Genomic DNA, 115,343 nt, shown 5'->3' with positions numbered 1-115,343 from the left:
TCCGCGCCGATGACGAAGTCGAACCGCCGCGACCGTCCGTGCGCGAACGTCACGTCGACGCCTGCACCATCGTCGTGCAGGGAGGTGATCCAGTCGCCGAACACGTATTCGGCATCGGAGACACTCGCCTCGTACAGCAGCCGTGACAGGTCACCGCGCCGGATCTCCACTTCGCCACCGGTGAAGGACGCGGGCAACCGGCACCGCTCACGTCCGGAGGGGTCGCGGAACACCATGTCCGGCAACGAAACGCTCGCAGCCGTCACCGCGTCGAGCACCCCCATCCGTTTGAGCACGGACAGGTGGGCCTCGCCGCGGAAGTCCACGGCCTGACCGCCGGCACGCAGCGACGGCGCCCGTTCCACGACCGTGGGAGAGAAGCCGAAACGCGACAACCAGTGAGCGAGTGCGGGCCCGGCGATGCCCGCTCCCGAGATCAAAACGTCCATGCCGGGAAGGGAACGCCGGGCCGCTGACCAAACGCCTACTGTTCGCTGATGACCTTCAGCATCTGCGCGATCTGGCCCTGCCGGGTGCTGGCCACGCGCTCGGCGTAGGCCGTGGTCTCCGGGTTGGAACCCTCCTTCTTCTCCGTGAGGGCCATCTCCACGGCGGCACCCTGGTGCCCGGCCATCAGGTTGAGGAACGTGAGGTCGAACTCGGCTCCGCTCTTCTCCTTGGTGTCGTTGATGACCTTGTCGTCGAGCAACGGCTGGCCACCGTGAGCCGCGTGCAGGTTCGCACCGCCACCCTCCGGTTTGCCCCAGAGCTTCAACCAGGACTTGAGCATGGCGAGCTCCTCCCGCTGGGTCGCGTCGATCGCGCCCGCGAGGTCCTTCGCCTCCTGCTTGGTGGCCTTCGCCAGCGCCAGCTGCGAGAGGCTGATGCCGAGCTGCAGGTGGTCGACCATCATCTGAGCGAACATCACGTCCGCGTCGTTGAACCTCGCGCTGGCGGCGGGAGCGGGTGGTGCGGTGGAGGCAGCGTCGTGCCCGCCGTGGGCGGACTGGCCGCCCGGCACGATCGCCTCTCCACCGCACCCCGCCAGCGCCAGGACCGCGACCACGATCACCAGGCGCCTCATCGGATCAGATCTTCTCCCACAACGAGGCCGCGTTCGGCGGCTCCCAGCCGGTCAGCGAGGTGTGCGCCTGCCGGCACCGGTACGAGGACCCGCCGTAGGTCACCGCCGCGCCGACCGCGTAGTACGTGTTCGCCGCCCAGGTGCCGCCAACAGGCGGTGGCGTGGGATTGGTCGTGGTCGGCGGCGGGGTCGGGTTGCCGCCGGTCCCGCCGATGTTGAGGTCGACGCAGGAGTAGAACGCCTTCACCGTGTCGGCGATGTTCCAGACCGCACGGAGCTTCTGGCGGCCGGAGAACCCGCTCAGGTTGATGGTGTGCCGAACCGGGTCGACCGGCGCCGCGTTTCCTCCGTCGACGTAGTGCACGCGGGTGTTGCCGATGTAGTACTCGTAGTCACGCGTGCGGTGCCGGGCGGTGAACGTCCAGGTCATCGTCAGGGTGGTGCCGGTGTTGGTCACCCGCCACGGCTTGCTGTCGTCGTTGAGCACGGCGAAGTCCTGGCGATCCTCGCCGCTGCAGGTCACCAGGCCCTTGTTGCCTTCAGCGCTCTGCGGCTCCCACTGGGGACCACCGCAGTTCTGCACCGCGCCCGACGCACACTGCGCCTGCCGGCTGGGAGGCGAGGACACGTAGCCGTGCGCACTCGCCGAACCGACCGGCGTGATGAACACAATTGCAGGGACCGCGGCCATGACGAGCGCCGCTTTTCGGGTGAGTTTCATCGTCCGAACTCCTTGGATCGTTCCCATGGCAGGGGGAGGGAACCGGGAGCACCTAGATCGCTCGCCGATCCAGTTTCGGTGTGGTCTAGACCATAAACCTGGGTTCGGAAAGTGGTCAAGCGGTCACCGGAAGCGGACGAAGAATCGGTGGCTGTCAACAAGTCCACGCTCACAGGTGGTCCTGTCCGCCTGCCCCAGGACCAATCACGCCACTGGTATTGAGTGCAAACCACCGCCAGAGCGGGTAGCCCCGGGCATGCGCGATTTGAACCAGCCCGCCAGGGCGACCGGCCCCGGTGTCGTGGCCGACGGCCCCGCCGGATCGGCAACGGTGCTCGTGATCGATCCAGCCGGCGAAGCCTCGCACGACGAGATCCCCGCCACCTGGCGAGAACTGACGGACCGGATGCGCGTCGTGTGGCTCAGGGTGCCTGCCGCCCCGGAATGGAAGTCCACAGTGGACAGGGTCCTCAGCATGCACCGCGACGACCCCCGCACCGTGCTGGACGTGGTCACCAGCGGCCCGATCGCCGCCGAGGTGATCGACCTGGTCCGCCACCACGAGGACCTGGTCCGCTCGGTCCTGCTGGTCGACCCGGAGGTGGAGGTCGACGAAACGTTCGCCCAGGTGGTGGTCCGCACGCACGACGCCCCGGACGACCGCATCCCGGCGCCACTCCCGCTGGGCCACCCCGACGTGGTGTTCGGCGTGGTCAAAGCCCTCAACGAGCTGAGCTGACCGGCTCCGGAAGTTTCACTGAACCGGACACAACGGCCACCCGTATCCCTCGTCAGGGAACACCAAGACGGGAGGCTTCATGCGTGCGCGTCTGCTCATCATCGTGCTAGGACTGCTAGCGCTGACGGGCTGCTCGGCGGTCGGCGGCGCTACCAGCTCCGGCGAACCGGCGGCCAACAAGGCGGATGCGACATTCTCGTTGAGAATGATCCCCCACCACCGGCAGACGATCGACATCTCCAAGGTGGCCCTGGAACGCTCGAAGGACCAGTTCGTGCTCGACGTGGCCGAGAAGATCACCACAATCGAAGCCGGCGAGATCGAGCAGATGTCCACCTACCTGCGCTCCTGGAACATCCCGATCCCCGGCGACGACGCCGAAGCCACCCACAAGATGGCGGGCATGATGACCGCCAAGGACGTCGAAGGCCTGAAGGCAGCCCAGGGCAAGCAGTTCGACGACCTCTTCCTGGCCGCACTCTCCCGCCACCTCCGCAGCGGCGTGGACATGGCCAAGGACGCCCAGGCCCAGGGCGTGCACGTGGGTTCCAAGGCGCTCGCAGGCAAAATCATCGTGTCGCAGACCGAGGTCATCGACCAGATCGCCGCGAAGAAGAAGGCCTGACGCCCCAACGAACTTCATCCGCACCAGGCACACGCCCACCGCGCCTTCGCAGTGGGCGTGTCGGCGTACCGGCGGCCGCCGCAGCGCCACCGAAATCCGGTCGGCACCACCCACCGCACCCCAATACCCTCCCCACCATGTACCCACAGGTGGAGCCCTACGCCCAAGGCATGCTCGAAGTAGGCGACGACCAGCAGATCCACTGGGAAGCAAGCGGCAACCCGAACGGCAAACCCGCGGTCGTCTTCCACGGCGGCCCGGGCTCCGGCTCCAACCCCCGCTGGCGCCAGGACTTCGACCCGTCCCACTGGAACCTGATCCTCTGGGACCAGCGCGGCACGGGCAAGAGCACCCCGCCCGTCAGTGACCCGGCCACCAGCATGAAGCACAACACCACCCAGCACCTGATCAACGACGCCGAGAAGCTCCGAGAACACCTCAACATCGAAAAGTGGCTGCTGGCAGGCGGCTCCTGGGGATCCACCCTCATCCTCGCCTACGCCATCCAGCACCCGGACCGCGTCAGCGAGATCGTCATCCCAGCGGTCACCGCCGGCCGCCCGGAAGAAATCGAGTGGATCACCCGCGGCCTCGGCATGTTCTTCCCGGACCACTTCGAAGCCTTCGAGAACGGCGTCCCCGAGGAAGACCGCAAGGGCAACCTGGCCCTCGCCTACAACAGGCTCCTCAACTCCCCGGACCCGCAGGTGCGCGAGAAAGCCGCGTGGGACTGGAACAAGTGGGACCTGTCCACCATCACCGGTGGCGACAACGACTTCGAAGGCACCCCGTACGAAGACCCGGTCGTGCGGTACCGGCTCGCGAGGACGGTCACGCACTACTGGGGCAACGACTGCTTCCTCGAGCCGACCTACATCATGGACAACCTGGACCAGCTCAACGGCATCCCGGGCGTGCTCATCCACGGCCGCAACGACTTCGGCGGACCGCTCACCACCGCGTGGGAGATCGCCAAGCGGTGGCCCGACGCCGAACTCGTGATTCTGAACGACGCGGGCCACCAGGCGAAGGACAGCAACGGCATGAGTCAGGCCATCACCGCCGCCGTCGAGAAGTTCCGTTAGGGCGCAACGGGTCCGGGCCGGTGGTACAGATCCTCGCCGGCCCACCTGATCCGGTCGGAGAAGCCGAAGCCCGGTGCCGCCACGAAGTTCGCCGCGTCGTCCACCGATCCCGAGCCGTCGTACTTGGCGCGCAACGGATACGGGAACACCGGGCGTGTGCGCACGACGTTGCCCGCAGCGTCACGGCCCGTGGCGATCACGCGATGAGGCGCCTGGCCTCCCTCGACCCACGAGACGAGCTCCTTGAACGGGTCGAAGTCGGTCAGGGTGTCGCCGCCCTGGCAGTGCCAGATCGACGGCACGACGAACAGCCGCGCCCAGTCCGGCGTACGGCCGCCGGTCAGCCGCTGCCAGTAGTCGAGCGTGCCCTCCACCGGAATGGCCTGGTCTCCCGCACCGTGCCAGATGATCAGCTTGCCGCCCGACCGCCGGAACTCGCGCAGGTCCAGTGACATCGCGTTCGCCTTCACCGTTTCCGGTACGAGCCGCCGGAACTCGCGCACGGTGAACTCGAACGTCGCGAGCGACGAGTGCGGCTTGCCGATCGGGTACACGAGGTGCTTCAACGCGTTGTCCGCGAGACCCGCGGCGATCGCCTCGCCGAACTGGGGCGACGGGTGGATCCAGGACGACCACGACAGCTCCGACCCGTAGGCCTGACCGCCGGGGTAGAGACGCACGCCGTGGTCGGCCGGTCCGGCGTAGAGCCGCCGGGCGCGTTCGATCTCGTCCGGCGTCAGCTGACCTGCCAGCGAACCCGGATCGAACTTGCACAACCGGGGATCCTCGAGCTGCCCGTCCACCAGGCCGTCCAGGCCGTCGCACGCCTTCATCACCGCGCCGTGCAAGAGGACGATCTTGTCCTGCGGGATCACGTTGCGGGCGAGCCACGCCTGGTAGCCGATCAGGCCGGTGTAGGTGAACGCCGGCGCCCCCGCGATGATGCCGTCGAAGTCGTGCGGGTAGCGCTGGGCCAGCAGGAGTGCCTCGCGACCGCCGTTGGAACAGCCGCTGAAGTACGACTTGCGCGGCTCGGCGCCGTAGAACACCGAGATGATCCGCTTCGACACCTTCGACAACGCGTGTGGTGCGCGGAAGAAGTAGTCGTCGCGGGCCTGCTGGTTGTTCGCGGCCCACTTCGTGTCGAACACGTACTCCGGCGGGGCCTCGTGGCCGTCGTCGGTCGCCGCCACGGCCGCGTCACCGAAGGCCGGACCGCACTCCGGGAACACCTGGCCGAAGAACATGACGGCGCCGCAGAAGCCGCCGCACCCGTACTGCAGGTACCGGCCGCGGTAGGTCGTGGTGGGCAGCTTGAGCTCGAAGCCGATGTTCGGCTCGATCGTTCCCTTGACGGCGCAGTGCTCCGGATCTGTTGCGGTGGCGGGCACCACGACGGCCGAGGCGACACGTGTGCGAGCGTCCGGCACGTCGTACGAGCGCACCAGATCGGCGCACGAACGTACAGGCCGGACGGTCGTCTCTGCGGACTCGCTTGCGGCGGCTGGAGAAATCCCCGCCGCCACCAGTGCGAGAGCGAGACCGGCGAGCAGAAACCTGCGATGCATAGCGTCCTTCCCCCTATTAGTCGGACGTACGGGGGAAGTCTGCCAGCTATCCGACGTGCACGCGTGGCCGTCGGGACGGATCCGCCTCGGCCGAGCGGATGATCTCGCGTACGACCGGTGGTGTGTCACCGCGACCGAGGATCAGGTAGCGGAACAGGTGCGCGAGCGGATTGCCTTCCGACCACTCGAAGTGCACGTGCGGGATCACTCCGGTCGAGTCGCGCAACGCCAGCAGGATCGCCGCGATCGCGTTCGGCGCTGCCGGAGCGGAGGCGCGCAGCACGCGATGCCCGTCGATCTCCACGCCCCGCACGCACAGCACGTCGCTGAACGCCGACGGGTCGACGATGTCGATCTCCAGGAAGATCACGTCCGCCGTACCGGGCACCGGGTTCATGCCGCGCTGCTCGTTCTCCTTCTCGTCGTACTCCGCCCTGTCACCGGCCTGGCGGCGGTTAGCGATCAACGTGATCCGGTCGTCGTGCGCGATCGTCTCGGTGATGAACCGGCGAGCCTGCTCGTCGAACTTGATCTTGTCGACGCGCAGCTCGGTGGTGCGGGAGACGCGGGACACCAACGAGATCACGACGATGCCGATGATGAAGCCGAACGAGATCGTGATGCCGTCCGGCTTCTCGATCACGTTCTCCACCAGCGCGTACACCAGCACCAGCGTCAGCACGGTGAAGCCGATCGTGGCTCGGCGCTGCTTCTTGCGCCACGCGGACACCGTCACCGCGAACGAGCCGGACACCATCATCGCCAGGATTCCCGTGGCGTACGCGCCGGCCTGCGCGTTGACGTCGGCGTTGAAGATGATCGTGATGATGATGCAGATGATCGTGTAGACGATCACCACGGGACGGACCGCGCGGCCCCATTCCGGTGCCATGCCGTAGGAGGGCAGGTAACGCGGCACGATGTTGATCAGGCCCGCCATCGCGGACGCGCCCGCGAACCACAGGATCAGGATGCTGCTGATGTCGTAGACGGTGCCGAACGCCTCGCCGAGCAGCTCGTGCGCGAGGTAGGCGAGCGCGCGGCCGTTCGCCGGACCACCCTCCGCGAACTTGTCCTGCGGCACCAGCACCGTCGTGATGAACGACGTCGCGATCAGGTACACGGACATGATCAACGCGGCCGTGGTGAGCAGCTTGCGGGTGTTGCGCACCCGGCTCTCCATGCGCTCCTCCGGCGTCTTCCCGGAGGCGGAGACCAGCGGCATCATGCTGACGCCCGTCTCGAAGCCGGACAAACCGAGCACCAGCAACGGAAACGCCAGAATCGCCGGGCCGACGACACCGAAGACGCCGCCGTGCGCCCCCAGCGCCGAGATCCAGCGATCGAGAGCGTCCGGCGTCGCGAAGACGTCCACGAGGCCCACCACGGCCAGGACGGCGTTCAGGGTGAGGAACACCGCGACCAACGGGATCGCGACGCCCACGGCCTCGCTGAAGCCCATCAGGAACACGCCGCCGAGGATCAGCAGCAGCACGATCGTCAGCGCGAGCTCGTAACCGCGCAACGACTCGGGGACGTACGGGTTCTCCAGCGCGTGCACCGACGCGTCGGCCGCGGACAGCGTGATCGTGATGATCCACGACGTCGCCACGAAGCCGAGCAGCACCAGCACGAAGACCTTGCCCCGCCAGAACGGCAGCAGGTCCTCCAGCATCGCGACCGAGCCCTGGCCGTTCGGGCTCTCGCGCGCCACCCTCCGGTACATCGGCAGCATGCCGAGCAGCGTCAACGCCACGATGAGCAGCGTCGCGAGCGGTGACAACGCTCCCGCGGCCAGTGCCGCGATGCCCGGCAGGTACGACAGCGTGGAGAAGTAGTCGACGCCGGTCAGCGTCATGACCTTCCACCACGCGTGCGGCTTCGCGTGCGAGTCGTGGCTCTCCGGCCCTGACGGCGCCACGCGATCCGCGAGCAACCACTTCCCCAGCGGCCCACCCGGCGGTGCCGGACGTTCCGGGCTCGGCACCTCAGCGGGAATGGCGTACTCCGTGCTCATGGCGCAGAGCATGCCACTACCTGGCGATCAAGGCCTGAAGTCGGCGGGGAAGCCAGCCTCCTGAATGGACAATCCGGACGGACGGAGCATTCCGATGCTGCCCTGGGTGTGCAGGTCCAGGAAGAGGTCCACGACGTCCGGGTCGAACTGCTGACCTCGGCCCGCCCACAGCTCGCGCCGCGCCCGGTTCTCGTCCAGCGCTGTCTGATGTGGACGATTTGACCGCATCGCGGCCCAAGCCACGCAAACGGACAGGATGCGCGCCTCGGCTCTGATGTCCGCGCCGCGCAGCCCGTCCGGGTAGCCGTCGCCGTCGTAGCGCTCGTGCTGCTGCCTGATCACGTGCGCCACGCCCGCGAACCCCGGCACCATCCGTGCGAGCCGGTAGCCGAAGTCGGGGTGCTGGCGCAGCAGCCGCCACTCCTCCTCCGACAGCGCCCCCGGCTTGGTGAGCACCACCTCGGGAATGATGATCTTGCCGATGTCGTGCAGGCGGCCGGCGAGCTGCGCGACCCTGATCGTCGGCGCGTCGAGCCCGAACTCGCCGGCGGCGACACCCGCCCAGCGCGAGACCGACCGGCTGTGGTCGTAGCGGTGCAGCCACCCGTCCACCCGGTCGGCGACCTGGCAGAGGAACTCGGCCATCGCGCCGTCGGTGTCCGGGTCGACCGCGGGCAGCGGCTCAGGGCCGACCGCGATCCGGTTGCGCCCCGCCGCCTTCGCCGCGTACAGCGCCCGGTCCGCGATCACCACGATGTCGTCGGGGCCGTCGCCGTGCGTCGGGAAGCTCGCCGAGCCGACCGACACCGTGACGGACAACGGGATGTCGTCGTTGCCCGCGTTGACCGGAATCGGCTTCTCCGCGACGCGTTCACGCAGCCGGTTCGCGATCACGGACAGCCGGCCGGGCCCGGCGTCCGGCACGAGCAGCGCGAACTCCTCGCCGCCGTACCGTGCGAGCACTTCACCTGATCGGGAAGCCGCGCGCAGCCGTGCGGCGACCTCCATGAGCACGTCGTCACCCGCCGGGTGGCCGTAGTTGTCGTTGATCGACTTGAAGCGGTCGACGTCGATGATGAACACCGCCACCGAGCCCTCGCTGCGCCGCGCGCGGGCGATCTCCAGCGGCAGCTGGGCTTCGAAGAACCTGCGGGTGTGCAGCCCGGTGAGGCTGTCGGTGATCGCGAGCTTGCGCTGGTCCGCCACGAGCCCCGCGAGCCTCGCGATGATCAGCAACGACAGCAGCGCGCCGCCCGCCGCGAGCACCAGCACGTCCTGCGACGACTGGCCTACGTCGTGGATCAGCATCAGCACCGGGGCGGCGAGCGCCGCCGACGACAGCGCGATGATCCGGCCGCGGCTCAGCCCGACGTCCTTGACGTGCGCGCGGTCGACGAGCCGCGCCATCGTCGGGTGCAGTGCGGCTGCACCCATGCACAGGTTGGCCGACAACCAGATGGCGTCGAGGAAGTTGCCCGCGTGGTAGCTGCCGTCGAGACGCTGCAGCACGTAGATCGTGTCCGCGGTCAGGATTCCCAGCAGGTTTGCCGTGAGCAGGATGAACGCGCGCGGGCGCGGGCCGGCGCCGAAGATCAGACGCAGTGCCACCACGAAGAGCGCGAGATCCATCATCGGGTAGCCGAGCGACGCGACCTTCACCAGCACCGGTGACGTCAGCCGGGCCTGCGGGCCGATCACGTAGAGCCAGGACGCCATGCCCGCGACGACCGCGAGCACGGCGGCGTCGAGCAGGCTCGGCAGATCGAGTCCGGGGGTGCGGCGGCGGATCAGCAGGATCACGCCCGCCACCATCAACGGGTAGTGCCCGAGGTAGAAGATGTCGGCGTAGGACGGGTAAACCGTGTACTTGAAGACGTAGTGCGATGTGTAGAACGTGAGGTCGGCGATCGCGTAAACGACCTGGCTGAGTGCGAGGAACACCCAAGGCCGCCTCCATTGGGGACGGTTGCGGCGCACCCCCGTGAATGTGGCGATCGCCGCCGAGGCGCTGATCGTGCAGTAGAGCACCACTCGTACCGTTTGACCCGTTGTCCCCGCAGGGCTGACCGGAATCAGGTAGTAGACGCCCAGCAGCAGGTGACCTGCCACCAGGTACATCCACCACGCTCCGGTCCGGCCGGCACGGAAGATGGTCACACGAGACCCCTCGTTCTACGACTTGGTCGAGCCAGGTGATGATGCCCGACTTGGGATGATCGCGGCACCGCCGTTACTCCAATGAGGTGACCCACTAATCCGGACGCTACCGCAAATCCCTGTTCTGTTTTCAGCGTGAAAGAAATCCGAGTGCCGCTGCGGCAGCCGGGTACGCCAGCTCACCCAATCCGCCCACAGGTGCGTCCGACGCCATCACGACGACGTTGATCTCGGGTGTGTCGCCGATCCGCGCCCACGGGTAGTCCCCGAACGATTTTTGCACGACTTTTCCCTGCTTGACGGTGATTCGCGCACCTTTGACCACCGAGACCGCGTCCATGATCGCGCCTTCGACCTGTTGGCGTACACCCGAGGGGTGCAGTGCCGGGCCGACGTCCACCGCCGCGGTGATTTTCGTACGCCCGTCCCGTATTGTTTCGGCGATCACCGCGACTGCCGAGCCGTAGTCACGATGACAGGCCACGGCCTGTGGTTCTCCGTGATGGGCTTCCGCAGCCGCTTCGAGAGTTTTTCTGACGCGCCGGTCAGTCAACAGCTTCAGCCGGCGTTCGAGCTGGTTGTCCGCCATGTCCAGCTCACTCAGGAACATCTCTTCCGCATAAACGGACTGACCTGCGTAGACGCTGCGCCAGAACCCTGTTCTGATCGGTGGTGGCGAGATGGCGAAGTGGACCTCTCCCTCTACGTCGTACGGATACTTGTTCGCCATCATCTGCATGATCTGGGGGTTGCTCGTGACTTCGAGCACCGACGAGAGAGGCCATGTGGAAACGGCGTGATCCCGCCACGTGGGTAGACCTTCGTCGTTGACCGTTGCTCGTACGCGATGGACCGACAATGGACGGTACGAGTCGTGTCGCATGTCATCGTCTCTTGTCCACAGCACTTTCACCGTCCTGCCGGTGTGCCGTGCGAGTTGGACTGCCTCCAGCACGAAGTCGACTTCGAACTTCCGCCCGAACGCGCCGCCCGCGCGCGTCGGGATCACCCTGACCTTCGCGAAGTCCGCTTCGAGAAGTTTGCGCACCTGATCAGGCGCCTGGGTCGGAGCCCACACGGTGACTTCGGTGTCCGAGGCTTTCGCCGTCGCCGTCGGCGGTTCCATCGGAACGTGGGCGAGCATGGGCATGACGTAGATCTTCTCCACGTAGTCGCCCGGTGGCGTTTTTCCTTCCGGCAGGGCGGCTTCGAGGGCGGCCAGCCACTCGTCGCTGTCCGCGTCCGGAGAGCCGCCCTGCCAGGTCGTTCTGAGCGCTTCCCTGGCTTTGAGGGCGGTGTGGGTGTCCCTGGCGAGCAACGCGAAACCGTTGTCCAGCTGGACGACCTCGGCGTTGCGGACGTCGGTGTCGTCGAAACCCGTTGGCGTGGCGCCGATCCACGGTGGTCTGGCGACGACCGCGACCAGGTCGGCCGGCTGGTCGATGGCGTACGCGAGCTTGCCCGTGACGATCGCGTCCTGGTCGACCCGTTTGATCTGCGGGTTGCCGAGAACGCGCCATTCGCCGTGTGGCGTCAGGACGACATCGGACGGCGTGAGCTTCGCGGCCTCCTCTGCCAGTTCGCCATAGCTGAGGCGGTTGTCGCCGTGCCGCACGAAGCCGTCGGACGCACGGCAGTCGGCCGCTGGGACCCGCCAGCGTTGCGCGGCAGCCTCGACCAGCAGCTGCCGGACGGTGGCGGCGGCGGTGCGGATCGGCTCGTGAAGGCGCTGCATCGTGTTGGAGTTGGCGGAGATCTGCTCGCCGTAGGTGTCCGAGTCGCCCTCCGCCTGCTCGATCGTGAGGCTCTCGACGGAGACCTTCAGCTCCTCCGCGACCATCAGCGCGACGGCCGTGCGCACGCCCTGGCCCGTGTCCGGAACCGGGACGGTGACCGTGATCCGGCCGGATTCCGGGTCGATGCGAACGAAGGGGTTCACGAGTCGGCCCTCATCCGCGCGGCGGCGTTCCTGATCGCCCTGCGGATCCTGGGATGGGTGCCGCACCGGCAGACGTTGTGCCGCAACGCCTCGTCGATGTCCTCGTCGGTCGGGTCGGGGTGATTGGTCAGCAACGCGATCGTGGCCATGATCTGGCCGGGCTGGCAGTACCCGCACTGCGTGACGTCCTCGTCCAGCCACGCCTGCTGCACCGGATGGTCTTCGACGCCCTCGATGGTGAGGACGTCCTGCTCCCGCAGGCCGGCGACGGGGTGTTCGCAGGGCCGGAACGCCTGTCCGTCCACTATGGACGTGCACACACCGCACGCACCGACCCCGCAGCCGTACTTGGTGCCGGTGACCCCGAGGTGGTCGCGCAGCACCCAAAGCAGCGGGGTTTCCGGGTCGGCGTCGACGTCGTGGATCTGACCGTTGATTCGCAGCCGGTGCATGGTCACGTCACCGAGCGTAGCGGCCTCAACACGGTTTCGGACCGGATATCGTGGCACCCGTGGACGGCGTTCGGTTCGGGGTGCTTGGGCCGCTGCTCGTCACGCACGGGCAGCGGGACGTGCGCATCTCCCCCGGTCAGCCCAGCCAGGTCCTGGTACTGCTGCTTCTGCACGCCGGTCAGACCGTCAGCGTCGACCACCTCATGTCGATCCTGTGGGACGGCGATCCGCCGGTCAGCGCACGCAAGGCCGTCCAGGTGCACGTCTCCCAGCTCAGGCGCGCTCTCAAGGACCTGCCCGGGGTCTCACTGAAGTGGTCGCGGCAGGGGTACCGGCTCGACATCCCCGACCGGTCGCTCGACCTGCAGCTGTTCCGCGAGGCGGAGGACCCGGACGAGGCGCTGAGTCACTGGCGCGGCCCGGCCCTCGCCGAGCTGACCACGAACACGCAGCTCGCGAACCAGCTGGAGGAGGAACGGCTCGGGGCGATCGAGCGACGTGTCGAGAAAGCGATCAAGCAGGGCCGGCACCACGAGGTCGTCAGCGAGCTGACGGGGTACGTCACCGAGCATCCGACCAGGGAACGGTTGCGGGGCGCCCTCATGGTCGCGTTGCACCGCAGCGGACGGCAGGCGGACGCGCTCAGGGTGTACGACGAGGGCAGGCGGCATCTCGCGGAGGAGCTCGGGCTCGATCCGGGGCAGGAGCTCAAGGACCTGCACGCCGCGATCCTGCAGGGCGACATCCCGGCCGTGCCCCGTGAACTGCCCAAGGCTCCGGAACCGTTCGTCGGGCGCCGCGACGAGATCGAGCTGATCACCAGCTGTGCTGACACGGTGATCGCCGTGCACGGGCCCGGCGGGCAGGGCAAGAGCGCCCTCGCCACCGCCGCGGCGCACGCGATGGCCGGACGTTTCCCGGACGGCCAGCTGTACGTCGACCTCCACGGCGCCACGCCAGGACGTTCGCCGCTGTCCTCCGCCGAGGTGCTCAGGAGGTTCCTGCGCGCGCTCGGCACACCACCGCTCGCGGTGCCCACGGACACCTCGGAAGCCGCCGCGCTCTACCGGTCGACGCTGGCCAGGCGCAAGGTCCTGATCGTGCTGGACAACGCGGTGGACGCGGCACAGGTCGGCCCGCTGCTGCCGGGCGAGGCGGGTTCCACCGTGCTGATCACCAGCCGCCGGATGCTGGCGACGCTCAGCGCGCGGCACGTCCGGCTCGACCCGTTGCCGGAGGCCGACGCGGTGAAGCTGCTCGGCGACGACGGTGAGGCCGCGAAACAGGTCGCCAAGGCCTGCGACCACCTGCCGCTCGCCCTCACCATCGCGGCCGCACGACTGCGCAGCCGGCCGGACTGGACGACGAGGTCGCTGGCTCGCCGGCTCGCGGACCAGCGGCACCGGCTGGACGAGCTCAACTTCGACGACCTCGGCGTGAGGTCGAGCTTCCAGCTGAGCTTCGAGGGCCTCAACGACGCCTCGACCAGGGCGTTCATCCTGTTGTGCTGCCTGAACGTGCCAACGGTCAGCGAGCCGGTGGCGCAGGCGCTGCTCGGGCAGGACGACGTGGACCGGGTGCTGGATCCGTTGGTGGACGCCAAGCTCGTGGAGCCGTGCGGGCCTGAGCGGTACCGCGTGCACGATCTCCTGCGGCTGTTCGGCGCCGAGCACGCCAACGAGGAGAAGCACGCCGCCCTCACCCGTGCGCTCACGCACTACCGCGAGACTTTGACCGCGGCGCTGAAGAAACTGCGCCCACACGCCTTTGGCGCGCTCACGAACTCCGTCACCCGGCAGGACCTCGACGAGCCGTTGCAGTGGCTCAACGACGAGGCGGAGAACCTGCTCGCGGCCGCGCGATCCACGATGGCCGAACCGGCGCTGGCCGAACACGCCCTGGCCATCGCGCACATGCTGTACCCGCATCTGTTCAAACAGGACAGAGTCGCCGACCTGATCGAGCTCGGCCAGATCGCGAACCAGGCGGCACGGACGATCAACACGTCGGCCGCGTTGCAGACGGCGCTCCTGGTGCAGTCCGCGGCCAACCGCCGGATCGGCTCGTTCGAGACCGCCCGCGCCCAGTTGGCAGAGGTACTGGCAGCGCGGGCCGACGACCCGTTCGGCCAGGGCCGTGCGCTCGCCGGCATCGGCACGATCCAGCGTGAGCTGGGCGAACTGGACGAGGCCTCGGTCACCCTCGCGCGGGCCGTCGAACTCATCGAGAAGCACGGCCCCGCTGGCGCACAACGGGTTCCGCTGTCGGCGTTGGCACAGGTGCACCAGGTCGCCGGACGTTACCCACTGGCCTTCGAAGCGGCCACCGAGAGCCTGAAGCACGCCCGTGAGCACCAGGACGCCGCCGGCACGGCATACGCGCTGGCGTCTCAGGGACAGGCGCTGTTCAAGCTCGGCCGGTTGGACGAGGCCGAGGTCGCGCTGGGCGAGTGCATCGAGCTGTGCCGGGCGACGGGCGAGCACAACGACGAGTGGCAGGCGCTGCTGTGCCGCGCGGAAGTGTTGCTGGCGGCCGGAAAGACCGAAGAGGCCACAAAGGACGCCCAGCGCTGCCTGGAGATCACCAGCGCCCGCGGTGACCGGTACGGCGAAGGCCTCGCACACCGCACGCTCGCGAAGACCGGGGCGGAGAAGCACGAGGACAGAGCGGCCGAACTGCTCGGCACACCCGGACTGCGCAAGGACAACCTGCTGGAGAGCGTGATCAGCTGACGCCGTGCAGCAGGCCGATCAGCTCCTCCGTTCCCAGGGCGTTGACCGAAGCCTGTCCCCCCGCACTCCGCCGACGCACCACTCCTCCCAGGAGCGGCGTTTCTAGAGACCGGGACGTCAGTGGCAGTGAATCACGCCTGAAACACCCGCAGACCGGGCGGCCGATCGCTCGGCGCACCCGGTCTGTGAAAGGACAACCTGTTGGATCAGAGATCAGAGCCTGACGTCAGCCCCTGAGATCAGCCACAGTGCTCGAAGCCGCTGGTGTAGGTGGAGGAACCGACCATGCCGCCCCACTTCACGCACTTGCCGGGCGCCTTCTTCTTGACCGGGCCGGCGTAGTAGCCGTACTCGTCGCGGTCGGTCGTGCGAGCCTCACCCTGCACCTCGAGGAACGCACCGACGTCCGACGCGGTACCGAGCTTCGTGGTCTTGATCGCGACGACGCAGTTGTAGCCGTTGGCGGCGTTGTACAGCAGCGAGACGCGGGCACCCTCGACGTTCGCGCCGTCGATCACCTTGTAGCCGTCGCCGCACGCCTCTTCCGGCGTGTACGGGTTGGTCGGGGCACCGCCACCGCACTTGTTGTTCGACTTGTAGTTCTTGGTGCCGTAGTACAGGATCGTGTCGCCGCTCCACTTGATCTTCTGCGGCGAACCGTTCAGCAGCTGCTCGTAGTGCAGGTGGGCGCCGGTCGAACCGCCGGTGTTGCCGACGTTGCCGATGGTCTGGCCCTGCGAGACGCTCTGGCCGACCGACACCCGCTGCGCGGAGAGGTGGGCGTAGCGCGTGGTCCAGCCGCTGCCGTGGTCGATCTCGATCCAGCGGCCGTAGCTCGTGCTGCCCTCGTTGCGAACCTTGGTGACCTTGCCGGACGCGGACGCGACGACCGCGTCACCCTCGTCCGCGCCGCGGTTCAGGTCGACCGCCTGTGCCGGGCTGTGTCCGGTCCTGGTGTTGCCCTGCCAGGTCTGTCCACACGGGAACGGCATCTCGAAGTTGGTGGCGGCGCCGGCCTGCGGGCCACCGATCACCAGCACCCCGAGCCCGATCGCGAGCCCTGCCACTCCGGAGAGCATTCTCTTGATGTCCATGGTTTTCCCCTCGTTCACCCGAAGATCCGGCGGACCTTCGAATACGGCGTTCCGTGACTGTTCAGATCGCTGATCCGGATGCTCTTGCCGTCACGCGGCGGCGCGGCTTCCAGAATCCTGTTGTCGCCCAGGTAGATGGCGACGTGCGTGGTGACGTCCGAGTCGTTGTCCGAACGACCCCAGAAGACGAGGTCGCCCGGCTTGCGGTCGGCGATCGCCACCGCGCGGCCCTTGGTGTTCTGCGCACCGGTCCACGCACCGATGTCCATGCCCGCGCCCTTCCAGAAGGCGTAGAGCGTCAGACCGGAGCAGTCGAAGCCGAGGCGGTTGTAGTCGTCACCCTGCGACGGGTCGTTGTCCGGGTAGTGGTGGACGCCGTACGACGCACCGCCCTTGCCACCCGCGCCCCATGAGTAGAGATAACCCTTGCCGATCTGCGCCTTCGCGATGTCCAGCACGCGCTGGACCTTCTCCGCGTTGGTGCCCGTGGTCGGGCCCGCCGGGCCGTTGCTACGACCGTGGACGGCGTTGCCGGGCGGCTGCTCGCCCGGTTCGATGCCGTCGGTGTCGCAACGCGCCAGACCCTGCACGTAACCTTCGGTTCCGGTCTTGACGTAGTGGTCCGGCACCCAAAGGTTGTCAGTGGTGAGGTCCCAGATCGTGCCGTTCTCGGCTTGCGCCTGGCACTTGACCGGAACCTGTTGTCCCGCCTCGTACTTGTCGACGACCGAACCGGGTGCGGTTGCGGCGTCGCCCTTGTTCTTGCGGCCGTTGAGGTCGACCTTGGCGGGGAAGGACTTCGAGGTGGCGCACTTCGGCAGCACCATCGTGTCCGAGGGGTTGCTGGTGTAGCCGTCGGGGATCCACAGTCCTTCGGTGGTGAGGTCCCAGATCTTCTTGCCGCCGTAGTCCGGACCGGTGCCCTGGCAGACGACGTTGACCTTCTGCCCCTTGGCGTACATGTCGGCGACGCGCTTCTTGCCGACCGGCACGTCGGGGTCCTTGACGGTGCGGCCGTCGAGGGTGGTCGTGGCGGTGAACGAGCGGACGTCCGCCTGCGCGGTGCCGGCGCTCATCAGAGGCGCCAGCACGGACAGGGCTGCGATCGCCGTGAGAACGGTCTTCTTCATGTTCAGCAACGGACGCTCGTGCGGGCCGTGGGCGTGTTGCCGCCCCACTTGATGTTGCCGACGGCGTGGGTGCACACGTTCAGCGTGTTCGTGCCCGACGACCAGTTGTCGGCCTTCTTGCCGTGGCACTGCAGGCCTTCGAGCGAGTAGGGAGCGCTCGCGCCGGTGGCGACGGAGACGCAGACCTCCCAGTTCGAGTGCGAGGAGCGGAAGCCCTCCCACACGTAGGTGTAGGCCCAGTTCTTGTTGCAGCCCTTGAACTGCTTGACCGAGCCGATGGTGGTGCTGCCGCTCTTGATGTACGCGGTCGACCCGATCTGGGTCACCGCGCCGCACCCCGGCGCCGACTCTGCCTGTGCGGGCGCGGTGAGCCCGAGCAGCGCGCCACCGACGATGACGGCGGCACCGAGTGCGCTGGCGATCTTGCTGAACATGCTTCTCCCTCAACGGTTTTTGCGAAAGCCTTTGACGCAGGGCGGAAAAGTCAGTCGGTGATGTAGCCGGTCACGGCGCGCCCCCTCAGCAGTCGCTCGACTGCGGCCGGGCGGCAGCCGGGCGCTTGAGCCAAGTTCCCCAGTGGTTGCCGGGCGTTCCCGGCGCGATGAAGCCGCTCGGCCCGGCCGTGGCGGGCACGTCCGCCGCAGGACGCGGCTCGGGCGTCCGGCGCCGGGTGGCTGCTCGGGAGCGTCCGCACCGCGGCGGCGATCTGGCTGGTCGGCTTCATGGCGCTGACATTGCTGAACTGCGCTCACAGCGACCTGACAGCTACACCCCGTCAGGTGTCAGCGAGGTGTCAGAAGGCCTGCACACACCGCGTTCCAACACCTGCCGAAGTACCTGGTTGACGCGTTCAGCAGCGGTTTGTGGGACGTCAGCGAGCGGTGCGCGATCGGTAAGCGCCACTCGCGATGGTGGTGCCATGACGTGGTTGCGCAAGCCTTGGGTGGGCCCGTTGGCCTTCGTGGTGGTGGCGTTCGTAGCGTTCTCGCTACCGCCGTATCTGACCGGTGACCGTGCATCGGCGCGTGTGCAGTCGGACTGGGGACCGCACTACCCCCTGCTGGTGGTGCACGTCGTCTTCGCGTCCATCGCCATCATCACGTGCGTGGTGCAGATCTGGCCGTGGTTCCGCGGCCGTTTCCCCGCATGGCACCGTCGTGTCGGTCGCATCTACGTGTGGGCCGGTGTGCTTCCTGCCGGGCTGTCCGGCTTGGTCATCGGCTGGATGACGCCGTTCGGCCCGGTCGCGATGGTCAGCAACGTGATCCTGGCCGTGCTGTGGCTGCTCTTCACGTGGCTGGCCTGGCGCGCGGCGCGGCGGCGGCAGTTCCGCGACCACCGCAAGTGGATGATCCGCAGCTTCACCCTGACCGTCTCGATCATCACCAACCGGATCTGGGGCGTGCTCGCGTTCATGGCGCTGGCGGACCGGGTGCCGGAGGCGGAGCTGCCGAACACGATCTCCGGGATCGCGACGTGGACCGGGTGGGTGGTGCCGTTGCTGATCTCGCAGTGGTGGCTGGAGCGCAAGCCCCGGCGGAAGACGGCTGTGGCGGTCGAGCAGCGCGAACCGGTCAGCGTGTGAGCAGCTGACAAGGGGAATCACCGCGACTACGGTCGGCATTCATGAGGCTACTGCTCGCTGTGTTGATGATGGCCGTGCTGGCACCCGCCACGGCCCAGGCCGAGCCGATTTCCGGACCACCGACCGCGAAGTGCGAGTTCATCCCGACCCCGGAGAACCCGGCGGCCCGTCCGGTCCAGCCGCCGCCGGCCACGGTGCCCGCGAAGGGCACCATGAAGGTCACCATCGTGACCAACTACGGCGTGGTGATCGCGAAACTCGACCGGGCCAACGCCCCGTGCGGCGTGGAGAACTTCGCGCACCTGGCCCGCAGCTGGTTCTACACGATGACCCGGTGCTGGCGGCTGACCGACACCGCGCGCCTCGGCGTCCTGCAGTGCGGCGACATCTACCGCGCCGAGGAGGGCGGGCCCGGCTACCGGTTCGCCGACGAGGTCACCGGCAAGGAGACCTACCCGCGCGGCACCATCGCGTACGGCAACCAGGGGCCCGGCACGAACGGCAGCGAGTTCTTCATCGTCCACTCGTTCGCCAACATCCGGCCCGTGTACACGGTGATGGGGCACGTGACCCATGGCATGGACACGCTGGACCGGATCGTCAAGGCGGGGATCGTGCCCCAGCCGGACGGGACGCTCGACGGCGCGCCGAAGAAGCCGGTCAGGATCCTGCACGTTCTTGCTCACTGATCGCGTCGAGCGCCTTCGACACGAGCCCGTACGGCAGCAAACCCAGACCGTCCAACAGCTCTGGGCCTCGTTCACCGGCCAGGACACGGCGCAGCGCAGTCACCAGCGGCCCCGTGCCCGCGCTCTGTTCCAGGCCGGTGAACCCGATCTCCAGGTTCTCGTCCACCCCCGGCCGGTCGTCCCCGACGGCGCGCAGCACCACCGCGGTCAGGAACGGGCTCCAGTCCTGCATGATCTGGCCCGCCCGCGTCATCGCGCGGTCGGCCACCTGCAGTTCGTCGGGCAGGCGTTGCGGCAGGGCGGAGAGCAGTTCGCCCAGCCGCACGCCTTCGGTCTGCTCGGCCAGGGCGATGTACTCGGACAGCTCCATGCGGGGCGGCAGGCCGTGCGCGAAGGCGTACCAGGCCAGCATCTCGATCTCGGTGGCCACGTTGGGGGCGTCCGTCCGGATCGCGACGAAGATCGACGCCAGGTAGTGCGCCAGCACCTTCGGCGACGCCGTCTCCACGCGGCCCAGCAACACCGCGAAGTCGTGGTGCCGCAGACTGATCAGGTGCGGGTCGCCCATCAGGTACGCGAGCCGCAGCGCGTCGGCGGTGAGCTCGATGGCCCTGGCGTGGTTGCCCGCGCGGTCCTCGATCTCCATCAGGACGGCGATCACCTGGACCAGCAAGCCGATGTCGCCGTGCTCGGCGCAGAACGCCCGGCACCACTCCAGCGGCTCGCGCGCCTCGTCGTCCCTGCCCAGCGCCACCAGCCGGCCGCCCAGTACGTACCTGGCCCTGGCCAGGTCAGCCTCCGGCGCGTTCGCGGCCAGCATGCCGGCGAGGATCTGTTCGGTGAAGTCCAGGCTGGTGGTCTGGTCACCGATCCCGGCGGCGGCGTTCATGCCGAGTTCCAGCACCATTCCGCGCGCGTGCGTGTAAGTCGTGTTCTCCTCTTCGCCGGACGTCTCCGGCAGCGCAGCGAGCAGCTGCCGCACCTCGTCCAGCACGGCGCGGTCATCGCCCTGGTCTGACCGGATCCGCAGCTCCCGCACCCTGGCCGCGGCGCGGGACCACGGCCCGAGCCCGGCCCTCTCCGTGTGCTCACTCGCCTGCCGTGCCAGCTCCCGCGCGTCGTCCAGCCTGCCGTCCGCCCGCAGCGCTTCGCTGACATCGCGGGCTGCCCACGAGGCCACGAGGAAGTTCTCCGTCGCCACCGCCTCCGCCAGCACCTCACGACTCAGCGCCAGGCCGCGTTCGCGGTCGTGGGCCAGCGCGGTGCCGCACATCCGTGCCAGGTCGTCCCAGCGTCCGAGCCGGTGCAGGTAGGGGGCGGCACCGATCGCGGCGGTCACGATCAGGTCGGCCTGCCCCTTGTCGCGGGCGACGTCGAGGGAGGCGGTCCAGTGCGCGGCGAGCTCCTCGTCCACCGACCGCGCGAGCTCGGGACTCACCATCGCCCGGCCGGCGACCACCGCGCCGGGATCCAGGTGCACCCGCCGGCCGGCCAACGTGATCAGCCCGTGCTCGGACAGCACGGCCAGGCCGTCGTCGGCGTCGCGGAGGAAGTGCGTGAGCCGATCGCTCTCCTCCATGCAGCACAACCTGAGGAACACCTGCCGAGCCCGCTCCGGTAACTCCGCCAACTCCAACGGGTTTCCCTCCCCCTGTCGCACGCACCGCGAACAGCTTCGAGTGCGCTCAGACCGTCGTCAACACCCGTCTCCCGTTTCTCCCTTTGCCAGGGAGCGATGCGGGAGCACGAAAAAAGCACACCGCTTTTGACACATGACAGAAAGGAACAGAGGCCGGACAAGAAGCTGAAAACGTTTGAAGGAACCGGGAAAGCGACGCCGGTCACAGCGGTGATCAAGCTTTCAACCAGCCAAGACTCCCCCAGAAGGCGCAACAGGGCCATTTGAAGTTAGGTCGGACTTGATAATTCGTGTGATCCCGCTCGCCATCAGGAATCAATTCCGCTGCTAGCACGGTTCCCTCACCTGAACGGCGGTAGTACCGGCCAGTAGCCTGGAAATCGGTCAAACCCCCGCATTGCCGAGAAGCCGGTCCTCAGCACCGGCCTGTTTCGTGTGCGCCCGAAACGGAAGACGAAGGAGACACCGCAGTGGCACCCGAGTTCGAGCCGGCTCGACTCGACGACATCGACGACCTGCTCAGGCTGTACCGGCGGGCGCACGGCGCGAACTACCCCATCGCGATGGGCACCGACCCCGAGGTCATGGCGGCGGAGATCGAGGCCGCGCACACCACGTGGCTGGTGTGGCGCAACGACAACAGGGTCGTCGCCTCGATCACCGGGCACGTCGAGGCCCAGGACCGGCTGGGCAAGATCGCCGGGCTGGTGGTGGACCCCGAAGCGCAGGGCGGCGGTATCGCGCACCACGCCGTCGGGCAGATCACCGGCCGGATGCTCGCGACCCGTGAGATCGACTCGGTCTACGGCACCGCTCGCACCGTGCACATCGCGCCGCAGAGGGTGTGTCTGCGCAACGGTTTTCACGCGCTCGGCCTGGTGCCGAACCTCTTCAAGCACGCCAGGCGGGAGACCATGGCATTGCTGGCCAGGCACCGCGACGGGGTGCTCGGCCGCCGGGCAGAGGTGCACAAGGTGCCCAAGGGCCTGGAGAAGCTCGTCACGGCCGCGCACGCGACGATCGGGCTGCCGACGCTCCCGGAGTTCGTCGAGGACGCCGAGTCCCCCGGCACCGAACAGTCGCGGCTGGAGATCATCGAGGCACCGCAGTTCGTGCAGCGGCACTTCGAGCGCACCATCAACGACCCCGCGCGCAGGTTCTACCCCTTGCACAGACCGAACGTCCTGCTGGCGGACGAGCACGGCGCGTACCAGATCTACGGCCACCTCAACCGGCACGACGGCTATTGCACGATCTTCGGCGCCACACCCGATCCGCAGATGATCATCCCGCACCTCGGCGGCGTGATCGACGCGCTGGCCGGACTGGGCGCGCCGCACGTCGAGACGCTGGTGCCGCTGCACGAGTTCGACGAGCTGAGCGCGTTGCTGGCGTTCGGCTTCCTGCCGGTGGCGCTCTACCCGGCGATGCGCAAGGACGGCGACCACTACCACGACTACGTGGTCATGGTGCACACGCCGCAGCCGCCCGACTTCCGCGGGCTCACGATCGACGAGGCGTTCCGGCCCTTCACCGAGCAGTACATCGAGCTGTGGACGCAGAAGTTCCTCAACACCAACGGAGTGTTTCACGCATGAACCCGCACCTCGGACCGGCAACGGTGCCGGATCCCTCGCTCGGTGCCGTCCAAGCGCTCTGCGACATCGCGGCGCCGTACGACCACAGCGACCAGGACCTGTTCCTTGAAGCCATGAACGAGTCGAACCGGTGGCACGCCGAACGCAACGAGTTCTTCCGCAGCCTGTGGAACGGCAAGCCCGTCAAGGACATCACCGAACAGCCGTACGTGCACGCGAACTTCTTCAAGCTGCACGAGGTGCTGTCGGTGCCGCGCGACGAGGTCGTCGTGCACGCGACGTCATCCGGCACGACCGGGCAGAAGTCGCAGATGTTCTGGGACGCCTGGACGTTGCGCGCCGGCCAGCGGATGGTCGCGCGGATCTACGACCACCACGGGTTCATCGACGACACCGAGCCGGTGCACTACCTGATCAACCTCAACCAGCCGACGCCTTCCGTCAAGCTCGGCAGCTCGTTCACCGGGCAGTTCATGACCGACTTCGCGCCCGTGCGCTCGGTCGGCTACGGCCTCGCACACACCGGCACCGGCCACGAGTTCGACGCGTTCGGCTGCATCCGGGCGTTGCAGCGCTTCGCCGACGACGGCCTGCCGGTGCGGATCTTCGGGTTCCCCGCGTTCCTCAGCTTCACCATCGACCGCATGCGCGCCATGGGCATCGAGCCGCTGCGGCTGAACGAGCGCTCGCTGGTGTGGTTCGGCGGCGGCTGGAAGGGCAACGCGGACAAGCAGATCGGCAAGCACGAGCTGCGTGCCAAGGTCACCGGGATGCTCGGCATCCCGGACGAGCGGATCCGCGACAGCTACGGCTCGGTCGAGCACTCGGTGCCGTACGTCGAATGCGCGCACCACAACCTGCACGTGCCCACCTGGTCACGCGCGATCATCAGGGACGTCCGGACGCTGGAACCGTTGCCACACGGCGAATCCGGCTACATCCAGTTCGTCTCCCCGTACATCACCTCGGCACCCGCGCAGAGCGTGCTGATGGGTGATCTCGCCGCGCTGCACGCACCTGAGGAGTGCGGCTGCGGCAACGAGACCCCGTGGTTCGAGATCCTCGGCCGCGCCGGCGTCTCCCGCAACCGTTCCTGCGCCATCGCAGCCGCAGAGCTCCTGAAAGGCAAGTCATGAGGCACTTCTGGCAAGGCGAGTGGGTCGGCGACGACTCGGTCGCACTCAGGCTCGACACCCTGGAGGACCGCACCCAGCAGGTCATCACCGGCCCGCGGCTGAGCCCGCTCGTGGTGCTCGCCGCGGCCGAGAAGCTCGTGCTGGAGAACCACCGCGCCGCGCTGGTCGCGTGGGGACTCGACGAGCAGGAGATCGACGACACCCTGGACGCGTTGCGGCACGCGCTGAGCCGCCCCGAGCTGGAACGCAAGCTCAGGCGCGAGCTCGGCAACCTCGACCCGGCGCGGATGGTGCGGTTCGACTTCCGCACGCCCACGTACGAGGCCTGGGTGCCGCTCGGGCTGCTCGCCCACGTCACGGCGGGCAACGCGCCCGCGGCCGGCGTGCTGAGCGCCGTCGAGGGCCTGCTGTCGGGCAACCTCAACGTCATCAAGGTCGCTTCGGACGACTCCGGCTTCACCGCCGAGGTCCTCGCCGCGCTGGCCTCGCACGACCACACCGGCCAGATCGCCGCTCGCCTGATCGTGCTGCGCTTCTCGTCGGCGAACACCGCGTGGATGACGAAGGTGATCGGCGCGGCCGACGCCGTCGCCGTCTGGGGCGGTGAGGAAGCGGTCACCGGCGTCACCGAGCTGGCCGGGCCGGGCACGCGGGTGATCGACTGGGGCCCGAAGCTGTCCTTCGCCTACCTGACCCGCGATTCCTGGTCCGATGTGGACACTTTGCACGCGCTGGCGGCGGACGTGTGCCAGCTGGAGCAGCAGGCGTGCTCCAGTCCGCAGGTGATCTACCTCGACACCGAGGACCCGGCGCAGGTGTTCGCGTTCGCCGAGCGGTTCGCGACCGTGCTGGAGCTGACCGGGCCGCCGACCCGCGAGCCGTCGCGGGCCGAATGGGCGGAGATCACGAACATCGTGGTCGTCGCACAGCTGGAAGAGCACCTCGGGCTCACGAAGGTGCACACCGGCGAGCACTGGCGGGTGCTGGCCGACGTGCGCCCGGCGTTGCGCACCTCGCCGCTGTACCGAACGGTGTGGGTGAAGCCGCTGCCGCGCAAGGAGATCACCTCCGTGCTGCGGCGGATGCGCCGCTACCTGCAGACCGTAGGGCTCGCGGCGGATCGCCCGGACACGGCTGCACTGGCCCGTGCGTTCGTCTCGGTCGGCGTGCAGCGGATCACCACGCCCGGCTCGATGCTCGGCGGCTACAGCGGTGAGCCGCACGACGGCGTGTACGCGTTGCAGCGCTACAGCAACCGGGTGTCGGTGCAGCTCGACGACAGGTTCACCGCGGACGCCTCCCTGGACGACCTGACCGAGTCGCGCCAGCTGCCCGTCCCTCAGGTCTCCGTGACGTTGAAGTCCGACTTCGAGACGCTGCAGGACCGGCCGGCGGACGTGTACTTCCGCAGCGGCGGCAGCTCGGGTGCACCCAAGCTGTCCGCCTACACTTGGGCCGACTGGGACGAGCAGATGTGGGTCGGCGCCGAGGCGTTGCTCGCCACCGGGCTCGACCCGCGGCACGACCGGATCATGAACCTGTTCTTCAACGGGCACATGTACGCGAGCTTCGTCAGCTTCTTCTCCGCGCTGGAGCGGATGAACGCCGTGCAGTTCCCGATGGGCGGCGAGTGGGGCCAGCTCGACGCGATCGCCCAGGCCATTGTGGACAACCGGGTCGACACGCTGCTGACCGCGCCTTCGTTCGTGCAACGGCTCTTCGCCGAGCACGGCCAGAAGCTGAAGGAGTACGGCGGCATCCGCAAGATCTTCTACGCGGGCGAGCACTTCGGCGCGCAGGCCATCGCACGGCTGCGCGACGAGTTCGGTGTCGAGACGATCCGCTCGGCGGCCTACGCCACGGTCGACGCCGGCCCGGTCGGCTACCAGTGCCAGGCCTCGGAAGGCAAGGTGCACCACCTGTTCACCGGCCTGCACACGCTGGAGATCCTCGACCCCGAGTCGGACCGGCCGGTGCGCGGTTCCGAACCCGGCAGGCTCGTCTTCACCACGCACACCCGGCGCGGGCAGCGGCTGGAGCGCTACGAGATCGGCGACCTCGGCCGCTGGATCCCCGGCGACTGCCCGTGCGGCCGCCGTACGCCGCGGTTCGAGCTGCTCGGGCGCACCGGTGACGTGTTCAGGGCCGCCGCGCAGACGTTGAACTACCGCCGCTTCCTCACGGTCCTCGAGGACGAGCACAACTACTCCGGCGCGTTGCAGATCGAGCTGAACGAGGACTCGTCGGGCGAGGAACTGTTGGTACGACTGGAACACGGCCGCGCTCCGGACCTCGCCACCGTCCGCAGCACGCTGCTCTCCCGCTACGCCGAGGTCGCTGAAGCGGTGGAACAGGACGCGCTGCTGGCCGTGCGCGTCGAGAACGTTCCTCTCGCGGACTTCGCGCGCACGAAGAGCAGCGGCAAGTTGATCGCGGTCGTCGACCAGCGCACCAGCAGGAGCGTGTGACATGTCCGTGCTCGACCTCATTTGCTACGCCCGCACGCACTCCCCGTTCTACCGGGAGCTGTACGACGGCATCGAAGGCACCGAGCTGACCGACCTGCCGGTGGTCGACCAGGCCGCGTTCTGGGCCGCGAACACCATCCGGGACAACCAGGTGCTGACCCGCGCGCACACCGACGGGCTGATCTTCAAGACCGGCGGCACCACCAAGGCTCCTCGGGTGTCCTTCTACACCAACGGGGAATGGGACGCGATGTGCCGCACGTACGCGGAAACACTCCCTGCGGCGGGACTGCGGCACGGCGACCGCGTCGCGAACCTGTTCGCGGCCGGTGAGCTGTACTCCAGCTTCATCTTCGCGCTGAACTCGCTGCAGCGGTCGCCGATCGACCTGGTGCAGCTGCCGGTCACCGGCAGCGCGCCCGTCGAGTTCACGCTGACGACGATGCAGGACTTCGACGCGAACGTCGTGGCGGGCTTCCCGACGACGTTGTGCCGGTTGGCGGCGCACGTGGTCGCGGAGACCGGCGCGTTGCCGCTGGTGCGGCTGATCCTGTTCAGCGGCGAGGCGTTGTACGACGACCAGCGGGCTCTGCTGGCCGAGGCGTTCCCCAACGCCGAGTTCCGGTCGTTCGTCTACGGCAGCGTGGACGGTGGCATCATCGGCACCGCCGTGCTGGGCTCCGACGACCCGCGCGTGTTCCGATCCTTTGTGGACAGCTCGGTGCCGGAGATCGTCGACACCGAGACCGGCAGGCCGATCACGTCACCGGGCAGGCCGGGCCGGTTGCTGCAGACCGACCTGACACGACGGCTGCAGCCGATGATCCGCTACCCCGTCGGCGACCTGGCCGAGTGGGTCGACCGGGAGGACGGGATCTTCCGGCTGCTCGGGCGCGCGGACGAGGGTGCCCGCATCGGTCCGGTGACCCTGCACCTCGACCACCTGCGCGCCGCGGTCGACCGTGCCGGCGTGGTGCACAACGGTGTTCAGGTCGTGATCCGGCGGGTCGACGCGCGGGACCAGCTGGTGCTGCGGATCGCCGGTGAGGTGCAGGACTTCGAGGCCGTCCGCGCTCAGGTGCACGTGATCAGCCCGCGGTTCGAGCTCCAGGCAGGACGCGGAACCGTGGCACCGCTGGAAGTCGAGTGGGTGGGGGCGCTCGAGGTCAACCCCCGCAGCGGGAAGACCCTGCGGCTGATCGACGAACGCCCCTGCTGACCGCTCAGCCGGCCGGACGGCGCTGACGCGCGCCGGCCCGCGATCCCGGCATGCGCGGGTAGAGCCCCGCGCCGTGGGATTAGGGTGTGGCCCGTGCGAAAGATCCTGGTCATCGGTATCGGCGCGGGCAACCCCGACCACCTGACGGTGCAGGCCGTCAAGGCGTTGCAGACCGTCGACGTGTTCTTCGTCCTGGACAAGGGCACGGTGAAGCAGGAGCTCGTCGACCTGCGCGCGTCAATCCTCGAAGCGCACGTGACGCGCCCGTACCGCTGGCTCGAGGGCCGCGATCCGGAGCGCGACCGCACCGCCACGGACTACGTGCAGGCGGTGGACGACTGGCGGCGCGCACGGGCCGATGTGTGCCTGGAGCTGCTGTCGTCACTGGGCGCCGACGAGGTGGGCGCGTTCCTGGTGTGGGGCGACCCGTCGTTGTACGACTCGACGCTGGCGATCCTCGACGACCTGCTGGGCCGCGGTGAGTCGTTCGAGGTCGAGGTGATCCCGGGCGTCACGTCGGTGGCGGCGCTGACGGCAGGGCACAAGGTGTCGCTGAACCAGGTCGGCAAGCCCGTGCAGATCACCACCGGGCGGCGGCTGGCGGCCGGCTGGCCCTCCGATGTGGACGACGTGGCGGTGATGCTGGACGCGTCGTACTCGTTCGAGGGTGTGGATCCCGACACGTGGATCTACTGGGGTGCTTACCTGGGGATGCCGGACGAGATCCTGATCTCCGGGCGGGTCGGGGACGTGGCCTCGCAGATCCGGGCGGCGCGGGACGAGGCCCGTGCGCGCAAGGGCTGGATCATGGACACCTACCTGCTGCGCAGGACCTGATCGAGGCCTGCCGGCCGGTCAAGGCAGCCGGCGCACGTGCCGCAAAAAGTGCGTCCAGTTTTTGACCCGGATGGCCAGTATTTGTCCATCCCGGTCGAAACTGTCGCGCACCCACACCGAGTCGCCGACAAACGTCAACTCGACGCAGTTGAGCGGATCGCAGTGCGAACTCCTCCGCCACACCGGTTTCTCGTCCGCCATCGAGCCCCCTCGACCGAAGCAACAAGATCGCATCCAGCGTATCCGGGTGATTCGCGGGCGCTCTACCTCCGACCGAGGGATCGACGCTACTCCGATCCACTTGTTCCGATCGGTCAGAATTCACTGAAGCTCTCGGATCAGGGTGTCGATCAGGGAGTCCAGCTCGTCCGGAGTGCCTGCCAGGTCCTCAAGCTGGAGGAACGCCTCGACGTACTTGCTGACCTGCTCCGGATCGTCCTGCAAACTCACACCGACGCCACTGTGTTCCACCGCCGCGATGTGGTCCTGTTCATCACCGGGAAACTCCAGCACGACGAAGGAACCCAGGCCGACACCGACGTGCACGCCCACTGAGAACGGAATCATCTTGATGGAAATGTTCGGCTGGCGGCGCAATTCCCGCAGCCATTCGAGCTGTTCCTTCATCACCGCCGGTCCACCCACCACCCGGCGCAGCACCGTCTCTTCCAGGACGAAGTGGAATTTCACGCGGTAGTGCGGCTTGAGTATTTCCTGCCGTTTTCCCCGGAACTCGACCTTCTTGTCGATGACCTCCTGATCGGTGTTGAACGGCGAAAGCGTGGCGCGCGCGTAGCCCGGGGTCTGCAGCAGACCAGGCAGGACACCGCTGTCGTACTGCCGTACCAGGGACGCCGACGACTCGAGCCCTATGAACCTGGCCACCACATCGCCGACCAGCTCTCGGTAGCTGTCCCACCACGCACGCTTGCGGCTCGCCTTGCCGACCTCCACCAGCTCGTTGACCGCGGCCCGGTCGACCACCCCGTAGAGCTGGAGCAGCGCCCGTAGATCGGTGATGGAGAGCCCGACCGCACCCGTCTCGATCCGAATGACCTTCGAGACCGACCAATCCATCTCTTCCGCGACCTGGGCCTGGGTCAGTTCTGCCTGGTCCCTGGCCTTCCGCAGCTCCGCACGCAGCCGCCGCTGCTGGACCACCGGGTTGTGCTCAGGGACTGTCATCTTCTTCTCCTCGTGGGGTTGCGCGGTGTCCATCTGCGACGTAGCTTTTCGCCATCTCACTGTCGGCCAGCTCGCGGCTCGCCACAGGGACATTAGGCGGCCAGCCGCCTTCTCGAAAGTGGAACGAGGCCGTGATCGCAAGGCGAGACCCAGCCCTGAAGGAGCGCCGCCCCTGGTGGCAGCGGCTCCTCGACGGCATGCGCGCGTTCTCAGCGCTGATCAAGCCGCCGTTCCTCCCCCTCACACCACCACCTCCGATCAGGTGGCGACACCGAGTGGGGCGCGACTACGAGAAGGAAACTCGCCGGATCGACCGCTACCTGCTCGTCGTGATCCGCACCCACACCTCAATGGACAGAGTCTTCGAACTGCTGGAGGTCGTCGGGGAGGGCGTGAGCCTCGCGATCAAGTTCGTGCTGGACGTCGGCAGCAAGTTCGCGAGAGAGGTGACCACCAAGCTGCGCGCCCTGGGTGCGGAACAGATCGAGTGGGAGGAGGCGAAGCAGCTCTACTGGGACGGGATTTTCGCGGCACACGTCGACCAGCAGCTCGCCGAGCTGTGCGAGTTGTCCGGCAACCTCTTCGTGGTACCGCACGGCGTCGGCTACAACCGCAAGCGCCTGATCTCCACTGGCGGCAGGCCTGGCGCGGCCGGGCTGTCGGCGTACGAGCTAACCCACGCCGGTGAGGTCTTCCCCGCCCTCATCGGCATTTCCTGTTCCGAGCAAAGCACCCGTCTGTGTCCGGAAGCCCGCGGTCGCGAGATCGTGATCGGCGATCTCGTGCGGGACAAGCTCATCGCAAACCGGCAGCACCGGCGGCGCTGCCGGCGACTGCTCGGCATCGGCAAGCGCAAGCTGATCGTGGTCTCCTCGACCTGGGGGCAGCGGTCGACGTTCCGCACGCAGAAGAAGATCATCACCAGCCTCGTCGCGGACCTGCCGTCGGACGAGTACGCAGTCGCACTCATCATGCACCCGAACATCTGGTACGGCGACAGCCCCTTCGAGCTCCGCGTGGAACTGCGCGACGAGCTCGACTCCGGACTGCTGATCATCGACCACACCCGCTGGCAGGCCGCGCTACTGGCCGCCGATCTCGTCGTGGGCGATCACGGCTCCTGCACGGCGTACGCGGTCGCGATGGACCTGCCGGTGCTGATCGCGGCCTGCGGCAGCGCTGAGCTCGACGAGGAGTCGCCGCTCGCCGCATTGCACGCGGAGCTGCCCCGCCTCGGCAAGACGTCGTTGCGGGAGCGGGTGGACGACGCGTTGCGCGGCCACGTGCCGGGCCGGTGGAAGCACCACACCGACAGGTTGTTCGAGCTGCCGGGGGAAGGGCTCAAGGCCGCCGCGAACGCGCTGCGCGGCCTGATGGATCTGCCTCCGCTCACCGGAAGGCCACGCGGGACCGAGGTGGAACCTCCAGAGGCGATACGAGGAAAACCGACGAGATCACACCGGGCTGTCGTCACGACGAAGCCCGACGGCACCGAGCACCTTGAGCGCTATCCCGAGATTCTCCTGCAGGAAACCGACTTCCCCGACTCCGTGCGCGTCGTCTCGGAGCTGGAGGTCGACGCCACCGCCAGGGACAACGCCGAGATCATCGTCTACAGCGAGGTGCTTCCCGACGACGAGGCGATGCCGGAGATCGCCGAGCAGCTGGGGCTCTCGAAGGCCGGACTGGCCGCCGCCATGACCGAGAGCGGCCGGGTCCTGCTCCACTTCAGGGACGACCAGGTCGTCACGGCACGCGGTGATCCGTTCGTGGTCGCGGTGGTGCTCCACTGGCGCCGCACGCACGGAACTCCGTTGGCGTGCGGCGAGTTCGGCGTGGTGATGGGCAACGAGACCTACCCGGTCGTCGTCGAGTCGATCAACTGAGTCACGTGTCCTCGCGCCGGTGCCCCGCCTCGATCCAGCGGTGCACCTCGGCGCTGCGCGGGTTTCCCGCGGCCTCGTACAGCCGCGCCAGCCGTCGGGTCACGGACTCGAACAGGGCTCCGTCGCTGGCGGCCTGAGCCACGCCGACGAGCTCCTCCAACGCCTGCGCCTCCTTCACCGGCTGTTGGCGGGCGTGCGTGACCTCCACTGCGGACTCCAACTCGGAGCGGGCGTCGTTGTACTTGCGCAGGCGGCAGTAGGCGGCACCGAGGACGATACGTACGCGCGCCTCGACGAGTTCCTCGTTGCGCAGACGCTTCATCATCCGCAGCGCCGCGGTGAGCACCGGCACCGCCTGTTCGGCGTGCTCCGCGCGAACCAGCACGTCGCCCAGTTGATAGGACTGCAGCACGAACGCGCGATCGTCGCCTGCCTCGCGTTGTCTCGCCACGAGTTCCCGGAAGACGTCCGCGGCTTCGGGATAGCGGTGCTGTTCCCGGTACAGCAGCCCGCGTGACTCCATCAGGACGGCGGTGACGCGTTCGTCGGACGGCAGCGCGGCGGCTTCGTCGAGTTGCTCCGCGGCCGCCGCGAAATCACGCATCTCTATGTGCGCACGCGCCAGCCGGTTGCGCAGATGTGCCTCAACCAGCGGACTTCCGCTCAATTGCGCGGCGTCGATGCCGAGCCGGTGCGCGTCGATCCAGTCCGCGTATTGCTTGGAGCTGTGGTAATAGCCCCACAGGGAATCGCACATCCGCCACGCCGCGTCGTGCCAGCCGAATTGCGCGGCGGTCCGCATGACGGCGAGCAGATTCGGGCGTTCGGCACTCAGCCACGTCATCGCGGCGGCGGAGTCGAACTGCACCGGCCACGCGCTCAGATCCGGTTCGGACAATCGCCATCGGCCGGCCAGCACGGCGACATCGGCGGCAGCCGCACCGAGTTCGAACCAGTCGACGATCCGCCGCACCACCTCGGCTCGTTCTTCGCCGGAGAGCTCGGTTTCCGCCCGCTTTCGCGCGTGCAAGGCGATCAGCTGGTGGAACCGGAATCTGTCGTCACCGATTTCCTCCAGGAGGTTCGCGGCACACAACTCGTCGAGCAGTTCGTCCGGATCCGCAAGGTCCGCGGCGGCCGCGGCCAGTGCGGCCGAGAAGTGCGGGCCGGGATGCAGACCGAGACAGCGGTAGAGCCGCCGGACGTCCTCCGAGAGATCCGCGTAGGCCGTGTCGAACATCTGCGCCACCGAACCGCCCGCCCCCTCGAACGCCAGCCTGGTCAGCCGTTCATGGTCATCGGACAGGTGCTCGACGAACCGGGCGACCGACCACCTCCTGTGGTGTGTCAGCCCGGCACCGGCGACGCGCAACGCCAGCGGGAGCCCCGCGCAGAGCCGCACCAGGTGCTGGAACGCGCCTCGGTCCGCGTCGATGCGGCCGGCCGGGATCATCCCGGCCATCAGGTTCGCGCTGTCGGCCGTGCCCAGCGGCGAGAGGTCGACGAACTCGGCACCGTCGATGGTCAGCCCGGCGAGACGCTGCCTGCTGGTCACCACGACGACGCTGCCCGAGGACGACGGCACCACGGAACGCGCCTGTGCCGGCTCGTCCACACCGTCGAGCAGCACCAGAAACCGCTTGTCCGCCGTGCGGCTGCGGAACAGCGCGATCCGTTCGGCGGTGGTGGGCGGGATGTACGAATTGTGGACCCCGAGTCCACGCAGGAACATGGCGACGAGGTCGCTGATTCCTACGCCGCGTTGGTTCCGATGGTTGTCCAGATCGGCGTACAGGGCACCACCGTCGAATCGGTGCTGGTTGACGTGCGCCCAATGTGCGGCGGCCGCACTCTTGCCAACACCGGCCATACCGGTCAACACGAACAAAGCTGGACGGCGTTCATGTTTTGCCAGTGCCTCGTCCAGGGTGCGCAACACGTCGACGCGATCCACGAAGGCATGCGGCGGCGTGGGCAGCTGCATCGCGCGATATTCCCTGTCACCAGGGGAAACAGTCAAATTCTGAATTGATCCAGCCTGCACGACTGTGCCGTGGACAGCGCCCTCCACGTCATTGCGCACGGTCATGCAAGGTCCCCCGAAAGCCTCCGGCTTGCTGTCCAGTGTGCCACTCCAGGCTCTCTTCCAGGCGAGTTCGCCCGTCAAGCGTCTCGATTCCGGAACATAGTTCACCCGTTCGGACGTTGCGAATTCGCCGCCACGCAGTATTGGAACCTCTCCATGCAACTCGCAATCAACCGACACCTGCCGCACTCCAGGTCGTGGTTGATGTTTTCAGCGTTACATCGGATTTGTGCATGACCGTGCCGAACTCACACTTACAAGCAGGTCATAGGCACACAAGGGTAGGTCGAGTTCACCTTGAGTTAGTTTTACCCGGTTCCCATAAATGCTACGGCTATCTATCAGGCGAGGAGCTTCGCGACCGAGCGAACGACCAGGTCACGGTTCGCAACCGGCGTGGAGAACGCCAGTATCGACATGTGGACAACGAGGCTGAGGAGTTCTTCCGCGTCGAAGTCCACGGGCAGACGGCCGGCACGCTGAGCCTCGGCGACGGCGGCGACCTTCTCGGTGTGCGCGTCACCCTCGGCCTTGCCGATCGCCTCGAAGCCGTTCTCCAGGCGGTGGTACCCGGCGAGGCTGAGCAGTTCGGGCTGCTGCTGGTAGACGTCGAAGAGGCGGCCCGCGTAGCCGGGCAGGTCGTCAGGGGTGATGGGAACGGCTTCGATCACACGGGCGATCTGGATCCGGAGCACCTCGTCGAAGAGGTCCTCCTTGCTGCCGAAGTAGGCGTAGATCATCGCCTTGTTGCACCCGGCCTTGGCCGCGATGCGATCAACTCGCGCACCGGCGATCCCGTGCTTCGCGAACTCGGCCAGCGCCGCTTCCAGCAGCTTCGCCTTGGTCGCTTCCCTGTCCCTCACCACCGCCGCAGTCTAACCAACTAGTTGGTTGACACGCGAGCCGTGTCGTGGTTGCCTGGAGGAAAGCAACCAACTGGTTAGTTAGGAGTGGGCGATGAAGGTCGCACTGGTCACGGGCGCGTCGTCGGGGATCGGCGAATCCACCGCGATTGAGCTGCACAAAGCCGGCTACGTCGTGTACGCGGCGGCACGCCGGGTGCAGCGGATGGAGGGATTGGCCGCCCAGGGCATCCGCGTGGTCGAGATGGACGTCACCGACGACGACTCGATGGTCGAGGGCGTCAAGCGGATCATCGCCGACACCGGGCGGATCGACCTCCTCGTCAACAACGCCGGCTATGGCTCGTACGGCGCGTTCGAGGACGTGCCGCTGTCCGAGGGCAAGTACCAGTTCGAGGTCAACGTGTTCGGCCTGGCGCGGCTCGTGCAGCTGGTGGTGCCGCACATGAGGGAGCGGAGGAGCGGCCGGATCGTGAACGTCTCGTCGATCGGCGGCAAGATCTACGAGCCGCTCGGCGGGTGGTACCACTCGACGAAGTTCGCGGTGGAGGGGCTCAGCGACTCGTTGCGGCTGGAGCTGAAGCCGTTCGGCATCGACGTCGTGGTGATCGAGCCCGGTGCGATCAAGACCGAGTGGGCCGACATCGCGCTCGACAACCTGCGCAAGACGTCCGGCGCGGGCGCGTACAAGGAGCAGGTCCGGCAGCTGAGCGCGTTCTTCGGTCAGGCCGATCGCGGGTCGGAGCCCAAGGTCATCGCGGACGTGATCGTCAAGGCGGCGCGGGCACGCAGGCCGCGCACGCGGTACGCGGCAGGGTTCGGTGCCGGGCCGATTCTCTTCGCACGCAGGGTGTTGTCCGACCGGGCGTTCGACGCGCTGTTCCTCGGAGCGATGCGGCGCGCTGCCAAGGTCTGAGCAGGTACCTTCGGTTGGGTACCGAGGGGAGACGTGTGCACGAGGGGTTGTCGCCGGAAGCCGAGAAGCTGTACCTGGCGATGCTGGCGGGGGACAACGCCGAAACCGGTGCGGCGCGCGAGGAGCTCGAACGGCTCGGGCTGATCAAGAACGGTGAGGTGCGGCCGCCGCGATCGGCGCTGGCTGCCGTCGCCTCCGGTTACGAGGCTGCGGCCATCAGGGCCAGGGAGACGGCCGACGTGCTGGCGAAGGCCTATGCCGAGCACGGGTCGCAGGACTTCGTCGAGGTGCTCAAGGACGCGGACGAGGTGATCAGCGCGTTCGAGGAGATGCAGAGCCAGGCGAAGACCGAGATCCGGGCACTCGACCCCGGTTCGTACCTGAGCCCGCAGCCGCAGGCGAGTCCCGCGCAGCCTCCGGCGCTGGCCCGCGGTGTCGGGTACCGGGTCGTCTACGACTCCTCGCTCCTGCAGACCGAGCCGGGGTTCGCCTCTGTGCGGGCGAGCATCGCCGTGGGTGAGCAGGCGCGGGCGTTTCCCGGGGTGCCGCTCAAGCTCGTGATCGCCGACTCGGACCGGGCGTTGATCGCGGTGCCGACGGTCACCGGAGGGAACGTCGTGGCACTTCTCATTCACCCGTCCGTGCTGCTGAGTGCCCTCATCGAGTTGTTCGAGGCGTTCTGGCGGATGGCCGTGTCGATCACCCCCGGCAGTCAGGAAGACACCCACGAGGAGCCGACGACGGCCACGCGCAGGCTGATGGCGCTGCTCAGCGCCGGTCTGACGGACGAGTCGATCGCACGCGAGCTCGGCGTCAGCGAACGGACGGTGCACCGTCGCGTGAGTCGGCTGCAGCAGCTGCTGGGTGCGCAGACCCGGTTCCAGCTCGGCGTGCAGGCGTCACGGCGCGGCTGGCTTTAGTCACGAAGGGTGATAGAGCGAAGAGTGTTCATCACTCTGTGAACACCTTTGGTGACAGTTTCCAGACGTGGCGACTTTCTGCCATCACCCACGAGTGTCAAACGCGTTGAAAACCCTTCCTCCCTTCTGAAGGCACGGCTGATCCCAGCCGTGTCGGGGGCAGGAAGGGATCTCCACCGTGAGGAAGTACTTCAGAGGCGGCATCGCCGCGCTGGCGGGGGTGCTGGCGGCCAGCAGCCTCGTGCTCGCGCCGGCGGCGAGCGCGGCGGCGAAGCAGGACCCGGACACGGCCAAGCTGGCGGGCGCTCTGACGACCCAGAAGGTCACCTGGGAAGAGTGCACGTTCCCCGGCGTGGCTGAGGAGACGGTCAAGAAGTTCAAGACCGTCAAGGGCCTCGCCTGCGCCACCATCCAGGTGCCGCGCGACTGGCACAACCCCGCCGACGGCAACACGATCGGCATCCGGGTCTCCAAGACCGAGACGGCCTACAAGGGCACCAGCCGCCAGGGCATCGCGCTGGTCAACCCCGGTGGCCCCGGTGGCTCCGGCCTGCCGTGGGGAGCGGCGATGGCCCTGCGCACCCCGGTGCTCGCCGGCCAGTACGACTTCATCGGCTTCGACCCGCGCGGTGTCGGCCTCTCCACACCGCTCACGTGCAGCTACACCGTTCCGAACAGCACCGACGTCAACGTGCTGAACAAGGCGAAGGTCGACGGCTGCCTCGAGAACCCGCTGACCAGGTTCATCACCACCGAGCAGACCGCCTACGACATGGACTTCATCCGTGTCCTGCTCGGCGAGAAGAAGATGAGCTACATCGGCTACTCCTACGGCACGTGGCTCGGCACCTGGTACGCCGCCACGTTCCCGGGCAAGACGCACCGCTTCCTGCTCGACTCGGCCGTCGACGCCTCGCAGTCGACGCTGGAGAACACCTGGGACCTGCAGCCGCGCACCCGCGACCGCCAGTTCCAGGAGGCGCTGCTGCCGTTCATGGCGCGCAACGACGCCAAGTACGGCCAGGGCACCGACCCGATGGAGATCCGCCGCAACTGGGAGAAGGCCGGCGGCACCCGTGAGTTCGTGGGTCAGCTCTTCGTCGCCTGGTTCGTGATCCCGGCGATGTACGACACCTCGCAGTACCACGCGGCCGCCTCCGCCGTCGCCTCGGTGATCGACGCCTCGAAGGAGCAGGGCACCGCCTCGGAGAAGGTCGAGCAGATCGTCTCCAAGATGCTCACGACGCCGGACCTCACTGCCGAGAACAAGGCGTTCATCGCCAAGGCCAAGGACAACGCGCTCGCCGCGATCGCCAAGAAGGAGCGCGTCGCGGTCAAGTCCACGACCGCCGCCGCCGAGGTCGAGACCTGGGACGCCACGTTCGAGGCGATCCGCTGCCAGGACGGCCAGTGGAACCAGAACCTGCATTACTGGAAGTACTGGCTGGCCGACCTGACCGTGAACGCGCCGTTCATCGCGCCGTTCATGGACACGCCGCTGTGCGCGTACTGGCCGACCAAGAACTCGATGCCGAAGCCGGACAAGAAGACGTTCCCGCGTCTGTTGATCGCGCAGAGCGAGCTCGACGCCGCCACCGCGTACGAGGGTGGTCTCGCCACGGCCAAGGCTCTGCCGAACGCCAAGCTGATCAGCGTTGACAACGAGGGTTCGCACGGCCTGTTCCCGTACAACACGGACTGCGTCGACGACCCGATCGTCTTCTACTTCCAGACCGGTGCGACCCCGCGCAAGCAGTTCACCGGCTGCCAGGGCCTCCCGCTGCCGAACGAGGACAAGACCTTCGAGGTCGGCGGCAAGATGACCAACGGCAAGATCAAGATCAAGATGATCACGCCTGCCGTCAAGGAAGCCAACAAGATCGTCAAGGACCTGCTCGGCGGCTCCTCGACGGCGGCTGCCGACGAGTCGGGCATGCCGGCCAACCTGTAACACCCCTGTAGAGCTGCGGGCCCCGGCACGGCGTGCCGGGGCCCGTTTCCATTCAGGGCCGCTGACCGACCTGGTCCACGACGCCCCTCGCCAGCACGGCGGTGTCCTCGCTGCCGAGCACGGTGTAGGTCTCCGGATCGAGGATCAGGTCACCACCCCCGTGATCATCGGTGTCCGGCCACGAGATCTTCACTCCTCGACGGCCTGCCGCATCCCGTTCGTCCTGCTCCAGCGTGAGGTCGGGGACGAGAGCCAAGGCTTCGAACAACGCGGCCCTGGACTGCGGCGACAGGTAGTTCTCTCGGAGCAGGTAAGCCACGTCCTCACCGTTGACCGGCCGGTCGTTCGCACTGGACCTGTCCAGGTCGTCGAGGCCGTTGCGGTTGAGGAACACGAGCATGGCCGCGACGTCGGTGGGCATGTCCGGGCGGTACGCGGGCTCCGGCGTGCAGTCGGTGAACCGGCCGGGAACCGGCCTGCCGCCCTTTGTGGCCTGTGCCTTGCCGTCGCGGCAGCCGGGCAGCCAGGCGGGCTCCTCCGACGGGTCGTTCTGGACCATGCCGTCCCTCGTGCCGTCCACCGACTGCCAGGCTTCCCGGACGCCGTCGGGGTGCTCTGTCTTCGTGTACACGAACTGGTCGGCTCGTGGTGCGGCCTCCTGCAGGCCGCGCACGACATCAGCCGCACGGCGCAGCACTCCGGCAGCCTCGGCACTGGGTGCCGGACCGCCGAACGGCGCCAGGACGACCACGGCAGCGATCGCCGCGGCGATCGCGACCGCGCCGACGAGCGTGAAGCGACGACCGCGGCGGCGTGCGACGGCCGGACCGGTCTCGGCACGGGCTGCGGCGATCAGGCGTTCGCGAACGGGCGAGAGGTCATCGGAATTGGGCAGTTCGGTCTCCGCGACCATGCTGCGGATCAGCTGGATCTCATCCATGGTGGTTGGCTTCCTCCGGAGTCGCGATGTCGTCAGCGGTGCGCAACGTGCGCTGCACCTTCCGGCGAGCGCGGTTGAGCCGGGAGCGGACGGTGCCCACCGGGATGTCGAGCGCGGCGGCGACCTCGTCGTAGGCCAGGCCCTCCCACGCGACCAGCAGCAGCACATCGCGTTCGGCGACGGCGAGCCCGGCCAGTGCCGTGGCGAGCAGCTTGCCCATCGCCTGCGCGGTGACCTGCTCGGCGACCCGCTCGGCGTGCCCGGCTTCCGGCTCTTCGACGGGCACGCGGTCACGCAGCTTGAGCTCACGCGCCTCGGCCCGCCAGTGCCGGCTGACGAGGTTCGTGGCGATCCCGTACAACCACGGCCGGGCGTCCGGCCGGCTCAGGTCGTACTGCCACCGCTTGGCCAGAGCGGTCAGGAACGTTTCCGCCACCAGGTCGTCGGCGACCTGCCGGCCCAGCCGGCGTTCCAGGTATCGACAGATGTGCGGGCCGTGCCGGTCGAAGATGACGGCGAACCGCTCTGGGTCTCGCAGCGATGCCTCGATGACTGTCGCATCGTCGGCATCCTCCCCCGGTGAGCTCAATGACCGACCTTTCGTCGTGACGGGCTGTTCACCGCGTTATTCGCAGGTTCCCCGTTACGAGTTCACGGTCAGCGCTGCCACCACTTCTTCTTCGCGACGTCCGTGATCACGCACGTGATGTTGTCCGGGCCACCGTTCTCGTTGGCCAGCGCGATCAACTGCCAGGCGGCTTCCGTGCCGTCCTCAGTGGACAGCAGGATGTCGTGGATGTCCTCCTGATGCGCGTAGTCCGTCAACCCGTCGCTGCACAACAGGTACCGGTCACCGATCAGCGCCTGGTGCCACGACAGGTCCGGGTCGTGCGAGTTGCCCGACTGCAACGCCCGCAGCACGTACGCGCGCCGCGGGTGCACGAGAGCTTCTTCCGGTGTCATCCGGCCGGCGTCGACGAGCGCCTGGACCATGGTGTGGTCGTGGGAGATCTGCCGCAGTTCGCCTTCTCGCAACAGGTACGCGCGCGAGTCGCCGATGTGCGCGAGCTGGAACGCGAGGCCCTCCCAGCGCATCGCGGTCAGCGTCGTGCCGGCGCCCTGCGGGGCCTCGGCGTCGAGCCTGCGCGCGATCTCGGCCACCGCGGGGCCGAGATCGCCCCGCCACGCGGCGAGGACGTTCACCGCGATGGCGCTCGCGACCTCGCCGTGCTCGTGGCCGCCCATGCCGTCGGCCACGGCCTGCAGGTCCGGGCGAACGTAGACCGAGTCCTCGTTGTGCTCACGCACGAGGCCGGTATCGGTCGCCACGGCGGTGCGCAGCTCGTGTGTCATACATCCAGTAGATCAGTTGTGAACTCACTTCACAAGCAATACGGTTGTGAACATGGATGAGACGGTCAATGCCGGGGACATCGCGCGCCTCGCCGACGTGGGGCGGGCGGCCGTGTCGAACTGGCGGCGGCGGTTCGAGGACTTCCCCGCCCCGGTGGGCGGGACGGCCTCAAGTCCGTTGTACCTGTTGCGCGACGTCGAGGCGTGGCTGCGGCGCAACGGCAAGCCGTTCCGGGTGTCGCCGGCCGAACGCCTCTGGACCCAGCTGCGGACCGTTGACGACCTCAAGCTCGGCGAGGCGCTGGCCGGCGTGGAGGCCGACGCGGAGACCTTCGAGTTCCTGCACGAGCGCTACCTCGAAGCCCACTCGCGGCTGCTGAACCCGACACCGCCAGAGGTCATCGACCTCGTCGTCAGCCTGACCGACGGCGACATGGTGTTCGATCCGGCGTGCGGCACCGGAAGCCTGCTGAAAGCCTCGAAGGCACGCCACAAGACCGGCCAGGAGCTCGACCCGGTCTCTGCGGCCATCGCGCGCCGCCGGATGCCCGAGGCGGAGATCATCACCGGCGACTCCTTGCGGCACAACGGCATCGACCGGAAGGCCGACGCGGTGATCTGCGATCCGCCGTGGCACGACCGCACGTGGGGCCACGAGGAGCTCATCGGAGACGCCCGCTGGACCTACGGGCTGCCACCGCGCGGAGAACCCGAGCTGGCGTGGCTGCAGCACTGCCTCTCGCTCGCCAAGCCCGGCGGCCAGGTGGCGGTGCTGTTGCCGTCGGCCGCCGCGTCCAGACGGCCGGGCAAGCGGATCCGCGGGAACCTGTTGCGCGCGGGGGCGATCCGCGCGGTGATCACCGTGCAGCCCGGCCGCGATCTCTGGCTCCTGCGGCAACCGGTGGGCAAGGCACCCGAGCACATCGCGCTCCTCGAGGAGCCGGGTCCGGTCGAACCCAACACGCGGGTCATCGACCTGCTGGACGACGACGTCGACCTCAGCCCCGCCCGCCGCAGCCGCACCGACGCCACGGCCTATCTCGCCGCCCAACCGGCGTTCGCCATCCCCAGCCTTCCTGAGCTGCGCGAACAGTCCGCCCCGCCGATGACGACGATCGGCGAGCTGGTGCGCAACGCACCCGGCACGCACGTCGTCACCTCCCCCACCGGCGCGACGTACGAGATCGACCCCGGCAAGGTCGACCCGGACTTCCTCGAAGGCGTGCTGCGCGCCGCGTTCGCCCGCACCCCCACCGGATCTACGCGCCTCGACGTGCGCCGGACGCAGGTGCCGTCACTGCCGATCGCGCGGCAGCGGCGGTACGGGCAGGTGTTCGCCCAGCTCAAGGCACTCGAAGACGGGCTGCAGGAGGCCGCGGGGCTCGTCCGGCTCGGGTACGCGGGCCTGCTGGGCGGGCAGGTCGGCCCGGCGTGAGAGTTAGGCTTCGCGCGTGCTGATCGCCGACCGCTACGAGATCGACGACCTGCCGCTGGGGCGGGGAGGCATGGGTGCCGTGCACGAGGGACGGGACCTGCGCCTGGATCGGCGCGTCGCGGTCAAGCTCCTGCGGCTCCCCGGCAGTGATGACGAGGTACGGCAACGATTCGCGCGGGAAGCCAGGATCGTCGCGAAGCTGGAGCACCCCGGAGTCCCCCGTGCTGTACGACTTCGGCACCTACGACCAGCGCCTCTTCCAGGTCATGCAGTTCGTCGACGGCGTCACGGTCGCGGACCTCGTTCAGGAGTTCGGCCCGCTGCCGGAAGCGTGGGCGGCGACCATCGCCGCGCAGGCCGCCGCGGTCCTCACCGAAGCCCACGAACACGGCATCTGCCACCGGGACCTCAAGCCCACCAACCTGATGCTGTGCCCCGACGGCGCGGTGAAGGTGCTGGACTTCGGGCTCGCGCTGCTGCGGGAGAGCGACGTCGCGCCGTTCAGCCGGGCCGGCCAGATCCTCGGCACACCGTCCTACATGGCACCCGAACAGATCCAGCGCGGTACCGCCGAACCGCGCAGCGACCTGTACGCGCTGGGCTGCGTGCTGCACGAGATGCTGACCGGCGAACAGCTCTTCACCGGACCGACGGCCTACGCGGTGTTCGACAAGCACGTCAAGGAGCCGCCGCGTCGGTTGCGCAGCACGCTCGACCCGATCGTGCAGCGGATGCTCGCCAAGGAGCCCGCCGACCGGCCCGCGACCGCGCGAGACGTATTCGCCGACCTGCAAGGGTTCGCGCAGAACCCGCCGCCGCTGCCGGGTTTCGTGCAGAACGCCTCCACCGCGGCGATGTACGCGAGCGTCCAGCTCAGGCCGGGATCCGGTTCACCTCGTGATCGCCGGTCGCCCACAGGTGCTGCACCGCGTACGCCCGCCACGGTCGCCACACCTCCGAGCGCCTGACCAGAGCCGCGGGCGTCGACGGCAGGCCCAACGCGTTGGCCGCCAGCCGAATTCCGAGATCGGTCGGCAGGAACGCGTCCGGATCCCCCAACGCGCGCATTGCAATCGATTCCACAGTCCACGGACCGAACCCGGGCAACGTGGCCAGCCACTCGCGCGCAACGCCTCTGTCGGCTTGCGGCGACAGGTCCAAACCGGACTGCAGCGCCTCCAGCAACGCGGCCATCGTGCGGCGGCGGGACTCGGGCATCGCGAGTTCCGCGGGATCGAACTCCAGCGGGAACAGGCGCAGGTCTCCCACCGGTGTGCCGTAACGCGCCACGAGACGGGCTGCGTGCGTGCGCGCGGCTTTGGTCGAGACCTGCTGGCCCAGAACGGCTCTGATGGCGAACTCCGCGCCGTCGACCGTGCGCGGCACACGGCGACCAGGTGCGCTCATCACCAGTTGTGCCAACAAGGGGTCGGTGGACAACGCGTCGTCCACCTCGGCCGGATCGACGTCGAGGTCGAGCAGGAAGCGGCAAAGGTCTAGAGCAGTAGTCAAATCCCGCGCGTCGGACAGCTCCACAGTGCACTCGACGTGATCGGTCAAGGGCCGCAAAGCCGCTGTCCCGCAACCGAAAGGCAGCCGCAGGGAGCGCCGGTACACGCCGTCCCGCCACTCCTCGACACCGGGAACGGCGGTGGCGATCAGGTGACCGAAAAGGTTGTCAGGGCAAAGAGGTGCCTTGAACGGCAAGCGTTCCGTGAACCTTTCCAAGCGCATGCACACAAGCATGACGCCGTTCCAACCAAGACGCTGGCGAAAAAAGGACATCACATTGGACGGGGCCAACCGGGTGACCTGCTTCGCGACGCGATCTCTCCTGGCTAGTCTGACTCCTGCGCCGTTGCAGTGTCGGGTTCAGCAGGGAAGGGCGGCGTCGCGTGCGATGAGAGCGGCTTGGACGCGGTTGTCGCACCGCAGTTTCGTCAGCAGTCGGCTGACGTGGGCCTTGATCGCCCCTTCTGAGAGGTACATGAGCCTTGCGATGCGTGCGTTCGCCATGCCCTGCGCCAGGTACACCAGCACCTCCTGCTCCCGCCGAGTGAGCAGGCTGATGCGGCTGCGCGCGGCGTCCCGGCGTTCCGAGTCGGCGCCCGTGAAGTGGTCGACCAGAGCACGCGTCGCGGACGGCGACAGGATCGCCTCTCCGGCGGCGACCACGCGCACGGCGTTCACCAGAGCGTCGGGTTCGCCGTTCTTGAACAGGAAACCCGCCGCGCCCGCCCGCAACGCCGGGAACAACAGCTCCTCTGTCTGCGGCGTGCACAGCATGATCACCTGCGTTCCCGGGACGTGCCTGCGCACCAGGCGCACCGCCCCGAGCCCTTCCATGCCCGGCATCGCCGCGTCCATCAGCAACACCTGCGGGCGGTGGCGCCGCGCGAGCTCGACCGCACCGCCGCCGTCGCCGGCCTCGCCGACCACCGCGACGTTGCCGGACCGTTCCAGCACACCGCGGACTCCGGTGCGGATCAGAACCTCGTCGTCGGCGATGCCCACGGTGATCGCGCGCGGCTTGTCCACGAGTTGCAGACCTGTGCTCGCCCACGAGGTGCTGGTTGTCAACGTCATGCGCACTCCCTGTCAGACCGGACCAGTCGCCAGTTTGTTCCCGAACGAGGATCTCGGGAAGGCAGGCATAACGAGCACGTTGCGAACCGTCTCGCGCACACAGACGTGTAACGGGTTGCACCCGGCAGGTCACCATGCTCGACCTGCGTCTTTGTCGGCCCGAGACGGCAACGGCCTGCCGTTACGGCTGGAGGAGAGGACTTCATGACCAGCACCGGACGTTGTGCCCTGTGCGCCGGCACGCTGCCTCCCTCCACCTCCGAGCAGCGCAGGTCCTACTGCTCCAACGCCTGCCGCCAAAGGGCCTACCGCCGCCGCGCCGCGGTTCCCGTGGTGGCGCCGGTGAGCAGGCAGAACCTGCGCGTGCTCTCGAACCTGCCCGCGGCACGCGACACGTTCATCGGCCGCCAGCAGGAGCTCTCGAAGCTCGACCAGCTGATGCGCAGGCACCGTCTCGTTACGCTCCTGGGCAGTGCGGGTGCGGGTAAGACGCGGCTCGCGCTGGAGGCCGCCGGCCGGTTGCGGCGCGGGCGCACGGACCGGGTTCTCCTCGTCGAACTCGGTGAGGTTCGTTCGCCTCAGGACGTCATGCCGGCGGTCGCTGTGGCGCTGGGCGTCGAACAGGGCGACGAGCCGTTGCGCGACACGGTCCTGGAAACGCTCGTGAACATGAAGGTGGTCGTGGTTCTCGACAACTGCGAACACCTTCTCGACACGTGCGCCGAACTCGCCGACCTGTTGCTGAACCGCTGCCCCGGCGTGCGCGTGCTGGCGACCTCCCGCGAGGCGCTGTGGATCACCGGCGAGGTGAGCTTCCAGGTCGAGGGCTTGCCAGTTCCTTCCACCGACCGAGACCTCGTCACGACGGCGGCACCGCGCTCGGAAGCGGTGAAGCTGTTCGTCGACCGGGCCCGCGAGCGCAAGCCCGACTTCCGGTTGACCCCTTCGAACACCGCCGCGGTCGCCCTCCTGTGTGCGCGGCTGGAGGGCATGCCGCTCGCGATCGAGCTGGCGGCCCGGTGGGTGCAGTTGCTGCCCGTCGCCGACATCTGCGACCGGATGGACGAGCCGCTCGAACTGCTGACGCTGGGGTGCCGGAAGTCGCCTTCACGCCAGCGGTCGCTGCGCGAGGCGATCGACTGGAGCTATCAGCTCCTGGAGCCCGACGAGCAGTTCGCGTTGCGGCGGCTGTCCGTCTTCGACGGTGGCTTCGATCTGGCCGCGGCCACCGAGGTCTGTTCTTCCGAGCGGTCGGCGGAACCGGTGCTGGACGTGTTGTCCCGGCTGCAGGCCAAGTCGTTGCTGACGGCGGTGCCCGGCACGACCCGGTTCCGGCAGCTGGAGACGGTTCGGTTGCACGCGCGGGAGAAGCTGGTCGCGGCGGGCGAGCTGGATGTCGCCTTCGAGGCCTTGGCCCGCTGGTTCACCGACCTGTCGGACGTGCTGATCACCGCGCCGCTGTCGGTGCCGTTCGAGGTGCAGGACAAGCTCGACAACCACGTGGACAGCCTGCTGGGGACGGTCGAGTGGGCGGCAGAACGTGCGGATGAGCGGTTGCTGCTGCTGACTTCCGCACTGGCCGACTGCGCGGCCCGGCGCGGCCGGCTCGGGCAGGCGCGCGTGCTGCTGCGGGATGCGTTGCGGCGTCCGTCCACTCGGGACGACTACCGGTGCGTCGCCCTGAACCACGCCGCCCGGTTCGCCGCCGAGCAGGGTGACCACGCCGAGGCGGTCGAGTTGTCCGGGGAGGCCTCCCGCTTGGTGGGCTCGCTCGGGCATCCGGCGCTGGCGATGAGTTGCCGCAGCACGTTGGCGGCCGTGCAGCAGTCGTCCGGCGAGTGGGAGGCGTCCGACGAGAACACCACCGAGTGCCTGAGGGTTGCCGAGTTGCTGGGCGAGCCTCTCGCCCGCGCGACGTGTTTGGTGGACTTGGCACGTACGGCGTTGTCTCTCGGTAAGCACGAACGGGCCGAGAAGGCTGTCATGAAGGCACTGCCGATCTCGCGCGCGTCAGGAGTGCCTGCGCGTATCGCTTCGGCTTTGAACATGCGCGGTGTCGTGGCGTTGGTGCAGGGCGATCTGGACGAGGCCACGCACACCTTCCAGGAGGCGTTGCGGATGGACGGGATCAACCCGTTGTCCGCACCGGACGCCTTGGAGGGGCTGGCCGTCGTGGCATTGATGCGCGGTCAGGCCGAGCGCGCGCTACGACTTGAGGCGACCGGGCGGGCGTTGCGACGGTCGGTCGGGGTGGTGCCGGATCCGTTCTGGGCGGAGAAGGTCGCCGGGGCCATGCGGACTGCACGACTCATACTGCCCGTTGCGCGCGCGCAGGCTGCTGCTACGCCGTTGACCGCTGCGGAGACTGAGGCGTTCATCCAGGACGAGGTGTGGCTGGATCGGGTCGAGGCGGCGCATGACTCGTTGGATGATCACGAGCGGCGGGTGATCGCGCTGTTGGCGTCCGGGCTGACGAACCAACAGATCGCGAACCGGCTCGGGGTGTCGGTGCGGACGGTGGCCTCGCGGTTGCAGCGGTTGCGGGAGAAGCTGGGTCTGCAGAGCCGGGAGGACATCGCGGCCTGGGGTGCAGAGCGGGCGATCGGCTGACGCTGTAAACGTTTACTCACAGTTGACAGTACGGAAGGCCGTCAACGAACTCTCACCTCACGCCACAGAAACACTTTGGCATGGAACGAAGTTCGGCTGACCGTCCTCTTTGTGCAGTCGCCCGCCAAAGCTCAACGGCAAGAGACGTCGGGGCCCGGAACCACTCCAACGGTTAACCAAGTAGACCGAAACTGGACAACCACCATCCTGGAACCGTTTTCGGACTACTCCGTTCGAGTGACGGCAGAGGTCTAGACCTTGACCGGTGAGTGGTCTAAACCACATCGTTCCGGTACCCCCTGCGACTGAGGAGACCGATGTCCAAGTTCCGATGGCATCTAGCTGCTCTCTTCGCGGCCGTCGCCGCGATGGTCCTCGGTATCGTCGTCGTCCCCGCTGCTAGCGGTGCCGGTGGCGTTTCCGCCACGTTCTCCAAGGGTTCGGACTGGGGAACGGGCTTCGAGGGCAAGTACACGATCACGAACAAAAGCACGACGGCCCTGACGTCGTGGACTGTCGAGTTCACGATGCCGGCCAACCACCGCGTGACCTCGCTCTGGGACGGTTCGTACACCACGTCCGGTCAGGTCGTCACGGTCAAGAACACCTGGAACGGCAACGTCGGTGTCGGACAGTCGGTGAGCTTCGGCTTCAACGGCGCGTACACGGGTACGTTCGGCGCGCCTACGAACTGCAAGTTGAACGGTGGCTCGTGTGAGGCCGGCGGGACGAACCCGACGACCACCACCACGACGACTACCACTACTACCACCACGACGACGACCACGACTGGTCCGCCGCCGCCTCCCGGGAAGATCAACCTGGGTTACTTCGCGGAGTGGGGTGTCTACCCGGCGCGCAACTACCAGGTGAAGAACATCGACACCTCGGGTTCCGCCAGCAAGCTGACGCACATCAACTACGCGTTCGGCAACGTGTCGAACGGGCAGTGCACCATCGGTGAGGCCTTCCCCGCCATCGAGAAGGCGATGACGGCGGCGGAAAGTGTTGACGGCGTTGCCGACACGTGGGACCAGCCGGTGCGCGGCAACTTCAACCAGCTGATGAAGCTGAAGAAGAAGTACCCGCACATCAAGGTTCTCTACTCGTTCGGTGGCTGGACCTGGTCCGGTGGCTTCGGTCAGGCCGCGAGCAGCCCGGCAGCGGCGGCCGCGTTCGCCGAGTCCTGCTACAAGCTGCTCGAGGACCCGCGCTGGGCGAGCCTGTTCGACGGCATCGACATCGACTGGGAGTACCCGAACGCCTGTGGTCTGTCCTGCGACACCAGCGGCTTCTCGGCGTACAAGAACCTGATGCAGGCGCTGCGTGCCCGCTTCGGCTCGAACTACCTCGTCACCTCGGCGATCACCGCTGACGGCTCCAACGGCGGCAAGATCGACGCGGCTGACTACGGCGGCGCGGCGCAGTACCTCGACTGGTACAACGTCATGACGTACGACTACTTCGGTGCGTGGGCGGCTCAGGGCCCGACGGCTCCGCACTCGCCGTTGACGTCGTACAACGGCATCCCGACCGCCGGCTTCAACGCCGAGGCCGCGATCTCCAAGCTGCGTTCGAAGAGCGTTCCGGCGTCCAAGCTGCTGCTCGGCATCGGCTTCTACGGCCGCGGCTGGCAGGGCGTCACGCAGGCGGCTCCCGGCGGCACGGCGACCGGTCCGGCTCCTGGCACGCACGAGCAGGGCATCGAGGACTACAAGGTCCTGAAGACCAAGTGCCCCGCCACCGGCACCATCGCCGGCACGGCCTACGCGTTCTGCAACGGCCAGTGGTGGAGCTACGACACCCCGCAGACGATCGCGAGCAAGATCTCCTGGGCACGTGGCCAGGGCCTCGGCGGCGCGTTCTTCTGGGAGCTCACGGGTGACACCGCGAACGGAGAGTTGATCACAGCGATGAGGAACGCCCTCGGGTAGTTCTTCACAACGCCGGGAGGGGAGCTGGGTCAACCCAGCTCCCCTTTTGTTTCAGCAGAAGGTCGCGTTGAGCAGCTTGTCGAGCGCGGGACGCGGGGTGCCGCTGACCGGCGCGATCGTCGCCGACATGACCAGACGGCGCCGGTTGTCCGACGTGGTGAACAGCTCCGTCGAGAAGCCGGGGATTCCGCCTCCGTGGCCCCAGACCTTCGTGCCGCACACGGTCATGACCTTGAGGCCAAGGCCGTAACCCCGGCTGACCTCCGTGGTCCTGGTGAGTTCGGCCTGCTGGGCGGGCTTGAGCAGCTTGCCGCTCGTCAACGCGACGATGAACGTGTCGAGGTCGCGAGTCGTCGACACCATCTCACCGGACGCGCCCGTCACCGACGGGTTGATGTGGGTGATGTCGGACGGCTTGCCGTTCGCGGTCCAGTAGGCGTGGGCGTGCGGGCCCCTGATGTCCTGCTCGTCACCGGGCAGATAGGTGTCGTTGAGCCGCAACGGCTTGAGGATCCGCTGCTCGATCGCCTCCGGGTACGTCCTGCCGGTCAGCTTCTCGATCAGCATTCCCGCGACGATGTAGTTGGTGTTGGAGTACTCCCACTTCGTGCCAGGCGGGAAGTTGAGCGGCCGTTCCGCGGCGATCGCGACGAGCTCGCTCGCCTCCCAGTGCTTGTCGCGGATCGGCTCGAACCCGTCGGGACTCAGCGGCAGCGCTCGCGTGTAGCTGAAGAGGCCGCCGGTGTGCTGCAGGACCTGCCGCACGGTGATCTCCTTGTGCGGCAACAGGTCTGGCAGGTAGCGGGCAATGGGCGCGTCCAGCTCGGCCTTGCCCTCGCCGACGAGCTGCAGCACGACCGTCGAGACGAACGGTTTCGTCACGCTGCCGATGCGGAACTTTCCGTTGTGCGGTACCGGTTTGGTCGTGTCGAGTTCGGCGGCACCCGAACGGGCGGTGAACTGCTGCCGTCCGTCCGTGATGCGCACCTGGACGCCGAGCACTCCCCCGTCCGAGGTGAGCTGGTCCAGCGCCTGCTCGACGACCTGGCGGTCGACGGCCGGAGCCGGTGCTGCCGAGGCGGCGAACAGGCTCGCCGCAGTCAGAATGGCTGTGATCCCCATGCCCGACACGATGGCCGCTCAAGACGTGCGGCCGCTTCGTAGATCGTCCTTGAGGGACCCCTGGTCCTGACAGAACACCTTCTCCAGCAGCGAGACGAAGCCCGAGCGGAACGTGCCCCGGCCGGTGCCGCGGAAGCGACACCGGCCGTGGCGAGCAGGGTGGCCGCGGTGAGTGCGGCCACCAGCTTCATGCTCAGCAGAAGACCTCGTTCAGGATCTTGGTGTAGGGCTCGCTCGGGTCACCGGGCGTCGGCGAGCTGGTGGCGGAGAGCTCCAGGCGCTTCTTGGTGTCCGGCGTGCTCAGCAGCTCCGTCGAGTAACCGGGGATGCCGCCGCCGTGACCCCAGACCTTCGTGCCGCACGGCAGGGTCTGCACGCCCAGGCCGAGGCCGTAGTTCGGGCTGACGTCCGTCGTCTTGCTGATTTCCTTCTGCTGCGCGGGCTTGAGCAGCTTGCCGGTCGACAACGCCACGATGAAGGTGTCGAGATCGCGGGTCGTGGAGGTCATCTCACCGGCGGCCCACGCGACGGACGGGTTGATGCGGGTGATGTCGGACGGCTTGCCGTTCACCGCCCAGTAGCCGTGCGCGTGCGGGCCCTTGATGTTCGGGTTGTCGCCGGGCACCTCGGTGTCGTTGAGGCGCAACGGCTTCAGGATCCGCTGCTCCACGGCCTTCTCGTACGGCTTGCCGGTCAGCTTCTCGACCAGCAGGCCCGCGACGATGTAGTTGGTGTTGGAGTAGTTCCACTTCATGCCGGGCGGGAAGTCGAGCGGCTTGCTGGTGGCCATGGCGACCAGCTCCTTCGGCTCCCAGTGCTTGAACCGGATCTTCTCGAACTCGGCCGGGTCGCGCGGCAGGTCGTTGGTGTAGTTGTAGAGACCGCTGGTGTGCTGCAGGATCTGCCGCACGGTGATCTGCTTGTCGATCAGGCCGGGCAGGTAGTTCTCGACGGGGGCGTCCAGGTCGACCTTGCCCTCGCCCGCGAGCTGCAGCACGACCGTCGACACGAACGTCTTGGTGATGCTGCCGACGCGGAACCTGCCGTCGAGCGGCACGGGCCGGTCGCTGTCGAGCTCGGCCTTGCCGGAACGGGCGGTGAAGCGCTGCCGCCCGTCCGTCACGCGCGCCTGCAGGCCGAGAGCTCCCCCGCTCGTCGTGAGCTGGTCCATGGCCTGCTGGATGACCTTGCGGTCGGCGCTCGTGTCGGCGGACGCGACACCCGCGGTGGTCAGGGCCAGCAGACTTGCTGTGGTGACTGTGGCTACCAATCGAATCCCCATGGCAGCCACCCTGCCGCCGCCGGGCTGAGAGCGCATCGGCCCCAGGTCTGAAGCCGTCTCAGGGATGTCCCCTGCTCCTAACAGAAGACCTCGCCGAGGATCTTCTCCACACCGGCGGAGGGATCGCCCTCGCCCGCCGAGGTGTTGACGTTCAGCACGGCACGTTTCCTCGTGTCCGGCGTGGTCAGCGCCAGTGAGCCGAAGCCGGGCACGAAACCGTCGTGCCCCCAGACCGTCGTGCCGCACGGGAGGACCTGGACGGTCACCCCGAGGCCGTAGCCGGGGCTGATGGCCGTGGTCCTGGTGAGCTCCCGCTGCCGGGCGGGCTTCAGCAGCCTGCCGCCGGCGAGCGCGGCGAAGAAGGTGTCGAGGTCCTTCGTGGTGGACACGAGGTTGCCCTCCGCCCAGAAGACGGACGGGTTGAACCGGGTGATGTCCACGGGCTTGCCGTCGATCGCCCAGTAGCCGTGGGCGTGCGGGCCGTGGATCCGGTCGTCGTCGATGGGCAGCAAAGTGTCGTTGAGGCGCAACGGCTTCAGGATGCGGTGCTCGACGACCCGCTCGAGCGGCCTGCCGGTGATCTTCTCGACCAGCAGGCCTGCGACGACGTAGTTGGTGTTGGAGTACTCCCGTTTCGTGCCGGGTTCGAATTCCAGCGGCCTGCTGGTCGAGAGAGCGACGAGTTCTGCCGGTTCCCAGTGCTTGTAGCGGATCTGCTCGAAGCCGGCCGGGTCGAACGGGAGCGCGTCGTTGTGGTCGTAGAGGCCGCTGGTGTGCTGGAGCAGCTGGCGGACGGTGACCCGCTGGTCGACCAGACCCGGCAGGTAGCGGTCGACGGGAGCGTCGAGCGACACCGCGCCCTCACCGGCGAGCTGCGGGACGACGGTCGCGGTGAAGGTCTTGGCGATGCTGCCCGCGCGGAACCGGCCGTTCAGCGGAACCGGCCTGCCGCCCGGCTCGGCGGTGCCGGACCGGGCGTGAAAGCGGCGAGAGTTGCCAGTAAGCGAGTCCCCATGTCTTCGCAATGCGTCAATAGGGCTTCTTCGTTGCTTTCATGGCCGAAACGAGCATGGACCGCACTTTCGGCCAATGCACTTCCTGCTGGCACGAGTAGGCCGGGAAGAAGCCGCCGCACGTGCCGGAGCCGGCACCGATCTCCCACACGAAGCTGGGCACGCCCAGGTCCTCGTACACCCAGTCGTCGGTGGCGCCGGACGCGTTGTAGAGCAGCTCGCCGGGCTGCCCTGCCCGGAACCCGGACACCGCTGCCATGTCCTGCGCCATCCTGCGCAGAGCAGCGTCGTTGCCGGTCTTCTGCGTGCTCCAGCCCCACGGGAAGAGCACGTAGTTCCCGTAGCTGTGCATGGAGACGACAGCGCCGGTGGTGTCGGCCGAGGCCGCTGCCGTGTCGCCGGGCGCACGGGTGTCGCGGTAGAGCTTGCGCCACAACGACTGCAGCGCCTGGGTCTCCACCTCGGAGTCGGCTCGCGGGCCGCGGTAGACCTCGCTGCACCTGTTCGTGGACGTGCCGACCTCGCCCCAGTGCGAGCCCGCGTTGCGGTTGAGGTCGACGCCGCGCTGGCCGTTGCTGCAGGTGCCGTTGGCGTTCTTGCGCTGCAGGACGGGTGAGTCGCCACCGGACTCGACGATCTCGACGCCGTCCGGGTTCGCGATCGGCACGACCCAGACCTCGACGGAACCGAGCAGCGCGGTGAGGTCCGAACCGCTGACCAGGTCGTCGACGAAGCGCCACGCCATGTCGCCCGTGGTGATCTCGCGCGCGTGGAGTTGTCCCATCACGAACAGACGCGGTTTAGGTGCGGTGGGCGTCAATGCGCAGTCACCTGGGCGTTTCTGCGTGATGCAGATGGCTTTCAGGTCATATCCACCGGCGCCCTGTGTCTTGCGCCAGGAGTCGCCGTAGTCGACGACAGTGGCGAGATTCGGATGGGCTTTCGCCACCTCGTCGAGATGGGCGATATGCGCGGTAACCGTCCGGTAGCCGCCGTAGTAGGTCGAATCACCGAGAGAGCGCGGAGCCCATTGAGACGGAGGCATCACCGTCTCAACAGCAGGCCGGAAACCATCCGAACGGAGTTTATCGGCGGTGTGCGCGCCACCGACCACAAACAGATCCGCGCCGTCGCGTTGCTCCAGCACGTCGTAGCCGAGACCGAGCAACCGTTGGGCTTCCGAACCGAGCGGAGCGGGCACACGCAGCACGAACGTCGCCGGCGGGCCTTCAGCGGGGGCTGGTGACGGGCTCAGGAGAAGGCCGAGACAGGCGAGCAGGGCCAGAGCGGTGCGCATGATCAACGATGATCGGCTGCCCGGAGGAGTCGCGCCAGTCCGTTCGACCGACCGGATGATTACCGTCCGGTTCTTGGGACGGGGAAACCAGCCACTTGGCGTGATGTGACGAAAATCAATAGGATTTCCACCAGCATCGCAGCGGTTATTGTGCTGTCAGGCCGAAACCGACTCGACGAACAGCGAGGTCCGCAGACAAGTCCTGGGAAGACAACGGGAGTGCAAGCCATGGATCATCTCTACAACGACAACGTCGCCGAGATCTCCCTCCTGTTCCCCTGGCGCGGTTCCCTCACTGACGACGACGAGGGGTTGGAGCCGACCATCGTCCGCAGCATGGACTGACGAAACTCTGGGGTCCCATGACCGGCCTGTCCACCGTCGTCAAGGGCACCGGCCCTGCCCTGCTGCTCGTGCACGGCGCGGGCGGCAGCGTCCAGGCCAACTACGGCCCGATCCTCGGGACCCTCACGCAGTACTTCACCGTCATCGCGCCGGACCTGCCAGGCTCCGGCGGCTCGCCGAAGGCCGGCGGCCCGCTCGACCTGGAGAAACTCGCCGACGACCTCGTGGACCTCGCGGTCGGGGCCGGGCACGAGTCGTTCTTCGTCTGCGGCTGCTCGATGGGCTGCGCGGTCGCCGTCACGGCGGCGGTGCGGCACCCCGACCGGGTGCGCGGGCTGGTGCCGAGCACGCCGTTCCGGAAGATCGACGCCGCGACCAGGGCGAAGATCGACCGGTGGAAGTCGTTGCTGGACGGGTCTCGTGAGGTGCTGTCGCGGTTCATCCTTTCGGTGATGTGCAGCAAGGAGTACCTGGCCCGGCTCACCCCGGCGCAGGCGGAGGGCTTCGCCGAGCTGATCGGGGCGAGCGTGCCGACCGGGTCGCCCGCGCACGTCGACCTGATCCTGAAGATCGACCTGTCCGACGTGCTGCCGCGGGTCACGCAGCCGACGCTGGTGATCGGCGCGTCCGGTGACCAGCTGTTGTCGCACGACCTCGGCAAGGAGGTCTCGGACCTGATTCCGGGTTCGAAGTACACCGACATCGCGTGTGGGCACGCGATCGCGCTGGAGTCCGCGATGCCGTGGGCGCGGCTGATCACGGACTATCTGACGTCGGTGCAGTCCTGAGGCGGTGGGCCAACGCCGTGTGGCGGCGGCCCGCCCCGACAGTTCTGACGGCCTGGCCGATGGCTCGCTTGCTTCCCACCAGCACGACGAGCTTCTTGGCGCGCGTGACGGCGGTGTAGAGCAGGTTGCGCTGCAGCATCATCCACGCGCTGGTCGTGATCGGGATGACCACGCACGGGTACTCGCTGCCCTGCGAACGGTGGATGGTCATGGCGTACGCGTGGCTGAGCTCGTCCAGTTCGGAGAAGTCGTAATCGACGTCCTCGTCCTCATCGGTGCGGATGGTCAGCTTCTGCTCGACCGGGTCCAGTGCGATGACAACGCCCAGCGTGCCGTTGAAGACGCCGTTCTTGCCCTTGTCGTAGTTGTTGCGGATCTGGGTGACCTTGTCGCCGACCTTGAACACCCTGCCGCCGAAGCGTTTCTCGGGCAGGTTGTCGCGTGACGGCGTGAGGGCTTCCTGCAGCACGGTGTTCAACGCGCCCGCGCCGGCCGGTCCGCGGTGCATCGGGGCGAGGACCTGGATGTCCTTGCGCGGGTCGAGCCGGAACTTGCGCGGGATGCGGTTCGCCACGACGTCGACCGTCGTCGCCGCCGCCTCTTCCGCGTCGTCGGTGCTGAAGAGGAAGAAGTCCGGAAGTCCTTGCACGACTGGATAGTCACCGCTGTTGATGCGGTGGGCGTTCGTGACGACGCCGGACTCCTGCGCCTGGCGGAAGATGTGCGTGAGGCGGACGTTCGGGACCGGGCTTCCCTGCGCCAGCACGTCTCTGAGCACTTCGCCCGCGCCGACCGAGGGCAACTGGTCGACGTCGCCCACGAGCAGGAGGTGCGCGCCGGGCGGGACCGCCTTCACGAGCTTGTTGGCCAGCAACAGGTCCAGCATCGAAGCCTCGTCCACGACGACCAGGTCGGCGTCGAGCGGGTGGTCGCGGTCGTACGCCGCGTCGCCGCCCGGTCTGAGCTCCAGCAGGCGGTGGACGGTGCGGGCCTCGTGGCCGGTCAGTTCGGTGAGGCGCTTGGCGGCACGCCCGGTCGGCGCGGCCAGGACGATCTTGGCGCGCTTCGCCTGGGCCAGGCGCACGATCGAACGGACGGTGAAGCTCTTGCCACAGCCGGGTCCGCCGGTGAGCACCGCGACCTTCTCGGTCAGCGCGAGCTTGACCGCCGCCGCCTGGTGCTGTTCGAGCTCGGTGCCGAGCCAGGCGAAGGCCTTGTCCCAGTCGACGCCGGCGAAGCTCGGCATGCGGTCGTTGTCGGCGTGCAACAGGCGTTTGAGCTGTGACGCCAACGAGATCTCCGCGCGGTGGAACGGGATCAGGTAGATGGCGATCTCGTCGTCCGGGAGCTCTTCGCGGACAACGCCTTCTTCCTCGACGAGCTCCGCGAGGCAGTCGATGACCAGGCCCGCGTCGACCTGGAGGATCTTGATGGCGTCCGCGATGAGGGACTGTTCCGGCAGATAGCAGTTGCCGTCGGTGGTGGCCTCGGAGAGCGTGTACTGCAGACCGGCCTTCACGCGTTGTGGACTGTCGTGCGGGATGCCGACGGCCTTCGCGATGACGTCGGCCGTCTTGAAGCCGATGCCCCAGACGTCGTTCGCCAGGCGGTAGGGCTCCTCCTTGACGACCTCGATCGCCTTGTCCGTGTACTGCTTGTAGATGCGGACGGCGAGGCTCGTGGAGACGCCGACGCCCTGGAGGAAGACCATGACCTCCTTGATGGCCTTCTGCTCCTCCCACGCCTCCGCGATCAGCTTGGTCCGCTTTGGACCCAGCTTGGGGACCTCGATGAGCCGCTCCGGCTCGTTCTCGATGACGTCCAGCGCGTTGACGCCGAAGTGGGTGACGATCTTGTCCGCGAGCACGGGACCGATGCCCTTGATCAGGCCGGAGCCCAGGTAGCGGCGGATGCCCTGGATCGTCGCGGGCAGGACCGTCGTGTAGTCGTCGACGTGGAACTGCTTGCCGTACTGCGGGTGGGAGCCCCAGCGGCCGCGCATGCGGATGGACTCGCCGGGCTGGGCACCGAGCAGCGCGCCGACGACCGTGACGAGGTCGCCGCGGCCGGTGTCGACCTTGGCGACCGTGTAGCCGTTGTCCTCGTTGGCGTAGGTGATCCTCTCCAGGACCGCTTCGAGGACGTTCATGCCCTGGAACTTACCCTGCGGCTTCTGCACACGATCTTCACAACTTGTCCCGGCGTCCTCCACGACATGCACATAAAGTCACCGCCATGACAGGTCAGCGCCGGGTGCTCGTCGTGGAGGACGACATCACGATCGCCGAGTCCGTGGCCGCGCGGCTGCGGGCCGAGGGGTTCGTGGTGTCGGTGGCTCATGACGGGCCTTCCGGGGTCGCCATGGCCGCTTCCTTCGTGCCTGACCTGGTCGTTCTCGACGTGATGCTACCGGGGTTCGACGGGCTGGAGGTGTGCCGCCGGATCCAGGCGTCGCGTTCGGTGCCGGTGCTGATGCTGACCGCCCGGGGGGACGAGACCGATCTGCTGGTCGGTCTCGCCGTGGGGGCGGACGACTACCTGACGAAGCCGTTCTCGATGCGTGAGCTGGCGGCACGGGTGCACGTGCTGCTGCGCCGGGTGTCGCGGGCGACCACGTCGCGGTCGCTGGAGCTCGGGGACCTGGTGATCGATCTGGCGGCTCGGAGGGTCTCCCGTTCGGGGGTGGAGGCTCATTTGACGCCGACCGAGTACGACCTGCTGGTGTTCCTGGCCGAGCGGCCTTCTGCCGTGCAGGCGCGGGAGCGGTTGCTGGCGGAGGCGTGCGGGTGGCACGAGGGGGCTTCGTCGCGGACGGTCGACAGCCACGTGAAGGCGTTGCGGCGCAAGCTCGGGGCCGACCTGATCCGGACGGTGCACGGCGTGGGGTACGCGCTGGAGGTGCCCCGGTGAAGAAGGTGCTGGGCTGGCTCGACATGCTGCCGCGTCCGCTGGACTCGGTGCGGTCGATCAAGCTCAAGCTCGGGATCGTCATCGTGGTGTCGGGGTGTGTGTCGTTCGCGTACTTCCGTTACGTGACGGGGTGGTTGCCGCCGCGGACGACGTTGATCGCACTGGTGCTGGGACTGCTGACGTCGCAGTTGCTGGCGCACGGCATGACTTCGCCGTTGCGGGAGATGACCTCAGCGGCCCGGTCGATGGCCTCGGGGGACTACTCGCGGTCGGTCCGGGCGACGTCGTCCGACGAGGTCGGGCAGCTGGCCGAGGCGTTCACGGTGATGGCCGCCGATCTCGGCGCCGCCGACCAGCAGCGGCGGGAGCTGATCGCGAACGTGTCGCACGAGCTGCGGACGCCGATCTCGGCGTTGCAGGCCGTGCTGGAGAACGTGGTCGACGGGGTGGCCGTGGCCGACGCGGCGACCATGAAGACCGCTCTCGCGCAGACCGAACGGCTGGGCCGGCTGGTCACCGAGCTGCTGGACCTGTCGAAGATCGACGCCGGGGTGCTGTCGCTGAACCGGGAGACCCTGTCGGTGTCCTCCCTGGTCGCCGATGTGGTGGCCGAGGCGGCGGTGGCGGCACCTTCTGCGTCGTTCTCGATCGACGTGCCGGGGGACCTGACGGTTTTCGCCGACGGGGAGCGGCTGCACCAGGTGCTGGTGAACCTGGTGGACAACGCTGCGCGGCACGGACCCATCGGGGGGTTGGTGTCCGTGTCGGGCGGTGTTTCCGGGGGTGCTGTCGTTCTGGAGGTCCGGGACGAGGGGCCGGGGATCGCTCCGGCTGACCGCTCCCGGATCTTCGAGAGGTTCACCCGAGGGGAGAGGGCGGGCGGTGGTGGGACCGGGCTCGGTCTCGCCATCGCCCGGTGGGTGGTGGATCTGCACGGCGGGACGATCGCCGTGGTGGATCCCGGGTCGTGCATCCGGGTGACTTTGCCTCGCTGACTTGGTTGTTGTTCGCACCACGTCGTGGTGTGACGGTGAAGCGCGCCCGTTTTCGGGCTTGGGAGAGAGACATGACTGACTCGACGCAATCGCCCGGCTCCGCTGAGTCGCCCGAGGAGAAGGCCGGTTCGGACGGGGGCGCTGCTCGGCGGCGGTACCGGCACTTCCGGAAGGTGGGGTATCGGCCTGTTTCCGGGGGTGCGCCGGAGCCTGGGGGGACTGGGAGCGCTGAGGTGCCTGAGGCCGGGGGCATGGAGGCCGCCGAGCCGGTCGAAGAGGCCGTCGCCGATGCCGAGGCAGGCTCGCGCAGGGGTACCCCCTCGCTGGGAACCCCTGCGACTCAACCTACTCAGGGGGACCGACAAGATCAGGCGGCGAATGAGAGGCCCGCCGAGGCACCGGCAGCTGAGAAGACCGCCGGACCCGGAAAGGCCGCCGGAGCCTCACAGGTCGCCGAGCCCGAGAAGGTCGCCACCGCCACCCTGCCCCCGCCCTCACCGTGGCAGGCCGTACCCCGCTACCCCACCGTCGGCCCGGTGGTCGTCCCGCCCGCGCCCGGCGTCCCGTTCATGCCCTGGTGGAAGCCGCCCACGACCGGCGCACCGCACAAGGTCCTCGTCGTCGGACTCGTCGCGGGCCTGGCCGGCGCTTTCCTCGCCCCGCCGAACAACGGCATCGGCTGGTTCCTCGCGGCGCTGTTCGGCGTCGGCGGCGTCCTGTTCTACGCGGGCAAGCCGTCCATCGAACGCGCGCTCTGGCTGGCGGCCGCGCTGGCGTTCCTGGCGATGGGCTTCCTGCGGGCCGCCGAGTGGGTCTTCCCGCTGTGCGTGCTGGCGTCGATGATGTGCGGTTCGATCGCCATGGCGGGCGGCAGGACCGTCCGCGGGCTGGTCTTCGGCGCGCTCGGCATCGGGCTTGCGGGGCTGCGGTCGATTCCGTGGGTCGCGAAGGGCTTCAGCAAGCGCGGGCCGGTCGGCATCAGGCCGTTCATCTCGGTCGGCGTGGCGCTGGTGTTGCTGCTCATCTTCGGGTCGTTGCTCGCCGGGGCCGACCAGGCGTTCGGGAAGTTCCTCGAGAGCCTGGTGCCCGAACTCGAAATCGGCGGGTACGTGCGGATGGCGTTCTTCGGCGGCGTAGCGGCGTTCGGCGCTGTCGGTGCGTGCTACCTCGTGACGGCGCCCCCGAGCATCAACGAGGACGCGGAGAGCAAGCCGGGCACGTTGCGGGTCAAGGACTACGCGCTGCCGGTCGGTGTGCTCGTGGTGCTGTTCGCCGGGTTCGTCGGCACGCAGCTCGCGGTTCTGTTCGGTGGCGAGAAGTACGTGATGGAGACGGCGGGTGTCACGTTCGCCGAGTACGCGCGGTCCGGGTTCTGGCAGCTGCTGTGGGTCTCGATCCTGACGCTCGGGGTCATCGCCGGCGTGGCGCGGTTCGCGGCGAGGAAGACCGCGCGGGAACAGTTGTGGCTGCGGATCCTGCTCGGGTCGCTCGCGGTGCTGACGCTGGTGATCGTGGCGAGTGCGTTGAGCCGCATGTGGTTCTACCAACAGGCGTACGGGTGGACCGTGCTGAGGCTTTTGGTCTCCTCGTGCGAGGTCTGGCTCGCCGTCGTCTACCTGATGGTGATCGGGAGCGGCATCACGTTGCGCGCCAACTGGTTGCCCAAGGCGATCGTCGGGACGGGCACGGCGTTCTTCCTCGCGGTCGTGGTGATGAACCCCGAGCAGGTGGTGGCCGACTACAACGTGAGCAGGTTCGAGGCGACGAAGAAGATCGACACCGTTTACCTGTCGCGGTTGTCGGAGGACGCGGTGCCCGCGCTCGTCAGGCTGCCAGAGCCGCAGCGCTCGTGTTCCTTGCGGTGGCTGAAGAATCGCGGCAACGTCGAGCAGGACTGGCGGGAGTGGAACCTGGCACGGCACAACGCTCGCAAATCACTCGGAAGCGTTGCGGTGACTGATGTCACCTGTGAGTCGTCGTACTCCGGAGAGAGGTAGTCCGTTAACTGGAGGTAAAGTTGCGGGTCCACCAGTTGCCGAGAGGGTGAGAAGTGACGCTGTCGTGACCATTGCGGCCGAACCCGTTGTTCTTCGATCGATGTTCACGGCAGGCGAGGCGCCCACACCGCGCACACTGCTGGACATCCTGCGCGCGAGTGCCGAACAGCACCCGAACGCGCTGGCCGTCGACGACGGCACGACCGCCCTCACGTACCGCGCGCTCATCACGGAAGTGCTGGAACTCAAGGAAAAGCTCGCCGCCGAAGGTGTCGGGGTCGGCGACCGGGTCGGCATTCGCGTGCCGTCCGGGACCGTCGACCTCTACGTCTCGATCCTGGCGGCCCTCGCGGCGGGTGCGGCCTACGTGCCCGTCGACTTCGAGGACCCGGACGAACGAGCGGAGCTCGTGTTCGGAGAGGCGGGCGTGTCCGCCGTGCTCGGCGAGGGCCGATCCCTTGTGCTGCACGGCACTCCGCTCGGCATGCCGGGCGAACCGTCGCTGGACGACGACGCGTGGATCATCTTCACCTCCGGCTCCACCGGCAAGCCCAAGGGTGTTGCCGTGACGCACCGGAGCGCTGCCGCGTTCGTCGACGCCGAGGCGCGGCTCTTCCTGCAGGACGAGCCGATCGGCCCCGAAGACCGTGTGCTGGCGGGACTTTCCGTCGCGTTCGACGCCTCCTGCGAGGAGATGTGGCTCGCGTGGCGGTACGGCGCGTGCCTGGTGCCCGCACCGCGTTCGCTGGTGCGCACCGGCATGGACCTCGGCCCGTGGCTGGTCGAGCAGGAGATCACCGTCGTCTCGACGGTTCCGACGCTGGCCGCGCTGTGGCCGGTCGAGGCGCTGGACGACGTGCGCCTGCTGATCTTCGGCGGCGAGGCGTGCCCGCCGGAACTGGCCGAGCGCCTCGCCGTGGACGGTCGCGAGGTCTGGAACACCTACGGCCCCACGGAAGCGACCGTCGTCGCCTGTGCCGCGCGGATGACCGGTTCCGGTCCAGTGCGCATCGGCTTGCCGCTGGACGGCTGGGAGCTCGTCGTCGTCGACGCGGCCGGCGAGGTCGTGCCGATGGGTTCGGCGGGCGAGCTGGTGATCGGTGGCGTCGGCCTGGCGCGCTATCTGGATTTGGCCAAGGACTCCGAGAAGTACGCGCCACTGCCCTCCATGGGCTGGGACCGCGCGTACCGCAGCGGCGACCTGGTTCGCGCCGAGCCGGAGGGCCTGGTGTTCCTCGGCCGGGCGGACGAGCAGATCAAGCTCGGCGGCAGGCGCATCGAACTGGGCGAGGTCGACGCGGCGCTGCAGGCGCTGGACGGCGTGGCCGGTGCGGCCGCTGCCGTGCGCACCACGCGTGGCGGCAACCAGATCCTCGTCGGCTACGTCGTGATCGACGGCGAGTTCGACCAGGCCGCGGCCGTCGACCAGCTGCGTGCCGAGCTTCCTGCGGCCCTGGTGCCGTTGATCGCCGTGGTCGGCACGCTGCCGACGCGCACGTCCGGCAAGGTCGACCGGGCAGCGCTCCCGTGGCCGCTGGAGTCGATGGACACCGCCGGCGTGGTGTTCTCGGGCCTGGAGGGCTGGCTGGCCGAGCAGTGGGCGGCCGTGCTGGGTTCCGGTCCGGCTTCCGAGGACGCGGACTTCTTCGCGTCCGGCGGCAGCTCGTTGTCCGCGGCGCAGCTCGTCTCGCTGGTCCGCACGCGCTACCCGAGCACTTCCGTGTCGGACATCTATCAGAACACGACGCTGCACAAGCTCGCGCGCCGCCTGGAGTCGTACGGCGCGACGGCCGAGGTGCGCGAGGTCGCTCCGACGCCGCGCTGGACGGGCGTTCTGCAGACGTTGCTGATGATCCCGTTGCTGACCATCGCCGGCGCGCGGTGGGTCGTCGCACTGACGGCCCTTTCGAACGTGCTGGGCTGGACTTCCGTGTCCTGGTGGTGGGTTGCCGCCGGGTGGGCGGTGTTCATCTCTCCCCTCGGCAGGCTGGCTGTCTCCGCCGGTGGCGCGCGACTGTTGCTGCGCGGGGTGAAGCCGGGCGAGTACCCCCGCGGCGGCTCCATCCACATGCGACTGTGGACCGCCGAGATGCTGGCGCAGATGTCGCGCGCCACGGAGCTGTCCGGCTCGTGGGTGACGCACTACGCGCGGGCGCTGGGCGCGAAGATCGGCCCTGGCGTCGACCTGCACTCGCTGCCGCCGGTCACCGGCATGCTGAAGGTCGGCCGCGGCGCCGCCGTCGAGCCCGAGGTCGACCTGTCCGGCTGGTGGCTGGACGGCGACCGCCTGGTGCTGGGCCGGATCCGCATCGGCGCGGGCGCGACGGTCGGTGCCCGCAGCACGCTGTTCCCCGGCGCCCGCGTCGGCAAGCGCGCCGAGGTCGCCCCTGGTTCGGGTGTCGCCGGCTCCGTTCCGACGGGCCAGCGCTGGGCAGGCGTGCCCGCGATCCGCGAGGGCAAGGCGGCGCGCTCGTTCCCGTCACGCCGTCCTTCGCGCTCGTACCTCTGGAACTTCATGTACGGCGTGTCCTCCGGCCTGCTGGGCGCGCTGCCGTTGCTGGCGGCCGCTCCCGCCGTGCTGTACGTGCTGCGCCGCCCGGTTTCCCTGACGTCGGCGCTGTGGGACGTCCCGGTCGCTTCCTCGATCTGGTTCGGCTCCTACGCGCTGCTCGTCCTGGTGTTCGTACGACTGCTGGGCATCGGCATGCGCGAGGGCCACTACCCCGTGCACAGCCGCGTCGCGTGGCAGGCGTGGACCACCGAGCGCCTCATGAACATCGCCCGCTCTGCGCTGTTCCCGCTGTACGCCTCGCTGTTCACGCCGGTGTGGCTGCGCCTGCTGGGCATGAAGGTGGGCCGCCGCGTCGAAGCGTCCACCGTGGTCGCACTCCCCCGCATGACCCGCGTGGGCGACGGCGCGTTCCTGGCCGACGACACGATGGTCGCGTCGTACGAGCTCGGCGGCGGCTGGCTGCGCATCGCCACGGCCCGCGTGGGCAAGCGCGCGTTCCTGGGCAACTCCGGCATGACCGCCCCCGGCCGCAACGTGCCCAAGGGCGGCCTCGTCGGCGTGCTGTCCGCGGCCCCGAAGCGCGCCAAGGCCGGTTCTTCGTACCTGGGCATGCCCCCGATGAAGCTGCCGCGTGCCGCCGAGGTGTCCGACCAGTCCCGCACGTTCGACCCGCCCGTTCGCTTGATGTGGGCGCGGGCTCTGGTGGAGCTGTGCCGGTTCGTCCCTGTCATGCTCAACGTCGCGCTGGTCGTGCTCGTGCTCTTCGCCTTGAAGGAGTTCGGGCTCTGGTGGTCCGGCGTCGTGCTGCTGGGCGCCGGTGTCGCGGCCTGCCTGGTCGCCGTGATCGCCAAGTGGACGCTCGTGGGCCGCTTCCGCGTGCGTGAGTACCCGCTGTGGTCGGCTTTCGTCTGGCGCAACGAGCTGGCGGACACGTTCGTCGAGGTGCTCGCCGTGCCGTGGCTGGTCGGCTTCTCCGGCGGTACGCCGATCATGAACTGGTGGCTGCGCGCGCTGGGCGCGTCCGTCGGTCGTGGCGTGTGGTGCGAGTCGTACTGGCTGCCCGAGGCCGACCTGGTGTCCCTGGGCGCCGGCGCGTCGGTCAACCGCGGCTGTGTGGTCCAGACGCACCTGTTCCACGACCGGATCCTGCGCATGGACCGCGTTTCCCTGGGCTCCGGCGCTACTTTGGGTCCGCACGGCATCGTTCTGCCGGGCGCGTCCGTCGGCGCCAACACCACGATCGGACCCGCCTCGCTCGTCATGCGCGGAGAGGATGTACCGTCGGGAACCCGTTGGCTGGGCAACCCGATCTCCGCGTGGACATGAGCTTCTCGGTACATCACTACGCACTAGAGCTTGACTACAAGCCGCACTCCGCACGCCTCTCCGGGCGTGCGGTGCTGCAGGCTTCCTGCACGTCGCTCTCGTCGTTCTCGTTGTCCTTCGGCCCTTTGCGGATCTCGAAGGTGCTGGTGAACGGCAAACCGGCGCGGTACGCGCACGCGGGTGGCGTGCTGAACGTTCGCGCGGCCGTGCGCGGGTCGTTCTCGGTCGAGGTCCGCTACTCGGGAACGCCCGTGCCGGTGTCCACACCGGAGTGGGGCGACCTCGGCTGGGACCAGCTCACCGACGGCTCGCTGGTGGCCTCGCAACCGATCGGCGCGCCGTCCTGGTTCCCGTGCCTGGACGAGCCCTCGTCGAAGGCCTCGTACCTGCTGGACGTGACCGCGCCTTCGTCTTATGTGGTCGTGTGCAACGGGGTGCTGGTGGACGGCAAGGTGTCCGGCAGCACCACGCGGTGGACGTATTCGATGGCCGCACCGATGGCCACCTACCTGGCGACCGTCCAGATCGGACAGTACGTCGAGGCGCTGCCCGGCGTGTGGGCACCGGCTCGGCTTCGCCGGCTCGTGGCGCACGACTTCGCGCGGCAGAACCAGATGATCGACGTGTTCTCGTCGCTGTTCGGCCCCTACCCGTTCGCGAAGTACTCGGTCGTGGTGACCGACGACGAGCTCGACGTTCCCGTTGAGGCCCAGGCGTTGTCGACGTTCGGGTCCAACCACGTGGACGGGCGGCGGGGCTCAGAACGGTTGGTGGCGCACGAGTTGGCGCACCAGTGGTTCGGCAACTCCGTCGGAATCGCGTCGTGGGAGCACATCTGGCTCAACGAGGGTTTCGCCTGCTACTCGGAGTGGTTGTGGTCCGAGGCTTCCGGTGGCCGCTCTGCCGACGCTTGTGCTGCTGGGGCTCAGGATCTGCTTGCGCGGTTGCCGCAGGACCTGGTGATCGGGCGGCCGGCGCGGGCCGACTGGTTCGATGACCGGGTGTACAAGCGCGGGGCTTTGACGTTGCACGCTCTGCGTCGTGAGATGGGTGACGACTCGTTCTTCGCGTTGCTGCGGGAGTGGTGTGCGCGGAACCGGCACGGTGTGGTGACCACGGAGGACTTCCTCGCGCTGGCCGGGCACCGCGACCTGCTCACCCGCTGGCTGTTCGAGCCCGCGCTACCGCTCTAGCCGACTCGCCAGCCGGGCCTCCGCTCCTGGACTACGGGTTGCACGGATGGAGCTGAACTTCCGGTGTCCGGAAGGAGATCAGCCCTCCCAGCGGAAGATCGTGCCTGCCGTCCGGAATCTCGACCAGCACGACAGCCGTTCCCACCCGGACTTCCACCTGCTCTCACCTCCGTGAGCCTCTCACGTGAGCGGTCTCATGGTGTGCCACCCACCAGACAGCGGGTATCCGGCCTCGATACGGGAGGAGGACAAAGACGTGCTGTTCGTCGTGCTCGGCTGCTCAGTGGCCTTCGCGTTGCTGGCGGTGGAGGTGATTCACCGGCTGGTGCGCCGCTTCACCCACAGCGGCAAGATGTACCGGCCCGGCCAGATGTTCGGAGCGCTGCTGGCGGCCCAGATAAGCCTGAGCGTCTACCCGATCGACGCGCCGATCGCCCTGCACGCACTGGGAATCGCGTTGATCCTGGCAGGTGCCTGGTTGCTGGCCGCGCTGATCAGCACCCTGGTGGACGTTTCGTTGTCGCGCATTCGCACCGACGTCACGGACAACCGGCACGCCAGGCGCGTGCACACGCAGATCACGCTGGTCCGGCGTCTGGTGCTCGTGGTCATCGGGGTGCTGGCGGTCGGGGCGATCCTGATGACGTTCCCGGGGGCGCGGGCGGTCGGATCGACCGTGCTGGCCTCGGCCGCGGTCATCGGTGCGGTGGCGGCGTTCTCGGCGCAGTCGTTGCTGGGCAACCTGATCGCGGGGCTGCAGATCGCGTTCAGCGACGCGGTGCGGCTGGACGACGTTGTGGTGGTTGAAGGTGAGTGGGGACGCGTCGAGGACATCACGCTGACGTACGTGGTGCTGCACCTGTGGGACGACCGGCGGCTGGTGCTGCCGACCTCGTACTTCCTGAAGACTCCCTTCCAGAACTGGACGCGCACGCAGTCGGCGTTGCTGGGGACCGTTGAGCTCGATCTGGACTGGACCGTGCCGGTCGAGGCGATGCGGCAGGAGATGCGGTCCATGTTGGAGGGCAGTGACCTGTGGGACGGGCGGGTGTCCGTGTTGCAGGTGACGGACGCCACCCAGGGGTTCGTGCGGTTGCGGGCGTTGGTCAGTGCGGCTGATGCCGGGAAGTTGTGGGATCTCCGTTGTTTGGTTCGTGAGCACCTGGTGGATTGGGTACAGCGGCAGCACGGCGGCGCGTTGCCGCAGGTCAGGACTCGCGCTGTCACCGGGGTCAAGCGGCAGCAGCCAGCCAGCGACCAGCACACCGACGCGCGGGTGTTCGGGGAGAGCCTGGACGGGGCGCAGCGGGAGCAAGCGTTTGCGGGGCCTAAGTAGAGCGTTCCAGGATGCCCGTGATCAGGCTGCGGCAGCGGGCGATCTCGGCGGCCTGCGCGTCGAGGCGGTCCACCTCGGCGCGCAGGGTCGCGATGAGGTTCGTGCACGGGTCCAGGCGTGGTGAGGCGTCCAGTACACACGGGAGCAGCTGGGCGATGGTCGCGATGGGCAGGCCCACGTTCAACAGAGCCTTGATGCGTCGGACGGTCTCGACGTCGGACTGCGAGTACGTGCGGTAGCCGTTCGAGGAGCGCGTGGACGTCAGCAGGCCGCACTGCTCGTAGTAGCGGACAGAGCGGGCAGAGACGCCGCACGCGGCGGCCAGTTCACCGATCAGCACGACTTGACCTTGACACTGATGTCAAGCCTTACGTTCCAGAACATGAACGTGATCATTCATGGCGCGCAGAGCGTGGCGGCGGACTGGGACCAGGTCAAAGCCCTGCTGGAGCCTGCCGCGGTACCGGAGAGGCGAGGGCGCAGCGGGGTGCCGCTGCCCGACGACCACAGCCTGCGCACCGAGGTCGAGGACCTGCACGAAGTCCTGGACCAGCACAAGAACGCGACCCTCATCGGGCACAGCTACGGCGGACTCATCGCGTTGCTGGCGGCTCAGGAGCGCGACGACCTCGAGGCGCTCGTGCTGTACGAGCCGGCGCTCCACGTCGACAGTGCGAAGGTCGCGAGCTTCAGGCATGCGTTGAGCAGGGGCGACCGGGATCTGGCGCTGGAGATCACGGTCACTGAGATCGCGGGTGAGCAGCAGTTCCGCGACACCGATCCGGAGGGATGGCTGAAGGCGCAGGAGTTGCTCGAGACGACGTCGCGCGAGCTGGCGACGGTCGAAAGCTTCCGGTACCAGCCACCGAAGTTGCAGGTACCGGTGACGGTTATCGTCGGCGAGCACACCGACCACATCTTCGGGCCCGCCGCACGGGATGTCGTGCGCGACACCGGGGGCACCCTGGTCACGCTCGAAGGCGAAGGTCACATCGCGCACGTCACGAACCCGGAGCTCCTCGCCGCGACCATCCGCAATGGATCCAGCACACTGAGTGCATGAGGACCGGGGACCAGGTCGTCCAGGGCCTGCCGTGGCGGTGGCGCGCCCAAGGGACGATCTTCATCATCGGCGGGCTCGGGTTCCTGTTCGACGCGTGGGACGTCACGCTCAACGCGTTCCTGATTCCGCTGGTCAGCGCCGAGTGGAACCTGACGCTCGGCGAACGCGGGTGGGTCGGCACGGCCAACCTGATCGGGATGGCCGTCGGCGCGTTCGCGTGGGGTGCGGTCGCCGACATCATCGGGCGCAAGAAGGCGTTCAGCCTGACGATCCTCATGTTCTCGGTCTTCACGGTGGCCGGGGCCGCGTCGCCGGACTTCGTGACGTTCTGCGTGTTCCGGTTCCTCGCCGGGGTGGGGCTCGGCGGGTGCATCCCGGTGGACTTCGCGCTGGTCGGCGAGTTCACGCCCGCCAGGGTGCGCGGGCGGGTGCTGGCGGCGATGCACGGGTTCTGGCCGCTGGGAGCCACGTTGTGCGGGCTCACGGCGGCCTACCTCGCCGAGCTGGGCAGCTGGCGGCTGCTGATGCTCACGATGGTGCTGCCCGCGTTGCTGCTGTTCTGGATCCGGCGCGGTGTGCCGGAGTCGCCGATGTTCCTCGTCGCCAAGGGCAAACCCGACGAGGCCAAACGCGTCATCGACCAGCTCGTCGCGAAAACCGGCGCGCCGCGGGAGGAGTGGAGGCTCCCGGAGCTCCAGCAGACCCAGAGCCTCTCCCCCAAGGCGATGTTCACGCAGCTCAAGGACATCTGGCGGTTCGACCCGAGGCGGACGGCGGCGCTGTGGGTGCTGTTCCTCGCGGTGTTCCTGCTGTACTACGGCGCTGTCACGTGGCTGCCGAGCATCCTGAAGGCGCAGGGGTACGGGACGTACGCGGCGTTCATGGTCACGACGCTCACCGTGGCGGTGGGCATCGTGAGCGCGTTGGTCAGCGCGTGGCTGGTGGACGTGTTCGGGCGCAAGTGGGTGATCGCGATCAGCGCGCCGCTCGCGGCGCTGGCGCTGGTCCTGTTCGCGTTGCAGCTCGACATCGACGTGGCGGCCAAGGCGTGGATCACGTTGTTCGGGATGCTGGTGCAGATCGCGATTCCGGCGCTGTACGCGTTCGCGCCCGAGCTGTACCCGACGCACCTGCGGGCCAGCGGGTTCGGCTGGGCCTCGACGGTCAGCCGGATCGGGGCCGGGTTCGTGCCCGTGCTGTTCGGTGCGCTGCTGTGGCCACATCTGGGGCTGACCTGGACGTTCGCGGTGATCGGGGGCGTGGTGGTCGTGGCCACCGTCATCATGATGTTCAACGTGCCGGAAACGAGGATGCAACCGCTCGCGGAGCGCGTTCCGTCCTAGGCGCATGAGAAGACCGCTCGCCGTCGCGTTTTGCGCGCTGGCTCTCGGAAGCTGTGGTACGAACGGGTCTCCAGCCGTGCCGTACGCGGAGGTCCCGACCGTGTCTTCAGCGAAACCGGACAGGAACCGGATCGAGCAGGCGAAGCGCGACGGCCACCTCACCGTGCCACTGATGATCTCCGTGCAGCCGGGACGCGACGAGGAGGTCGAGCAGGCACTGACGAAGCTGGGCGCGACCATCGAGTCGCGGGATCCCAGAATCGGTTACCTGCGGGCCGAGATGCCGGTGGACAAGGTGGAAGACGCACGTCTCATCACCGGCGTGTCCAAAGTGGACTTGGACGAGCCGCTCGGCAACAAGCTCCCTGAACCGTAGAAAGCCCCAGGATCTCGTGGACCCTGGGGCTTTCTGCGTCAATCAGTGGAGCTTCAGCTGACCGACTGGACGATCACGGCGCCACGGCCGACGACGTTCTCGTTCGCCGTGCGCACCTCGAGCTCACCGCGCAACACGCGGCCCGCACCCGGCTGGCCCTGCGGGGTGATGACGCCCGCCACGGTCCAGGAGGCACCGGCGGCGCGGTCGGCATTGCTGTCGGTCACGGTCAGCGTGCCGAGGCCGGCTGCGGTGTAGACGTCGATGTAGTCGTACTGCGTGGTGCCCGTGGGCACCGCGTAGCCGTCCACCTGAACGCGCCACAGACCCGCGGCGGGAGCGTTGACGCTGACGGACTCCTCGGAGTCACCGTCAGCCGACTGACCGGCGACCACGCAGCTGCCCGACGTGCAGTTGAGCAGGAACAGGTCGAGGTCGGCACCGGCGTCGGACGGGTTGCCGATCGTCGTCGTGATCCGCGACGCACCCGCCGGAACCTGGATGTCGAAGAACTTGGTCTCCAGGTTGGCGATCGACAGGCGGCCCGTCGTGGCGCTGCCGACCGGACCGGCCACGAGCCGTCCGTTGAACGCGGCCTGCGTGTTCGTCACGGTGTAGCTGCGGTCGAGCGGGGTGCCCAGTGCGGCCGACGGGACGACGTCCGGGTTCGGGCTGATCGACGTGCCGAGCACGGACGCGGTCACCGAGTACGGCGCCTCAGCGGCGTCGGAGGTGCGGCGCGCCTCGACCACGATCTCCCAGACACCGGGCATCGGGCTGGTCACCGTACGGCTGGTGGGGGTGCCACCGGAGCAGCCGGCGCCCGCGTCCGGGTTGTAGCAGTTGGTCGAACTGGTGACGTCGAGCGGTACGCCCTGCGGGGTGAAGCGCAGGAAGCGGACCTGCCCCTTGCCTGCCTCGGCGCCACCGGCGGCCATGTCGACCTTCAGCGCGGTCGTGCCCTTGGGCACGTTCACGAAGAGGCTGGTCGACTGGTTGCGCGCGATCGTGCCGGACTTGGTGACCGAGAACTTGTTGGCGGCGTTGAAGTTCTCCGCCGCGAACACGGTGTTCAGGGTCTGCACGTCGACACCGGGCGTCTCGACGTCGTCCAGCTGCAGAACGGCGCTGTGCACGCCCGCGGTACCGGCCTTGATCTTCACCGGGAACTGCACCGGCGTGTTCAGCGGCAGGTCGACGGTCTTGGCGGCCTTGAACGTGCCGTCGTTGCCCTTCCAGGAGACCTTCCAGGTCTCGAGGTGGTCGTGACCGGTGGTACGGGTCAGCGTGTAGGTGCGGGTGTACTCCTGGCCAGCGGTCACACCTTCGCGGTCGTGGATGCCGACACCGACGTTCGGGGTGGCGAGCCCTCCACTGAGGACAGTGCTGACCGGGACCGACGTGGTGACCTTGTTCGGCACACCGTGCTGGTCCAGCAACGTCCACGCGGCGTTGGTGTTGAACAGACCAGCGCCCTGCTCGTAGGCACTGAGGGTGTCCACCCACTTGGCACTGCGCTGGATCGCGTAGCGCAGTTCGGCGCTGGTCGGCTTCTGGCCGTCGTGCGTGGCCTTGTACGCGCTCACGAGCAGTGCGGCGGCACCGGTCGCCTGCGGGGCGGCCATCGAGGTGCCGTTGAACATCGCGTAGCCGGCGGGAAGGGCGTACGTGCCCGCCACCGGGCCGGGCTGCTGCCAGCGCGGCGTGGTCGAGATCGCCGAACCCGGCGCGACGATGTTCGGCTTGAAGCCGCCGTCCTCACGCGGGCCGCGCGACGAGAAGCCGTGCAGGTTCTGCTTCTGCGCGGTCGTCGAACCGTAGTTGGAGAGCCAGGTCGCGCTGGTGATGGACGAACCGACGCTCACCGCGTTCGTCGCGACCGACGGGTCGCCGACGGTGTTCGCGCCCGCACCCGAGTTGCCGGCCGAGATGAAGAGCTGGACGTTGTACTCGTCGATCGTGCGGTTGTAGAGCTCCGCACGGGCGTTGTTGCCGTCGTTGAGGGCCGGGAGGCCACCGATGGAGATGTTGACGACGTCAGCGCCGTTGCGCGCGGCGTAGAGGACACCGTCGATCAGGCCGGAGCTGGTGCAGGACGGCGTGGAGAGGCAGGCCTTGATGGCCATCAGCTTCGCACCGGGCGCGGCACCGGCCATCTTGCCGCCGAACATCTTGTGCGCCGCGGTGATGCCCGCGACGTGGGTGCCGTGCGCACCGCCGGAGATGCCGAGGCTGACGTACGGGGTGCCGCCGGCGTCGTAGATCGACTTGTCCGTCTGCACGACGAACGCCATGCGGTCGACGACGGGGGTCGCGGGGTTGTCGGCACCGAAGTAGCCGACGTCCTTCTTGACCTTGTAGTCGATCATCCGCGGGTTGTTGGTGAAGTCGCCGTCACCGTCGGTGTCGACGAAGACTTCCTTCGTCTGGATGTCCTGGATGACACCCCACGAGTCGGCGCGGTCGCCGTCGCGGTTGATGTCGCCGCCGGTCTCGCTGCCGGCACCGCCGAGGTCACCCGCGATCTCGCGGAAGAGACCGAACGAGTAGGGGCCACCGGTCGCCGGGGCGGTCCACTCCTTGCCACCCTCGACGAACTTGCCGGTGCGGCCGGTCTTGGTCATGGTGACCCAGCTGCCGTCGCCGGACGTCGGGTTGTTGGCCGTGAACCAGTCGACGATCTTGCGCTCACCGGTGCTGGTGGTCTGCAGCGCGGGGTGGTCGAGGTCGATGCCGGAGTCGATCACGGCGATCGTGGTGCCGCGGCCGTCCCACTGCGGGTGCGCGAGGGCGAACTGCGCCGCCTGCGTGTCCTGCGTCGGCATGTACGGGTTGGTGCGCGCCGTCTTGGCGTCCGGAGCCTTCTGCGGAGCCGGCTGCTCCATGCCCTGCGGACGCGGGTCGTCGAGGACGACGAGGCCGTCGACGTCCACCGTGCTGACCGACTTCAGCTTGGCAGCCTTCTCCGCGTTGTCGCGCGGGATGGTGACCTTGACGTAGTCGACGTCCTTCTCGGTCTTCTGGACCGTGGCGCCGAGCGCCTTCAGTTCGCTGACCGCGGCGTCGGTCTTGCCGTCCTCGGCGGCGACCAGCAGGTCGACGGTCGGCTTGCCCTGACGGGCGGCCTCGTCGACGAGCTCGCGGTCCTTCTTGTCCAGCTGCTTGTCGGCGGCCGGCGCGTCCTGCTGCGCTGTGTTCTGCGCGATGGCGGGAGTGGCGGCGAAGCCGAGCCCGGCAGTACCCAGCACCGCGGTCAACAAGACCGTTCCGGTGCGGCGTCTCCAGTTCTTCACGGCGCAAATGCCCTTCGTGGGGTAAAGAGTGCACGAAGCACATCTCTTCGCCTGCCGAGGGGCAATCGTCTTCCTGGAGCATTCTCCAGATCCACATTGGACTGTTCAGCGGATTGTCCAGGCACCGCATTAATGCTGCGCGTTTCACTTTAGGCGTGGAACGAGCGGTTGCCCTCCAGTCAAGAGCTGATAGAGGGGAATGTCAAGACCTGCGTCAACGGTGAACGTTGTTGACCTGTAACGGGATCATGTCAGCGGACGATGGACTGATCGCTATTTCCACGCATGAGGGAACGCAATCTCGACCGCAGGCGCTGGGCGATGCTCTGGCTGGTCGCGAGCGGTTTCGGCTGCGCTCCGCAGGCGGGGCAGTTAATGCGGTGCCCGGCCAGCGCACGCCGGAGTTCCTCGACCTGGCTCGCGGTTCGCTCGGGCACGGAGTCCTTTTTGACCGAGAGCAGGCTGAGCTCCGTCAGCGTTTCCTTGCCCGTGTGGAGGCGCACGGCGGGGGCGATGGTGTGGAAGAAGATCAGATTGCGCCGGCGTGCGGGCTCGATCGTTCTGACGTCGCACCACTCGATGACGGTTTGCCGGTCGAGGCTGTTCGACGTGATGCCTTCAGCGGTCAGTTTCGTGCCCATCCGGAAGCTGCGCCACGCGACCGTGCCGCCCATCAGGGACCACAGGCCGCCGAAGACGTAGCCGTACCACGGGCCGCCCGCCATCGCGATCGGTCCGCCGGCGGCGACGCCCGCGCCGAGCCCGAAGAGAACCCATCTCCACCTGGTGTGCATCTCCCCATCCTGTTTACCTGATTCGGGCGCTCGGCATTGTTCGGTGCGAAACCAGGATGGTGGCATTCCCTTGCGGGCGGAATACCTGGGCCTGCCTGCCGTGCCTGCGCATCAGGTGGTCACGGGGCTCATCCCGCATGAGCCGCCCAACTTCCAAACGCCTGCCGCGCTCGCGTTGTTGAGTGAGCCGGTCTGTGTGGTGACCGGACAGCGCGGGTTGGGCAAGACGCAGGTCGCTGCCGCGCATGCACGGCAGCGGCGCTTGAGCGGATTCAGCGAGACTGATCGCTGATCAGGCGCTACCTTGCGCCCATGGACCTCAAGCCGGTCGCCGACGAGCTCTACGGGCTGCCCCCGAAGGAGTTCACCGCGGCCCGCAACACCGCGGCCAAGCAGGCCGGTGACAAGGACCTCGCCAGGGCCATCGCCGACCTGCGCAAGCCGACCGTCGGCGCCTGGGCGGTGAACCGGCTGGTGAGAGACGCGCCGAAGGACCTGGAGGAGGCGCTGAGCCTCTCCACGGCGCAGCTGACCATGCGGGAGCTCGGCCGCAAGCGCAAGGAGCTCCTCGAATCCCTCGTCTACCGCACGCTGGAGCTGACCGGGCCGCTCGCGGACGACGCCGTCACGCAGGTGCGGAACACGCTGACCGCCGCGATGGCCGACCCGGAGTCCGCCGAGCAGGTGCGGGCGGGGCACCTCACGAAGGCGCTGGAGTACTCCGGGTTCGGGTTCGCCGTGCCGGTGCCGGAGCCCGTGCAGGAGGAGGGCGACGGCGAGGACGCGCTGGCCCGCAAGCGGCGTGAGCGGCAGGAGCGGAAGCGGGCGGAGGCGCAGCAGGCGCTGGACGAGGCCGAGCAGGCTCTCGGGGAGGCTCAGGCGGACCAGCTGGCGGCGCAGCGGGCGTTCGACAGGGCGGCGGAGCGGTTGGAGGACGCCAAGCGGGTCACGGCGGCCGCGGAGAAGGCGCGCAAGGCCGCGGAACGCAAGCTCAGCGATCTGAGCTAGAGCGGTCCAGCGGGCCCCACTCGTCGGAGTGCTGGGCGTGGACCAGGTCCTCGCACTCGCTCAACGCGGAGTCAGCCACCCAGGCCAGCGCTTCGAGGCAGCGGACCAGGGGCTCGTTGTCCGGGCCGCGGCCCACCTCGGCGCCGCGGAGCACCCACGCGCGGACGTCCGGGCCACGCAGGTCGCGCAGGTGGCGGTAGTCGAAGAGACGGCGGGCCACCCAGAGCTTGCGCGAGCGGTCTCCCCACCACGGCTCGACGCGCAGCGGGCTCGCGGAAAGTCCTGGCAGCTCCACGCCGGTCAGCGAGTCGCGCGACGTCGAGGCGGCGTCCGCGTCCGGGCCTTTCGACCAGCGCACGTAGACGTCGTCACCCAGAAGGCCGACCAGCTCGGCGAGATCTGTGATCGTGGGCAGCTCATCCGTCACACCTGGTGACATACCCCGGTTGAACCTGAAGGCAACCTGAAGGATTTGAGTCCTGTCACAGTGAAAGCCGACCGGAACACCACGCTCCGGTTGTACGTTCAACAATGTGGTTGGCCGCTGGCGCTGGAGCCCGCGCCAGGACGATCCGGCACCCCCAGGCTGGAAAAGTCCTTCCGCAGGCGTTGTGCGCTCGCGCAGCGGTCAACCCGCCGTCGACCGGCACACCGGAAACCCCCCTCACCGGTAGTGGCGGTCGGCGGCACCCTCAGCCAGGCAGGTTGTACTGGTCGTGACGGGCGTAGAACGCCTCCAGCTCCTCCGGGCTCAGCCCCTTGGCCTTCCCCACCTCCAGGAAGAAGTTCTCGCGGGCGATACCGGGCGAGAACAGGATCAGCATGCGAACCGGCGCGTCGCTGTCGTTGCGGAACGCGTGGGGCCGGTTCGGCGGGACGTAGAGGAAGTCGCCCTCGCCACCCTTGATCCATTCGTCGCCGTCGAACAGCGTGATCTCGCCTTCGAGCACGTAGAACGACTCGGAGAAGGTCTTGTGGAAGTGCGGCCGGGCGCCGGGCTGGCGTGCGTCCATCCGCCACTCGAACAGGCCGAACTCGCCGTTCGTCACCGATCCGGGTGCCACGAACCTGGTGGTGCTGGTGCTGAAACCCACCTCAGAAGCCGGTCGGAAGGTCATCGTCTCAACTCTCCCCAGAAAGTGAACTTGATTCAGGTCTCGTGCGTGACCAGCAGTGGATCTATGCTCGCCCGATGGCACATGACGCGGATGTCATCGTCGTCGGCGCGGGCCTCGCAGGTCTCGTCGCGACCGCAGAGCTCGCGGACGCGGGCCGCAAGGTCATTCTCCTGGACCAGGAGCCGGAGGCGTCCCTCGGCGGCCAGGCCTGGTGGTCGTTCGGCGGGTTGTTCATGGTGGACACCCCCGAGCAACGCAGGCTTCGGGTCAAGGACTCGCACGACCTGGCACTGCAGGACTGGATGGGCTCGGCGGCGTTCGACCGGGAGAGCGACCACTGGCCCCGGCTGTGGGCGCAGGCCTACGTGGACTTCGCCGCCGGGGAGAAACGCTCCTGGCTCCACAACATGGGGGTGCGCTGGTTCCCGTTCGTGCAGTGGGCCGAGCGCGGCGGCTATCTCGCCGACGGGCACGGCAACTCGGTGCCGCGGTTCCACGTCACCTGGGGCACCGGGCCCGGCGTGGTCGCGCCGTTCGAGCGCCGCGTGCGCGAGGGCGTGGCGAAGGGCCTCGTCACGCTGAAGTTCCGGCACCGGGTCACCGGCCTCAACGTCACCAACGGCGTGTGCGACGGCGTTTCCGGTGAGGTCCTGGAGCCGTCGTCGGTCGCTCGCGCCGAACCGAGCTCCCGCACGGTCACGGGAGACTTCTCCCTCAGCGCCCAGGCCGTGATCGTCACGTCCGGCGGCATCGGCGGCAACCACGACCTGGTTCGCCGGAACTGGCCCGAGCGCATGGGCAAGCCGCCCAAGTTCATGCTGGCCGGCGTGCCGGACTTCGTGGACGGGCACATGATGGAGGTGGCGCAGAAGGCGGGCGCCTCGATCATCAACGCCGACCGCATGTGGCACTACCCCGAGGGCATCGCGAACTACGCGCCGGTGTGGTCGCGGCACGGCATCCGCATCCTGCCGGGCCCGTCGCCGCTGTGGCTCGACGCGGACGGCAACCGCCTGCCGATCCCGCTCTTCCCCGGCTTCGACGCGCTGGGAGCGTTGCAGCACATCACCGTGCGCGGCGACGAGCACTCGTGGTTCGTGCTGAACAAGAGGATCATCGGCAAGGAGTTCGCGCTGTCGGGCTCCGAGCAGAACCCGGATCTGACGGGCAAGGACACCCGCGCGGTGCTGAAGCGCGCGTTGCCGGGTGCGGTCGCGCCGGTGGAGGCGTTCGCCCAGAGGTCCAAGGAGTTCATCCAGGCGGGGACGGTCGCGGACCTGGCACGCGGCATGAACGCGCTGACCGGCGACGACCGCATCGACGCCGCCGCGCTGGAAAAGACGATCATCGAACGCGACCGCCAGGTGACCGCGGGCCTCAGCAAGGACATGCAGGTCAACGCGATCCGGTCGGCCCGCCACTTCCTGACCGACAAGCTGATCCGCGTCGTCGAGCCGCACCGGTTGCTCGATCCCAAGGCCGGGCCGCTGATCGCCGTCCGGTTGTCGGTGATCACGCGGAAGACGTTGGGAGGCCTGCACACCGATCTGTCGTCGCGGGTGCTCGACACGTCCGGCGAGGTGTTGCCGGGGCTTTACGCCGCCGGTGAGGCCGCCGGGTTCGGTGGTGGCGGCGTGCACGGATACCGCGCACTGGAAGGAACTTTCCTCGGCGGCTGCCTGTTCTCCGGCCGGGTGGCCGGGCGTTCGGCGGCCGACGCCGTTTCTTAAGTTGCGCTTGTCGAACTGAGACGGAGCATTCGCCGTTCCTTGCCGCGTATCGAAGTTCTCTGCGGAAGGAACGGCGAATGCTGCTACGAGGTGGAATCACGGCCGCCCTGCTCGTGCTGATGACGGGTACGGCGGTCGCGGACCCGTCGGCCCAGGTGGTGGGCGGCACCCGAGCGTCCATTGAGGACAACCCGTTCGCGGTGTACCTGGCACCGGCCACCGACACGCGCGATCCCCGGTGCACCGGCGTTGTGGTCGCACCGAACAAGATCCTCACAGCTGCGCACTGCGTGGACGAGGGCGTGACCGGGCCGAAGCCGATCCCGTTGCACAAGCGGGTGGTCGTGGCGGAAGCTCACGAAGATCGTCATCAACCCGAAGTACGACGGCATCTCCTTCGACTCGGCGGTGCTGACGCTCGACCGCGCGCTGAAGCAGAAGCCGATCAGGATGGCCGGCGCGGCCGACCGTCACCTGTACGCACCGGGCAGGTCCGCCACCGTGCTGGGATGGGGCGCGGTCAAGGAGGGCGGCAGCACCAACGGTTACCTGATGAAGGCCTCCATCCCGATCCTCGAAGACGAGACGTGCCGCGTCTTCTGGGGCAAGGACGACGAGGGCAACGACTTCTACGAGAACCGGTCGATGATGTGCGCCGGGGTGATGAAGGGCGGCATCGACGCGTGCAACGGCGACTCCGGTGGCCCGTTCGTGGCGGGTGGCAAGCTGATCGGCCTCGTGTCGAAGGGTGACGGCTGCGCGCGGCCGAACCACCCGGCGATCTACGCGCGGGTCGACGCCATCAACTCGTGGGTCGCGAAGGAGATCGCGCGCTGACCGCTCGCGTCCGGTAAGGCCGTTCGTTGGTTCGAACGAGTGAATTCATGGCCAATCCCATGATTCACGACCGGCAGTCCGGGTTCGGTTGGACAGGCAAGTCTTGATCAGTAAGCTTGTCTGCTGGACCCACACCCGGTGGTGGTACCGCGCGGAGCTGTCACCCGTTCGACCGAACCCGGCGGAAGTGGGTCACGCAGGCGTATCGATTGGCGTCCGACGATCGATCAGCAGATCACCCCGGTCCCCACGAATGGCCACCTGAGCTGAATGAACATGGTCGACAGCCACGAGCACGCCGTTCACTGGGCGGCGGCGATCTCCAGCACCCTTCTCGCGAACTTCACTCGCGCGAAGCTCGAGGCACTGCTCGGCGGGTACGTCGAGCAGCTGCTCATCGGTGGTGCCGACGATGCTCGGCAGATCGGCCGCTCCATGGTCGAGAACGACTTCGTCTCCTCCTCGACGCTGGAGCAGACGCTCACCCATCTCGGTGAGCACACGCAGGTCTCGCCGGCTCAGCTCGCCGCGCTCGCCGCCGGGTACGCCGAGGCGATGCGCGACCGCACGCTCGATCAGCAGGAGATCAGCCGCACGGCCGCGATCAACGCGATGCGCCGGGCCGAGAGCGCGGTGCGGGCCAGCGAGGCCAAGTTCCGGGCGATCTTCCAGAGTTCGGCGTTCCCGATCGTGGTGGTCGACCTCGAAGGTCAGATCATCGACGTCAACGAGGCGTTGCTGACCATGCTCGACTACAAGCGTGAGGACATGCGGAAGGTCACCGGCCGCGATCTCGCGCATCCCGACGACCGCGAGGCGTTGCGGAAGGCCGGGCAACGGCTGATCGACTCCGATCTCGACCACCTGAGGGTCGAGGCGCGGATGATCCGCAGCGACGGCGAGACGATCCAGACGCACATGGCGATCTCCCTGGTGCGGGAGAACGCGGACTCGCCGCCGTACTTCGTCACGATGATCGAGGACATGAACGAGATGCGCGCGCTGCAGTCGCAACTCGTTCGCCAGAGCCTCAACGACATGCAGACGGGGCTGCCGAACCGGACGCAGTTCCTCGGCTGGATCGAGGGCGCGGTCGGTTCCAAGGGGCCGGAGACGCTCGCGCTGGTGCAGGTCGACATCGACGGGTTCCGCGGCGTGAACGACGCGTTCGGGCACGAGGCGGGCAACCGGGTGCTCATGCACGTCGCGACACGGCTGCGGACGGTGTTCACGGAAAGCGTCGGCAAGGTCGCGCGCATCGGTGAGGACGAGTTCGGCGTGCTGATCAAGGACCCGCGCGACGTGCGGGGCGTGATCGCACTGGTCGAGGAGTTCACCAGGCAGCTCGAGGAGCCGATCTGGATAGGTGCGAACGGCGTCGGCGTGACGACGAGCGTGGGCATCGTGGCGCGGGCGGCACGTGGCGGCGACGCGGTGGATCTGTTGCGGGCGGCGGACGTCACGGTCGGGTGGGCCAAGCGCGACGGCAAGGCGCAGTGGGCGTTGTACGACAAGGAACGGGACCTGCGCGACAAGGAGCGGTACGCGCTGGCCGCGTCGATCCCCGGCGCGCTGGAGGAGGGCCAGTTCCGGGTCGACTACGCGCCGGTCCACTCGCTGGCGGACGGCTCGGTGCTGGCACTCGAGGCGAAGATCGTCTGGAACCACCCGGAACGCGGTGTGCTGTGCCCGGACACGTTCATGGACCAGTCCTCGGACAACGGCATGATCGTCCGCCTGATGTACTGGGCGCTCGCGGAGGCGTGCGCGCAGGCGAGTGAGTGGTGCGCCGAGCTGGGTTCGCGGACGCCGGCTCTCTCGATCGACCTGCCGCCACGGCTGTGCCGGGAACCCGAGCTCGTCGCCGAGGTCGCGCGCGTGCTGGACCGCACGGGGCTGCCCCCGTCCTCGCTGCGCTTCGAGCTGCACGAGCACCTGCCCGCGTTGCTGACCGACGAGCAGCTGGAAGAGCTGACGATCCTGGCCGAGCGCGGCATCGGGCTCGTGCTGGACCAGATGAACGGCGGCAACGTCGGTGTCGACCGGCTGCGCCTGCTGCCGCTGACCGGCGTGAAGTTCACCGGCGCGGTCGTGCACGGCTTGGACGAGGGCGCGAACCGGGTGGACGAGACCGCGTCCGTGGCGCTGCTGAAGTGGGCGTCGATCCTGCGGCTGCCGCTCTACGCCGAGGACGTGCGCACCGCCGCCGAGGCCGCGCGACTGGCTTCGCTGGGTGTCACGGGCGGCCAGGGGGCGCACTTCGGGCCACCGCTGACGGCCGCGGACGTCTCCGCGCTTCTTCTCAGCTAGTTCTTATCAGGGATTCTTTGGCTTTTCCCACAGGTTGCTCACATGATGGCGGTCCATCGTGGAGCCATGACCGAGCAGAGCTTCCCCGCGATGAGCGGGTCACTGGTGGAACCGCAGCCAGCCGTTGCGCCGGCGCCGAAGTTCTGGCGCCGCACGGCCCCGATGCTCACCGCGGCGGCACTCGTCGCCGGGTTGTTCGGAGGTGTGACCGGCGCGGTCATCGCCTCGCCGGACGCCACGCCTTCTGCCGCCAGTTCCGTGTCGGCGCAGACGGTCGTGAACCAGTCCACTGTGGACTGGACGTCCGTCGCCTCGAAGGTGCTGCCGTCGGTGGTTCAGGTGAACTTCGCCAACGGCGTCGGCTCCGGCGTGATCCTGTCTCAGGACGGCCAGATCCTCACCAACAACCACGTCGTGGCGTCCTCCGGCGGCCAGCTCACCGTGAAGCTGAACGACGGCCGCGAGGTGCCGGCCACCGTCGTCTCCACCGACCCGTCGTCGGACCTCGCCGTGATCAAGGCGTCGGGCGTCTCCGGGCTCACCCCGATCAAGTGGGCGGACTCGGACTCCGTGAAGGTCGGTGACGCGGTGATGGCGATCGGCTCGCCGTCGGGCCTGCAGGGCACCGTGACCACCGGCATCGTCTCGGCGCTGGACCGCAAGGTGACCGTGCCCGGCGAGGGGCGACGCGCCTCTTCCGTTTCGTACCAGGCGATCCAGACCGACGCGTCGATCAACCCAGGCAACTCCGGTGGTGCGCTGGTGAACGCGGCCGGTGAGCTGATCGGGATCAACTCGGCGATCTACTCGCCGGCGTCGAGCAGCGGTGAGGCCGGGAGTGTCGGAATCGGGTTCGCGATCCCGTCCAACACGGCCAAGCAGATCGTCGGCAGCCTCGGCTGAGGCTTGTGCGGACCGGCCCACCAGGTCTAGACCGGGGTGATGCCCAGTCGACGACAGTTCATGACCGCGGCGGCGATGAGCCCCGCGGTCGCGGCCGTTACCCCGACCAGTGCACCTGCAGCGGCGGCACCCGAGTGGCCGACCGGCCCCGGCCGCCGCACCACCCCGCAGCGACCCGACCGCGAGCTGCGGCGCGTCCTGACCGAGATCGACCGGCGGCGGATCGAGGCGTCGGTGCGCAAGCTGGTGTCGTTCGGCACCCGCCACACCCTGTCCAGCCAGACCGATCCGGTGCGCGGTATCGGGGCCGCGCGGGACTGGATCTTCCAGGAGCTGCGCTCCTGCCCCGGCGAGCTGGCCGTGGAGCTGCAGTCGTTCGTACAACCGCCGTCACCGCGAATTCCGGTGGCCACGACCATCACCAACGTCCTGGCGACGCTGAGAGGCTCGAAGGACCCGTCGAGGATCTACGTGGTGTCCGGGCACTACGACTCGCGTGCGTCCGACCCGCTGGACGCCGTGAAAGACGCTCCAGGAGCCGACGACGACGCGTCCGGCGTGGCGGCGGTCATGGAGATCGCGCGGGTCCTCGCGACGCGGGACGTGGACGCGACGATCATCTTCGCCGCGGTCGCCGGTGAGGAGCAGGGGTTGTACGGCGCGGCGCACCTGGCGTCGAAGCTGACCGGGGTGCAGGGGATGTTCACCAACGACATCGTCGGTGCCGCTCCCGCCGGCGCGAGAGACGTCGTGCGGTTGTTCGCGGAAGGCGTACCCACCTCGGAAACCCCTGAACAGGCGGCGATCCGGCGGTCGGTCGGCGGGGAGAACGACTCGCCGAGCAGACAGCTCGCGCGGTTCGTCACGGACCTCGCGGGCACCGGGATGAAGGTCGAGGTGATCCACCGGCGCGACCGGTACCTGCGGGGCGGTGACCACATCCCGTTCCTGGAGCGGGGATTCCCCGCCGCGCGGTTCACCGAGCCGCACGAGGACTACGCGCACCAGCACCAGGACGTCCGGGTGGAGAACGGGGTGCAGTACGGCGACCTGCCCGAGTTCTGCGACTTCGGGTACATGACGCGGGTGGCTCGGGTGAACGCCGCCGTCCTGTGGTCGCTAGCCACCGCGCCGGGAACACCGCGGAACGTGCGCATCAGGACCAATCGGCTCACGAACGAGACGGACCTGGTCTGGGACGTCGATCCGGCGGCAGCCGGGTACGAGGTGATGTGGAGGCCCACCGACGCGGCGGACTGGACGCACCGGATTCCGCTCGGGCCGGTCGGCGCCCGCACCGTCGACCTGTCCAAGGACAACGTGTTCTTCGGGGTGCGGGCGATCGCGGCGAACGGGCGGCGCAGCCCGGTGGCGTTCCCCGTGCCGGCACCGTAGGGCTACGCCGTGTTCTGCATGTCTCGTCCGCGATAGTCGAACGGACGTACAGGACACGGCCTAGGCGGGCGGCGCATCCGCCGCCCGCTACTCGTCAGGACAGCCAGGTCGGCCTCAACGGCATGTGCGACCTCGTGCCGTCCAGCCGCACCCCGAGCACCTGGTGCAGCTGGATGTTGTTGCGGTCGAACCCGAGCCGCGACGCCGCCAGGTACAACCGCCACACCCGTGCCCGAGCCTCCCCGACCTCCTCGACGGCCTCCTCCCAGTGCGACTCCAGGTTGCGCCCCCAGGCCGCCAGGGTCAGCGAGTAGTGCTCACGCAGGTTCTCCTCGTGCCGCACCTCGAACCCGGTGTCGTGCATCTGCGACACGATGTACCCCGGCCCGACCAGCTCACCGTCCGGGAACACGTACCGGTTGATGAACGGCCCGGACAGCGAGCGCTCCTTGTTGTTCGGTCGGGTGATGCAGTGGTTCAGCAACCGTCCGCCCGGCTTCAGCTTCCGGTACAGGGACGCGAAGTAGCCGGGCAGCTTGGCCTTGCCGATGTGCTCGGTGAGGCCGATCGACGACACCGCGTCGAAGCCCGTCTCCCGCACGTCGCGGTAGTCGAGGTGGCGCACCTCGGCCAGGTCCGACAGTCCTGCCTCGACGATGGCTTTCTGCGCCCATTCGGCCTGGTTGCGGGACAACGTGACGCCGATGGCGCGCACGCCGTACTCGCGGGCCGCGTGCATGACCATGCCGCCCCAGCCGCAGCCCACGTCCAGCAGTCTCATGCCGGGCTTCAGGCCGAGCTTGCGCGCCACCAGGTCGTGCTTCTCGAACTGGGCCTCCTCCAAAGTGGACTCAGGTGACGGGTACACCGCGCAGGTGTAGGCCATCGACGGGCCGATGATCCACTCGTAGAACTGGTTCGACACGTCGTAGTGGTGGGCGATGGCGGCCTGGTCACGGGCCTTGGAGTGACGCAGGCCGCGCAGGCGGGTCTCCTGTGGAGGCGGAGACACCTTGTGCGACAAGCGGATCCTTCCCAGGAAGCGGAGCAGTTCCACGCGTTGCAGCCACGGGAGCTCCCGCAGGGAGAACTCGGAGAGCCTGGAGAGACCGGCGTGCACGTCGCCGAGGATCTCCAGATGACCGGTCACGTAGGCACGGGCAAGGCCGAGCTCACCTGGTGCCGAGGCCAGGTAGGACAGGGCTTCCGGGGTCTTGATGTCGATGGACACCGGCGCGGCCGAAGGGCCGGCGGTACTGCCGTCGTAGGCCTGGAAGCGAACGTCGCTGCCACCCGTGATGCTCTGGAAAATGGAGGCCAACCGCATTCATCGTCCCCTGACACACTTGGCGTACAGATCAGGCAGTCGGTTCGTCTGGTCGTACCGGGACTTCACGGCCCGGTACTGCGAACCGTTGTAGTGCCGCCAGAACTCGTCCTCGCTGTAGTAGGAGTCCGAGTACAGCGACTTGTGGCCGCCCAGCCGCGCCACCTCGCGCTCGATCAGCCGGTTGCGGTCACCCATCCGTTCTCCCGGCCGCACCGGGACCTCCGACCAGAACCCGACGTTGACGTACAGCACGTCCGGGTTCATCGGGTACAGCGGCCAGCCCGTGTTGTCGCGCAGCCGAACCGGGCACAGCCACACCGGCGAGATGCCGATCTCGCGGTCGAAGAAGTCGAGGAAGTCCGGCAGCGCGCCGACCGGGATCTCCACGTCCTGGATCACCGGTTCGACGTCGACCCGCGGTCGCAGCTGCCGGTGCTTGGCCACCAGCTTGCGGTACACGTCCGAGCGCAGGTAGCGCTTCGGCCACAGGCGGCGCACCACCGGGTTCTGCGCTCCGAACGCGCGGGAGCACCAGAACCAGTCGGTGTCCCAGCGCCACAGGTAGTCGTGGATCGTGAGGTGGTCCGTGCGGCGCTTTTGGATGGACCGGTAGTAGATCTGGTTGCCGGTGTAGTCGGACGTGTACGGCGCGATGTCGACGTAGTGACCCAACGTCAGGTACATCTCGCCGCGGGAGAACACCGTGCCGTCGACGAAGTCCGCCGAACCGTCCGAACACACCTCCTCGATGACGGCGGCGCATTCGGCGAAGGAGCCGAAGGGCACGTGCCGCAGCCGGACGTACTGGCGCACCGGCTCCAGCTCGATCTCCAGCCGCAGCGCGTAGCCCAGGGTCCCGTAGGAGTTGGGGAACGCGCGGAACAGGTCGTCGTCCGGTTTGGAGACCACGACCTCGCCGTCGCCGGTGAGGATCTCCAGCTCGCGCACGGACTCGTGCGGCAGTCCGTTGCGGAAGGACGTGGACTCGATGCCCAGACCGGCGACGGCGCCGCCGATCGTGATGGTTTTGAGCTGCGGCACGACCAGTGGCATCAAGCCGTGGCGCAGTGTCGCGGCGACGAGATTCTCGTAGGTGGTCATGCCCTGCACCTGCGCGGTGCGTCCGACCGGGTCCACCGCCAGCACCCGGTCGAACCTGCCGACGTCCAGCCCGCCCGACTGATCGGCGCGGAACCTGAACAGGTTCGACGTCTTCTTCGCGAGCCGCACTGGCGCACCTTCGCGCATCGCGGCGTACTGCGCGGTCAACGCAGCAACGGCCGTGCTGTGCCCATGGTCACTCACCAGAACGACGTTATTCCTCGTCAGCGCCGTTGGCACGCCCAAAAGCCCGAATGGGCCAGCGATCTTTCGTCGCACCCTGCCCAAAGTTACTACCGAGTAGTAGCGTGCGAGGCATGGCTACGCACGAGGTGACCAACCAGGTCCCGCCGCTGAGCGGTCACGACGTGGCGGACGATCCCGCGCTGCTCAGCTGGGTCGACAACGCCGACCTGCACGAACTCGGCAGGCTCGCGGGCAGCGACGAGTGGCAGGAGCGCGGGAGGCTCGCGAACACCTACCCACCCGTCCTGCGCACGCACGACCGGTACGGCCACCGGATCGACGAGGTCGAGTTCCACCCTGCGTGGCACGACCTGATGAACGTCGCGGTTACACACGGGTTGCACGCATATGTCGACGGTGGTCACCTCGAGCGCGCGGCCCGGTTCTACGTGTGGTCGCAGGTCGAGGCGGGCCACGGCTGCCCGATTTCGATGACTTACGCGGCCGTGCCCGCTTTGCGCGTGGCGCCGGAACTGGCGGAGGTCTACGAACCGCTGCTGACGGCCCGCGACTACGACTTCGGCCTCAAGGCACCCCTCACGAAACGGGGCCTGATCGCCGGCATGTCGATGACCGAGAAGCAGGGCGGATCGGACGTCCGCGCGAACACCACGGTCGCCAAGCCGGTCGGCGACGGCTATGTCCTCACCGGCCACAAGTGGTTCACCTCGGCGCCGATGTCCGATGTGTTCCTGACGCTGGCGCAGGCCCCCGGCGGGCTCACGTGCTTCCTGGTGCCGCGGGTGCTGCCGGACGGCGCGCGCAACCGGTTCTTCCTGCAGCGGCTGAAGGACAAGCTGGGTAACAGGTCCAACGCCTCCGCCGAGATCGAGTACGACGAGGCCTTCGCACTCCGCGTCGGCGACGAGGGCCGCGGTGTCCGGACGATCATCGAGATGGTCAACATGACGCGCCTCGACTGCGTGCTCGGGTCGGCGGCGGGCATGCGCGCCGGGCTCCGGCAGGCGGCCCACCACGCCGCGCACCGCAAGGCGTTCGGGAAGTACCTCGTCGACCAGCCGGCGATGCGCAACGTGCTGGCGGACCTCGCGATCGAGTCCGAGGCCGCGACCACGGCCGCGATGTGGCTGGCGCAGCACCGGCCGAGGCTCGGGCTCGCCGTCACCAAGTACTGGGTGTGCAAGCGGGGCCCGGTGCACGCGGCCGAGGCGTTGGAGTGCCTGGGCGGCAACGGTTACATCGAGGACAGCGGCATGCCGCGGCTGTTCCGCGAGTCGCCGCTGATGTCGATCTGGGAGGGTTCCGGCAACGTCGCCGCGTTGGACGTCCTGCGCGCGATGAAGAAGAAACCCGAGTCGGTGCAGGAGTTCCTGGCCGTCGTCACGGGCGTCGACGCGCGGATCGACAAGGCGCTCAACGAACTCGGCACGACGTTGTCCGATGTGGACGAGTCCCAGGCACGCCGGGTCGTCGAGAAGATGGCGCTGATCCTGCAGGGTGCCCTGCTGGTCAAGCACGGGCATCCCGCGGTCGCGGACGCGTTCCTGGGCTCACGGCTCGGCGGGGACTGGGGAGTCGCGTTCGGCACGCTGCCCGGGTCCACCGCCTTCGCCGCGATCATCGACCGGGCGGTTCCCAAGATCTAACCGATCTGGTGATCACGGATTGACCGGGAACGACTCCGCACATCTCTAGGATCGCTGGGCCGAATGGCGCAACGATCCCCCTGAGCAGGAGTCCCCTTCCCATGCGCAAGATCCTGGCCGTGCTCGCCGCGGCCGCACTGGCGTTCGTCTCCGCGACCCCGGCCTCGGCTGCCGTGGTGCTGACCGCCACGGCGTCCGCACCGAGTGATGCCGGTGCCCTCACCGTGAGCTTCCGGATCGGTGGCTTCCCGAACGTCGGCGCCTCCGTGACGGTGCAGACCGCGGCCAAGATGACCGCCGTGTACGCGTGCCAGAACCACGGCGGCAACTTCCCGTCCGACCCCAAGAAGACACAGGTCGTGAGCGCGCTGTCCGCCACGGGCAAGTTCAAGGTCAGCCTGCTCGGCGAGGTCAGCGGCCAGCTGACGATCACCCCGCCGGCGCCGACCCTGAAGTGCCCCAAGGGTCAGCACGTCGTGCTGGTGAGCATGTCCTACGGCGAGGTCACGGTCGTGTCCGGCTCGACCACGCACAACGTCGCGGGCACCTTCTCCCGCGTCTACCTGAACATCTGACCGGGTGGGGGCCGCTCCGGCGGCCCCCGCTCCGGCTACAGGCCGAGCTCGCGGGCGATCAGCATCTTCTGCACCTCGGAGGTGCCCTCGCCGATCTCCAGGATCTTGGCGTCGCGGTAGAAGCGGCCGACCGGGTACTCGTTCATGAAGCCGTAGCCGCCGAAGATCTGCGTCGCGTCACGGGCGTTGTCCATCGCCGCTTCGGACGACACCAGCTTGGCGATCGCGGCCTGCTTCTTGAACGGCTCACCGCGCAGCATCCGGGACGCAGCCTCGTAGTAGGCCAGCCGCGCGGTGTGCACGCGGGCCTCCATCTCGGCGATCTTGAACTGGATCGCCTGGTACGTGCCGATCTTCGCGCCGAACGTCTCGCGCTCGTGGGCGTAGCGGATCGACTCGTCGACACAGCCCTGGGCGAGGCCGACGGACAGCGCGGCGATGGCGACGCGGCCCTCGTCCAGCGTCCGCAGGAACTGGGCGAAACCGCGGCCGCGCGTGCCGAGCAGGTTAGCGGCGGGCACCCGGCAGTCCTGGAAGGACAGTTCACGGGTGTCCGAGGCGCACCAGCCGACCTTGGAGTACTTCTTCGACACCGTGAAGCCCGGGGTGCCGGACGGGACGATGATCGAGGAGATCTCCTTGCGGCCGTCCGGCAGTGTGCCGGTGACCGCGGCGACCGTCACCAGGCCGGTGATGTCCGTGCCGGAGTTCGTGATGAACGCCTTGGTGCCGTTGATGACCCACTCGTCGCCCTCGAGGCGGGCCGTCGTGGCCAGCGCACCCGCGTCCGAACCGCTGCCCGGTTCGGTCAGGCCGAACGCGCCCAGCTTCTGCCCGGAGGTGAGCGACGGCAGCCACTCGGCCTTCTGCTCGTCGGTGCCGAAGCGGTAGATCGGCATCGCGCCCAGCGAGGTCGCCGCCTCCACCGTGATCGCGACGGACGAGTCGACGCGCGCGAGCTCCTCCAGCGTCACGCACAGCGCGAAGTAGTCGCCACCCATGCCGCCGTGCTCTTCGGGGAACGGCAGGCCGAGCAGGCCCATCGCGCCCATCTTCGCCACGATCGGGTAAGGGAACTCGCACCGCTCGTAGTAGTCGCCGATGACCGGGGCCACCTCGTCGCGAGCGAACTCCTCGACGGTCTTGCGCAGGTCCTCGTACTCGCTCGGGAGCCTGAAGTCCAACATCGGTGTCACTCCTCGTGAGAGACGACGAGAGCCAGCACCTGGTCGAGTGCGACCTGCTGGCCTGCTTGCACGTTCACTTCCGCGAGCACGCCGTCGACCGGTGCGGTGACGGTGTGCTCCATCTTCATGGCCTCGACCACGAACAACGCTTGACCGGCGGTCACCTCGTCGCCCTGCGACGCCCGCACCACCAGCACGGTGCCGGGCATCGGCGACTTCACCGGACCACCGGAGGCCGCCGCGCCACCGGAGGCGCCGACCAGGAACTCGGCCTCGGTCAACGCCCAGGAGGCGCCGTCGTGACCGAGCCACAGCACGTCTCCGTCGCGCGCGATCGCGTACCGGCGCGATCCGACGAGCAGGTCGGCGCCTTCCCGGCGAGCCCGCGCACGGACGGGTTCTCCCGCTCCCACAACGACTTCGTCCCCGCGAACCCGCACGTCGACGTCGTTGATCCGCCACGTCGTCCACGCGTGCTCGCCGACGCGCCACCCGGACAGCTGGTCCCACGGGTCGCCGCCACGTGGTTCCATCGACCGTTCCAGACCGGCCGCCACGTACACGTCGTCCGGAATCTCGGCCGTGGTCAACGAGTCCAGTTTCCGCTCGACCAGGCCGGTGTCCAGCGCGCCGGAACGAACGTCCGGATCGCGCAGGAGTGCCCGCAGGAACGGGATGTTCGTCGTGACGCCGAGCAGCACCATCTGTCCCAGCGCGTGATCCAGGCGCCGCAACGCTTCCTCGCGGGTGCGGCCGTGCGCGATCACCTTGGCGAGCATCGGGTCGTAGTCCGAACCGACGACAAGTCCCTCGTACAGACCGGAGTCCACGCGGACGTCGGTCGGCTCGCGCAACGCCAGCACCCGGCCACCGGTCGGCAGGAAGCCGCGCGCCGGGTCCTCCGCGTAGACCCGTGCCTCGACCGAGTGCCCGGTCAGCTCCACGGAGAGGTCCAGCACCTCGCCCGCGGCGACGCGGAGCTGCCACTCGACGAGGTCGACGCCGGTGACCATCTCGGTCACGGGGTGCTCGACCTGCAGCCGGGTGTTCATCTCCATGAAGAAGTAGTCGCCGGACGCCCCGTCCACGATGAACTCGACGGTGCCCGCGCCGACGTACCCGACCGAGCGGGCCGCGTCGACCGCCGCGGACCCCATCGCCTCGCGCACCTCGGGCGTGAGGAACGGCGACGGCGCCTCTTCGATGATCTTCTGGTGCCGCCGCTGCAGGCTGCACTCGCGCTCACCGAGGTGGATCACGTTGCCGTGGGAGTCGGCGAGCACCTGGATCTCGATGTGGCGCGGGTTCGTGATGAACCGTTCGATCAGCAGCGTGTCGTCACCGAACGACCCGCGCGCCTCACGCCGCGCCGACTCGATCGCCTCGCGCAGCGCCGGTTCCTCGTGCACCAGCCGCATCCCCTTGCCGCCACCACCGGCGGAAGGCTTGAGCAGCACGGGAAAACCGATCTCCAGAGCCGCGTCGACGATCTCGTCGTCGGACATCCCCTCGCGAGTGCGGCCCGGCACCACGGGAACTCCCGCCGCCGACACCGTCAGCTTCGCGCGGATCTTGTCGCCCATCGCGTCGATGGCCGCCGCGGGCGGACCGACGAACACCACGCCAGCAGCGTCACAAGCCGCAGCGAACGCCGTGTTCTCGGCGAGGAAGCCGTAACCGGGGTGGATCGCCTGCGCCCCGGTGGAAACGGCGGCAGCGACGATCTTCTCGATGGACAGGTAGCTCTCGCGAGCCGCCGCGGGCCCGATCCGCACGGCCTCGTCGGCCAGCCGGACGTGCAACGCATCGGCGTCCGCGTCGGAGTACACGGCGACGGAACGGATCCCGAGCGACCGCAACGCGCGGATCACCCGAACCGCGATCTCCCCGCGGTTCGCCACCAGAACGCTGTCGAACATGATCACATCCGGAAGACGCCGTAGGAAACATCGTCGATGGGGGCGTTCGCCGCGGCGGACAACGCCAGCCCGAGCACCATGCGGGTGTCGCGCGGGTCGATCACGCCGTCGTCCCACAGCCGCGCGGTCGAGTAGTACGGGTTGCCCTGGTCCTCGTACTGCTGGCGGATCGGCGCCTTGAACGCCTCCTCGTCCTCCGCCGACCACTCGTCGCCGAGCTGGTCGCGGCGGACCGTCGCCAGCACCGATGCCGCCTGCTCGCCGCCCATCACGGAAATGCGCGCGTTCGGCCACATCCACAGGAACCGCGGCGAGTACGCCCGGCCGCACATCGAGTAGTTGCCGGCACCGAACGAGCCACCGATGATCACGGTGAACTTGGGGACGCGCGCACAGGCCACCGCGGTGACCATCTTGGCGCCGTGCTTGGCGATGCCGCCCGCCTCGTACTCGCGGCCGACCATGAACCCGGTGATGTTCTGCAGGAACACCAGCGGCACGGAACGCTTGTCGCACAGCTGGATGAAATGCGCACCCTTCACCGCGGACTCGCCGAACAGGATGCCGTTGTTGGCGATGATCCCGACCGGGTGCCCGTGGATGCGGGCGAAGCCGGTGACCAGCGTCTGCCCGTACTCCTTCTTGAACTCCTGGAACTTCGAGCCGTCCACGATCCGCGCGATCACCTCACGCACGTCGTAGGGCGTCCGGGAGTCCGTCGGCACGACGCCGTACAGGTCGGAGTCGACGACCGGTGCCTCGACCGGCGCGACGTCCCACGGGCGCCGCACGCGCGGCCCGAGCGTCGAGACGATCGAGCGGACCATCCGCAGCGCGTGCGCGTCGTTCTCCGCGAGGTGGTCGGTGACGCCGGAGGTGCGCGAGTGCAGGTCACCGCCACCCAGGTCTTCAGCTGAGACGACCTCACCGGTCGCGGCCTTCACCAGCGGCGGGCCGCCGAGGAAGATCGTGCCCTGGTTCCGGACGATGATCGCCTCGTCGCTCATCGCCGGCACGTACGCGCCACCCGCGGTGCACGACCCGAGCACGGCGGCGATCTGCGGGATCCCGCGCGCCGACATCGTGGCCTGGTTGTAGAAGATCCGGCCGAAGTGCTCACGGTCCGGGAACACGTCGTCCTGCTTGGGCAGGAACGCGCCGCCGGAGTCGACCAGGTAGATGCACGGCAGGTTGTTCTGCAGCGCGACTTCCTGCGCGCGCAGGTGCTTCTTGACCGTGATCGGGTAGTAGGTGCCGCCCTTGACCGTGGCGTCGTTCGCGACGATCACGCACTCACGGCCGGAGACCCGCCCGACGCCGGTGATGATGCCCGCGGCCGGTGCCTCGTCGCCGTACATGCCGTTCGCGGCCAGCGGCGACAGCTCCAGGAACGGAGAGCCGGGGTCGACCAGCGTGTCCACCCGCTCGCGCGGCAGCAGCTTGCCGCGGTCGACGTGACGCTGACGTGCCTTCTCAGGACCGCCGAGAGCGGCGGTGGCGAGCTTGCCGCGCAGCTCGTCGACGAGCGCGGTGTGCTCCTTGGCGTAGCGGTCCGACGGCTCGGCGGCGCTGCGCAGGACAGGTGCGTCCATGCTCCCCTGACCTCAGGTTAGCGGGCGTTAACAAAGCCATGTTAGCGCCCGCTAACCTAGCGGTCCACAGGAACGGCTCGAGAGTGACCAGACCGCAGGTCAAGGACCAGATAAGGCACTCTCACGTTCCGGAATCTAGCCGATGACCGCCCGCAATGCGGGCAGGTAACCGCTCTGGTGGCCGGCGCGGTTCGGGTGGTACGACTCGTCGACCGGCCAGCTCAGGCTGTTGAGCCACCAACTCGACGAGCAGATCTCGTGCCCGGTGAACGCCCCGCGCACGTCGATGTAGCTGAACCCGGCCGCCGCGGCCCGCGCGCTGATGGTGTTGTGCAGCGCGTCCGAACCGGAGTTGATCGCGGTCCGCTTCGTGTCGCTCAGACCCACGTTGCACGTGCCGGGCACCTTGTAGATGCGTGGATAGCCGAGCACGACCACGCGCGCCGACGGGGACTTCGACCTGACCGTGCCGTAGACGTTGTTGAGCAGGCCGGGAAGGGTGTTCGCGATGTAGGCCTTCGACTGGTTCACCCGGTTGACGCAGTCCTGGTCCGACCCGAACGTGCAGGTCGTGATCACATCGGTGAAGCCCGCGTCGTTGCCGCCGACCTGCACCGTGACGAGGTTCGTCGACGTCGTCACCGCCGCGGCCTGGTTGATGACGTCACCCGTGCGCGCTCCCGAGCAGGCGAGGGACTTGAAGCTCGCGGGCGCTGTCGCCGCCGCCCACAGGGCCGGATAGGCGAGCGGACCTCGCTTGCAGCTGCCGCTCGCACCGTCGTACGAGCCGGTGCCCAGCCCGGACGCGTACGAGTCGCCGAGCGCGACGTAGTTGACAGCGGCGGCGCTCGCGGGATTGGCGAGCGCGATGACGGCCGCAGCGGCGGTGACCACTGAGGCGATGAGGTGAGCAGGACGCATCGAAGACTCCCGAAGGGGCCGCAGGGATGTGATGCATTGCACGCCAATGGTTACCCATGAGTAAGACCCGTGTGAAGTATTGGTCAAGAGTCAACAACCGAGGCTTGCTGCCTGCGGAAATTCCACCCATCGGACGACCAGGTAAACGGCTGCTAACCTCCCCGTGTGGCCGAGAAACCCTCACGTCGGGACCAGATCCTCACCGCCGCGGCCGAGCTCTTCGCGCGGCACGGCTTCCACGGCGTGGGCATCGACGACATCGGCGCCGCCGTCGGCATCTCAGGCCCCGCTCTGTACCGGCACTTCCGGAGCAAGGACGCGATGCTCGGCGAGATGCTGACGTCGATCTCCGAACGGCTGCTGGACGGCGGCCAGGCGCGCGTGGACGCGGCGTCGAGTCCCGACGAGGCGTTGCAGGCGCTGATCGGCTGGCACGTCGACTTCGCGCTGGACGACCCGGCGCTGATCACCGTGCAGATGCGCAACCTCGCCAACCTCACCGACCCCGACCGGCGGCGGGTGCGCGCTCTGCAGCGGCGCTACGTCGAGGTGTGGGTGGAGACGATCCGGCGAACCGTGCCGGACTTCGACGAGCCGACCGCGCGGGCGGCGGCGCACGCGGTGTTCGGGTTGATCAACTCGACGCCGCACAGCGCGCATCTCGACCGCGACCAGATGGCCGCCCTGTTGTCGCGCATGGCGCTCGCATCGCTCACGCCGGCCGTCGTGACCTCCTAGACGACGGCTGACCTGGCGAACTGGCGATCAGCCGAGACCGTTCCGTAACCTGTCGCGACAATGGGCGCGCGCAAACTCCTCCTCCGACTCCCGGCCTGGTTCCGGTTCACGGTGATCACGCTCGCGGTGTTCGTGTGCGGAGTGATCGCGTCACGGCCGGCGAGCGACGACAACGGCGTGCCGCCCAGCGGTGACGTGGCGGCCGCGTTCAACGCCGTCAACGCGTTCATCAAGCCGTCGGCGACCCACGACCCGCAGCTCGACCTGCCGTTGGACTTCGCCCAGCAGACGGGCCGCGATCCCAAGACGGTGCGGGTGGCGGACGGGACGCTGCGGGTGGTCGACGCCTCCGGTGGTTGCTCGGGACCCGCCGGCGACACCGAGTGGGACTTCAGCGCCGCGTGCCGTGCGCACGACCTGGGCTACGACCTGTTGCGCTATGCCGAGCACAAGGGTGATCCGCTCGGGCCGGACGCGCGCAGGGAGCTGGACGACAGGCTGGCGAAGGACCTGCACGCGCAGTGCCGGGTGAACCCCCGCGGTGCCGAGCAGACCTGTCACGCGGTCGCAGAGACCTACGCGATGGGGCTGAAGTTCAACTCGTGGCGCCAGCGGTGGGGACCGCCGGGCCACGAACCCGTGGTCGCGTGGGCGTTCGGCAGCGCGGTAGTGGTGTTCCTGCTGCTGGCGCGCCTGCACGGCCGCCGCCGCGACGACGTGCCCGAGAGCGCGAACTCGTTGCCCCTGGTGCTGGCACACGTCCAGCAGGATCGGTACGCGACCTTCCTGCGGCTCTTCAGCACGGGGCTGCTCGTCCTCGGCGAGACCGTCGCGACGCTCGCACACCTCAGAGGTGTCGGCACGCCGTGGTTGTGGACGTTGCAGGCGGTGCCGTTGTTCTTCTTCGCGGGCGGGCACGCGAACCTGCGGTCGTGGCAGGCGCACGAGGGCGGCTTCGGCTGCTGGGTGTCGAGCCGGACGTCGTGGCTGCTGCGGCCGGTGCTCGCGTTCGTGCTGCTGTGGGTCGTGCTGTTCGCGGCGTTGAACCTGTTGGACGTCAAGGTCGACGCGTACAGCCGCCTGATCACGCACCCGTTGTGGTTCCTCGGCGTCTACCTGCTCGCGGTGGCCACCACGCCCGCCGCCGCGTGGCTGCACGAGCACTTCCGCCGCACCACGCCGTTCGTGCTGATGCTGGTGACGCTCGTCGTCGAGGTCGCGCGCACCTCGACGGACTGGAAGACCGGCGGGTACGCGAACCTGATCGTCGGCGCGTTGCTGATGCAGCAGCTCGGGTTCTTCTACGCCGACGGCACGCTGCAGAAGATCTCCCGGCGGGTGCTGGCGGCGCTCGGCGCGATCACGTTGCCCGCGCTGGTGTTCTTCAGCGACTACCCCCGCTCGATGATGGTGCTCGGGGTGGCGCAGGTGTGCCTGGCGCTGCTCGCCCGCGGGCGCGTCACCACGTGGCTGGAAGGCCGTTCGTGGCACGTCGTGAACTTCGCGCGCCGGGCACCGATGACGGTGTACCTCGCCTATCTGGGCGGGGTCGGAGCGGTCGTCGGGTTGCTAGGGCTGTCGCACGCGCCGATCTGGCTGGTGTTCCTGCTCGTGCCGCTCGTCCTGCTGTTCCACCGGTTCGAGTCGCGCATGGTCAAGTTCCCGCGGCTCTCGCACGAGTCGCACCGCACCCGGCTCGCGACCGCGATGGGTGTGGTGTTCGGAACGCTCGGCGTGCTCGGGTTCGTGGTGAGCGGGTTCCTCGGCGACGGGACGCTGGTGCTGCTGCCGGTGGACCCGCTGCAGAACGTCATCCACCTCCTGCTCGGCTGGTACCTGATCCACACGGCCCGCACCGGCAGCTGCGACACCCGGTTGCCGTGGCTGCTCACGGCGCTGGCGTGCGTTCCGCCGATGCTGGCGCTGGAACCGACTCCTCCGGTGGTGGTGCTGCACGCCGCGGCGATCGGCCTCGCAGTGCTCGGAGCCATCCCCAGGTCACGGCCGCGCACACCGGCAGCCACAGCAGTCGTTGCCACACCCAGCCCGGATGATCTGGTGGCTGCTGCAGCCCCGGCAGCGGGCCCCACGCGCTGAGCGCCAGCGTCACGGTGATCAGCGCGCTCTGGTGCGCCAGGAAGATCCCGAGCGCTCGCTCGTTCAGCCACCGCACGGGTTTCGCCGTGCCGAGCCGGGTGAGCCACGGCGCGATCGTGAGCACCAGGCCGATCTGGGCGAACGCGAGCGCGAGGGTCGCGTAGTTCGGCGGGTTCAGGTTGGAGACGGTCGCGCCCGGAATGCCGACCGCCGACAGCGGATAGCCGCCGTACCTCGTCAGCAACGCGTACCCGAGCACGCCCAGGGCGAGCAGTGGCGGACCGGGGATCCTCCTGCGTGCCAGCGAGTGGCCGAGCTGCCAGGCCGCCCACCACACCGCGTACGGGAGCACCAGCACCAGCGCGACCGGGACGAGCACACCCCACGAGTACTCGTCCAGCTTGCGCACCAACGGTTTCAGCGCCAGCAGGACCAGGTAGACGATGATGAACCACAGCGGTGTCGTGACCAGGTAACCGATGTTGTAGGCGGTGCCCTGGTCGACACCGCGCATCGACAGTCCGAAGAGGACAGCCGCCCACGCGCCGAGCATCAGCAGCGTTGGTACCGCGAGCTGCTTCAGCCTGACGAGGAAGGGTGTCTGCGAGCGAGCGGCCGCGTAGCCGCCCACGAAGAAGAACAAGCCCAGCGTTTGCAGCACCCACGACACCGGTGTCAGCTCGGGCATGTGCTTGAGCGGGCTGTCTATGTACATGCCCGTCGGTGTGTCCACGAGCGCGGTCACGAGCCAGTGGCCGAGCACGACCGTGACGACGGCGATCGCACGCACGGTGTCGACGAATGGATTTCTCACGGCCTCTCCCCCGAAGCAATCCGGACGAGCGCCATAAGCGTATCGCTCCCGGGTTCGTAATAGGTGTCGTGTTTCCCGCCCTCGAACCGCAGCACCGTGGCGCCGAAGCCGGCGCCCGCCGGGTCGGTGCCGTGGCCGAGGTCGCCGAGCCTGATGCCGGGGACGAACCGCATCCAGTCGCCGCTGGACCTGATCGCCCACACCTCGGCCTTGGTCCCCAGCTCCGCAACGGAGTTCGCCCGCACACCAGGACTTCCGGTGAACACGATGTCGGCCACGTCGAGCTCGCGCGCCGCAAGTCCGACGACGACCGAGCCGTAGCTGTGCCCGAAGACGTGGATGCGCGCGTTGGTGTCCAAAGCGCGCACGAACTCCACCAGCGCGGCCGCGCCCGTTCGGGCCAGCCCACCGGTCGCGGCGTCGACCCCGAGCCCCTGCGGCGTCCGGTATCCGAGCCAGGCGATCACCGCGAGGTCGTCGCGGTGCGCCTGCTCGTACAGGTTGGTCGCCATCTTCCCGACGGTGCGGTCGAACCTGTCGACGTCCACATCGGACCCGGGCACGACGATCACGACGTCGCGCGCGGTGGCGAGATCACCGACGATCGCGACCCGGCGGGCGACGTCGGCACGCCACTCGGCGATCGACGGTGTGACCGACGGAACAACGATCAGCAGGAGGAACAGGACGGCTCGGCGCATGAACCGAAACTAGGAAGACGACACCTGCGAGATCGTCCCTCCGGCGTGCTGTCTTGCCGTTGCTACCCCGGTACCACGAGCCCGCTCTCGTAAGCCGCGATCACGGCCTGGGCGCGGTCGCGGAGACCGAGTTTGGTGAGCACGCGGCTCACGTGCGTCTTGACCGTCTGCTCGGCGAGCACGAGGTGCGCGGCGATCTCGGTGTTCGACAGGCCCTGCGCGATCAGCACGAGGATCTCGGTCTCGCGTTCGGTCAGCACCTCGAGCTGGGCGGGCCGGACGCGGTCGGCGCGGCGGGCCTTCACGAAGTCCTCGATCAGCCGCTTGGTGATGGACGGCGCCAGCAGCGCTTCTCCCGCCGCCACGACGCGGACGGCGTTGAGCAGTTCACGGGCGGGCGCGTGCTTGAGCAGGAACCCGCTCGCGCCGGCCTGCAACGCCTCGTAGACGTAGTCGTCCAGGTCGAACGTGGTCAGCACGAGAACCTTCGTGGAAACCGCGCCGTCCAGCAACAACCGCGTCGCCGTGAGACCGTCCATCTCGGGCATCCGGACGTCCATCAGCACGACGTCCGGTTTGACGTTGCGCGCGAGTGCGACACCCTCGACGCCGTTGCCCGCGGCACCGACGACCTCGATGTCCTCCTGCGCGTCGAGCAGCGCGGAGAACCCCTCGCGCACCATCTCCTGGTCGTCGACCACGACCACCCTGATCACTTGTCCCCCAACGGAATCCTCGCCCGCACCATGAACCCGCCGTCCTCGGTGGACTTCACGGTCAGCGTGCCACCGTGCACCGCCACCCGTTCCCGCATGCCCACCAGGCCCTGCCCGCTGCCACCGCCCATCGACGGTCCCCCGGCGGTGTTGATCACCAGCACGTCGAGCTGGTCGTCGTTCCTGTGCACGTGGACGGACGCCTTCGAGCCGGGCGCGTGCCTGGTGGCGTTCGTGAGCGCCTCCTGCACGATCCGGTACGCGGTGAGCCCGACCGCCTCCGGCACGTCGTCCACGTCGACCTCAGCCTCGTCACCGGGTCTCGCCAGCTCGGGAATGCGGCTGATGCCCGGCTGCGGCTCACGTTCCAGCTCCTGGCCGTTGGTCCGCAGCACGCCCAGCAGGCGTTGCATGTCGGTGATGGCCTCGCGCGCCGCCTGGCCGAGTTCCGCGAACTCCTGCTCGGCTTCCTCGTTCAGTCCCTTTAGGCGGTAGGGCGCGGTCTCACACCTGACCACCACCATCGACATGTGGTGCGCCACGACGTCGTGCATCTCGCGCGCGATGCGGGCACGTTCCTCGAGTGCGGCCTTGGCCGCCCGTTCCTCTTCGAGTTCCTGTTCCGCCCGGCCGCGCGCACCGAACATGTACACGGCACCCGCGATGACAGGTACGTAGAACCCGATGGTGTGGTTCTGGTACTCGGAGAGCTGGTGCAGCAGAACGCTGATCGCCGTGACGGTGATGACGATGCCGCGCGAGTAGAAGGCGGCGACCGCGACCAGCAGCGGCGCCGCCGTCCAGTACTGGAACGGCGCGACACCGGTCCAGTCGACGAGCCCGCTGACGAAGTAGAACCCTGCGGCGGCGAGTCGCCACGCGTACAACGGCGACCAGATCAGCAGCACGTACGGACCGAGGGTGGCGAAGAAGATGAACACCCACCAGCCGTCACCCTGCTCCGTGGCACCCGGGCTGTCGACGTACTGGACGCTGCCGATGATCGCCCAGATCAGCCCGTAGGTGATCAACGCGGCGAACGCGGGGACGCGGAACCTGTCGAGCGTCCTTGTGAGCACTCGAGTGCGATCGGGACCGAACACCGTTCGGTACAGCGTGCGAAACACCACCCGATGCTAGGTGGATTCGTTGATTCACACATTGACCTGCGGAGTGACATACCCCGGTAGCACTCTGATCAAGATGGGGCATTGCGAATGCGTGACACCGCGCGGTAGGCAGTACCTGTGAGACCACCACAGGATCCAGATCGCTGGTCACGGCTGACGGCCGTGGCCGGTGAGGCCCTGGCCGCGGCCAGGGCCGGTGAGGACGCTGTGGCGGTGGACCTCGTGACCGGTTACCTCAGCGGGTCGCCGGAGGGCAACGAGGAGATCCGTGAGCTGGTCCTGCTGCTGTTCGCCGAGTGCAGCAGCATGGTCGGAGCGCTCGGCTCCGGCGGCGCCACGCCGGTCAAGATGCAGGTCTTCGACGAGGACGGCCGCGAGGTCCAGATCGACGACGCGGACCCGCCCGTGCGCACCGCGATCCGCGCGCTGCTGGCCGAGGTGCACGGCGACGAGGAAGCGGCCTCGGAGCAGATCGAGATCGCCCTGGCCAACGGGGCACCGCAGGAGCTCGCGACTGTCGTTCTACAAGCCCTGCGGTGGACCCTGAAGCTGGCGATCGAGTGCGAGACGCGCGACCTGCCCGTCGCGCCGTGGATCACCGCGTCACTGGACGACCAACCCTGACGTGCAACAGGGCGTCCACTCCCGCCAGCAAGTGCTGATCGAGCGGGAAGTAGCCCATTTCGAGCTTCGTGTCCTTCCTGGTCTCACCCTCCGGCTTGTCCCCGGTCATGCCCCAGGTGGTGAATCGGCTCTGCAGCTGCCCTTCGAGGGTGGCTTTGTCCGGTTCACCCAGCCCGAAGCTGTCGTTGCGGCCGAGAGTCCCCGCGATGACCGTGTACTGGTCGCCCAGCACCGGCGCCACGAGCGCGCCCGCCGAGAACCACTCGATCCGTTCGCCGGCGATCTCCATCGAACTGTTCGTGCGCTGCAGGTGAGCGTTGTGGGCGAACACGAACGTCGGCCCCCTGCCCGCCTCGATCCGGCGGATCTCCAGCAGGTTCCGCGCCATCACGCCGTCGCGCATCTGGCACAGCCGGGTGATCCGCACGCCCAGCGGGTTCGGCTCCGTACACTCCCGGTGGTACCTGAGCAGGCTCAGCCCAGCCGTCAGGTGCAGCTCGGCGTTGTTCCACTCCTCGCGGGACGTGTCGGCGACCAGCTCGGGCATGTGCGCGTGCAGGCGCCGGAGCATGCCGGTGCCGATCTCACGCAGCCGGACGGCTTCCTCACTCCTGCCGGGTGACTTGGTGGAGTCGAGCACGGCCTCGTCCCGGCCCCACTCCTCGTCGTCGATGACGAGATCCACGTCCTCGCCCAGGTAGTCGCGCGCGTGCTCGAGGTAGGGCCGCGGGCTGGGCGCGCTGGTCGTCTCGGTCTGGAAGTCGAACCCGTGGAAGGCCAGCCGCTCCGCCGCAGGCCTGTCCGCGTTGTACTCGCGCATCCAGGAGACCAGCTCCCGGTTCGCCGGCCACTCCCCGAACCGGTGCGAGAACCCTTCCTTCATGACCGTGTCGAGGTCACCCATGCCGTGCTGGACGAAGTCGTTGACCATCACCGCACGGACGCGGCAGGTCTCCAGTGCGATCGACCTGTAGCCCAGCCCTGCCAGCTGCTCGAACAGCTCGTTGCGTATCCAGGTGTGGGCGTGCTCCAGATGCGTCGGCTCGCCGAACGCCAAGATCTCGGTGAAGGGGCTGATGAACTCACGAATGTCCTGGCTCATGTGGCTCAACCGTAACATTGAAGGCTTCGTTGAGACTTTTGCACGATTCTTCCTCTTCAAGGCGTCTAAAGTCTCAACCGTGCGTCCAACTGACCTCGCCCGTGAACACGGCATCTCGACTCAGGCCGTGCGCAACTACGAGCAGTCCGGGTTCATCCCGCCCGCCGCGCGCACCCCGTCCGGCTACCGCGTCTACACCGAGATCCACGCCGCCGCGTTGCGCACCTTCATCACCCTGATCCCCGCCTTCGGCCACGCGGTGGCCGGCCAGATCATGAGCTCGGTTCACGCCGGCGCCCTGGACGACGTCCTCCTGACCATCGACCGCGGCCACGAACAACTCCTCCGCGACCGCGAAACCCTCAACTCCGTCAGCCGCGCCGTGCACGACCTGACCGACTTCGAGCCGGTGCTGGAACCACGCTCGATCGGCGAACTGGCCAGGCGCCTGGGCGTCACCGCGGCCACCCTCCGCGCATGGGAGGAGGCCGGCATCCTCGTCCCGGACCGCGACCCCGCCGGCTACCGCGTGTTCCGGGCAGAGGACGTGCGCGACGCCGAACTGGCCCACCTCCTGCGCCGTGGTGGCTATCCGTTGGCGCGCATAGCTTTGGTGGTCGAGCAGGTCCGCACCGCGGGCGGCACCGACACGCTGGCCACCGCACTGGTCGACTGGCAGCGCCGCCTCAACGCGCGAGGCCTCGCGATGCTGGCCGCCTCCGCGCAGCTCGACGGCTACCTGAGCAAGCTCCGCCCCGGGGTCCACGACGTGGGACGCTTAGGCTGATCTCATGCGCACAGCTCTGGTCGGCTACGGACTAGGTGGGGCCGCCTTCCACGCCCCGTTCATCGAGGCGACCCCCGGCCTCGAACTCTCCGCCGTGGTCACCGCCAACCCGGTCCGCCAGGCCGAGGTCGCCCAGCGCTACCCCGCAGCCCGCCTGCTGTCCTCTCTGGACGGAGTCTGGTCCGGCGGGTTCGACCTCGTGGTGATCACCACCCCGAACCGCTTCCACGCGACCCACGCCCGCCAGGTCCTCGAACACGGCCTGAACGTGGTGGTGGACAAGCCCTTCGCGGGCTCAGCGGCGGAAGCGCGCGCCCTGGCCTCGATCGCCGCGGCCAGAGACCTGATGCTGGTGCCGTTCCACAACCGCCGCTGGGACGGCGACTTCCTGACCGTCCAAAAGCTCCTGTCCACCAACGCCCTGGGCCCCGTCCACCGCTTCGAGTCCCGTTTCGAGCGCTACCGCCCGGAAATCAAGTCCTCCTGGAAGGAATCCGGCGACCCCGCCGATCTGGGCAGCATCCTCTTCGACCTGGGCACCCACCTCGTCGACCAGTCCGTGGCCCTCTTCGGCCGCCCGCTGTCCGTCCACGCCGAAATCGCCACCGTCCGCCCTGGCGCCCGAGCCGACGACGACGTGTTCCTCTCCCTGACCCACGAGGGCGGCGTCCGCTCCCACCTGTGGATGAGCGCGCTGGCCGCCGACCTGGGCCCGCGCTTCCGCGTGCTCGGCCATGACGCCGCCTACGTGAAGTACGGCATGGACCCGCAGGAGGAATGCCTCAAGGCGGGTGAGACGCCGGCCGGTCCCGGATGGGGCGAGGAGCCCGAGTCGAACTGGGGCATGGTCCGCGGCAAGCCCCACCGCACCGAGCCCGGCGCCTACCAGGACTTCTACGCCTCCGTCGCCGCCGGTGTGGCGCCGGTGTCGCCACAGGACGCCGTCACGGGCCTGGAAGTGATCGAGGCAGCCAAGCAGTCGGCGGTCACGGGAGACTCGGTCCGCCTCTGATCACCGGCCCGGCAGTCTGAAGTAGAGCACGCCACCTTCGTTCTCGACGCGGAGCCCGAGGCCGGCCAGGAACTCCTCGGCGGCGGGGGCCTGCCCCGGCACGGGTACCACGTACGCTCTACCGCCCTCGTCCTCGCAACACGACCTGGTGGCGCAGACCGCCCACAAGCCCGTCACGATCTCGGCAAGCCCTTGGTCGACACAGGCCTCCTTGCCATGGGCCCGCACATGGATCTGACGGTGCCGCACGGCCACGAGGCCGCCACTGAACTGCTTGCACGTGTCACACAACGGATAGGGGCCGAGGACCACGTCGTCGGGCGCGGCCTGCTCCCCCACCTGCCGCGTCCAAGCGGCCAGGCCCAGCTCGCGGTTGTGCCGGGAATCCGCGAGGGCGGTCTCGTGCTGACCGGGTGCGTCCTCGACCAGCCGCTCGCGGATCCGGACGGCCTCCTCGGTGACGTGCAGTCCCTCCTCGAACCGCTCCGCCTTCATCAGGAAGGAACCGAGGTTGTGCAGCCAGCGGGCGAGGTCGGGGAGACGTTCGTCGGGTGAGTCGACAGCCAGGCGCCGCTCGATCCGCACGGCGTGCTCGACCACCGGTACCGCCTCCTCGAGGCGGTCGCAGTCGGACAGGCAGAAGCCGAGCTGACCGAGCGCATTGGCGTACAACGGCTCGAACCAGCCGGGGTTCCGAGGCAGGAGCCGCTGGTAGAGCGCGACCGCTTGTTCCGCGGCCAACAGCGCGTGCTCCCGCTGTTCCACCTCCGCGTGCAACAACGACTGCCGGTGCAGCGCTTCGGCGAGGTTGGGTCCGAACCGGGCGGGCTCCGCCGCGGCACGGCGACGGCAGATCTCCGCGGCCTCGGCGAGAGTGGCCAGCGCGTCGTGTCGTCGGTCCGCCTCGGCCTGCCGCACCGCAAGCCGGATCAGGACCGTCGTGAGGTCGCGCTCGAATCGCGGGGACCGCGCAGCCATTCGGCGCACATAGGCCGCCACCTCCTCGGCACCGGCCAGATCCCGCATCGCCCAGCGGGTGAGCTTGTCCATCCATCGACGAGCCACGGTGCCCTCCCCCGCCCGAGCCAGGTGCTCAGGATACGGAAGTGGCCGGGTGCGCCTCAGCCGCGAACGAGCGGCGGATGCAACGCGGTCGCGGGGCCGCGCCGGAACAAGGCCGCCGGCCGTCCGCCGTCGCGAGTGGTCGTCTCGCCGGTCGCCTCCAGCAACCCGTCCACTCCGGTCACCTTCCGGTGGAAGTTCCGCGGGTCCAGCGAAATCCCCCAGACGATCTCGTAGACCCGCCGCAACTCGGCGACCGTGAACTCGGCACCGCAGAACTCGGTCCCGAGCGGCGTGTACTCCAGCTTGGCCCGAGCCCTCTCGACCCCGTCGCTCAAGATCCGCGCGTGATCGAACGCCAACGTCGACACCTCCGACACGGGCACCCAGGAGGCAGCCGCGGCATCCGTCCCCGCCACCGGCACCGGCAGGTCCGGCGCCAGCGCCAGGTAGGCCACCGACACCACCCTCATCCGCGGATCCCGCCGGGGTTCCCCGTAGGTGGCCAGCTGCTCCAGGTGCAGCCCGAAAACCCCGGTCTCCTCGACGAGCTCCCGCGCAGCCGCGGCGTCAACCGACTCGGACACCCGCACGAACCCGCCCGGCAACGCCCACCGCCCCCGGAACGGCGCCTCTCCTCGCCGAACCAACAGCGCACACAGCGCGTCGGACCGCACGGTCAGCACCACCAGGTCGACCGTGACAGCGAAGGGAGGGAAATCACTTGGCGTGTACACACCACCCAGTATAGGGTTATCGTCAGATTGACGACAAGGAGAGCCGACGATGGCCGACATCAGCACCTACCCGGGACTCCGTCACCTCAGAGGAGCCCCGACGGTCCACATCAGACACATCCGCAAGGGCAGGGTCGTCCACGAGGGCACCGGCCTGAGCTTCTGGTTCCGCCCGAGAACCGCGGTGCTGAGCGAGGTCCCGGTGGACGACCGCGAGCTTCCGATGCTGTTCCACGCCCGCACCCAGGACTACCAGGACGTGACGGTCCAGCTGACGGTCACGTACCGGTGCACCGACCCGGAGACGGCCACGGCACGCATCGACTTCTCGATCGACCCCGACACCGGCACCTGGCGGCAGGACCCGTTGAGCCAGATCGCCAACACGCTCACCGAGAGCACCCAGCAGCACGCCCTCAAGATCCTCGCCACCCTGGACCTCGAAACCGCCATCAGGACCGGTGTCGAGAAGGTCAAGCAGTCGGTCTCGGCCGGCCTGACCGCGGCCCACATCGGCATGGAGATCATCGACGTCAGGGTGGTGGCCATCCGCCCGGACGCCGACATGGAGAAGGCCCTCCAGACCACCATCCGCGAGAGGGTCCAGCAGGACGCCGACAAGGCCACCTACGAGCGCCGTGCCATGGCCGTGGAGCGCGAGCGGGCGATCAGCGAGAACGAGCTCCAGAACCAGATCGAGCTGGCCAAGCGCGAGGAGCTCCTGGTCGTGCAACGAGGTGCGAACGCGCTGAAGAAGGCGGAGGACCACGCCAGGGCCAGCAGGATCGCCGACGACGCCAAGGCCGACGGCATCCGCAAGCTCGCCGAAGCCGAGGCCGCCGGCGAGAAGGCGAGGCTGGACGCCTACAAGGAGATCCCCCAGAACGTCCTCCTGGCGCTGGCGGCCAAGGAGCTCGCGGGCAACCTGCCGGAGATCGGCAGCATCACCCTCACGCCGGACCTGATCCAGCCGATCCTGCAGAGACTTGCCCGATGAGCCTCGCCCCGAGAATTGTGCTGGTGCACCGGCGCACCGAGCTGACAGAGTTGCTGGCACGGCATGGCACACGCGGCCAGGTCGAGTTCTTCCTGAAGTCCCGCAACAGAACCCTGGACGAGGTGGTGGACCGTGACCAGCAGGCCCGCAAGGCGCTGGGAGTTGTCAGCGCCGCGATCCCGCTCGACTGGCGCCGCGGCGTGGTCGAGAGGGAAGACCTGTCGCGGTTCCTGTTCGCGCCCGAGGACGTAGTCGTCATCGTCGGGCAGGACGGGCTGGTCGCCAACGTCGCCAAGTACCTCGACGGCCAGCCCGTGATCGGCATCAACCCGCAGCGGGGCGTGCTCGCGAAGCACGCCCCGCAGGACGCCGCGGAGCTCCTCCACAACACCGGTGACACCGAGGACCGCACGATGGTCGAGGCGCGGTCGGACGACGGCCAGACCCTGTGCGCGCTCAACGAGATCTACGTCGGCCATCCGAGCCACCAGACCAGCCGGTACCGCATCGGGAACGAACGCCAGGCCTCGTCCGGCATCCTCGTCGGCAGCGGCACCGGTGCGACGGGCTGGTGCTCGAGTGCCCACCGGGAAAGGAAAAGCGCGATCGCCCTCCCGGAGCCGACCGAGCGCAGGCTCGTGTGGTTCGTCAGGGAGGCGTGGCCGTCGCCGAGCACCGGCATCGAACACACCGAGGGCGAGCTCACCGACAGGCCGCTCGACATCGACGTGGAGTCCGACGGGCTGGTGGCGTTCGGCGACGGCATCGAAAGCGACGCGCTACGCCTCGGCTGGGGTCAGCGGCTGAGCGTCGGACTCGCCTCCCGCCGGCTCCGCCTCGTGCGCTGAGCCGATCACCAGCAGGCACACACCGGACAGCACCGCGCCGGCGATCAGGTAGAGCGCGACGGCCCAGGTTCCGTAGGCCAGCAACGAGGTCGCGACGAAGGGCGCCAGGCCACCGCCGAGCACAGCGCCGAGCTGGTAGCTCACCGCCACACCGCTGTACCGCACGCGCGTGCGGAACAGTTCGGCGAAGTAGGCGGCCATCGGCCCGAACAACGCGCCTGAGCCGACGAAGCCGAGCACGATCGCCGCGGTGAACCACCGCACGTCCATCAACCAGAACATCGGAAACGCGAACGCCGCCTGGAACACCGCTCCGCCGAACATCACGGGCAGCCGCCCGATCCGGTCCGACAGCCGGGCGAACACGGGCACGGCGACCACCTGTGCGAGCCCGCCGAGCACCTGCGCCACCAGGAGATCGTCCGGAGACATCCGCAGCGCCGTGCGGCCGTAGTTGATGGTGAACACCGACAACACGAAGATGAAGATCTGGAAGCCGAGGTTCACGCCCGCGCCGAGCAGCAGCACCTGCCACCGGGTGCGCACGACCTCCACGAGCGGCATCCGGGACTTCTCGGCGCGGGCGAAGCGCGGGCTCTCGGACACCCGCAGCCTGATGTAGAGACCGATACCGACCAGCACGATCGAGAACAGGAACGGCAAACGCCAGCCCCACGACAGGAAGTCGGGGCCCGTCGCCCGCGACGACAGGTACATCGCGAGGTTCGCCAGCACGAGACCGACCGGCGAGCCGATGAACACCCAGCTGCCGTACCAACCCCAACGGCCCGGTGGCGCGTGTTCGACGGCCATCAGCGACGCGCCGCCCTGTTCGCCGCCCATGAAGAAGCCCTGCACGATCCGCAGCAGCACCAGCAGTACCGGTGCCGCGATGCCGATCGAGGCGTAGGACGGCAGCAGGCCGATCAACGCCGTGGCGAGCCCCGTCGCCGACAGCGTGATCACGAGCATCGCGCGGCGCCCGAACCGGTCGCCGAGATGGCCGATCACCGCGCCGCCGAGCGGGCGGGCCACAAAACCCGCTCCGAACGTGGCGAACGCCAGCAGCACGCCGACGCGACTGTCGAACTGCGGAAAGAAGATCTTGTTGAACACGAGCGCCGAGGCCGTGCCGTAGAGCAGGAAGTCGTACAGCTCGATCGTGTTACCGACCGCGGATGCCACAGCTACTTTGCGTACCCCCGTCATCGTTCCAGCCTGGTCGAGGGATTGACACTGCGCAATGGTCCGGTCACCCTTCGTCCTACGTTCCTACTCTTCAGTAACGAGGTAGCAATGACGCGCCGAGTGACTGTTGTATCCCTGCTCACGGCCCTGATAGCAGCGATTGTGGTCCCGACCGCCAGCGCGGCTCCGCAGTACCGGAACTACGTCTCACTCGGGGATTCGTTCGTCTCCGGACCGTTCATCCCCCTGCAGCGGCTCGACCCGCTGAGTTGCTTCAAGTCGACGCAGAACTACCCGTCCGTCCTCGCCCGCAAGCTCGGCATCACGAACTTCACCGACATCTCCTGCGGTGGCGCCCAGACCAAGGACATGGCCGGCGTGCAGACCGGCTTCCCCGGTCAGTCCGTGCCGCAGCTGTCCGCCCTGAAGCCCGGCACGGACCTCGTCACCGTCTCCATCGGAGGCAACGACATCGGGTTCAGCGAGATCATCACGACCTGCGCGAGCCGCGGCCTGACCGACCCGCACGGCGCGCCCTGCAAGGCGTTGTACGGCGACGAACTGGCCCAGCGCATCAACGCCACCGCGCCCAAGGTCGCGGACGTCCTCAAGGGAATCAAGCAGCGTTCACCGAACGCCAGGGTCGTGGTCGTCGGCTACCTGCGGATCCTGCCGCCGTCGCAGGGCTGCTGGCCTCTCGTGCCCATCGCGAGCGGCGACGTGCCGTACCTCGACGACATGCAGAAGCTGCTCAACGGCATGCTCGCCGCACAGGCCAAGGCCGCGGGTGCGGGCTGGGTCAACCCGTACGACATCAGCCTCGGCCGCGACGTGTGCGCGGCGCCGTGGGACAAGTGGGTCGAGGGCCTCATCCCGACGAGGCTCGCGTTCCCGGTTCACCCGAATGCCAGCGGCATGGCTGCGGTGGGTAAGCAGGTCGCCGCCGCCCTCGCCGGGACGGAGCTCGCGGGCGTCTAGTTGCACAGAGTTGCAGCGGTTTACACGATCTGGTGTTACCGCTGAGTTGATTGGAGATCCGGGTCCCTGCCGCGCCACTCTGTTGGCATGGCAAGGACCCGACTTCTGTTCGCCTGCCTCGCGCTGGCCGCTCCGCTCGTCCCCGCGACGGCCCAGGCGGTACCCCGCCCCGCATCCGGCCTGGTGCTGTCGGTGCGGCCGGAGATGGGCACGCTCAGCACCACGGTGCTCACCTGCGAACCCGCGGGCGGACTGCACAAGAACGCCAAGCAGGCTTGCGCCGACCTCATCCCCGTCGACGGCGACTTCACCAGGATGGAGCCGGCGGCCGACGCCGCGTGCACCATGGAGCTCAACACGACCAAGGCCAAGCTGAGGGGCAAGTGGCGCGGCAAGAAGGTCGTGTTCGAGCAGGTGTACTCCAACCCGTGCGTGATGCGCGTCCACACGGGCAAGGTGTTCGACTTCTAGACCGCGTCCGCCGGTGCCCCGCCGCACCGCCGTCGCGGCGGGGCACCGGCGACGCCCTATCCGGGCAGACCCCACGACGGTGCCGGAGCACCGATCACCGGGCCGACCTTCAGGTCGGGCCTGTCACCGTTGCGGTGGATGACAGCTTCCTCGCCGCGCCGCAGCTCGATGCGCAGATCTCCGTTGGGCAGCACCGAAAAGCGCTTCGGCCGGCCCCGGTGGTCACGCACGACCGGATCCTTGATGTCCGTCCGGACGACACAGGGCGCGCCGGCCTCACTGCGCAGCTTGATCCACCGCGTGGCTCCCTTCTGCCGTGACGCGCTGAGCAGGAACGCGCCCTGCGTCCGGAAGTTGTCGAGCGAGATCTCCGGCCACGGCACCGCGGGGAAGACGCGGATCACGCCACCCCAGCTCTGGCACAGCATGTCGTACATCGACTGCACCGCGCTCAAAGGCGTTTCGATGACCGGCCCGGACTCCTGGTACATCGTGTTCGGCTTGATGTACCGGCGCATCAGCTCGCCGAGGTAGAAGTCCGCCTTGTCCCCGCGCAGCATCTGCGCGCTGATCGACGCGGCACCCGTGAACGTGTAGCCCTGCAGCGCGCCTTCGAAGCTGATCCAGTGGTTCAGCGAGGTCTCGATCAGCTGGCGTTTCGAGACGTCCTCCCACGTCACCTCGTACAGCGGGTAGATCTGCAGCAGGTGCGAATAGTGCCGGTGCGACTTCGCGAACGGCACCCCGGCGCCGATCATGTACCCGTTGGCGTCCACCGGGTACGGCGTGAGGTTCGCGAGCGTGTCCTGCCACTTCGGGATCAGCGGATCGTTGACGCGCAACGACTTCGCGGACTCCAGCAGGGTCTGGCAGCCCCACCGGATCAGCGCGAGGTCGTAGTTGCAGTCCGGTGCGTTGACGCCGTACTCCGGCGAGAAGGTGAACGGCAGGTGCCACTTCCCGTCCGAGCCCTTGGTGAGGAAGTGGAAGTAGTAGTTGATGGCCCTGCGCAGCAACGGGAACAGCACGTTGCGCAGGACCCGGTCGTCCATGGTGTGCCGGTAGGTGAGCCAGACGTTGTGCAGCGTCCAGGTCAGGTTGCCGACTTCGGGCGTGGGCACTTCCTTGCCGGGAATCCCCACGCCGTAACCGGAGTTGCCGATGCCGGCACCGTTGTTGAGCACGGTGTCGGTGGTGCGCGGGATGCCCGCGCTGTCGTGCCGGTACTCGGCGGGAACCTGCTCGACGAGCACGTCGCGGTACCTGTCGACCGAGTACGTGACGGCGTCGAAGTCGACGTGGTTGGAGCCGTGGATCAGCCAGTACTCCAGCTGCACGTTGAGGTTCCACCACGTGTTCGGCCATGGCGTGTTCTCGAGCCACGGGCCGCAGGTCGCGATCGCGGGGGCCTCCTTGCGGGCCGCGGACGCGAACTTGTAGAGCTGGATCCAGTAGAACGCCTGCAGCCGCTTGTCCGGAATGGACAGGAAGCTCCTGCGGTAGAAGTCGTGCCACCACAACCGGTGGTCGACGGCGAGGCCCTCGATCGAACCGCACCGGACGTTGCCGATCGCCCTGCGCACAGCGGTCTTCTGCGGGTGCGACCACGCGACGCTGGTGAAGAGCGTCCGCCGGGTGCCGCGGGTGACCTCGCGCCACGCCGTGACGTGCTCGCCGCCCGCGTTCAGCGGCTGCACCGCGAGCTGCACGTCACCGCTGCTGGTGAGCTGCACGGGCGGGTTGTCGGTGAAGCCGGCGGGCGCGGGGCGGTTCCACTTCGGGTCGGTGCGCGGGCTGATCGCCTTGAGCGGGTGGAAGACCCACTTGAACGCGCGCTCGCCCTCGCTGGCCTGGACGTCGATGGCGTAGAGGTCGCGGTTGGTGTGGATGAACGCGCGCAGCCGCAGACTTCCCGCGGCCGTGGTGATCGTGCCGGTCAGCTCGGCGTTCCAGAGGTCGAGCCGCCAGTCGACGCCGGTGATCGCGCCGACGGGTTCGAGCGTGAAGTAGCCGATGGGCAGCCGGGCGAGGCCGAAGAGGGCCCCGAACTCCGGCCGGTGGTCCTGCACCTGGGAGTGCTGGACGTTGAATCTGATGGCGTTGGCGTTCGGTTCGGCGTAGATGCCGGAGCCCAGGAACCCGTTGCCGAGGTACGGCCCCTCGAACCAGGTCGCGGGCATCTTCTTCCAGATGAGATCCGATGACCCGATGAAGTCTCTCCAGTTGAAGCCATCACCCGCTGACGCGCCGGAAGGCAGCAGCGCACTGCCCGCTACCCCGGCCAACGCGCCTCCGATCAGCGTGCGCCGGTTGAGTTCGACCACGTTCTGGCACCTCACTTCGATGTGCGGTCAGGTCCACGCGGGCGGCGATTCATCGGATCTTTCGTGAGGAGTCAGCCGGAGTCAAGACCCGTGTCTAGGCTTCGATCATGGGGGACTTCCTCGTCTACACGATCGGCTTCCCGGTCACGTTCCTGCTGCTGGTCATGGGCATGGCACTCGCGGCCCGGCGCATCCTGGGCCTGCGCATCGGCCTGATCCGCACCGCGCTGGCCTGTCTGCTCGCCATGTCGGTCGCGTCGAGCGCTTTCGGGGAGACCACGGTCGAGCCGACCGCCGGGCTGGTGACCCTCCAGCTTGGGCTGTCGATCCTCACGGTGATCGGGCTGCTGGCGTTCGCGGAGATCATCGTGCCGACCGGCTCGATCCCGCCGCCGACGGAGTGGTGGGGCATGCTGCGGCGCCGCATCGCCCGCACGCGCAGGTACTCGCGGATCACCGCGATCGCGTTCCGGCACGGCCTCGGGCCCTACCTGCGCGGCCGCGAACGGTCGTCCGCCGGGCTGGCGAGGTCGTTGCGACTCGCGTTGCAGGACGCCGGAGTGACGTTCGTGAAGCTCGGGCAGGTGTTGTCGACGCGTGCCGACCTCCTGTCGGAGGAGTTCGTCGAGGAGCTCAGCCTGTTGCAGGACAAGGTTCCACCGGCGAAGTGGGCGGACGTCCGCGCGGTGCTCGACGCCGAGGTCGGGCTGGACGCGTTCGCGTCGGTCGACGAGACGCCGCTGGCCGCCGCCTCGATCGCGCAGGTGCACAGGGCCGTGCTGAAGTCGGGCGCGGAGGTCGTGGTGAAGGTGCAGCGACCTGGCGTGCGAGCGGTGGCCGAGGGCGACCTGGACATCGTCTCCCGGCTGACTGAGACGTTGCAGCGCACGCGGTGGGGCTCGGCGCTGGGCGTGCGGGACCTGGCGGCGGGGTTCGCTGCGGCGTTGCGGGAGGAGCTGGACTTCAAGGTCGAGGCACGCAACATCGCGGCGGTGGCAGCTGTTTCGGACACCTCCGTCGGGCTGCCGCACGTCCACCTGTCGACTTCTCGCGTTCTCGTCATGGACCGGCTCGACGGCGTGCCCCTGCGCGGTACCGCTGAGGACGAGGGCCTGGCGCGGACGTTGCTGCGCTTCGTGCTGCGACAGGTGATGCTCGACGGCGTCTTCCACGCGGACCCGCATCCGGGCAACGTGCTGTTGCTGAACGACGGACGGCTCGGACTGCTCGACTTCGGCTCGGTCGGGCGGATCGACTCAAGCCTGCGGGCGGCGCTGCAACGACTCCTGCTCGCGATCGACCGCAGTGATCCCGCCGGGCTGACGGACGCGTTGCTGGAACTCACCTCCCGGCCCGAGGACATCGACGAGCAACGGCTGGAGCGCGCGCTCGGGCAGTTCATGGCACGGCACCTCGGCGCGGGCATGCGGCCGGACGTGGAGATGTTCGGCGACCTGTTCCTGATCGTGTCCCGGTTCGGGCTGAGCGTCCCGCCGGAGATCGCGGCGGTGTTCCGGGCGCTGGCGACGCTGGAGGGCACGCTGGGTGTGCTCTCGCCGGGCTTCAACATCGTGGTGGAGTCACGGGCGTTCGCCACCGAGCAGATCTCCGAGCGGCTGACGCCGGAGTCCGTGCAGCGCACGATGGCCGAGGAGCTCCAGGCCGTGCTGCCGATGCTGCGCCGCCTGCCCAGGCGGATCGACCGGATCACCGGCGCGATGGAGCAGGGCCGGCTCAGCATGTCGATGCGGCTCTTCGCCGACGAACGCGACCGGTCGTTCGTGACCGGCCTGCTGCACCAGGTGATGCTGACCGTCCTGGGTGCGACCGCCGGCGTGATGGCGGTGCTTCTGCTCGGGTCCTCCGGTGGGCCGCAGGTCGTGCCGGAGATCGGCCTCTACCAGGTGTTCGGCTACAACCTGCTGATCATCAGCGTGCTGCTGGGCCTGCGCGTCGTCGTGACGGTGTTCCGTCCCCGGCCTTGACGGATTTAGGTTTGCAATGCAAATCTGATTGCAGTCGAGCACAGTTGGGGGAATTGTCATGACTGAGGATCCGAAGGGCCTGCTCGTCGAGCTCGGGGCGATGCGCAAGCGTGCCCGCGCTGACCGGCACGGCTACTGGCTGCCGTTCCTGCTGTTCGGCTTGATCACACTGGCGGCGACGCCGTTCTACGCGCCGAGGTTCTGCGTGCCGAGCGGGCAGAACCCGGAGCTCGTGGAGCCTCAGCCGTGCTCGTGGAACTCGGCGGACATGCCGTGGCTCTACCACTGGCTGCACCCTGCGGGCCAGGTGATGAACAGCCCGGTGTTCAGCCACTTCCAGCCGAACATCGCCGCGGACGTCTACTGGATCGTCGCGTTGCTGTGCGGTTATCTCGCGGTCGTCTGGTGGTACCGGTGGCGCGCGGCGCAGGTCGGCGTCGAGACGCCCACCAGGCTCTACGCCCAGGTCACGATCTTCATGCTGGTGCTGCCACTGGTCGGCGTGCCGGTGCTGAGCGAGCTGTTCTTCGGCCGGGCGGGCTGGCAGATCGCACTGCCGATCACCGTGGCGGTGATCGTGGCGGCGACGTGGCGCGTGCGCAGTGTCGGCTTCACGCTCGCGGTGCTCGTGCTGTTCGCTCTCGCGCACTTCGTCACGGTCTACCAGTACGGCCCGCTGTTCGTGCTCGCCGCGGGCCTGGCCGGACTCGCCTACCTGGAGCGCAACGTGGTGTGCACGGTCACCGTGGCGATCTTCACCGCTACCGTGCTGTTCGTGAACGAGGCAGGACGGTTCGGCTTCTACTGGCCGCTGGGAGTGGAGCACTTCGCGAGCACGGCGGTGCCCGCGTTCGTCCTGCTGGTGGGCGGGATCATCGGGTCCGTGCGGCGGGAGATGACCCGGTGAGCGAGAACCCCACAGCCGGCCTGGACGACACCGTCCACCAGCGACATCGGCTGGGCGTGCTGACCATCGCGGCCGAGACGAAACGGGTGGAGTTCTCGTACCTGAAGTCGGCGCTGGAGCTGACCGCCGGCAACCTGTCGCGGCACATCACCGTGCTGGAACAGGCGGGGCTGGTCGAGGTG

General features: G+C 68.3%; 97 protein-coding genes and 3 pseudogenes (2 of these 100 cut by a window edge). 52 read left to right on the top strand and 48 right to left on the bottom strand.

Going from position 1 to position 115,343, the window contains the following annotated elements; translation table 11 throughout:
* The 3 genes in view from ABFX45_RS11720 to ABFX45_RS11710 are tightly spaced (at most 35 nt apart) and all read right to left on the bottom strand, a layout consistent with a single transcriptional unit that may run on beyond the window.
* Positions 1 to 449 carry the 5' portion of an FAD-dependent monooxygenase gene (locus ABFX45_RS11720; protein WP_346129598.1) on the bottom strand. 574 nt of this gene lie to the left of the window's left edge, so the window shows 449 of its 1,023 coding nt (coding positions 1-449); it begins with the start codon at positions 447 to 449; its stop codon lies beyond the left edge, outside the window.
* Positions 450 to 484: 35 nt separating this feature from the next.
* A complete protein-coding gene (locus tag ABFX45_RS11715; RefSeq protein WP_109641916.1) occupies positions 485 to 1,084 on the bottom strand; it encodes a DUF305 domain-containing protein in 600 nt (199 codons plus the stop codon).
* A 4-nt stretch (positions 1,085 to 1,088) separates the two neighbouring features.
* A complete protein-coding gene (locus ABFX45_RS11710) occupies positions 1,089 to 1,805 on the bottom strand; it encodes a lytic polysaccharide monooxygenase (RefSeq protein ID WP_109641914.1) in 717 nt (238 codons plus the stop codon).
* Between the two features lie 256 nt (positions 1,806 to 2,061).
* Here ABFX45_RS11710 and ABFX45_RS11705 point away from each other — a divergent pair, with 256 nt between their 5' ends.
* From ABFX45_RS11705 to pip, 3 genes are all read left to right on the top strand, one after another.
* Positions 2,062 to 2,544, top strand: a complete 483-nt coding sequence (locus ABFX45_RS11705; RefSeq protein WP_146231886.1) for a hypothetical protein — start codon at positions 2,062 to 2,064, stop codon at positions 2,542 to 2,544.
* A gap of 79 nt (positions 2,545 to 2,623) precedes the next feature.
* Positions 2,624 to 3,169 (top strand): DUF305 domain-containing protein, encoded by a 546-nt coding sequence (locus ABFX45_RS11700; RefSeq protein WP_109641910.1) that lies wholly within the window; start codon positions 2,624 to 2,626, stop codon positions 3,167 to 3,169.
* Between the two features lie 137 nt (positions 3,170 to 3,306).
* The gene (gene pip / locus ABFX45_RS11695; protein WP_346129595.1) at positions 3,307 to 4,254 is read left to right on the top strand and encodes a prolyl aminopeptidase; all 948 of its coding nucleotides are present in this window, start codon (positions 3,307 to 3,309) and stop codon (positions 4,252 to 4,254) included.
* Here the strand turns inward: pip and ABFX45_RS11690 are convergent.
* The 5 genes from ABFX45_RS11690 to ABFX45_RS11670 all read right to left on the bottom strand — a co-directional run bounded on the left by ABFX45_RS11690 (position 4,251) and on the right by ABFX45_RS11670 (position 12,393).
* Positions 4,251 to 5,822 (bottom strand): tannase/feruloyl esterase family alpha/beta hydrolase, encoded by a 1,572-nt coding sequence (locus ABFX45_RS11690; RefSeq protein ID WP_346129593.1) that lies wholly within the window; start codon positions 5,820 to 5,822, stop codon positions 4,251 to 4,253. The two genes, pip and ABFX45_RS11690, sit on opposite strands and share 4 nt — an antisense overlap.
* 46 nt (positions 5,823 to 5,868) lie before the next feature.
* On the bottom strand, positions 5,869 to 7,839 hold the full coding sequence (locus tag ABFX45_RS11685; RefSeq protein WP_346129591.1) for an APC family permease: 1,971 nt from the start codon (positions 7,837 to 7,839) through the stop codon (positions 5,869 to 5,871).
* 27 nt (positions 7,840 to 7,866) lie between these two features.
* Entirely contained in the window at positions 7,867 to 9,996 is a 2,130-nt protein-coding gene (locus ABFX45_RS11680; protein ID WP_233440252.1) for a bifunctional diguanylate cyclase/phosphohydrolase, read from the bottom strand.
* Positions 9,997 to 10,126: 130 nt separating this feature from the next.
* Positions 10,127 to 11,935 (bottom strand): molybdopterin cofactor-binding domain-containing protein, encoded by a 1,809-nt coding sequence (locus tag ABFX45_RS11675; RefSeq protein WP_346129588.1) that lies wholly within the window; start codon positions 11,933 to 11,935, stop codon positions 10,127 to 10,129.
* Positions 11,932 to 12,393 carry a (2Fe-2S)-binding protein gene (locus ABFX45_RS11670; protein ID WP_428834118.1) on the bottom strand — a complete coding sequence of 154 codons (462 nt, stop codon included), beginning with the start codon at positions 12,391 to 12,393 and terminating at the stop codon, positions 11,932 to 11,934. The genes ABFX45_RS11675 and ABFX45_RS11670 overlap by 4 nt, the downstream gene beginning before the upstream one ends.
* Before the next feature lie 53 nt (positions 12,394 to 12,446).
* Between ABFX45_RS11670 and ABFX45_RS11665 the strand changes: the two genes are divergently transcribed.
* Positions 12,447 to 15,119, top strand: coding sequence for an AfsR/SARP family transcriptional regulator (locus ABFX45_RS11665; RefSeq protein WP_346129586.1), 2,673 nt, complete (start codon positions 12,447 to 12,449; stop codon positions 15,117 to 15,119).
* A gap of 239 nt (positions 15,120 to 15,358) precedes the next feature.
* Here the strand turns inward: ABFX45_RS11665 and ABFX45_RS11660 are convergent, their stop codons facing one another.
* From ABFX45_RS11660 to ABFX45_RS11645, 4 genes are read right to left on the bottom strand one after another with little or no spacing between them, the layout of a single operon-like run.
* Complete coding sequence (locus ABFX45_RS11660) at positions 15,359 to 16,213, bottom strand: M23 family metallopeptidase (protein WP_346129584.1); 855 nt, start codon at positions 16,211 to 16,213, stop codon at positions 15,359 to 15,361.
* A 14-nt stretch (positions 16,214 to 16,227) separates the two neighbouring features.
* On the bottom strand, positions 16,228 to 17,343 hold the full coding sequence (locus tag ABFX45_RS11655) for a C40 family peptidase (protein ID WP_346129582.1): 1,116 nt from the start codon (positions 17,341 to 17,343) through the stop codon (positions 16,228 to 16,230).
* 2 nt (positions 17,344 to 17,345) lie between these two features.
* Positions 17,346 to 17,777, bottom strand: a complete 432-nt coding sequence (locus tag ABFX45_RS11650; RefSeq protein WP_109641894.1) for a hypothetical protein — start codon at positions 17,775 to 17,777, stop codon at positions 17,346 to 17,348.
* 50 nt (positions 17,778 to 17,827) lie between these two features.
* Entirely contained in the window at positions 17,828 to 18,067 is a 240-nt protein-coding gene (locus tag ABFX45_RS11645; RefSeq protein WP_146231884.1) for a hypothetical protein, read from the bottom strand.
* A gap of 195 nt (positions 18,068 to 18,262) precedes the next feature.
* Here ABFX45_RS11645 and ABFX45_RS11640 point away from each other — a divergent pair, with 195 nt between their 5' ends.
* Together ABFX45_RS11640 and ABFX45_RS11635 are read left to right on the top strand one after the other, a co-directional pair.
* On the top strand, positions 18,263 to 18,928 hold the full coding sequence (locus ABFX45_RS11640; RefSeq protein ID WP_346129580.1) for a DUF2306 domain-containing protein: 666 nt from the start codon (positions 18,263 to 18,265) through the stop codon (positions 18,926 to 18,928).
* A gap of 41 nt (positions 18,929 to 18,969) precedes the next feature.
* Complete coding sequence (locus tag ABFX45_RS11635; RefSeq protein ID WP_346129579.1) at positions 18,970 to 19,617, top strand: peptidylprolyl isomerase; 648 nt, start codon at positions 18,970 to 18,972, stop codon at positions 19,615 to 19,617.
* Here the strand turns inward: ABFX45_RS11635 and ABFX45_RS11630 are convergent.
* Positions 19,589 to 21,196 carry a hypothetical protein gene (locus ABFX45_RS11630; RefSeq protein ID WP_346129577.1) on the bottom strand — a complete coding sequence of 536 codons (1,608 nt, stop codon included), beginning with the start codon at positions 21,194 to 21,196 and terminating at the stop codon, positions 19,589 to 19,591. The genes ABFX45_RS11635 and ABFX45_RS11630 overlap by 29 nt on opposite strands.
* Positions 21,197 to 21,726: 530 nt before the next feature.
* On the opposite strand from ABFX45_RS11630, the gene ABFX45_RS11625 reads away from it, so the two are divergent.
* The 5 genes from ABFX45_RS11625 to cobF all read left to right on the top strand — a co-directional run bounded on the left by ABFX45_RS11625 (position 21,727) and on the right by cobF (position 28,514).
* Positions 21,727 to 22,854, top strand: a complete 1,128-nt coding sequence (locus ABFX45_RS11625; protein WP_346129575.1) for a GNAT family N-acetyltransferase — start codon at positions 21,727 to 21,729, stop codon at positions 22,852 to 22,854.
* The gene (locus tag ABFX45_RS11620) at positions 22,851 to 23,990 is read left to right on the top strand and encodes a LuxE/PaaK family acyltransferase (protein WP_346129573.1); all 1,140 of its coding nucleotides are present in this window, start codon (positions 22,851 to 22,853) and stop codon (positions 23,988 to 23,990) included. Before ABFX45_RS11625 ends, ABFX45_RS11620 begins: the two co-directional genes overlap by 4 nt.
* On the top strand, positions 23,987 to 26,458 hold the full coding sequence (locus tag ABFX45_RS11615) for an acyl-CoA reductase (protein WP_346129571.1): 2,472 nt from the start codon (positions 23,987 to 23,989) through the stop codon (positions 26,456 to 26,458). The genes ABFX45_RS11620 and ABFX45_RS11615 overlap by 4 nt, the downstream gene beginning before the upstream one ends.
* A 1-nt stretch (position 26,459) precedes the next feature.
* Positions 26,460 to 27,677: a phenylacetate--CoA ligase family protein gene (locus ABFX45_RS11610; RefSeq protein ID WP_346129569.1), complete on the top strand. Its 1,218-nt coding sequence runs from the start codon at positions 26,460 to 26,462 to the stop codon at positions 27,675 to 27,677.
* Positions 27,678 to 27,770: 93 nt separating this feature from the next.
* The gene (gene cobF, locus ABFX45_RS11605; RefSeq protein WP_109642009.1) at positions 27,771 to 28,514 is read left to right on the top strand and encodes a precorrin-6A synthase (deacetylating); all 744 of its coding nucleotides are present in this window, start codon (positions 27,771 to 27,773) and stop codon (positions 28,512 to 28,514) included.
* An 18-nt stretch (positions 28,515 to 28,532) separates the two neighbouring features.
* Here the strand turns inward: cobF and ABFX45_RS11600 are convergent, their stop codons facing one another.
* Positions 28,533 to 28,715, bottom strand: coding sequence for a DUF397 domain-containing protein (locus tag ABFX45_RS11600; protein WP_346129566.1), 183 nt, complete (start codon positions 28,713 to 28,715; stop codon positions 28,533 to 28,535).
* A 120-nt stretch (positions 28,716 to 28,835) separates the two neighbouring features.
* Positions 28,836 to 29,675 carry a helix-turn-helix domain-containing protein gene (locus ABFX45_RS11595; protein ID WP_346129564.1) on the bottom strand — a complete coding sequence of 280 codons (840 nt, stop codon included), beginning with the start codon at positions 29,673 to 29,675 and terminating at the stop codon, positions 28,836 to 28,838.
* Positions 29,676 to 29,830: 155 nt separating this feature from the next.
* Here ABFX45_RS11595 and ABFX45_RS11590 point away from each other — a divergent pair, with 155 nt between their 5' ends.
* Positions 29,831 to 31,585, top strand: coding sequence for a hypothetical protein (locus ABFX45_RS11590; RefSeq protein ID WP_146231883.1), 1,755 nt, complete (start codon positions 29,831 to 29,833; stop codon positions 31,583 to 31,585).
* A gap of 1 nt (position 31,586) precedes the next feature.
* Here ABFX45_RS11590 and ABFX45_RS11585 read toward each other — a convergent pair whose 3' ends face one another.
* Positions 31,587 to 33,317 (bottom strand): hypothetical protein, encoded by a 1,731-nt coding sequence (locus ABFX45_RS11585; RefSeq protein ID WP_487047085.1) that lies wholly within the window; start codon positions 33,315 to 33,317, stop codon positions 31,587 to 31,589.
* Here ABFX45_RS11585 and ABFX45_RS46845 point away from each other — a divergent pair.
* Positions 33,291 to 33,617, top strand: a complete 327-nt coding sequence (locus tag ABFX45_RS46845) for a hypothetical protein (RefSeq protein WP_487047084.1) — start codon at positions 33,291 to 33,293, stop codon at positions 33,615 to 33,617. The two genes, ABFX45_RS11585 and ABFX45_RS46845, sit on opposite strands and share 27 nt — an antisense overlap.
* 395 nt (positions 33,618 to 34,012) lie before the next feature.
* Here ABFX45_RS46845 and ABFX45_RS11580 read toward each other — a convergent pair whose 3' ends face one another.
* A complete protein-coding gene (locus ABFX45_RS11580) occupies positions 34,013 to 34,537 on the bottom strand; it encodes a TetR/AcrR family transcriptional regulator (RefSeq protein ID WP_346129560.1) in 525 nt (174 codons plus the stop codon).
* A 91-nt stretch (positions 34,538 to 34,628) separates the two neighbouring features.
* Here ABFX45_RS11580 and ABFX45_RS11575 point away from each other — a divergent pair, with 91 nt between their 5' ends.
* The 3 genes from ABFX45_RS11575 (at position 34,629) to ABFX45_RS11565 (ending at position 38,321) form a co-directional block, all read left to right on the top strand.
* The gene (locus tag ABFX45_RS11575) at positions 34,629 to 35,450 is read left to right on the top strand and encodes an oxidoreductase (protein WP_109641873.1); all 822 of its coding nucleotides are present in this window, start codon (positions 34,629 to 34,631) and stop codon (positions 35,448 to 35,450) included.
* Positions 35,451 to 35,485: 35 nt separating this feature from the next.
* A complete protein-coding gene (locus ABFX45_RS11570) occupies positions 35,486 to 36,370 on the top strand; it encodes a helix-turn-helix transcriptional regulator (RefSeq protein ID WP_233440249.1) in 885 nt (294 codons plus the stop codon).
* Positions 36,371 to 36,548: 178 nt separating this feature from the next.
* Positions 36,549 to 38,321 (top strand): alpha/beta hydrolase, encoded by a 1,773-nt coding sequence (locus tag ABFX45_RS11565; RefSeq protein ID WP_346129556.1) that lies wholly within the window; start codon positions 36,549 to 36,551, stop codon positions 38,319 to 38,321.
* 52 nt (positions 38,322 to 38,373) lie between these two features.
* Here the strand turns inward: ABFX45_RS11565 and ABFX45_RS11560 are convergent, their stop codons facing one another.
* From ABFX45_RS11560 to ABFX45_RS11550, 3 genes are all read right to left on the bottom strand, one after another.
* Entirely contained in the window at positions 38,374 to 39,261 is an 888-nt protein-coding gene (locus ABFX45_RS11560) for a CU044_5270 family protein (RefSeq protein ID WP_346129554.1), read from the bottom strand.
* Positions 39,254 to 39,850 carry an RNA polymerase sigma factor gene (locus ABFX45_RS11555; protein ID WP_346129552.1) on the bottom strand — a complete coding sequence of 199 codons (597 nt, stop codon included), beginning with the start codon at positions 39,848 to 39,850 and terminating at the stop codon, positions 39,254 to 39,256. Before ABFX45_RS11555 ends, ABFX45_RS11560 begins: the two co-directional genes overlap by 8 nt.
* Before the next feature lie 68 nt (positions 39,851 to 39,918).
* On the bottom strand, positions 39,919 to 40,614 hold the full coding sequence (locus ABFX45_RS11550) for a PP2C family protein-serine/threonine phosphatase (protein WP_109641867.1): 696 nt from the start codon (positions 40,612 to 40,614) through the stop codon (positions 39,919 to 39,921).
* 52 nt (positions 40,615 to 40,666) lie between these two features.
* Between ABFX45_RS11550 and ABFX45_RS11545 the strand changes: the two genes are divergently transcribed.
* Entirely contained in the window at positions 40,667 to 42,049 is a 1,383-nt protein-coding gene (locus ABFX45_RS11545; RefSeq protein WP_346129549.1) for an HsdM family class I SAM-dependent methyltransferase, read from the top strand.
* Between the two features lie 16 nt (positions 42,050 to 42,065).
* Positions 42,066 to 42,918: pseudogene (locus ABFX45_RS11540) on the top strand (serine/threonine-protein kinase); the annotation flags it as partial.
* Positions 42,919 to 42,922: 4 nt separating this feature from the next.
* On the opposite strand, the gene ABFX45_RS11535 reads toward ABFX45_RS11540, so the two are convergent.
* A complete protein-coding gene (locus ABFX45_RS11535) occupies positions 42,923 to 43,783 on the bottom strand; it encodes a DNA-3-methyladenine glycosylase family protein (RefSeq protein ID WP_346129547.1) in 861 nt (286 codons plus the stop codon).
* Positions 43,784 to 43,921: 138 nt separating this feature from the next.
* On the bottom strand, positions 43,922 to 44,635 hold the full coding sequence (locus ABFX45_RS11530; RefSeq protein ID WP_346129545.1) for a response regulator: 714 nt from the start codon (positions 44,633 to 44,635) through the stop codon (positions 43,922 to 43,924).
* Positions 44,636 to 44,839: 204 nt separating this feature from the next.
* On the opposite strand from ABFX45_RS11530, the gene ABFX45_RS11525 reads away from it, so the two are divergent.
* A complete protein-coding gene (locus ABFX45_RS11525; protein ID WP_346129543.1) occupies positions 44,840 to 47,245 on the top strand; it encodes an ATP-binding protein in 2,406 nt (801 codons plus the stop codon).
* Positions 47,246 to 47,562: 317 nt separating this feature from the next.
* On the top strand, positions 47,563 to 49,179 hold the full coding sequence (locus ABFX45_RS11520; protein WP_346129541.1) for a glycosyl hydrolase family 18 protein: 1,617 nt from the start codon (positions 47,563 to 47,565) through the stop codon (positions 49,177 to 49,179).
* A gap of 51 nt (positions 49,180 to 49,230) precedes the next feature.
* Here the strand turns inward: ABFX45_RS11520 and ABFX45_RS11515 are convergent, their stop codons facing one another.
* From ABFX45_RS11515 to ABFX45_RS11500, 4 genes are all read right to left on the bottom strand, one after another.
* A complete protein-coding gene (locus ABFX45_RS11515; RefSeq protein ID WP_346129539.1) occupies positions 49,231 to 50,301 on the bottom strand; it encodes a serine hydrolase domain-containing protein in 1,071 nt (356 codons plus the stop codon).
* A 193-nt stretch (positions 50,302 to 50,494) separates the two neighbouring features.
* Positions 50,495 to 51,583: a serine hydrolase domain-containing protein gene (locus ABFX45_RS11510; RefSeq protein ID WP_346129537.1), complete on the bottom strand. Its 1,089-nt coding sequence runs from the start codon at positions 51,581 to 51,583 to the stop codon at positions 50,495 to 50,497.
* Between the two features lie 77 nt (positions 51,584 to 51,660).
* Positions 51,661 to 52,608, bottom strand: a complete 948-nt coding sequence (locus ABFX45_RS11505; protein WP_346129535.1) for a serine hydrolase domain-containing protein — start codon at positions 52,606 to 52,608, stop codon at positions 51,661 to 51,663.
* A gap of 4 nt (positions 52,609 to 52,612) precedes the next feature.
* Positions 52,613 to 53,893, bottom strand: a complete 1,281-nt coding sequence (locus ABFX45_RS11500; RefSeq protein WP_346129533.1) for a M14 family zinc carboxypeptidase — start codon at positions 53,891 to 53,893, stop codon at positions 52,613 to 52,615.
* A 362-nt stretch (positions 53,894 to 54,255) separates the two neighbouring features.
* Between ABFX45_RS11500 and ABFX45_RS11495 the strand changes: the two genes are divergently transcribed.
* The gene (locus tag ABFX45_RS11495; RefSeq protein WP_346129531.1) at positions 54,256 to 55,026 is read left to right on the top strand and encodes an alpha/beta fold hydrolase; all 771 of its coding nucleotides are present in this window, start codon (positions 54,256 to 54,258) and stop codon (positions 55,024 to 55,026) included.
* Here ABFX45_RS11495 and recD2 read toward each other — a convergent pair.
* Complete coding sequence (gene recD2, locus ABFX45_RS11490) at positions 54,995 to 57,175, bottom strand: SF1B family DNA helicase RecD2 (protein ID WP_346129529.1); 2,181 nt, start codon at positions 57,173 to 57,175, stop codon at positions 54,995 to 54,997. The two genes, ABFX45_RS11495 and recD2, sit on opposite strands and share 32 nt — an antisense overlap.
* A gap of 86 nt (positions 57,176 to 57,261) precedes the next feature.
* Here recD2 and ABFX45_RS11485 point away from each other — a divergent pair, with 86 nt between their 5' ends.
* From ABFX45_RS11485 to ABFX45_RS11465, 5 genes are all read left to right on the top strand, one after another.
* Positions 57,262 to 57,936, top strand: a complete 675-nt coding sequence (locus ABFX45_RS11485; protein WP_109641838.1) for a response regulator transcription factor — start codon at positions 57,262 to 57,264, stop codon at positions 57,934 to 57,936.
* A 23-nt stretch (positions 57,937 to 57,959) separates the two neighbouring features.
* Entirely contained in the window at positions 57,960 to 58,931 is a 972-nt protein-coding gene (locus ABFX45_RS11480) for a HAMP domain-containing sensor histidine kinase (RefSeq protein WP_346129638.1), read from the top strand.
* Positions 58,932 to 59,164: 233 nt separating this feature from the next.
* Complete coding sequence (locus ABFX45_RS11475; protein ID WP_346129525.1) at positions 59,165 to 60,928, top strand: DUF4153 domain-containing protein; 1,764 nt, start codon at positions 59,165 to 59,167, stop codon at positions 60,926 to 60,928.
* Positions 60,929 to 61,028: 100 nt separating this feature from the next.
* On the top strand, positions 61,029 to 64,766 hold the full coding sequence (locus tag ABFX45_RS11470; protein ID WP_346129523.1) for a Pls/PosA family non-ribosomal peptide synthetase: 3,738 nt from the start codon (positions 61,029 to 61,031) through the stop codon (positions 64,764 to 64,766).
* A complete protein-coding gene (locus ABFX45_RS11465) occupies positions 64,763 to 65,959 on the top strand; it encodes a M1 family metallopeptidase (RefSeq protein ID WP_346129521.1) in 1,197 nt (398 codons plus the stop codon). The genes ABFX45_RS11470 and ABFX45_RS11465 overlap by 4 nt, the downstream gene beginning before the upstream one ends.
* Before the next feature lie 31 nt (positions 65,960 to 65,990).
* Here ABFX45_RS11465 and ABFX45_RS11460 read toward each other — a convergent pair whose 3' ends face one another.
* Positions 65,991 to 66,116, bottom strand: a complete 126-nt coding sequence (locus tag ABFX45_RS11460; RefSeq protein ID WP_346129519.1) for a hypothetical protein — start codon at positions 66,114 to 66,116, stop codon at positions 65,991 to 65,993.
* A 99-nt stretch (positions 66,117 to 66,215) separates the two neighbouring features.
* On the opposite strand from ABFX45_RS11460, the gene ABFX45_RS11455 reads away from it, so the two are divergent.
* Entirely contained in the window at positions 66,216 to 67,295 is a 1,080-nt protein-coding gene (locus tag ABFX45_RS11455) for a mechanosensitive ion channel family protein (protein WP_233440240.1), read from the top strand.
* Here the strand turns inward: ABFX45_RS11455 and ABFX45_RS11450 are convergent.
* Positions 67,288 to 67,635, bottom strand: coding sequence for a MerR family transcriptional regulator (locus ABFX45_RS11450; RefSeq protein WP_109641831.1), 348 nt, complete (start codon positions 67,633 to 67,635; stop codon positions 67,288 to 67,290). The genes ABFX45_RS11455 and ABFX45_RS11450 overlap by 8 nt on opposite strands.
* A gap of 42 nt (positions 67,636 to 67,677) precedes the next feature.
* Between ABFX45_RS11450 and ABFX45_RS11445 the strand changes: the two genes are divergently transcribed.
* From ABFX45_RS11445 to ABFX45_RS11435, 3 genes are all read left to right on the top strand, one after another.
* Entirely contained in the window at positions 67,678 to 68,358 is a 681-nt protein-coding gene (locus ABFX45_RS11445; RefSeq protein ID WP_346129516.1) for an alpha/beta fold hydrolase, read from the top strand.
* On the top strand, positions 68,355 to 69,701 hold the full coding sequence (locus ABFX45_RS11440; protein WP_346129514.1) for an MFS transporter: 1,347 nt from the start codon (positions 68,355 to 68,357) through the stop codon (positions 69,699 to 69,701). Before ABFX45_RS11445 ends, ABFX45_RS11440 begins: the two co-directional genes overlap by 4 nt.
* A 100-nt stretch (positions 69,702 to 69,801) precedes the next feature.
* Positions 69,802 to 70,077, top strand: a complete 276-nt coding sequence (locus tag ABFX45_RS11435; RefSeq protein ID WP_146231880.1) for a hypothetical protein — start codon at positions 69,802 to 69,804, stop codon at positions 70,075 to 70,077.
* Between the two features lie 53 nt (positions 70,078 to 70,130).
* Here ABFX45_RS11435 and ABFX45_RS11430 read toward each other — a convergent pair whose 3' ends face one another.
* Together ABFX45_RS11430 and ABFX45_RS11425 are read right to left on the bottom strand one after the other, a co-directional pair.
* Complete coding sequence (locus ABFX45_RS11430; RefSeq protein ID WP_346129511.1) at positions 70,131 to 73,370, bottom strand: S8 family serine peptidase; 3,240 nt, start codon at positions 73,368 to 73,370, stop codon at positions 70,131 to 70,133.
* A 251-nt stretch (positions 73,371 to 73,621) separates the two neighbouring features.
* Complete coding sequence (locus ABFX45_RS11425) at positions 73,622 to 74,095, bottom strand: PH domain-containing protein (protein ID WP_146231879.1); 474 nt, start codon at positions 74,093 to 74,095, stop codon at positions 73,622 to 73,624.
* A gap of 112 nt (positions 74,096 to 74,207) precedes the next feature.
* Here ABFX45_RS11425 and ABFX45_RS11420 point away from each other — a divergent pair, with 112 nt between their 5' ends.
* Positions 74,208 to 74,456 (top strand): hypothetical protein, encoded by a 249-nt coding sequence (locus tag ABFX45_RS11420; protein ID WP_346129509.1) that lies wholly within the window; start codon positions 74,208 to 74,210, stop codon positions 74,454 to 74,456.
* 20 nt (positions 74,457 to 74,476) lie between these two features.
* The gene (locus tag ABFX45_RS11415) at positions 74,477 to 75,172 is read left to right on the top strand and encodes a hypothetical protein (protein ID WP_109641819.1); all 696 of its coding nucleotides are present in this window, start codon (positions 74,477 to 74,479) and stop codon (positions 75,170 to 75,172) included.
* Here the strand turns inward: ABFX45_RS11415 and ABFX45_RS11410 are convergent.
* Positions 75,156 to 75,599 (bottom strand): DUF6098 family protein, encoded by a 444-nt coding sequence (locus ABFX45_RS11410; protein WP_233440236.1) that lies wholly within the window; start codon positions 75,597 to 75,599, stop codon positions 75,156 to 75,158. The two genes, ABFX45_RS11415 and ABFX45_RS11410, sit on opposite strands and share 17 nt — an antisense overlap.
* A gap of 265 nt (positions 75,600 to 75,864) precedes the next feature.
* Positions 75,865 to 76,290 carry a cupin domain-containing protein gene (locus ABFX45_RS11405; RefSeq protein ID WP_346129506.1) on the bottom strand — a complete coding sequence of 142 codons (426 nt, stop codon included), beginning with the start codon at positions 76,288 to 76,290 and terminating at the stop codon, positions 75,865 to 75,867.
* Between the two features lie 74 nt (positions 76,291 to 76,364).
* Here ABFX45_RS11405 and ABFX45_RS11400 point away from each other — a divergent pair, with 74 nt between their 5' ends.
* The 6 genes and pseudogenes from ABFX45_RS11400 (at position 76,365) to ABFX45_RS11375 (ending at position 83,465) form a co-directional block, all read left to right on the top strand.
* The gene (locus ABFX45_RS11400; RefSeq protein WP_109641813.1) at positions 76,365 to 78,020 is read left to right on the top strand and encodes an FAD-binding dehydrogenase; all 1,656 of its coding nucleotides are present in this window, start codon (positions 76,365 to 76,367) and stop codon (positions 78,018 to 78,020) included.
* A 77-nt stretch (positions 78,021 to 78,097) separates the two neighbouring features.
* Positions 78,098 to 78,334, top strand: a pseudogene (locus ABFX45_RS11395) (trypsin-like serine protease); the annotation flags it as partial.
* 49 nt (positions 78,335 to 78,383) lie between these two features.
* Positions 78,384 to 78,857, top strand: a complete 474-nt coding sequence (locus ABFX45_RS11390) for a serine protease (RefSeq protein ID WP_346129636.1) — start codon at positions 78,384 to 78,386, stop codon at positions 78,855 to 78,857.
* A 276-nt stretch (positions 78,858 to 79,133) separates the two neighbouring features.
* Positions 79,134 to 81,167 (top strand): putative bifunctional diguanylate cyclase/phosphodiesterase, encoded by a 2,034-nt coding sequence (locus ABFX45_RS11385; RefSeq protein ID WP_346129503.1) that lies wholly within the window; start codon positions 79,134 to 79,136, stop codon positions 81,165 to 81,167.
* Positions 81,168 to 81,233: 66 nt separating this feature from the next.
* Positions 81,234 to 82,070, top strand: coding sequence for a S1C family serine protease (locus tag ABFX45_RS11380; RefSeq protein WP_112227105.1), 837 nt, complete (start codon positions 81,234 to 81,236; stop codon positions 82,068 to 82,070).
* Between the two features lie 39 nt (positions 82,071 to 82,109).
* Positions 82,110 to 83,465, top strand: a complete 1,356-nt coding sequence (locus ABFX45_RS11375; RefSeq protein WP_346129501.1) for a M20/M25/M40 family metallo-hydrolase — start codon at positions 82,110 to 82,112, stop codon at positions 83,463 to 83,465.
* A gap of 94 nt (positions 83,466 to 83,559) precedes the next feature.
* On the opposite strand, the gene ABFX45_RS11370 is transcribed toward ABFX45_RS11375, so the two are convergent.
* Together ABFX45_RS11370 and ABFX45_RS11365 are read right to left on the bottom strand one after the other, a co-directional pair.
* Complete coding sequence (locus ABFX45_RS11370; protein WP_346129499.1) at positions 83,560 to 84,792, bottom strand: class I SAM-dependent methyltransferase; 1,233 nt, start codon at positions 84,790 to 84,792, stop codon at positions 83,560 to 83,562.
* Positions 84,793 to 86,043 (bottom strand): FAD-binding oxidoreductase, encoded by a 1,251-nt coding sequence (locus tag ABFX45_RS11365; RefSeq protein ID WP_109639381.1) that lies wholly within the window; start codon positions 86,041 to 86,043, stop codon positions 84,793 to 84,795. It abuts the gene before it with no gap.
* A 170-nt stretch (positions 86,044 to 86,213) separates the two neighbouring features.
* Between ABFX45_RS11365 and ABFX45_RS11360 the strand changes: the two genes are divergently transcribed.
* Positions 86,214 to 87,749 carry an acyl-CoA dehydrogenase family protein gene (locus ABFX45_RS11360; RefSeq protein WP_346129497.1) on the top strand — a complete coding sequence of 512 codons (1,536 nt, stop codon included), beginning with the start codon at positions 86,214 to 86,216 and terminating at the stop codon, positions 87,747 to 87,749.
* A 101-nt stretch (positions 87,750 to 87,850) separates the two neighbouring features.
* Entirely contained in the window at positions 87,851 to 88,324 is a 474-nt protein-coding gene (locus tag ABFX45_RS11355) for a hypothetical protein (RefSeq protein WP_346129495.1), read from the top strand.
* 35 nt (positions 88,325 to 88,359) lie between these two features.
* On the opposite strand, the gene ABFX45_RS11350 is transcribed toward ABFX45_RS11355, so the two are convergent.
* The 4 genes from ABFX45_RS11350 to ABFX45_RS11335 all read right to left on the bottom strand — a co-directional run bounded on the left by ABFX45_RS11350 (position 88,360) and on the right by ABFX45_RS11335 (position 93,943).
* Positions 88,360 to 89,511, bottom strand: a complete 1,152-nt coding sequence (locus ABFX45_RS11350) for an acyl-CoA dehydrogenase family protein (RefSeq protein ID WP_109639380.1) — start codon at positions 89,509 to 89,511, stop codon at positions 88,360 to 88,362.
* 5 nt (positions 89,512 to 89,516) lie between these two features.
* Positions 89,517 to 91,430, bottom strand: a complete 1,914-nt coding sequence (locus ABFX45_RS11345; protein ID WP_346129492.1) for an acetyl/propionyl/methylcrotonyl-CoA carboxylase subunit alpha — start codon at positions 91,428 to 91,430, stop codon at positions 89,517 to 89,519.
* A gap of 2 nt (positions 91,431 to 91,432) precedes the next feature.
* Entirely contained in the window at positions 91,433 to 93,022 is a 1,590-nt protein-coding gene (locus ABFX45_RS11340) for a carboxyl transferase domain-containing protein (RefSeq protein WP_346129490.1), read from the bottom strand.
* A 135-nt stretch (positions 93,023 to 93,157) separates the two neighbouring features.
* Positions 93,158 to 93,943, bottom strand: coding sequence for an SGNH/GDSL hydrolase family protein (locus ABFX45_RS11335; protein WP_346129488.1), 786 nt, complete (start codon positions 93,941 to 93,943; stop codon positions 93,158 to 93,160).
* Positions 93,944 to 94,108: 165 nt separating this feature from the next.
* Here ABFX45_RS11335 and ABFX45_RS11330 point away from each other — a divergent pair, with 165 nt between their 5' ends.
* Entirely contained in the window at positions 94,109 to 94,681 is a 573-nt protein-coding gene (locus tag ABFX45_RS11330) for an SACE_7040 family transcriptional regulator (protein WP_109639318.1), read from the top strand.
* A 60-nt stretch (positions 94,682 to 94,741) separates the two neighbouring features.
* Positions 94,742 to 95,209, top strand: a pseudogene (locus ABFX45_RS11325) (phospholipase A2 family protein); the annotation flags it as partial.
* A gap of 1,360 nt (positions 95,210 to 96,569) precedes the next feature.
* Here the strand turns inward: ABFX45_RS11325 and ABFX45_RS11320 are convergent.
* The 4 genes from ABFX45_RS11320 to ABFX45_RS11305 all read right to left on the bottom strand — a co-directional run bounded on the left by ABFX45_RS11320 (position 96,570) and on the right by ABFX45_RS11305 (position 100,088).
* Positions 96,570 to 97,592, bottom strand: a complete 1,023-nt coding sequence (locus ABFX45_RS11320) for an acyltransferase family protein (protein ID WP_346129486.1) — start codon at positions 97,590 to 97,592, stop codon at positions 96,570 to 96,572.
* On the bottom strand, positions 97,589 to 98,293 hold the full coding sequence (locus ABFX45_RS11315; protein ID WP_346129484.1) for an alpha/beta hydrolase: 705 nt from the start codon (positions 98,291 to 98,293) through the stop codon (positions 97,589 to 97,591). The genes ABFX45_RS11320 and ABFX45_RS11315 overlap by 4 nt, the downstream gene beginning before the upstream one ends.
* 62 nt (positions 98,294 to 98,355) lie before the next feature.
* Positions 98,356 to 99,009: a response regulator gene (locus ABFX45_RS11310; RefSeq protein WP_109639315.1), complete on the bottom strand. Its 654-nt coding sequence runs from the start codon at positions 99,007 to 99,009 to the stop codon at positions 98,356 to 98,358.
* Positions 99,006 to 100,088: a sensor histidine kinase gene (locus ABFX45_RS11305; protein WP_346129481.1), complete on the bottom strand. Its 1,083-nt coding sequence runs from the start codon at positions 100,086 to 100,088 to the stop codon at positions 99,006 to 99,008. Before ABFX45_RS11305 ends, ABFX45_RS11310 begins: the two co-directional genes overlap by 4 nt.
* 168 nt (positions 100,089 to 100,256) lie before the next feature.
* On the opposite strand from ABFX45_RS11305, the gene ABFX45_RS11300 reads away from it, so the two are divergent.
* The gene (locus ABFX45_RS11300) at positions 100,257 to 100,763 is read left to right on the top strand and encodes a hypothetical protein (RefSeq protein WP_109639314.1); all 507 of its coding nucleotides are present in this window, start codon (positions 100,257 to 100,259) and stop codon (positions 100,761 to 100,763) included.
* On the opposite strand, the gene ABFX45_RS11295 is transcribed toward ABFX45_RS11300, so the two are convergent.
* Positions 100,735 to 101,865, bottom strand: coding sequence for an erythromycin esterase family protein (locus ABFX45_RS11295; protein ID WP_346129479.1), 1,131 nt, complete (start codon positions 101,863 to 101,865; stop codon positions 100,735 to 100,737). The two genes, ABFX45_RS11300 and ABFX45_RS11295, sit on opposite strands and share 29 nt — an antisense overlap.
* A 79-nt stretch (positions 101,866 to 101,944) precedes the next feature.
* Here ABFX45_RS11295 and ABFX45_RS11290 point away from each other — a divergent pair, with 79 nt between their 5' ends.
* Entirely contained in the window at positions 101,945 to 102,652 is a 708-nt protein-coding gene (locus ABFX45_RS11290; RefSeq protein WP_346129477.1) for a TioE family transcriptional regulator, read from the top strand.
* 4 nt (positions 102,653 to 102,656) lie between these two features.
* A complete protein-coding gene (locus tag ABFX45_RS11285; RefSeq protein WP_346129475.1) occupies positions 102,657 to 103,664 on the top strand; it encodes a Gfo/Idh/MocA family protein in 1,008 nt (335 codons plus the stop codon).
* Here ABFX45_RS11285 and ABFX45_RS11280 read toward each other — a convergent pair whose 3' ends face one another.
* Both ABFX45_RS11280 and ABFX45_RS11275 read right to left on the bottom strand, forming a co-directional pair.
* Positions 103,665 to 104,729: a tetratricopeptide repeat protein gene (locus ABFX45_RS11280; protein ID WP_346129473.1), complete on the bottom strand. Its 1,065-nt coding sequence runs from the start codon at positions 104,727 to 104,729 to the stop codon at positions 103,665 to 103,667.
* A gap of 56 nt (positions 104,730 to 104,785) precedes the next feature.
* Positions 104,786 to 105,463, bottom strand: coding sequence for an NUDIX hydrolase (locus ABFX45_RS11275; protein WP_346129471.1), 678 nt, complete (start codon positions 105,461 to 105,463; stop codon positions 104,786 to 104,788).
* 49 nt (positions 105,464 to 105,512) lie between these two features.
* Between ABFX45_RS11275 and ABFX45_RS11270 the strand changes: the two genes are divergently transcribed.
* Positions 105,513 to 106,460, top strand: coding sequence for an SPFH domain-containing protein (locus ABFX45_RS11270; RefSeq protein WP_346129469.1), 948 nt, complete (start codon positions 105,513 to 105,515; stop codon positions 106,458 to 106,460).
* Entirely contained in the window at positions 106,457 to 107,308 is an 852-nt protein-coding gene (locus ABFX45_RS11265) for a hypothetical protein (protein ID WP_346129467.1), read from the top strand. Before ABFX45_RS11270 ends, ABFX45_RS11265 begins: the two co-directional genes overlap by 4 nt.
* On the opposite strand, the gene ABFX45_RS11260 is transcribed toward ABFX45_RS11265, so the two are convergent.
* The gene (locus tag ABFX45_RS11260; protein ID WP_346129465.1) at positions 107,240 to 108,493 is read right to left on the bottom strand and encodes an MFS transporter; all 1,254 of its coding nucleotides are present in this window, start codon (positions 108,491 to 108,493) and stop codon (positions 107,240 to 107,242) included. The two genes, ABFX45_RS11265 and ABFX45_RS11260, sit on opposite strands and share 69 nt — an antisense overlap.
* Before the next feature lie 165 nt (positions 108,494 to 108,658).
* On the opposite strand from ABFX45_RS11260, the gene ABFX45_RS11255 reads away from it, so the two are divergent.
* Together ABFX45_RS11255 and ABFX45_RS11250 are read left to right on the top strand one after the other, a co-directional pair.
* On the top strand, positions 108,659 to 109,474 hold the full coding sequence (locus tag ABFX45_RS11255; RefSeq protein ID WP_346129463.1) for an SGNH/GDSL hydrolase family protein: 816 nt from the start codon (positions 108,659 to 108,661) through the stop codon (positions 109,472 to 109,474).
* Positions 109,475 to 109,561: 87 nt separating this feature from the next.
* Positions 109,562 to 109,945, top strand: coding sequence for an SSI family serine proteinase inhibitor (locus ABFX45_RS11250; RefSeq protein WP_346129461.1), 384 nt, complete (start codon positions 109,562 to 109,564; stop codon positions 109,943 to 109,945).
* A gap of 56 nt (positions 109,946 to 110,001) precedes the next feature.
* Here the strand turns inward: ABFX45_RS11250 and ABFX45_RS11245 are convergent, their stop codons facing one another.
* Positions 110,002 to 112,269 (bottom strand): glycosyl hydrolase family 95 catalytic domain-containing protein, encoded by a 2,268-nt coding sequence (locus ABFX45_RS11245; RefSeq protein WP_346129459.1) that lies wholly within the window; start codon positions 112,267 to 112,269, stop codon positions 110,002 to 110,004.
* Between the two features lie 107 nt (positions 112,270 to 112,376).
* Here ABFX45_RS11245 and ABFX45_RS11240 point away from each other — a divergent pair, with 107 nt between their 5' ends.
* The 3 genes in view from ABFX45_RS11240 to ABFX45_RS11230 are tightly spaced (at most 58 nt apart) and all read left to right on the top strand, a layout consistent with a single transcriptional unit that may run on beyond the window.
* Positions 112,377 to 114,254, top strand: coding sequence for an ABC1 kinase family protein (locus ABFX45_RS11240; RefSeq protein WP_346129457.1), 1,878 nt, complete (start codon positions 112,377 to 112,379; stop codon positions 114,252 to 114,254).
* A gap of 58 nt (positions 114,255 to 114,312) precedes the next feature.
* A complete protein-coding gene (locus ABFX45_RS11235; protein WP_109639304.1) occupies positions 114,313 to 115,161 on the top strand; it encodes a hypothetical protein in 849 nt (282 codons plus the stop codon).
* A protein-coding gene (locus ABFX45_RS11230) for a transcriptional regulator (protein WP_346129455.1) crosses the window boundary here: on the top strand, positions 115,158 to 115,343 show its 5' portion. 123 nt of this gene lie beyond the right edge of the window; only the first 186 of its 309 coding nucleotides appear in the window; its start codon is at positions 115,158 to 115,160; its stop codon lies beyond the right edge, outside the window. The genes ABFX45_RS11235 and ABFX45_RS11230 overlap by 4 nt, the downstream gene beginning before the upstream one ends.

The sequence above is a fragment of the Lentzea roselyniae genome, assembly GCF_039537795.1.
GTDB classification, from domain to species: domain Bacteria; phylum Actinomycetota; class Actinomycetes; order Mycobacteriales; family Pseudonocardiaceae; genus Lentzea; species Lentzea atacamensis.
The sequence above is the reverse complement of the archived record's forward strand: the minus strand, read 5'-3'. Positions and strand labels throughout refer to the sequence as shown.

Excerpts from the sequence above, each read along its gene's own strand:
- ABFX45_RS11385 (WP_346129503.1), top strand. The coding sequence starts at position 79,134 with ATGGTCGACAGCCACGAGCACGCCGTTCACTGGGCGGCGGCGATCTCC.
- ABFX45_RS11270 (WP_346129469.1), top strand. The coding sequence starts at position 105,513 with ATGGCCGACATCAGCACCTACCCGGGACTCCGTCACCTCAGAGGAGCC.
- ABFX45_RS11645 (WP_146231884.1), bottom strand. The coding sequence starts at position 18,067 with ATGAAGCCGACCAGCCAGATCGCCGCCGCGGTGCGGACGCTCCCGAGC.
- ABFX45_RS11340 (WP_346129490.1), bottom strand. The coding sequence starts at position 93,022 with ATGGACGCACCTGTCCTGCGCAGCGCCGCCGAGCCGTCGGACCGCTAC.
- ABFX45_RS11445 (WP_346129516.1), top strand. The coding sequence starts at position 67,678 with ATGAACGTGATCATTCATGGCGCGCAGAGCGTGGCGGCGGACTGGGAC.
- ABFX45_RS11510 (WP_346129537.1), bottom strand. The coding sequence starts at position 51,583 with ATGGGGATTCGATTGGTAGCCACAGTCACCACAGCAAGTCTGCTGGCC.
- ABFX45_RS11610 (WP_346129569.1), top strand. The coding sequence starts at position 26,460 with ATGTCCGTGCTCGACCTCATTTGCTACGCCCGCACGCACTCCCCGTTC.
- ABFX45_RS11485 (WP_109641838.1), top strand. The coding sequence starts at position 57,262 with ATGACAGGTCAGCGCCGGGTGCTCGTCGTGGAGGACGACATCACGATC.
- ABFX45_RS11285 (WP_346129475.1), top strand. The coding sequence starts at position 102,657 with ATGCGCACAGCTCTGGTCGGCTACGGACTAGGTGGGGCCGCCTTCCAC.
- ABFX45_RS11520 (WP_346129541.1), top strand. The coding sequence starts at position 47,563 with ATGTCCAAGTTCCGATGGCATCTAGCTGCTCTCTTCGCGGCCGTCGCC.
- ABFX45_RS11335 (WP_346129488.1), bottom strand. The coding sequence starts at position 93,943 with ATGCGTCCTGCTCACCTCATCGCCTCAGTGGTCACCGCCGCTGCGGCC.
- ABFX45_RS11575 (WP_109641873.1), top strand. The coding sequence starts at position 34,629 with ATGAAGGTCGCACTGGTCACGGGCGCGTCGTCGGGGATCGGCGAATCC.
- recD2 (WP_346129529.1), bottom strand. The coding sequence starts at position 57,175 with ATGAACGTCCTCGAAGCGGTCCTGGAGAGGATCACCTACGCCAACGAG.
- ABFX45_RS11685 (WP_346129591.1), bottom strand. The coding sequence starts at position 7,839 with ATGAGCACGGAGTACGCCATTCCCGCTGAGGTGCCGAGCCCGGAACGT.
- ABFX45_RS11235 (WP_109639304.1), top strand. The coding sequence starts at position 114,313 with ATGACTGAGGATCCGAAGGGCCTGCTCGTCGAGCTCGGGGCGATGCGC.
- ABFX45_RS11515 (WP_346129539.1), bottom strand. The coding sequence starts at position 50,301 with ATGGGGATCACAGCCATTCTGACTGCGGCGAGCCTGTTCGCCGCCTCG.
- ABFX45_RS11640 (WP_346129580.1), top strand. The coding sequence starts at position 18,263 with ATGACGTGGTTGCGCAAGCCTTGGGTGGGCCCGTTGGCCTTCGTGGTG.
- pip (WP_346129595.1), top strand. The coding sequence starts at position 3,307 with ATGTACCCACAGGTGGAGCCCTACGCCCAAGGCATGCTCGAAGTAGGC.
- ABFX45_RS11315 (WP_346129484.1), bottom strand. The coding sequence starts at position 98,293 with ATGCGCCGAGCCGTCCTGTTCCTCCTGCTGATCGTTGTTCCGTCGGTC.
- ABFX45_RS11500 (WP_346129533.1), bottom strand. The coding sequence starts at position 53,893 with ATGCGCACCGCTCTGGCCCTGCTCGCCTGTCTCGGCCTTCTCCTGAGC.
- ABFX45_RS11470 (WP_346129523.1), top strand. The coding sequence starts at position 61,029 with ATGTTCACGGCAGGCGAGGCGCCCACACCGCGCACACTGCTGGACATC.
- ABFX45_RS11700 (WP_109641910.1), top strand. The coding sequence starts at position 2,624 with ATGCGTGCGCGTCTGCTCATCATCGTGCTAGGACTGCTAGCGCTGACG.
- ABFX45_RS11405 (WP_346129506.1), bottom strand. The coding sequence starts at position 76,290 with ATGACCTTCCGACCGGCTTCTGAGGTGGGTTTCAGCACCAGCACCACC.
- ABFX45_RS11355 (WP_346129495.1), top strand. The coding sequence starts at position 87,851 with ATGCGCAAGATCCTGGCCGTGCTCGCCGCGGCCGCACTGGCGTTCGTC.
- ABFX45_RS11350 (WP_109639380.1), bottom strand. The coding sequence starts at position 89,511 with ATGTTGGACTTCAGGCTCCCGAGCGAGTACGAGGACCTGCGCAAGACC.
- ABFX45_RS11240 (WP_346129457.1), top strand. The coding sequence starts at position 112,377 with ATGGGGGACTTCCTCGTCTACACGATCGGCTTCCCGGTCACGTTCCTG.
- ABFX45_RS11600 (WP_346129566.1), bottom strand. The coding sequence starts at position 28,715 with ATGGCGGACGAGAAACCGGTGTGGCGGAGGAGTTCGCACTGCGATCCG.
- ABFX45_RS11615 (WP_346129571.1), top strand. The coding sequence starts at position 23,987 with ATGAGGCACTTCTGGCAAGGCGAGTGGGTCGGCGACGACTCGGTCGCA.
- ABFX45_RS11545 (WP_346129549.1), top strand. The coding sequence starts at position 40,667 with ATGGATGAGACGGTCAATGCCGGGGACATCGCGCGCCTCGCCGACGTG.
- ABFX45_RS11655 (WP_346129582.1), bottom strand. The coding sequence starts at position 17,343 with ATGAAGAAGACCGTTCTCACGGCGATCGCAGCCCTGTCCGTGCTGGCG.
- ABFX45_RS11440 (WP_346129514.1), top strand. The coding sequence starts at position 68,355 with ATGAGGACCGGGGACCAGGTCGTCCAGGGCCTGCCGTGGCGGTGGCGC.
- ABFX45_RS11465 (WP_346129521.1), top strand. The coding sequence starts at position 64,763 with ATGAGCTTCTCGGTACATCACTACGCACTAGAGCTTGACTACAAGCCG.
- ABFX45_RS11375 (WP_346129501.1), top strand. The coding sequence starts at position 82,110 with ATGCCCAGTCGACGACAGTTCATGACCGCGGCGGCGATGAGCCCCGCG.
- ABFX45_RS11365 (WP_109639381.1), bottom strand. The coding sequence starts at position 86,043 with ATGCGCGAAGGTGCGCCAGTGCGGCTCGCGAAGAAGACGTCGAACCTG.
- ABFX45_RS11715 (WP_109641916.1), bottom strand. The coding sequence starts at position 1,084 with ATGAGGCGCCTGGTGATCGTGGTCGCGGTCCTGGCGCTGGCGGGGTGC.
- ABFX45_RS11370 (WP_346129499.1), bottom strand. The coding sequence starts at position 84,792 with ATGCGGTTGGCCTCCATTTTCCAGAGCATCACGGGTGGCAGCGACGTT.
- ABFX45_RS11400 (WP_109641813.1), top strand. The coding sequence starts at position 76,365 with ATGGCACATGACGCGGATGTCATCGTCGTCGGCGCGGGCCTCGCAGGT.
- ABFX45_RS11345 (WP_346129492.1), bottom strand. The coding sequence starts at position 91,430 with ATGTTCGACAGCGTTCTGGTGGCGAACCGCGGGGAGATCGCGGTTCGG.
- ABFX45_RS11650 (WP_109641894.1), bottom strand. The coding sequence starts at position 17,777 with ATGTTCAGCAAGATCGCCAGCGCACTCGGTGCCGCCGTCATCGTCGGT.
- ABFX45_RS11660 (WP_346129584.1), bottom strand. The coding sequence starts at position 16,213 with ATGGACATCAAGAGAATGCTCTCCGGAGTGGCAGGGCTCGCGATCGGG.
- ABFX45_RS11425 (WP_146231879.1), bottom strand. The coding sequence starts at position 74,095 with ATGGCGGGCGGCCCGTGGTACGGCTACGTCTTCGGCGGCCTGTGGTCC.
- ABFX45_RS11530 (WP_346129545.1), bottom strand. The coding sequence starts at position 44,635 with ATGACGTTGACAACCAGCACCTCGTGGGCGAGCACAGGTCTGCAACTC.
- ABFX45_RS11295 (WP_346129479.1), bottom strand. The coding sequence starts at position 101,865 with ATGAGCCAGGACATTCGTGAGTTCATCAGCCCCTTCACCGAGATCTTG.
- ABFX45_RS11560 (WP_346129554.1), bottom strand. The coding sequence starts at position 39,261 with ATGGATGAGATCCAGCTGATCCGCAGCATGGTCGCGGAGACCGAACTG.
- ABFX45_RS11265 (WP_346129467.1), top strand. The coding sequence starts at position 106,457 with ATGAGCCTCGCCCCGAGAATTGTGCTGGTGCACCGGCGCACCGAGCTG.
- ABFX45_RS11250 (WP_346129461.1), top strand. The coding sequence starts at position 109,562 with ATGGCAAGGACCCGACTTCTGTTCGCCTGCCTCGCGCTGGCCGCTCCG.
- ABFX45_RS11360 (WP_346129497.1), top strand. The coding sequence starts at position 86,214 with ATGGCTACGCACGAGGTGACCAACCAGGTCCCGCCGCTGAGCGGTCAC.
- ABFX45_RS11635 (WP_346129579.1), top strand. The coding sequence starts at position 18,970 with ATGAGGCTACTGCTCGCTGTGTTGATGATGGCCGTGCTGGCACCCGCC.
- ABFX45_RS11630 (WP_346129577.1), bottom strand. The coding sequence starts at position 21,196 with ATGGAGGAGAGCGATCGGCTCACGCACTTCCTCCGCGACGCCGACGAC.
- ABFX45_RS11480 (WP_346129638.1), top strand. The coding sequence starts at position 57,960 with ATGCTGCCGCGTCCGCTGGACTCGGTGCGGTCGATCAAGCTCAAGCTC.
- ABFX45_RS11525 (WP_346129543.1), top strand. The coding sequence starts at position 44,840 with ATGACCAGCACCGGACGTTGTGCCCTGTGCGCCGGCACGCTGCCTCCC.
- ABFX45_RS11705 (WP_146231886.1), top strand. The coding sequence starts at position 2,062 with ATGCGCGATTTGAACCAGCCCGCCAGGGCGACCGGCCCCGGTGTCGTG.
- ABFX45_RS11380 (WP_112227105.1), top strand. The coding sequence starts at position 81,234 with ATGACCGAGCAGAGCTTCCCCGCGATGAGCGGGTCACTGGTGGAACCG.
- ABFX45_RS11415 (WP_109641819.1), top strand. The coding sequence starts at position 74,477 with ATGGACCTCAAGCCGGTCGCCGACGAGCTCTACGGGCTGCCCCCGAAG.
- ABFX45_RS11535 (WP_346129547.1), bottom strand. The coding sequence starts at position 43,783 with ATGCGCTTGGAAAGGTTCACGGAACGCTTGCCGTTCAAGGCACCTCTT.
- ABFX45_RS11710 (WP_109641914.1), bottom strand. The coding sequence starts at position 1,805 with ATGAAACTCACCCGAAAAGCGGCGCTCGTCATGGCCGCGGTCCCTGCA.
- ABFX45_RS11495 (WP_346129531.1), top strand. The coding sequence starts at position 54,256 with ATGACCGGCCTGTCCACCGTCGTCAAGGGCACCGGCCCTGCCCTGCTG.
- ABFX45_RS11620 (WP_346129573.1), top strand. The coding sequence starts at position 22,851 with ATGAACCCGCACCTCGGACCGGCAACGGTGCCGGATCCCTCGCTCGGT.
- ABFX45_RS11550 (WP_109641867.1), bottom strand. The coding sequence starts at position 40,614 with ATGACACACGAGCTGCGCACCGCCGTGGCGACCGATACCGGCCTCGTG.
- ABFX45_RS11585 (WP_487047085.1), bottom strand. The coding sequence starts at position 33,317 with ATGTTCCTGCGTGGACTCGGGGTCCACAATTCGTACATCCCGCCCACC.
- ABFX45_RS11690 (WP_346129593.1), bottom strand. The coding sequence starts at position 5,822 with ATGCATCGCAGGTTTCTGCTCGCCGGTCTCGCTCTCGCACTGGTGGCG.